The sequence below is a fragment of the Vibrio sp. McD22-P3 genome (assembly GCF_021568915.1).
Taxonomy (GTDB): domain Bacteria; phylum Pseudomonadota; class Gammaproteobacteria; order Enterobacterales; family Vibrionaceae; genus Vibrio; species Vibrio mediterranei.
The window spans coordinates 1-115343 of record NZ_JAKGTN010000001.1 but is presented as its reverse complement, the minus strand read 5'-3'; the positions used below and the strand labels follow the sequence as shown (position 1 = coordinate 115343).

General features: G+C 44.3%; 113 protein-coding genes and 3 tRNA genes (1 of these 116 running past the window's edge). 56 read left to right on the top strand and 60 right to left on the bottom strand.

The window, feature by feature from the left end; all coding sequences use genetic code 11:
- A protein-coding gene (locus L2W36_RS00575; RefSeq protein ID WP_006075399.1) for a tetratricopeptide repeat protein crosses the window boundary here: on the bottom strand, positions 1-106 show its 5' end (the start). The gene continues 2159 nt to the left of window position 1, outside the view; only the first 106 of its 2265 coding nucleotides appear in the window; it begins with the start codon at positions 104-106; the stop codon falls past the left edge of the window.
- 30 nt (positions 107-136) lie between these two features.
- The gene (gene queF / locus L2W36_RS00570) at positions 137-982 is read right to left on the bottom strand and encodes an NADPH-dependent 7-cyano-7-deazaguanine reductase QueF (protein ID WP_006075398.1); all 846 of its coding nucleotides are present in this window, start codon (positions 980-982) and stop codon (positions 137-139) included.
- A gap of 110 nt (positions 983-1092) precedes the next feature.
- On the opposite strand from queF, the gene syd reads away from it, so the two are divergent.
- Both syd and L2W36_RS00560 read left to right on the top strand, forming a co-directional pair.
- Positions 1093-1638, top strand: coding sequence for a SecY-interacting protein (syd, locus tag L2W36_RS00565; protein WP_038225426.1), 546 nt, complete (start codon positions 1093-1095; stop codon positions 1636-1638).
- 2 nt (positions 1639-1640) lie between these two features.
- Positions 1641-2417, top strand: a complete 777-nt coding sequence (locus L2W36_RS00560; protein WP_031493175.1) for a Zn-ribbon-containing protein — start codon at positions 1641-1643, stop codon at positions 2415-2417.
- An 86-nt stretch (positions 2418-2503) separates the two neighbouring features.
- Here the strand turns inward: L2W36_RS00560 and L2W36_RS00555 are convergent, their stop codons facing one another.
- Genes L2W36_RS00555 through metN form a run of 3 tightly spaced genes read right to left on the bottom strand, consistent with a single transcriptional unit; the run spans position 2504 to position 5048 of the window.
- Positions 2504-3313: a MetQ/NlpA family lipoprotein gene (locus tag L2W36_RS00555; protein ID WP_038225424.1), complete on the bottom strand. Its 810-nt coding sequence runs from the start codon at positions 3311-3313 to the stop codon at positions 2504-2506.
- Positions 3314-3346: 33 nt separating this feature from the next.
- Positions 3347-4024 carry a methionine ABC transporter permease gene (locus L2W36_RS00550; RefSeq protein ID WP_006075394.1) on the bottom strand — a complete coding sequence of 226 codons (678 nt, stop codon included), beginning with the start codon at positions 4022-4024 and terminating at the stop codon, positions 3347-3349.
- The gene (gene metN, locus L2W36_RS00545; RefSeq protein ID WP_236109096.1) at positions 4014-5048 is read right to left on the bottom strand and encodes a methionine ABC transporter ATP-binding protein MetN; all 1035 of its coding nucleotides are present in this window, start codon (positions 5046-5048) and stop codon (positions 4014-4016) included. The genes L2W36_RS00550 and metN overlap by 11 nt, the downstream gene beginning before the upstream one ends.
- A gap of 199 nt (positions 5049-5247) precedes the next feature.
- Between metN and gmhB the strand changes: the two genes are divergently transcribed.
- The 5 genes from gmhB to treC all read left to right on the top strand — a co-directional run bounded on the left by gmhB (position 5248) and on the right by treC (position 10566).
- The gene (gene gmhB, locus L2W36_RS00540; protein WP_006075392.1) at positions 5248-5799 is read left to right on the top strand and encodes a D-glycero-beta-D-manno-heptose 1,7-bisphosphate 7-phosphatase; all 552 of its coding nucleotides are present in this window, start codon (positions 5248-5250) and stop codon (positions 5797-5799) included.
- A gap of 37 nt (positions 5800-5836) precedes the next feature.
- The gene (locus tag L2W36_RS00535; RefSeq protein ID WP_236109095.1) at positions 5837-6205 is read left to right on the top strand and encodes an MliC family protein; all 369 of its coding nucleotides are present in this window, start codon (positions 5837-5839) and stop codon (positions 6203-6205) included.
- Entirely contained in the window at positions 6205-7149 is a 945-nt protein-coding gene (gene treR, locus L2W36_RS00530; RefSeq protein WP_062456959.1) for a trehalose operon repressor TreR, read from the top strand. Before L2W36_RS00535 ends, treR begins: the two co-directional genes overlap by 1 nt.
- A 233-nt stretch (positions 7150-7382) precedes the next feature.
- Positions 7383-8807, top strand: a complete 1425-nt coding sequence (gene treB / locus L2W36_RS00525) for a PTS trehalose transporter subunit IIBC (RefSeq protein ID WP_062456962.1) — start codon at positions 7383-7385, stop codon at positions 8805-8807.
- 76 nt (positions 8808-8883) lie between these two features.
- Positions 8884-10566 (top strand): alpha,alpha-phosphotrehalase, encoded by a 1683-nt coding sequence (gene treC, locus L2W36_RS00520; protein ID WP_236109094.1) that lies wholly within the window; start codon positions 8884-8886, stop codon positions 10564-10566.
- A 48-nt stretch (positions 10567-10614) separates the two neighbouring features.
- Here treC and L2W36_RS00515 read toward each other — a convergent pair whose 3' ends face one another.
- Complete coding sequence (locus L2W36_RS00515; protein ID WP_006075748.1) at positions 10615-11214, bottom strand: YitT family protein; 600 nt, start codon at positions 11212-11214, stop codon at positions 10615-10617.
- 348 nt (positions 11215-11562) lie between these two features.
- Between L2W36_RS00515 and glyA the strand changes: the two genes are divergently transcribed.
- The gene (gene glyA / locus L2W36_RS00510; protein ID WP_124940694.1) at positions 11563-12813 is read left to right on the top strand and encodes a serine hydroxymethyltransferase; all 1251 of its coding nucleotides are present in this window, start codon (positions 11563-11565) and stop codon (positions 12811-12813) included.
- An 80-nt stretch (positions 12814-12893) separates the two neighbouring features.
- On the opposite strand, the gene L2W36_RS00505 is transcribed toward glyA, so the two are convergent.
- The 13 genes from L2W36_RS00505 to leuS all read right to left on the bottom strand — a co-directional run bounded on the left by L2W36_RS00505 (position 12894) and on the right by leuS (position 25851).
- Complete coding sequence (locus L2W36_RS00505) at positions 12894-13223, bottom strand: hypothetical protein (protein WP_031493179.1); 330 nt, start codon at positions 13221-13223, stop codon at positions 12894-12896.
- Between the two features lie 153 nt (positions 13224-13376).
- On the bottom strand, positions 13377-14342 hold the full coding sequence (gene lipA, locus L2W36_RS00500; RefSeq protein WP_062456972.1) for a lipoyl synthase: 966 nt from the start codon (positions 14340-14342) through the stop codon (positions 13377-13379).
- A 4-nt stretch (positions 14343-14346) separates the two neighbouring features.
- Positions 14347-14988 carry a lipoyl(octanoyl) transferase LipB gene (gene lipB, locus L2W36_RS00495; RefSeq protein WP_031493180.1) on the bottom strand — a complete coding sequence of 214 codons (642 nt, stop codon included), beginning with the start codon at positions 14986-14988 and terminating at the stop codon, positions 14347-14349.
- 175 nt (positions 14989-15163) lie between these two features.
- Entirely contained in the window at positions 15164-15442 is a 279-nt protein-coding gene (ybeD, locus tag L2W36_RS00490) for a DUF493 family protein YbeD (RefSeq protein ID WP_031493181.1), read from the bottom strand.
- 142 nt (positions 15443-15584) lie between these two features.
- Positions 15585-16763, bottom strand: coding sequence for a serine hydrolase (locus L2W36_RS00485; protein WP_031493182.1), 1179 nt, complete (start codon positions 16761-16763; stop codon positions 15585-15587).
- A gap of 100 nt (positions 16764-16863) precedes the next feature.
- A complete protein-coding gene (locus L2W36_RS00480) occupies positions 16864-17664 on the bottom strand; it encodes a septal ring lytic transglycosylase RlpA family protein (RefSeq protein WP_236109093.1) in 801 nt (266 codons plus the stop codon).
- Entirely contained in the window at positions 17664-18785 is a 1122-nt protein-coding gene (gene rodA / locus L2W36_RS00475; RefSeq protein WP_236109092.1) for a rod shape-determining protein RodA, read from the bottom strand. The genes L2W36_RS00480 and rodA overlap by 1 nt, the downstream gene beginning before the upstream one ends.
- Positions 18782-20665, bottom strand: a complete 1884-nt coding sequence (gene mrdA, locus L2W36_RS00470; RefSeq protein ID WP_006075609.1) for a penicillin-binding protein 2 — start codon at positions 20663-20665, stop codon at positions 18782-18784. Before mrdA ends, rodA begins: the two co-directional genes overlap by 4 nt.
- A gap of 11 nt (positions 20666-20676) precedes the next feature.
- On the bottom strand, positions 20677-21147 hold the full coding sequence (gene rlmH, locus L2W36_RS00465; RefSeq protein ID WP_006075610.1) for a 23S rRNA (pseudouridine(1915)-N(3))-methyltransferase RlmH: 471 nt from the start codon (positions 21145-21147) through the stop codon (positions 20677-20679).
- Between the two features lie 4 nt (positions 21148-21151).
- Complete coding sequence (rsfS, locus tag L2W36_RS00460) at positions 21152-21469, bottom strand: ribosome silencing factor (RefSeq protein WP_006075611.1); 318 nt, start codon at positions 21467-21469, stop codon at positions 21152-21154.
- Positions 21470-21538: 69 nt separating this feature from the next.
- On the bottom strand, positions 21539-22558 hold the full coding sequence (gene holA, locus L2W36_RS00455; protein WP_236109091.1) for a DNA polymerase III subunit delta: 1020 nt from the start codon (positions 22556-22558) through the stop codon (positions 21539-21541).
- A 19-nt stretch (positions 22559-22577) separates the two neighbouring features.
- Complete coding sequence (locus tag L2W36_RS00450) at positions 22578-23144, bottom strand: LPS-assembly lipoprotein LptE (RefSeq protein ID WP_236109090.1); 567 nt, start codon at positions 23142-23144, stop codon at positions 22578-22580.
- A gap of 133 nt (positions 23145-23277) precedes the next feature.
- Positions 23278-25851, bottom strand: a complete 2574-nt coding sequence (leuS, locus tag L2W36_RS00445; protein WP_236109089.1) for a leucine--tRNA ligase — start codon at positions 25849-25851, stop codon at positions 23278-23280.
- A gap of 183 nt (positions 25852-26034) precedes the next feature.
- Here leuS and L2W36_RS00440 point away from each other — a divergent pair, with 183 nt between their 5' ends.
- Positions 26035-26505 (top strand): zinc ribbon-containing protein, encoded by a 471-nt coding sequence (locus L2W36_RS00440; RefSeq protein ID WP_006075222.1) that lies wholly within the window; start codon positions 26035-26037, stop codon positions 26503-26505.
- Positions 26506-26576: 71 nt separating this feature from the next.
- Here L2W36_RS00440 and cysZ read toward each other — a convergent pair whose 3' ends face one another.
- Positions 26577-27314 carry a sulfate transporter CysZ gene (gene cysZ, locus L2W36_RS00435; protein WP_031495762.1) on the bottom strand — a complete coding sequence of 246 codons (738 nt, stop codon included), beginning with the start codon at positions 27312-27314 and terminating at the stop codon, positions 26577-26579.
- A gap of 182 nt (positions 27315-27496) precedes the next feature.
- Here cysZ and zipA point away from each other — a divergent pair, with 182 nt between their 5' ends.
- The 3 genes from zipA (at position 27497) to L2W36_RS00420 (ending at position 32174) form a co-directional block, all read left to right on the top strand.
- Positions 27497-28495, top strand: a complete 999-nt coding sequence (gene zipA / locus L2W36_RS00430; protein WP_006075224.1) for a cell division protein ZipA — start codon at positions 27497-27499, stop codon at positions 28493-28495.
- Positions 28496-28562: 67 nt separating this feature from the next.
- Positions 28563-30566, top strand: coding sequence for an NAD-dependent DNA ligase LigA (gene ligA, locus L2W36_RS00425; protein WP_124940699.1), 2004 nt, complete (start codon positions 28563-28565; stop codon positions 30564-30566).
- Positions 30567-31049: 483 nt separating this feature from the next.
- Positions 31050-32174 carry a porin gene (locus L2W36_RS00420; RefSeq protein WP_006075226.1) on the top strand — a complete coding sequence of 375 codons (1125 nt, stop codon included), beginning with the start codon at positions 31050-31052 and terminating at the stop codon, positions 32172-32174.
- Positions 32175-32373: 199 nt separating this feature from the next.
- Here L2W36_RS00420 and L2W36_RS00415 read toward each other — a convergent pair whose 3' ends face one another.
- A complete protein-coding gene (locus L2W36_RS00415; protein WP_198557409.1) occupies positions 32374-33003 on the bottom strand; it encodes a YccT family protein in 630 nt (209 codons plus the stop codon).
- 175 nt (positions 33004-33178) lie between these two features.
- Between L2W36_RS00415 and cueR the strand changes: the two genes are divergently transcribed.
- Positions 33179-33589: a Cu(I)-responsive transcriptional regulator gene (gene cueR, locus L2W36_RS00410; RefSeq protein WP_006075228.1), complete on the top strand. Its 411-nt coding sequence runs from the start codon at positions 33179-33181 to the stop codon at positions 33587-33589.
- Positions 33590-33621: 32 nt separating this feature from the next.
- Here the strand turns inward: cueR and L2W36_RS00405 are convergent, their stop codons facing one another.
- Positions 33622-33795, bottom strand: coding sequence for a hypothetical protein (locus tag L2W36_RS00405; protein WP_236109088.1), 174 nt, complete (start codon positions 33793-33795; stop codon positions 33622-33624).
- A 400-nt stretch (positions 33796-34195) separates the two neighbouring features.
- A complete protein-coding gene (locus L2W36_RS00400; RefSeq protein ID WP_236109087.1) occupies positions 34196-35053 on the bottom strand; it encodes a TraB/GumN family protein in 858 nt (285 codons plus the stop codon).
- A 553-nt stretch (positions 35054-35606) separates the two neighbouring features.
- Here L2W36_RS00400 and L2W36_RS00395 point away from each other — a divergent pair.
- The 3 genes from L2W36_RS00395 to L2W36_RS00385 all read left to right on the top strand — a co-directional run bounded on the left by L2W36_RS00395 (position 35607) and on the right by L2W36_RS00385 (position 37972).
- Complete coding sequence (locus L2W36_RS00395; protein WP_006075231.1) at positions 35607-36329, top strand: oligogalacturonate-specific porin KdgM family protein; 723 nt, start codon at positions 35607-35609, stop codon at positions 36327-36329.
- Between the two features lie 222 nt (positions 36330-36551).
- A complete protein-coding gene (locus L2W36_RS00390) occupies positions 36552-36905 on the top strand; it encodes a DUF2799 domain-containing protein (protein WP_006075232.1) in 354 nt (117 codons plus the stop codon).
- Between the two features lie 320 nt (positions 36906-37225).
- A complete protein-coding gene (locus L2W36_RS00385) occupies positions 37226-37972 on the top strand; it encodes a porin (RefSeq protein WP_236109086.1) in 747 nt (248 codons plus the stop codon).
- Positions 37973-38027: 55 nt separating this feature from the next.
- Here the strand turns inward: L2W36_RS00385 and L2W36_RS00380 are convergent, their stop codons facing one another.
- Positions 38028-38477, bottom strand: a complete 450-nt coding sequence (locus L2W36_RS00380) for a DUF411 domain-containing protein (RefSeq protein ID WP_006075234.1) — start codon at positions 38475-38477, stop codon at positions 38028-38030.
- 57 nt (positions 38478-38534) lie between these two features.
- Positions 38535-41279, bottom strand: coding sequence for a heavy metal translocating P-type ATPase (locus L2W36_RS00375; protein WP_236109085.1), 2745 nt, complete (start codon positions 41277-41279; stop codon positions 38535-38537).
- A gap of 163 nt (positions 41280-41442) precedes the next feature.
- Between L2W36_RS00375 and gltX the strand changes: the two genes are divergently transcribed.
- A complete protein-coding gene (gene gltX / locus L2W36_RS00370) occupies positions 41443-42870 on the top strand; it encodes a glutamate--tRNA ligase (RefSeq protein ID WP_236109084.1) in 1428 nt (475 codons plus the stop codon).
- A 105-nt stretch (positions 42871-42975) separates the two neighbouring features.
- Here the strand turns inward: gltX and dxs are convergent, their stop codons facing one another.
- Genes dxs through xseB form a run of 3 tightly spaced genes read right to left on the bottom strand, consistent with a single transcriptional unit; the run spans position 42976 to position 46011 of the window.
- On the bottom strand, positions 42976-44841 hold the full coding sequence (gene dxs, locus L2W36_RS00365; RefSeq protein WP_236109083.1) for a 1-deoxy-D-xylulose-5-phosphate synthase: 1866 nt from the start codon (positions 44839-44841) through the stop codon (positions 42976-42978).
- 22 nt (positions 44842-44863) lie between these two features.
- On the bottom strand, positions 44864-45748 hold the full coding sequence (gene ispA / locus L2W36_RS00360; protein WP_236109082.1) for a (2E,6E)-farnesyl diphosphate synthase: 885 nt from the start codon (positions 45746-45748) through the stop codon (positions 44864-44866).
- A 20-nt stretch (positions 45749-45768) separates the two neighbouring features.
- The gene (gene xseB, locus L2W36_RS00355) at positions 45769-46011 is read right to left on the bottom strand and encodes an exodeoxyribonuclease VII small subunit (RefSeq protein ID WP_006074254.1); all 243 of its coding nucleotides are present in this window, start codon (positions 46009-46011) and stop codon (positions 45769-45771) included.
- A gap of 343 nt (positions 46012-46354) precedes the next feature.
- Here xseB and pomA point away from each other — a divergent pair, with 343 nt between their 5' ends.
- From pomA to thiI, 3 genes are all read left to right on the top strand, one after another.
- Complete coding sequence (pomA, locus tag L2W36_RS00350) at positions 46355-47119, top strand: flagellar motor protein PomA (protein ID WP_031493735.1); 765 nt, start codon at positions 46355-46357, stop codon at positions 47117-47119.
- Positions 47120-47159: 40 nt separating this feature from the next.
- A complete protein-coding gene (locus L2W36_RS00345; protein ID WP_031493734.1) occupies positions 47160-48095 on the top strand; it encodes a flagellar motor protein MotB in 936 nt (311 codons plus the stop codon).
- 240 nt (positions 48096-48335) lie between these two features.
- The gene (gene thiI, locus L2W36_RS00340; protein WP_065311685.1) at positions 48336-49784 is read left to right on the top strand and encodes a tRNA uracil 4-sulfurtransferase ThiI; all 1449 of its coding nucleotides are present in this window, start codon (positions 48336-48338) and stop codon (positions 49782-49784) included.
- 92 nt (positions 49785-49876) lie between these two features.
- On the opposite strand, the gene L2W36_RS00335 is transcribed toward thiI, so the two are convergent.
- Positions 49877-50644, bottom strand: coding sequence for a DUF1853 family protein (locus tag L2W36_RS00335; RefSeq protein ID WP_236109197.1), 768 nt, complete (start codon positions 50642-50644; stop codon positions 49877-49879).
- Between the two features lie 84 nt (positions 50645-50728).
- Here L2W36_RS00335 and L2W36_RS00330 point away from each other — a divergent pair, with 84 nt between their 5' ends.
- The gene (locus L2W36_RS00330) at positions 50729-51487 is read left to right on the top strand and encodes a Nif3-like dinuclear metal center hexameric protein (RefSeq protein WP_236109081.1); all 759 of its coding nucleotides are present in this window, start codon (positions 50729-50731) and stop codon (positions 51485-51487) included.
- A gap of 75 nt (positions 51488-51562) precedes the next feature.
- Here the strand turns inward: L2W36_RS00330 and L2W36_RS00325 are convergent, their stop codons facing one another.
- Positions 51563-52852 (bottom strand): citrate synthase, encoded by a 1290-nt coding sequence (locus L2W36_RS00325; protein ID WP_006074261.1) that lies wholly within the window; start codon positions 52850-52852, stop codon positions 51563-51565.
- A 395-nt stretch (positions 52853-53247) separates the two neighbouring features.
- Between L2W36_RS00325 and sdhC the strand changes: the two genes are divergently transcribed.
- The 8 genes from sdhC to sucD all read left to right on the top strand — a co-directional run bounded on the left by sdhC (position 53248) and on the right by sucD (position 62842).
- A complete protein-coding gene (gene sdhC, locus L2W36_RS00320) occupies positions 53248-53640 on the top strand; it encodes a succinate dehydrogenase cytochrome b556 subunit (RefSeq protein ID WP_038222929.1) in 393 nt (130 codons plus the stop codon).
- On the top strand, positions 53634-53981 hold the full coding sequence (sdhD, locus tag L2W36_RS00315; RefSeq protein ID WP_006074263.1) for a succinate dehydrogenase, hydrophobic membrane anchor protein: 348 nt from the start codon (positions 53634-53636) through the stop codon (positions 53979-53981). The genes sdhC and sdhD overlap by 7 nt, the downstream gene beginning before the upstream one ends.
- Complete coding sequence (gene sdhA, locus L2W36_RS00310) at positions 53982-55748, top strand: succinate dehydrogenase flavoprotein subunit (protein WP_038225391.1); 1767 nt, start codon at positions 53982-53984, stop codon at positions 55746-55748.
- A 15-nt stretch (positions 55749-55763) separates the two neighbouring features.
- Complete coding sequence (locus tag L2W36_RS00305) at positions 55764-56474, top strand: succinate dehydrogenase iron-sulfur subunit (protein ID WP_006074265.1); 711 nt, start codon at positions 55764-55766, stop codon at positions 56472-56474.
- A 102-nt stretch (positions 56475-56576) separates the two neighbouring features.
- Positions 56577-59387, top strand: a complete 2811-nt coding sequence (sucA, locus tag L2W36_RS00300; protein ID WP_236109080.1) for a 2-oxoglutarate dehydrogenase E1 component — start codon at positions 56577-56579, stop codon at positions 59385-59387.
- Positions 59388-59415: 28 nt separating this feature from the next.
- A complete protein-coding gene (gene odhB / locus L2W36_RS00295) occupies positions 59416-60621 on the top strand; it encodes a 2-oxoglutarate dehydrogenase complex dihydrolipoyllysine-residue succinyltransferase (protein ID WP_198557417.1) in 1206 nt (401 codons plus the stop codon).
- A 182-nt stretch (positions 60622-60803) separates the two neighbouring features.
- Complete coding sequence (gene sucC, locus L2W36_RS00290; RefSeq protein WP_038225388.1) at positions 60804-61970, top strand: ADP-forming succinate--CoA ligase subunit beta; 1167 nt, start codon at positions 60804-60806, stop codon at positions 61968-61970.
- Positions 61970-62842 carry a succinate--CoA ligase subunit alpha gene (sucD, locus tag L2W36_RS00285; RefSeq protein WP_006074269.1) on the top strand — a complete coding sequence of 291 codons (873 nt, stop codon included), beginning with the start codon at positions 61970-61972 and terminating at the stop codon, positions 62840-62842. Before sucC ends, sucD begins: the two co-directional genes overlap by 1 nt.
- A 79-nt stretch (positions 62843-62921) precedes the next feature.
- Here the strand turns inward: sucD and znuB are convergent, their stop codons facing one another.
- Together znuB and znuC are read right to left on the bottom strand one after the other, a co-directional pair.
- Positions 62922-63707 carry a zinc ABC transporter permease subunit ZnuB gene (gene znuB / locus L2W36_RS00280; protein WP_107306272.1) on the bottom strand — a complete coding sequence of 262 codons (786 nt, stop codon included), beginning with the start codon at positions 63705-63707 and terminating at the stop codon, positions 62922-62924.
- Entirely contained in the window at positions 63704-64486 is a 783-nt protein-coding gene (gene znuC / locus L2W36_RS00275; protein WP_006074271.1) for a zinc ABC transporter ATP-binding protein ZnuC, read from the bottom strand. The genes znuB and znuC overlap by 4 nt, the downstream gene beginning before the upstream one ends.
- Positions 64487-64567: 81 nt before the next feature.
- Here znuC and znuA point away from each other — a divergent pair, with 81 nt between their 5' ends.
- Together znuA and L2W36_RS00265 are read left to right on the top strand one after the other, a co-directional pair.
- On the top strand, positions 64568-65455 hold the full coding sequence (gene znuA / locus L2W36_RS00270) for a zinc ABC transporter substrate-binding protein ZnuA (protein ID WP_006074272.1): 888 nt from the start codon (positions 64568-64570) through the stop codon (positions 65453-65455).
- Between the two features lie 300 nt (positions 65456-65755).
- A complete protein-coding gene (locus L2W36_RS00265; protein WP_236109079.1) occupies positions 65756-69106 on the top strand; it encodes an AraC family transcriptional regulator in 3351 nt (1116 codons plus the stop codon).
- On the opposite strand, the gene L2W36_RS00260 is transcribed toward L2W36_RS00265, so the two are convergent.
- From L2W36_RS00260 to L2W36_RS00250, 3 genes are read right to left on the bottom strand one after another with little or no spacing between them, the layout of a single operon-like run.
- Complete coding sequence (locus L2W36_RS00260) at positions 69103-70044, bottom strand: biotin-dependent carboxyltransferase family protein (RefSeq protein ID WP_236109078.1); 942 nt, start codon at positions 70042-70044, stop codon at positions 69103-69105. The two genes, L2W36_RS00265 and L2W36_RS00260, sit on opposite strands and share 4 nt — an antisense overlap.
- The gene (pxpB, locus tag L2W36_RS00255; RefSeq protein WP_124940712.1) at positions 70029-70727 is read right to left on the bottom strand and encodes a 5-oxoprolinase subunit PxpB; all 699 of its coding nucleotides are present in this window, start codon (positions 70725-70727) and stop codon (positions 70029-70031) included. Before pxpB ends, L2W36_RS00260 begins: the two co-directional genes overlap by 16 nt.
- Positions 70724-71464, bottom strand: a complete 741-nt coding sequence (locus L2W36_RS00250; RefSeq protein WP_236109077.1) for a 5-oxoprolinase subunit PxpA — start codon at positions 71462-71464, stop codon at positions 70724-70726. The genes pxpB and L2W36_RS00250 overlap by 4 nt, the downstream gene beginning before the upstream one ends.
- Before the next feature lie 561 nt (positions 71465-72025).
- Here L2W36_RS00250 and L2W36_RS00245 point away from each other — a divergent pair.
- From L2W36_RS00245 to L2W36_RS00235, 3 genes are read left to right on the top strand one after another with little or no spacing between them, the layout of a single operon-like run.
- Positions 72026-72253, top strand: a complete 228-nt coding sequence (locus L2W36_RS00245; protein ID WP_006074277.1) for a FeoA family protein — start codon at positions 72026-72028, stop codon at positions 72251-72253.
- A complete protein-coding gene (feoB, locus tag L2W36_RS00240; RefSeq protein WP_236109076.1) occupies positions 72253-74523 on the top strand; it encodes a Fe(2+) transporter permease subunit FeoB in 2271 nt (756 codons plus the stop codon). Before L2W36_RS00245 ends, feoB begins: the two co-directional genes overlap by 1 nt.
- A complete protein-coding gene (locus tag L2W36_RS00235) occupies positions 74520-74750 on the top strand; it encodes a FeoC-like transcriptional regulator (RefSeq protein WP_236109075.1) in 231 nt (76 codons plus the stop codon). Before feoB ends, L2W36_RS00235 begins: the two co-directional genes overlap by 4 nt.
- 50 nt (positions 74751-74800) lie before the next feature.
- On the opposite strand, the gene L2W36_RS00230 is transcribed toward L2W36_RS00235, so the two are convergent.
- From L2W36_RS00230 to argS, 3 genes are all read right to left on the bottom strand, one after another.
- The gene (locus L2W36_RS00230; RefSeq protein WP_006074280.1) at positions 74801-75304 is read right to left on the bottom strand and encodes a YqhA family protein; all 504 of its coding nucleotides are present in this window, start codon (positions 75302-75304) and stop codon (positions 74801-74803) included.
- Between the two features lie 169 nt (positions 75305-75473).
- Positions 75474-75902, bottom strand: a complete 429-nt coding sequence (locus tag L2W36_RS00225; protein WP_038225377.1) for an HIT family protein — start codon at positions 75900-75902, stop codon at positions 75474-75476.
- A 110-nt stretch (positions 75903-76012) separates the two neighbouring features.
- Entirely contained in the window at positions 76013-77746 is a 1734-nt protein-coding gene (argS, locus tag L2W36_RS00220; protein WP_006074282.1) for an arginine--tRNA ligase, read from the bottom strand.
- A gap of 42 nt (positions 77747-77788) precedes the next feature.
- Between argS and L2W36_RS27265 the strand changes: the two genes are divergently transcribed.
- The 3 genes from L2W36_RS27265 to L2W36_RS00210 all read left to right on the top strand — a co-directional run bounded on the left by L2W36_RS27265 (position 77789) and on the right by L2W36_RS00210 (position 79499).
- Positions 77789-77920, top strand: a complete 132-nt coding sequence (locus L2W36_RS27265) for a hypothetical protein (RefSeq protein WP_268980605.1) — start codon at positions 77789-77791, stop codon at positions 77918-77920.
- A 3-nt stretch (positions 77921-77923) separates the two neighbouring features.
- On the top strand, positions 77924-78526 hold the full coding sequence (locus L2W36_RS00215; protein ID WP_236109074.1) for a VOC family protein: 603 nt from the start codon (positions 77924-77926) through the stop codon (positions 78524-78526).
- A 163-nt stretch (positions 78527-78689) separates the two neighbouring features.
- On the top strand, positions 78690-79499 hold the full coding sequence (locus L2W36_RS00210) for a hypothetical protein (protein WP_096441733.1): 810 nt from the start codon (positions 78690-78692) through the stop codon (positions 79497-79499).
- A 107-nt stretch (positions 79500-79606) separates the two neighbouring features.
- On the opposite strand, the gene purU is transcribed toward L2W36_RS00210, so the two are convergent.
- On the bottom strand, positions 79607-80440 hold the full coding sequence (gene purU / locus L2W36_RS00205) for a formyltetrahydrofolate deformylase (protein ID WP_006074285.1): 834 nt from the start codon (positions 80438-80440) through the stop codon (positions 79607-79609).
- A 270-nt stretch (positions 80441-80710) separates the two neighbouring features.
- Here purU and L2W36_RS00200 point away from each other — a divergent pair, with 270 nt between their 5' ends.
- The 8 genes from L2W36_RS00200 to rnd all read left to right on the top strand — a co-directional run bounded on the left by L2W36_RS00200 (position 80711) and on the right by rnd (position 88592).
- A complete protein-coding gene (locus L2W36_RS00200; RefSeq protein ID WP_236109073.1) occupies positions 80711-80908 on the top strand; it encodes a hypothetical protein in 198 nt (65 codons plus the stop codon).
- Between the two features lie 146 nt (positions 80909-81054).
- Entirely contained in the window at positions 81055-83013 is a 1959-nt protein-coding gene (locus tag L2W36_RS00195; protein WP_031494253.1) for an ATP-dependent DNA helicase, read from the top strand.
- Positions 83014-83715 (top strand): tRNA (adenosine(37)-N6)-threonylcarbamoyltransferase complex dimerization subunit type 1 TsaB, encoded by a 702-nt coding sequence (gene tsaB, locus L2W36_RS00190; protein ID WP_096441731.1) that lies wholly within the window; start codon positions 83014-83016, stop codon positions 83713-83715. It begins immediately after the preceding gene.
- 45 nt (positions 83716-83760) lie between these two features.
- Complete coding sequence (locus L2W36_RS00185; protein WP_062463120.1) at positions 83761-84078, top strand: hypothetical protein; 318 nt, start codon at positions 83761-83763, stop codon at positions 84076-84078.
- 34 nt (positions 84079-84112) lie between these two features.
- The gene (locus L2W36_RS00180; protein WP_006074290.1) at positions 84113-84661 is read left to right on the top strand and encodes a Slp family lipoprotein; all 549 of its coding nucleotides are present in this window, start codon (positions 84113-84115) and stop codon (positions 84659-84661) included.
- Between the two features lie 2 nt (positions 84662-84663).
- Positions 84664-85530 carry an alpha/beta fold hydrolase gene (locus tag L2W36_RS00175; RefSeq protein WP_236109072.1) on the top strand — a complete coding sequence of 289 codons (867 nt, stop codon included), beginning with the start codon at positions 84664-84666 and terminating at the stop codon, positions 85528-85530.
- Between the two features lie 168 nt (positions 85531-85698).
- Positions 85699-87399: a long-chain-fatty-acid--CoA ligase FadD gene (gene fadD, locus L2W36_RS00170; RefSeq protein ID WP_006074292.1), complete on the top strand. Its 1701-nt coding sequence runs from the start codon at positions 85699-85701 to the stop codon at positions 87397-87399.
- Positions 87400-87473: 74 nt separating this feature from the next.
- Positions 87474-88592 (top strand): ribonuclease D, encoded by a 1119-nt coding sequence (gene rnd / locus L2W36_RS00165; RefSeq protein WP_031494239.1) that lies wholly within the window; start codon positions 87474-87476, stop codon positions 88590-88592.
- 45 nt (positions 88593-88637) lie between these two features.
- On the opposite strand, the gene minE is transcribed toward rnd, so the two are convergent.
- The 3 genes from minE to minC are packed head-to-tail and all read right to left on the bottom strand — an operon-like array spanning position 88638 to position 90401.
- A complete protein-coding gene (gene minE / locus L2W36_RS00160) occupies positions 88638-88901 on the bottom strand; it encodes a cell division topological specificity factor MinE (RefSeq protein WP_031494240.1) in 264 nt (87 codons plus the stop codon).
- A 3-nt stretch (positions 88902-88904) separates the two neighbouring features.
- Complete coding sequence (gene minD / locus L2W36_RS00155) at positions 88905-89717, bottom strand: septum site-determining protein MinD (protein WP_062463132.1); 813 nt, start codon at positions 89715-89717, stop codon at positions 88905-88907.
- A gap of 21 nt (positions 89718-89738) precedes the next feature.
- Positions 89739-90401 (bottom strand): septum site-determining protein MinC, encoded by a 663-nt coding sequence (gene minC, locus L2W36_RS00150; RefSeq protein ID WP_031494241.1) that lies wholly within the window; start codon positions 90399-90401, stop codon positions 89739-89741.
- Positions 90402-90581: 180 nt separating this feature from the next.
- Between minC and L2W36_RS00145 the strand changes: the two genes are divergently transcribed.
- Both L2W36_RS00145 and L2W36_RS00140 read left to right on the top strand, forming a co-directional pair.
- Positions 90582-90857, top strand: coding sequence for a YcgL domain-containing protein (locus L2W36_RS00145; protein WP_006075752.1), 276 nt, complete (start codon positions 90582-90584; stop codon positions 90855-90857).
- A gap of 24 nt (positions 90858-90881) precedes the next feature.
- On the top strand, positions 90882-91859 hold the full coding sequence (locus tag L2W36_RS00140; protein WP_031494242.1) for a lytic murein transglycosylase: 978 nt from the start codon (positions 90882-90884) through the stop codon (positions 91857-91859).
- 55 nt (positions 91860-91914) lie between these two features.
- On the opposite strand, the gene folD is transcribed toward L2W36_RS00140, so the two are convergent.
- Entirely contained in the window at positions 91915-92778 is an 864-nt protein-coding gene (gene folD, locus L2W36_RS00135) for a bifunctional methylenetetrahydrofolate dehydrogenase/methenyltetrahydrofolate cyclohydrolase FolD (RefSeq protein WP_038225364.1), read from the bottom strand.
- Between the two features lie 205 nt (positions 92779-92983).
- Here folD and L2W36_RS00130 point away from each other — a divergent pair.
- From L2W36_RS00130 to L2W36_RS00120, 3 genes are all read left to right on the top strand, one after another.
- Positions 92984-93060, top strand: a tRNA-Arg gene (locus L2W36_RS00130).
- A 103-nt stretch (positions 93061-93163) separates the two neighbouring features.
- Entirely contained in the window at positions 93164-94357 is a 1194-nt protein-coding gene (locus tag L2W36_RS00125; protein WP_006075679.1) for a DEAD/DEAH box helicase, read from the top strand.
- Between the two features lie 88 nt (positions 94358-94445).
- Complete coding sequence (locus L2W36_RS00120) at positions 94446-94769, top strand: hypothetical protein (protein WP_236109071.1); 324 nt, start codon at positions 94446-94448, stop codon at positions 94767-94769.
- Positions 94770-94796: 27 nt separating this feature from the next.
- Here L2W36_RS00120 and L2W36_RS00115 read toward each other — a convergent pair whose 3' ends face one another.
- From L2W36_RS00115 to L2W36_RS00095, 5 genes are all read right to left on the bottom strand, one after another.
- Positions 94797-95249 carry an NfeD family protein gene (locus L2W36_RS00115; RefSeq protein WP_198557427.1) on the bottom strand — a complete coding sequence of 151 codons (453 nt, stop codon included), beginning with the start codon at positions 95247-95249 and terminating at the stop codon, positions 94797-94799.
- Positions 95246-96181, bottom strand: coding sequence for an SPFH domain-containing protein (locus L2W36_RS00110; RefSeq protein ID WP_236109070.1), 936 nt, complete (start codon positions 96179-96181; stop codon positions 95246-95248). Before L2W36_RS00110 ends, L2W36_RS00115 begins: the two co-directional genes overlap by 4 nt.
- A 222-nt stretch (positions 96182-96403) precedes the next feature.
- Positions 96404-97258 (bottom strand): co-chaperone YbbN, encoded by an 855-nt coding sequence (locus L2W36_RS00105; RefSeq protein ID WP_124940725.1) that lies wholly within the window; start codon positions 97256-97258, stop codon positions 96404-96406.
- Positions 97259-97634: 376 nt separating this feature from the next.
- Positions 97635-98462 carry an SDR family oxidoreductase gene (locus L2W36_RS00100; protein ID WP_006075622.1) on the bottom strand — a complete coding sequence of 276 codons (828 nt, stop codon included), beginning with the start codon at positions 98460-98462 and terminating at the stop codon, positions 97635-97637.
- Between the two features lie 63 nt (positions 98463-98525).
- On the bottom strand, positions 98526-99440 hold the full coding sequence (locus L2W36_RS00095; protein ID WP_006075623.1) for a TIGR01777 family oxidoreductase: 915 nt from the start codon (positions 99438-99440) through the stop codon (positions 98526-98528).
- Between the two features lie 234 nt (positions 99441-99674).
- Here L2W36_RS00095 and L2W36_RS00090 point away from each other — a divergent pair, with 234 nt between their 5' ends.
- The 5 genes from L2W36_RS00090 to yfcE all read left to right on the top strand — a co-directional run bounded on the left by L2W36_RS00090 (position 99675) and on the right by yfcE (position 102571).
- On the top strand, positions 99675-100409 hold the full coding sequence (locus L2W36_RS00090) for a DUF1538 domain-containing protein (protein WP_236109069.1): 735 nt from the start codon (positions 99675-99677) through the stop codon (positions 100407-100409).
- Positions 100406-101215 carry a DUF1538 domain-containing protein gene (locus L2W36_RS00085; RefSeq protein ID WP_038225353.1) on the top strand — a complete coding sequence of 270 codons (810 nt, stop codon included), beginning with the start codon at positions 100406-100408 and terminating at the stop codon, positions 101213-101215. Before L2W36_RS00090 ends, L2W36_RS00085 begins: the two co-directional genes overlap by 4 nt.
- Positions 101205-101555, top strand: a complete 351-nt coding sequence (locus L2W36_RS00080; protein WP_006075626.1) for a P-II family nitrogen regulator — start codon at positions 101205-101207, stop codon at positions 101553-101555. Before L2W36_RS00085 ends, L2W36_RS00080 begins: the two co-directional genes overlap by 11 nt.
- Positions 101552-101956 (top strand): CBS domain-containing protein, encoded by a 405-nt coding sequence (locus L2W36_RS00075; RefSeq protein WP_006075627.1) that lies wholly within the window; start codon positions 101552-101554, stop codon positions 101954-101956. The genes L2W36_RS00080 and L2W36_RS00075 overlap by 4 nt, the downstream gene beginning before the upstream one ends.
- A gap of 63 nt (positions 101957-102019) precedes the next feature.
- Positions 102020-102571: a phosphodiesterase gene (gene yfcE, locus L2W36_RS00070; RefSeq protein ID WP_006075628.1), complete on the top strand. Its 552-nt coding sequence runs from the start codon at positions 102020-102022 to the stop codon at positions 102569-102571.
- 92 nt (positions 102572-102663) lie between these two features.
- Here yfcE and crr read toward each other — a convergent pair whose 3' ends face one another.
- The 9 genes from crr to miaB form a co-directional block, all read right to left on the bottom strand.
- The gene (crr, locus tag L2W36_RS00065; RefSeq protein WP_031494205.1) at positions 102664-103173 is read right to left on the bottom strand and encodes a PTS glucose transporter subunit IIA; all 510 of its coding nucleotides are present in this window, start codon (positions 103171-103173) and stop codon (positions 102664-102666) included.
- Positions 103174-103214: 41 nt separating this feature from the next.
- Complete coding sequence (ptsI, locus tag L2W36_RS00060) at positions 103215-104942, bottom strand: phosphoenolpyruvate-protein phosphotransferase PtsI (RefSeq protein WP_038225348.1); 1728 nt, start codon at positions 104940-104942, stop codon at positions 103215-103217.
- A 136-nt stretch (positions 104943-105078) separates the two neighbouring features.
- Positions 105079-105336, bottom strand: a complete 258-nt coding sequence (locus L2W36_RS00055; RefSeq protein WP_006075478.1) for an HPr family phosphocarrier protein — start codon at positions 105334-105336, stop codon at positions 105079-105081.
- 298 nt (positions 105337-105634) lie between these two features.
- Positions 105635-106603 (bottom strand): cysteine synthase A, encoded by a 969-nt coding sequence (gene cysK, locus L2W36_RS00050; protein WP_006075477.1) that lies wholly within the window; start codon positions 106601-106603, stop codon positions 105635-105637.
- A gap of 202 nt (positions 106604-106805) precedes the next feature.
- Positions 106806-108311 carry an apolipoprotein N-acyltransferase gene (gene lnt, locus L2W36_RS00045; RefSeq protein WP_236109068.1) on the bottom strand — a complete coding sequence of 502 codons (1506 nt, stop codon included), beginning with the start codon at positions 108309-108311 and terminating at the stop codon, positions 106806-106808.
- A gap of 43 nt (positions 108312-108354) precedes the next feature.
- Positions 108355-109251, bottom strand: a complete 897-nt coding sequence (gene corC / locus L2W36_RS00040; RefSeq protein WP_006075474.1) for a CNNM family magnesium/cobalt transport protein CorC — start codon at positions 109249-109251, stop codon at positions 108355-108357.
- 87 nt (positions 109252-109338) lie between these two features.
- Positions 109339-109803 carry an rRNA maturation RNase YbeY gene (gene ybeY / locus L2W36_RS00035; RefSeq protein WP_006075473.1) on the bottom strand — a complete coding sequence of 155 codons (465 nt, stop codon included), beginning with the start codon at positions 109801-109803 and terminating at the stop codon, positions 109339-109341.
- Positions 109803-110894: a PhoH family protein gene (locus tag L2W36_RS00030; protein ID WP_006075472.1), complete on the bottom strand. Its 1092-nt coding sequence runs from the start codon at positions 110892-110894 to the stop codon at positions 109803-109805. Before L2W36_RS00030 ends, ybeY begins: the two co-directional genes overlap by 1 nt.
- A 117-nt stretch (positions 110895-111011) precedes the next feature.
- On the bottom strand, positions 111012-112436 hold the full coding sequence (gene miaB, locus L2W36_RS00025; protein ID WP_006075471.1) for a tRNA (N6-isopentenyl adenosine(37)-C2)-methylthiotransferase MiaB: 1425 nt from the start codon (positions 112434-112436) through the stop codon (positions 111012-111014).
- A 294-nt stretch (positions 112437-112730) separates the two neighbouring features.
- On the opposite strand from miaB, the gene L2W36_RS00020 reads away from it, so the two are divergent.
- Entirely contained in the window at positions 112731-113885 is a 1155-nt protein-coding gene (locus L2W36_RS00020; RefSeq protein ID WP_236109067.1) for a 2-octaprenyl-3-methyl-6-methoxy-1,4-benzoquinol hydroxylase, read from the top strand.
- Position 113886: 1 nt separating this feature from the next.
- On the opposite strand, the gene L2W36_RS00015 is transcribed toward L2W36_RS00020, so the two are convergent.
- From L2W36_RS00015 to L2W36_RS00005, 3 genes are all read right to left on the bottom strand, one after another.
- Positions 113887-114909, bottom strand: a complete 1023-nt coding sequence (locus L2W36_RS00015; protein WP_236109066.1) for a lactonase family protein — start codon at positions 114907-114909, stop codon at positions 113887-113889.
- 194 nt (positions 114910-115103) lie between these two features.
- Positions 115104-115188, bottom strand: a tRNA-Leu gene (locus L2W36_RS00010).
- A gap of 58 nt (positions 115189-115246) precedes the next feature.
- Positions 115247-115323, bottom strand: a tRNA-Met gene (locus L2W36_RS00005).
- Positions 115324-115343: the final 20 nt, after the last annotated feature.

Here is a 115343-nt window from a genome sequence, read left to right as displayed (position 1 = left end):
TATCCGCCTCAACCAAGAGGGGAGAAGTAAAAGACGACGTTGCATTCGCCACACTACTTAGAAGCGCTGCAAAAATCCCTAATACAACCCAAAATTTAGAGCCCATGAAAGTGTCCATTTCCTGAAGTTTAAAAGGTTACTGTCTTGCCATACGAGCATTATGCTCAGGTGCTTGATATTGATTAGAACGGTATGGGTTGATGTCTAAACCACCGCGACGAGTGTATCTTGCATACACAGTTAACTTAGTTGGATTACAGTATTGCATCAAATCAGTGAAAATACGTTCGACACACTGTTCGTGGAATTCGTTGTGTTCGCGGAAGGACACTAAGTAGCGCAGTAACGCTTCTCGATCTATCTTTGCGCCTTGATATTGTATTTCCACGCTGCCCCAATCTGGCTGATTAGTGATCAAGCAATTTGATTTTAGCAGATGGCTATGAAGCGCTTCCTCAACGATTTCATCACCCGCAGCGTCTTTAAGAAGCTCTGCATCAAATTCGTAGTTATCGATGGCAATATCCTGGTCATCAATACATTCGCCTGCCATACCTACGATTTTGGTATTTTCGAAATCCGCGACAGGGGTCAGTTTGACACTGACCGTTTCGCCTGCGCAGTTAGACAGATCAGTTGCAATTGTGGACTGCACTTGCTCCCAAGTTGCAAATCGCGTTTGATTGTAGCTATTCAAATACAGTTTGAATGACTTCGACTCGATAAGGTTTGCACTCGTAGCTGGAATGGACACTTCACCGACCGCGACTTGAGGTAAACCTTTAGCATTGAGCCATGAGATTTCATATAGCGTCCAAATATCACACCCTTGGAATGGCAGAGTTTTCCCTAGTTCAAGGTCATCACGATTTAAGCTTCTCGGCACTGGTTGCAATAAAGTGGCATCGTAGTGATTGGCGTACTCGGTTTTTTGGCCGAGGGTGAGACCTGAAAGCTCTTTAGCGTTGGAATATTTGCTCATAATTGTGTGATATTTCGATTAGAATAAGCTGAATTTTACGAGATCCCTGAATAGCTGTCATCCTTTGTCGTGGTAAAACGCGTTGTAAGCGAAGGATAACTGGAGAGAATATGAATCAAAGTGTACAACAAGCTTTGGAGGCGTTTTCAAAACGCTATCAACAAGCATGGCAAGAAAAACATCAAACACTTCCTGCTAGTGAAGAATTGCATGGATTAGTTTCCCCATGTATTGATAGCAAAGACGAGCAACAGGTTTATTGGACACATTGTCTTCGCGATGCTCCTGAGATGCTCGAAAACATCGAACAAGGTATTGAGTTGAGCCTTCACGATGACATTAAAGGTTTTTACGGCCATCAATATAGTGCTGATATGGAAGCAACTTGGCAGGGTAACGAACTGACCTTACTGCAAGTTTGGAGTGACGATGATTTTACTCGTTTGCAAGAAAATATCTTGGGCCACTTGGTGACACAAAGAAGGTTGAAGCTTAAGCCTACGGTATTTATCGCGGCAACCGATGCCGATATGGACGTGATTTCAATCTGCAACATCACTGGAAATGTCATTCTGGAGCGTTTGGGTACCGATAGAAGAGATGTGATTGCTGAAGATATCGTCACTTTCCTCGATGGATTGGAGCCTAACGTTTAATTATGTATGTTGTTGAGCTTCATTTTGAGTGTTTTGATAACACCACCATCAGCGCAGTAGAAAAAGGTATTAATGGCCTGATGGATGCGCTGCGATATAACGGTCAGGTATTAGGGCGTGAATTTCCCATAGTGATGGGGGAAGGGGAGTTTTTTGTACGAGCTGTGTGTCCTGAACAAGAAAGCCTACATCCCAAACATCACTCTGATTTTGTGAAAGTCTGCCTCAAGCGTTTATCAGAGGCATGCCTGCTCGCACCTAAAGTAAGATTATTGGGACGCGATATTAACTCAGAGCAAGCGGCAGAAGATGAAGTACCAAGTTGGCAAGTGCTTTATACCACCTATGTGCACACTTGTTCTCCACTTCGAAGTGGTGAGACCTTATTGCCTATTCCGCTCTACCGAAACCCTCCGACTCTAAATGGAGACCATAAGTCGGTCATTAAATGGCAAACCGAATGGCAAGCTTGCGATGAGATTCAGATGGCAGGAGGATGTAAAGCTGAGCATGCCGCATTACGAGAGCTATCGGACATTGGTAGTGATATTTTCCGTCGTGGTTGGGATATTCGTGGCCGCATTGAGTACATTACACAAATTCCAACCTATTACTATCTCTACAAAGTTGGTGGTAAGGATCTAGCAGAAGAGAAAGCTCGCAAATGCCCTAAATGTGGTGGTGAATGGCTACTTGATGAGCCTTTGCATGACATTTTCTACTTCAAATGCGATACCTGCCGAATAGTGTCGAATATTTCTTGGGATCATCTGAAGTAAAACAGTTTGAACGCAGGGTTTAGAACGTAAAAAAGGTTGAAGCGAGATGCTTCAACCTTTTTTTTATCTGAGTTAAAAGCGAGTCATTACCAGCCTTTAACAACACCACCTTGGAAGATATCAGAAGCGGCGTTGTAGACTTCGTCAGTTTGGTATGCTTTAACGAAGTTTTGTACATTTTCAGCGTTTACATTGTCTTCACGAGCTACGATAAGGTTTACGTATGGCGACTCTTTATCTTCAACAAATACGCCGTCTTTTTGAGGTGTTAGGTTGATAGAGCTAGCGTACGTAGTGTTAATGACTGACAGCGCAACATCGTCGAGTGAACGTGGAAGTTGAGCAGCGTCAAGCTCAACGATGGTGATGTTTTTCGGATTGCTCTCGATGTCACGAACGGTAGCCAGTAGACCAACGCCATCACGTAGCGTGATCAGACCTTGTTGCTCAAGAAGCAGCAGAGAACGACCTAGGTTTGTTGGATCGTTTGGTACTGCAATGCGAGCACCATCTTGGATTTCATCCACAGACTTTACTTGCTTAGAGTAGCCTGCGATAGGGTAGACAAATGTGTTACCTGCAACAGTCAGCTTATAGTTGCGGTCTGCAATTTGTTGATCCAAATATGGCTTATGTTGGAATGCGTTGATATCAATAGAGCCATCATCTAACGCTGCGTTTGGCGTCACGTAATCTGTGAAGGTAACTAACTCAACATCAAGGTTGTATTTTTCTTTTGCTACTTTCGCTGCTACTTCTGCTACCTGTGCTTCTGCACCGGCCATAACACCAACTTTGATTTTGTTAGTATCGGCTTCTTTCTCACCACAACCGGCTAGAACGAGTGCAGACGCTGCTGCTGCGATTGCGAGTAAATTCTTAACATTGAATTTCATGACTCTCTCCTTGTTATAAATCTAAAACTTCAATTATCTGTGGTCTACTCGGCGCACAATAGCGTCGCCAATAGACTGAATAATTTGTACTAATACGATGAGCATGACGACAGTAACTGCCATGATAACCACATCATATCGGTGGAATCCGTAACGTATCGCGACATCACCAAGACCACCGCCACCCACTGTGCCAGCCATTGCTGAGTAGCTTACAAGTGTCACTAATGTGATTGTCACTGAATTGACAATAGTCGGTAATGCTTCAGGAAGCAGCACTTTGGTAATAATTTGATAAGGGGTAGCACCCATTGACTGCGCCGCTTCCACTAAGCCCGTTGGAACTTCAAGCAAGGCGCCTTCAATTAAACGAGCGACAAATGGAATAGCCCCTACTGTTAATGGCACGATGGCTGCAGTTGTACCAATAAAGGTGCCGATGAGCATTTTGGTCACTGGAATGATGGCGACCATTAACACTAAGAATGGTACAGAACGGCCTACGTTGACTATGGCACCTAGCACACTATTTAGGCGTGGATTTTCCAGCAAGCCACCTTTCTTCGTCGTATGGAGAATCACCCCTAGCGGAATACCTACTGCGAAGCCAACAATGCCAGCAACAGCGACCATGTAGAGCGTTTCCCATGTCGCGCCGAGCAGTAGATTGCTATTAAGTGATAGCCATTCAGAGACAGTATTAAAGGACATAGCCAAGTACCTCTACTTTTACATTGTGGTCACGAAGGTATTGGATTGCTGCATTATCATCGCTTTCATTACCGAATAACTCAGCAACCATCATGCCAAATTTAACCCCACCGGCATAATCAAGATCTGAGCTGAGAATGCTTACATCAATATTGTATTTGCGCGCAATTTGCGTCATTAGCGGTGCGTCAACGGTTGCTCCAGTGAACTCAAGGCGTACCAGTGGGTAACTGCCGTCAACTCGTTCGGTTTGCAAGCGAGCTTGATAATCTTCCGGAATAGAAAGATCCAGTGTGGAGCGAATAAATTCGTGCGCGAGCTCGGTTTTAGGATGAGCGAAGATTTCGCCCACAGTGCCTTTCTCTACAAGGCGACCATCACCAATGATTGCCACTTCATGGCAGATGCTTTTCACCACATCCATTTCATGAGTAATAAGTAACATGGTGATTTTAAGTTTACGGTTAATTTCTTTGAGCAGTTCAAGAATAGACTGAGTCGTCGCTGGGTCTAGTGCGCTCGTCGCTTCATCGCATAACAGAACTTTAGGATCAGAAGCCAAGGCTCGAGCAATGGCGACGCGCTGCTTTTGTCCGCCACTCAGGTTAGCCGGATAGGTGTCACGTTTGTCGGCAAGGCCCACTAATTTAAGCAGTTCAGAGACTTTGTTCTCAATATCAGAGCTCGCTTTACCTGCAAGTTCAAGTGGTAACGCGACGTTCTCAAATACGGTACGAGATGAAAGCAGATTAAAGTGCTGAAAGATCATGCCAATATTGCGGCGCGTTTCGCTGAGCTCTGACTTGGACAGTTTAGTCAGGTCAATACCATCAACAATGACTGCTCCAGACGTCGGTGCTTCTAGCATGTTAACGCAACGAATCAGGGTACTTTTCCCTGCACCGGACGAGCCAATCACACCAAAAATGGTGCCTTCTGCAATATGAAGGTTAATATCAGACAAAGCATTGATTTCCTTTGTCCCTTGATAAAACACTTTGTTTACCTGATTAATTTCGATCATCTAAGCAACCTAAACCCAATGAGTAGCATAAAAGTTTGAACTACATCTCAATTGATAGAAGATGCTATGGGTTTCACCGATTTGTGTCAATAGATATTTTTACGTCTAGACGTCTAAACGGCATTTTCATAGTGATGTGGATATAAAAGCATGTAATAATTCATGTCATTAGCACTTATCTAGAGCAAGAGAGTAACCTGTGGCAAAACCAGCTGTGTTTTTAGACCGTGATGGCGTAATCAATATCGACCATGGCTATGTAAGCGATGAACATGACTTCGAATATGTTGAAGGTGTGTTTGAAGCGACCAAGAAGTTACAAGATATGGGCTACATGCTCGTGCTAGTAACGAACCAGTCAGGGATCGCTCGTGGGATGTTCTCAGAAGACCGCTTTTTGTCTCTAACTCAATGGATGGACTGGAATTTCTCAGATAATGGCGTCGAATTTGACGGTATTTACTACTGCCCTCATCATCCAGAGCACGGTGTTGGTGACTACAAACAAGATTGTGATTGTCGCAAACCAAAGCCGGGAATGTTCATTTCGGCAAGAGATTTTCTCAAGATAGATATGGCTAAATCCGTTATGGTGGGTGACAAAGCAGAAGATATGATGGCGGCTGAAGCAGCTGGTGTAGGTACTAAGATTTTGGTACGTACAGGTAAGCCTGTTACTGAGCGCGGTGAGTCCATTGCGACTACGGTTCTTGATAGCATCCGCGATGTACCAGCGTATCTTGCTAAATAGACACAAACTGAATGGGTGTTAGCCTTAAAGAGGAGAAATGATGCTATCAATTGCAAAAAAAACGTTGTTACCCGTTTTATTGGTGAGTGGATTGGCGGCATGCAGTAGTGGCGGACAAACGGAATCCACAGCTAGTAATTATCATGTGCTCCAATATGAGTGTGATAGTCAAAATTTCCAGGTCACTCAACTTTCCAGTGAACAAATCCTTTTGCTGATAGATAAGACGGAATATCCGTTGCATCGAGTCCCCTCAGCATCCGGCGTGCGCTATACCTTGGATGGTGAATCGCAAACCGATTCTAATATTGAGTTGTTCAGTAAAGGTCGAGAAGGCATGCTGACAATGAATGGTGTCACTGATAAGTCCTGCCGTATGACCACACGCAGTATTCCTAAAGGCTAATGACTAAAAAACTGACCATACTTGATATCGCGAAACTATCGGGAGTCGGCAAATCGACCGTCTCTCGAGTGTTGACCAATGACCCCAAAGTTAAGCCTGAGACTCGCGAAAAGGTAGAGCAGGTGATCGCGGAGCATGGTTATGTTCCGTCAAAATCGGCTCAGTCTATGCGAGGTGGTGGAGCTCAGAACGTGATTGGTGTGATCATTTCTCGACTGGATTCCCCTTCTGAAAACAAAGCCGTCAGCAGCATGCTTAATGTACTTTATGCGGCAGGCTATGACGTGGTGATTATGGAAAGCCAGTTCGATCCGGTGAAAACTAATGAGCATCTTAACGTGTTGCGAAAGCGAAATGTGGATGGGGTAATAGTGTTTGGTTTTACCGAGTTGGATCTGGATGCCGTGGCAGATTGGGATGAAAAGGTAGTTGTGATTGCGATGGATACCGATCGAGTGTCGTCGATCAATTACGACAATGCCGGTTTGATCCATGCGGTTCTCAATAAGCTTAAAGATCAAGGCGTGAGTGATCTGGCGTTTATTGGTGTAGATCCTGAAGATAAAACTACAGGTTTAGCTCGCTTAAACGCTTATCAAGTTTGGTGTGAAGAGCAGCAATTGCCGGCTCGGTTTCGTACCGGAGCACTTCATCATGAGAGTGCATACTCACTAGTGGATGATGTGGTGAGTGATTCTCTGCAAGCCATTGTCTGCGCCAGCGATACTCTAGCACTGGGCACCATTAAGCGCTTACAAGAGTTAGGAAGAGAGGACATTATTGTCACGGGTATTGGTGGCAATGAATTGTTGTCATTTTTATTCCCAAATATCTACAGTATTGATCCTGGCTATCATCAAGCAGGTGAAAAAGCTGCTAACCTATTGATTAAGCAATTGAAAGGCGACGCTGTCGTCTCTCATCTCACACAAGAAGCTGTGTAAAAACGGCTTCTACTCTGTCTTCTCATCCTTTTCTTTTGATGCATTTCTCTACAATTATTGTGATCACTCTCAATTAATGGGAATGTTCCCATTTACGTTTTTTTCTCGTATGTCACACTGCATTTAGATTTTTGGGAATGTTCCCATTGGCGCGTTGCGGTATTATTAATACAACGAGACACATGGACGTTTGTTATCCAACGTCTCTATATCAGTAAAAAGGTGTACATACGATGAGCAAGATAGCGAAGCAAGACATTGCAGCCATCATCGAAGGGGTAGGCGGAGCCGACAATATTGCCAGTGTGAGTCACTGCTTAACTCGTCTGAGATTTGTTCTTAACGACACAGAAAAAGCAGATAAATCAGCACTGGAAAGCTTAAAGGTTGTTAAGGGCTGTTTTACCAATGCAGGCCAATTCCAAGTCGTAATTGGTACTGAAGTCGATGAAGTATACAAGCTACTTATTGACATGGCGGGAAAGAAAGCTGCATCAAAAGATGATGCCAAACTGGCTGCTCGCCAAAATATGAATATTCTCGAGCGTGGTATTTCGCATTTAGCCGAAATTTTTGTTCCTCTTTTACCTGCGATTATCACTGGTGGTCTGATTCTTGGTTTTCGAAATGTCATTGGCGACATTCGCATGTTCGATGGCAAGACGCTGGTTGAAATCAGCCAGTTCTGGGCCACGGTTCACTCGTTCTTATGGTTAATTGGTGAAGCAATCTTCTTCTTCCTGCCTGTTGGTGTGTGTTGGTCGACAGTGAAAAAACTGGGAGGCACACCTATTCTGGGTATTACTCTGGGTGTGACCTTGGTGTCGCCACAACTAATGAATGCCTACTTAATCGGTAAGCAGGTTCCTGAAGTCTGGGACTTTGGTTTATTCGTGATAGAGAAAGTGGGCTATCAAGCTCAGGTCATTCCGGCCATGTTAGCCGGTGTTGCGTTGGCCTTTATCGAAACGAACCTTAAACGTATTGTTCCAAGTTACCTGTATCTGGTTGTGGTGCCTTTCGTTTCAATCATTCTATCTGTGATTTTAGCGCACGCACTTATTGGTCCTTTTGGTCGCGTGCTGGGTGACGGTGTTGCATTTGCAGCGAAAGCTGCGATGACGGGTGACTTCGCGGTTCTTGGTTCTATGGTATTTGGCTTCCTATACGCACCACTTGTGATAACGGGTATCCACCACACGACTAACGCCGTTGACTTACAGCTTATGCAAGACCTTGGAGGTACGCCAATCTGGCCTTTGATTGCTTTGTCAAACATTGCTCAAGCTTCTGCAGTTGTCGGTATCATCATTATTAGTAAGCGCGAAGGCGAACGAGATATTTCAGTTCCTGCTGCTATCTCTGCGTACTTAGGGGTAACAGAGCCTGCAATGTACGGTATTAACTTGAAATACAAATTTCCGATGTTGAGCGCCATGATTGGTAGTGCGCTTGCTGCAGCGATTTGTGGTAGTGCTGGTGTAATGGCGAATGGTATTGGTGTTGGTGGTCTACCGGGTATTCTTTCCATCCAACCTCAGTACTGGACGGTATATCTAATGGCGATGCTAGTAGCTATGGCGGTGCCAATTATCCTAACCCTGTTCCTGTATAAACGCGCTCAGTCAAAAGGCGAGCTAGAGCTTGCAAGCGCGTAACTCCCCCATTAGTGGCTCAATTTGAGCCACTGTTTTCTTTTTGTTTCTTTTGTAATGGTAAGTGAGATTGAAATCGATGAGTCAACAAGCTCAACAAGACTGGTGGAAAACCGCCACTATTTATCAAATCTATCCGAAGAGTTTTTGTGACAGCGGCAACAAAGGTATGGGGGATATCAAAGGCATTACCTCAAAGCTAGATTACCTTGATCAGCTTGGTGTTGATGCTATCTGGTTAACACCAGTGTATGCCTCTCCAATGATTGATAACGGTTACGATATTGCTGACTATTACGCTATTAACCCTGATTTTGGCACCATGCAAGATTTTGATGAGCTACTAGAACAAGCTCATCAAAAGGGGATTCGTATTATCATGGATATCGTAGTGAACCACACGTCAACACAGCATGAATGGTTCCAGTCGGCTCTTGGTGATAAGCAAAGTCCTTATCGTGATTATTATATTTGGAAACCTGGTCGTGATGAGCAAGCCCCAAACAACTGGCAATCTAAATTTGGTGGCTCTGCATGGGCACTAGATGAAGCCACAAACGAATACTATTTGCATTTGTTTGCCAAAGAGCAGGCCGATCTGAACTGGGAGAACCCTGCTGTTCGAGACGACGTAAAACGTGTGATTGAGTTTTGGGCGCAAAAAGGAGTCGATGGATTTAGGTTAGACGTCATTAACCTGATTTCAAAGCAGCAAGATTTTGCAGATGATCATATTGGTGATGGCCGTCGCTTTTACACTGATGGCCCTAGAGTGCATGAATATCTACAAGAGATCAGCGAAGCGGTATTCCAAAAGTATGGTTCAGTGACGGTCGGTGAGATGTCTTCGACAACGCTAGAGCATTGCCAGCAATACAGCGCGTTAGATAGCAAAGAGCTGTCGATGGTGTTTAACTTTCATCACTTGAAAGTTGATTATCCAAATGGAGAGAAGTGGACTAAAGCGGATTTTGACTTTGCCCAGCTCAAGCAGATTTTCAACCATTGGCAAACGGGTCTGAATGGCAAAGGTTGGGGAGCACTGTTTTGGTGTAACCATGACCAGCCACGTATTGTGAGCCGCTTGGGTAATGATACCCGCTATCACAATAAGTCGGCGAAAATGCTCGCAGCATCCGTCCATTTAATGCAGGGAACGCCATACATATTCCAAGGCGAAGAGATTGGTATGACTAACCCAGGCTTTACTGAGCTTGCTCAGTATCGTGATGTGGAAAGTTTGAATATGTACAAACTAATGGTTGAAGAGGGCACAACGTCTCATGATGAGATGATGGCGATTTTGCAGCAAAAATCTCGCGATAACTCTCGTACGCCGATGCAGTGGGATGGCAGTGTTAATGCTGGCTTTACTTCAGGAACACCTTGGATTGGAGTCTCTGAAAACTACTCGCAGATCAATGCTCAGGCAGCACTTCAAGACGAACAATCCGTGTTCTACTTCTACAAGGAGCTTATCGCTCTTCGCAAAACGGTGCCTGTGATAACCGATGGTAGTTATACTGATTTGTTCCCGGAGCATGAACAGGTGCATGGATATCTGCGAGAAAACGCTGAAACCATGTTGCTATGCCTGAATAACTATTTCGGGCAGGAGACTCAGGTCACTCTACCTGAATCTTTCGTTGCGCTCACTGGACAACGAGTCTTGAGCAACTACGACCTAGAACGCAAAGTAACACTTGAGAAAAAAGTAGTCATGAAGCCGTATGAGACGGTAGCTATTTTGATTAATAAGTAACGAGCAATGCCCTTCGCCGAACTGAGAGGAAAGCGAAGGGCATTGGTATTAACCGTAGGTCACTACGTAGCGGGTAGGCTTATGGTTCATAGCTAGAACAAGGTTCAGCATTACTGCACCCAAGATGGAGATCATAATGACGCTCGGTGAGACAAAGAAGAACGAAGCGACTAGGATCGAGCAATCTATTGCCATTTGAGTTTTGCCAACTGAAATACCAAATTTATCTTGAATAAACAGGCAAAGCACATTGAACCCACCAAGACTTGAGCGATGTCTGAATAGAATCAGCATGCCGAGCCCCATCAGCAAGCCGCCAGCAATAGCACAATAAATATCGTTAATCTGATCCAGTGACACGACACGGTACATGTTATCAGTGATAACAGAGACCAACGCCCCCGAAATAGCACTACTCGCGGCAAAACGTTTACCAAAGCGTTTCCATGCTAACAGATAGAACGGGCTATTGAAGGCAAAATACAAGGTACCGAAAGAAACCGGCACAAACTGGCTTACAAGAAGCGCCAGGCCTGTGGTACCGCCAGTTAATAGTTGAGCCGACTGAAGAAAGAAAATACCTTGGGCAACAATAAATGTACCAGTCAGTATTGCTATCCAATCTTCTCTACGTGAGTGTTTTTGCATCAGTTCAAAATTCTTCTTAGTAATAATCGCCGCAATAGTATTGAAAAGATGATCTTTTCGGTAGCTTGAAGGCGAAATTTGCGGTAAACCTATGTAATTCAAATTTTACACTGTGTAAATGGAATTATTGACACTTAGTGTACACATTGTCGTACTAATTCAGGCGCCCATGATGATACCTAAGGTTCACTATGAGAAAACTGCATGAGAAATTTCCAATTTTCTCTTTATGACCTAGATCAAATTATGTATGATGCAAGTCATCAAATGTGGTGACGAAAACGTTTGCTTTTGGTCATTGTGTGGTTTTTTTGAAACTTTCAGAACAATCTGAGTCAGGAGATACAGATGCTTAAGCGTGATATGAACATCGCTGATTACGATGCGGAGCTATTTGCAGCTATTCAAGAAGAAACCCTTCGTCAAGAAGAGCACATCGAGCTTATCGCTTCGGAAAACTACACCAGCCCTCGCGTAATGGAAGCGCAAGGCTCTCAGCTAACAAACAAATATGCTGAAGGTTATCCGGGCAAGCGCTACTACGGTGGTTGTGAATACGTCGATAAAGCGGAAGCACTAGCGATTGACCGTGCGTGTGAGCTATTTGGTTGTGAGTATGCGAACGTTCAGCCTCACTCTGGCTCTCAAGCGAATAGTGCCGTGTACATGGCTCTACTTAACCCGGGCGATACAGTATTAGGTATGAGCTTGGCTCATGGTGGTCACCTTACTCACGGTTCTCCAGTTAACTTCTCTGGTAAGCACTACAATGTAATTCCTTACGGTATCGATGAAGCTGGTCAAATCAACTATGACGAGATGGAACAGCTAGCACTTGAGCACAAGCCAAAAATGATCATTGGTGGTTTCTCTGCATATAGCCAGATCGTAGATTGGGCTCGTATGCGTGAAATTGCGGATAAAGTTGATGCGTATCTGTTTGTTGATATGGCGCACGTTGCAGGTCTTATTGCAGCTGGTGTTTATCCAACGCCTGTTCCTCATGCACACGTTGTGACGACCACAACACACAAAACATTAGCGGGTCCTCGCGGTGGTCTAATCCTGTCTAATGCAGGCGAAGACATGTACAAGAAGCTTAACTCAGCTGTTTTCCCTGGTGGTCAAGGTGGTCCTTTGATGCATGTTATCGCCGGTAAAGCAGTAGCATTCAAAGAAGCAATGGAGCCTGAGTTTAAAGAGTACCAAGCTCGCGTAGTTAAGAACGCAAAAGCGATGGTTGCCCAGTTCCAAGAGCGCGGCTACAAGATCGTGTCTAACGGCACTGAGAACCACCTGTTCCTTGTTGACCTAATCGACAAAGATATTACAGGTAAAGAAGCGGATGCAGCCCTAGGTGCAGCGAACATTACTGTAAACAAAAACTCAGTACCTAATGACCCTCGCAGCCCGTTCGTAACGTCTGGTATCCGTGTTGGTTCTCCAGCGATTACTCGCCGTGGTTTTACTGAAGCAGATGCGACTGAGCTTGCTAACTGGATGTGTGATGTTTTAGACAACATCAATGATGAAACAGTGATTGAAGCAACAAAAGCTAAAGTACTCGAGATCTGTAAGCGTCTACCTGTTTACGCTTAATAGATTTATCTAAGAAATAATAAAAGCGAGCTATGAGCTCGCTTTTTTGATCTTGTATTCGTTTGAAAAGTAAACGCTAGCTATTTATTGATATTCAGTAAAGTTCCAGATTTACACTTGAACGAGTAGTACTTGCGACTTTCACTAAATTGACCCAAGCCTTCACCATTACAGTAATCGATATTAATGTCACGCATGATATCCAGCGTTTTCTCGCTGTTCAGTGCGAATTTAGCGCCGTCTTTACAAACGATACGAACTCGACCATCGTCGCTCACCGAGTACAGATTTACCTCGGTATTACACAGTTCAAATGACGCCTCTAAGTAGTTGTCTTGTTGAGTATTCTGCGCACAACCACCAATAACAGTAGCGGCTAAAATAGGCAGACCAACTTTAAGTAACTTCATGCTACATCCTTGATTGAATAATATTTTTCTTTAAGCCTACCTAAATATAGCGAAAATGCGAGTATGAGATTGTCATCTTGGCGATTTTTCTTAAAAAAAAACACGGATGGCTCCGAGAGCGAATCCGTGTTTAACAAAAAACCACAAATGGAATTACTTAATTTCTACGCCTTGAGCCTGTAAGTCCGCATGATAAGAAGAACGAACGAATGGACCACATGCCGCGTGAGTAAAGCCAAGTTCCAGTGCAATATCTTTTAGCTCATCGAACTCAGAAGGTGGAACGTAGCGTTCTACAGGTAAGTGGTGACGGCTTGGCGCAAGGTACTGGCCTAACGTTAACATGGTAACGCCGTGCTCACGAAGGTCTTTCAACACTTCCACGATCTCTTCTTTTGTTTCTCCCAAGCCCATCATTAAGCCCGACTTTGTTGGTACGTCAGGGTGCATCTCTTTAAACTTCTTAAGCAGTTGTAGCGACCACTTGTAGTTTGCACCTGGACGAGCTTTACGATAGAGACGAGGAGCGGTCTCTAGGTTGTGGTTGAAGACATCTGGTGGGTTGTCTTTCATTGCCTCAAGCGCAACATCCATACGGCCACGGAAATCTGGAACTAAGGTTTCAATACGGATTTCTGGGTTAAGTGCTCGGATTTCGCGGTTACAGTCAGCAAAGTGTGTTGCACCACCATCACGAAGATCATCGCGGTCTACAGAAGTCACCACAACATACTTCAGCTTCATGTCTTTGATTGTTTGCGCCAGCTTTTTAGGTTCACCAGCTTCTGGAGCGTTGGGGCGACCATGGGCAACATCGCAGAATGGGCAACGACGAGTACAGATTGCGCCAAGAATCATGAATGTTGCTGTACCGTGGTTGAAGCATTCAGCTAAGTTAGGGCAGGATGCTTCTTCACAAACAGAGTGCAGGTCATTCTTACGCATTGCAGATTTGATATCTTGAATACGTTGGCTGTCTGCAGGGAGTTTGATCTTCATCCACTCTGGTTTACGAAGGATCTCTTTCTGCTCGGTAGGCATGTTCTTAACTGGAATCAATGCCATTTTGTCAGCGTCACGGTACTTAACGCCTTTTTCCATTTGGATAGGTTTGCTCATCGTCTTATGCTTCTTCGCTGAATTCTACTTGCTCGTAATCAAGTATTGTTATGAGTGCTTTGATTAATTGGTCTTCTACGACGGACACTTGCTGTGGACCGCCCAACTGGCTGACCTGAACCATTTCCATTCCGGCATAGCCGCAAGGATTAATTCTTAAAAAGGGAGTGAGATCCATATTGACGTTCAACGCCAGTCCATGGAAAGAGCATCCTTTTCTGATGCGTAAGCCCAATGAACATACTTTTTTATTGTCAACATAGACGCCAGGTGCGTCGGGTCTCGCAGCCGATTCGATATTGTATTCTTTTAGCGTTTGAATAACGAGGTCTTCGATATGAGTAACCAGTTCACGAACGCCCAGTTTTTTACGACGGAGATTGATTAAGAAATAGGCCACTAACTGGCCTGGACCATGATAGGTGACTTGGCCACCACGGTCACTTTGTACAACGGGAATATCACCAGTGTTAAGTAGATGCTCGGCTTTGCCTGCTTGACCTTGCGTAAACACAGGGTTGTGTTCAACTAACCAAACTTCGTCGCGCGTTTGTTCTGTGCGATTATCAGTAAACTCATGCATCGCTTTCCAGACAGGCTCATAGTCCTTTCTACCAAGCTTTTTTACAACTAGTTGATTTTCCACCAATCACTCCGCTGCCACTTAATAAAGTATTCGCATTATAAACATGTTGGTGGTTTTGAACTACCAATAAATAACGAATTCTTAACGACTGAATCACTATTAAGTGCTAGGTTTTTGAAATATAAAAAGAAAGCAGCCTAAGCTGCTTTCAAAAAAAATTTAATTTTTCAAATTTTTATAGAACCATGCGAACAATATCGATTTCACCAAGTTCTTTGTATAAGGTCTCTACCTGCTCGATAGACGTTGCAGTGATGTTGATCGATACTGCATGGTAGTTGCCTTTTGCACTTGGTTTGATAGTTGGGCTGTAGTCCCCTGGCGCGTGGCGCTGGATTACTTCCACTACCTTTTCAGGAAGTTCTGGCTTAGCGTAACCCATCACTTTGAATGTAAAAGAGCAAGGGAACTCTAGTAGGTCTTTGAGTTTTGCATCAGAGTTGATGGTCAACATATTAGGGACTCCAAAAATACCAATTCGTTATAACGATGCGAATAGTAATGCCTTATGTGGATGATCTCAAGCCAACAAAAAGTAAAGCCGCATTATGCGGCTTTACGGAAACTTGATTACTTTTAGCTCTAGAGTTTGATTATTAGAACAAGCTCTTGAAAAGTAATACGATGTAATCCCATAGACGACTGAATAGGCTACCTTCTTGAACATCTTCAAGTGCAAGTAGTGGGTATTCAGCAACATCTTCGCCGTCTAGTTGATAGTATAGCTTACCAACGACATCGCCTTTAGATATTGGTGCTTCAAGCTGTTTTTCAAGTACGAAACTTGCTTTTAGGTTTTTCGCTTGGCCGCGTGGAAGTGTGACAAAGGTATCTTGGTCAACACCTAGTGCTACAGCGTCTTTGTCACCCATCCAGACTTTTTCTTCTACGAAGGTTTCGTCGGCTTTATGTGGATTCACTGTTTCGAAGAAACGGAAGCCATAGCTCAACAGCTTTTTACTTTCAGATTTACGTGCATTGGCGCTCTTAGTGCCCATAACTACCGCAACTAAACGCATCTTACCTTCAGTTGCTGAGCTCACTAAGTTATAACCAGCTTGGCTTGTGTGGCCAGTTTTAATGCCATCAACGTTCATGCTCTTATCCCACAATAAGCCATTACGGTTATATTGGGTAATGCCGTTGTAGGTGAATTTTTTCTCTGAGTAAATACGGTACTCATCTGGAACGTCGCGGATCAGTGCACGACCAAGTAGCGCTAAATCGTAAGGCGTAGAATATAGGTTCGGGTTGTCCAAGCCGTGTACGTTGGCGAAGTGTGAATTGTTCATGCCAATAGACTTTGCCCACGCATTCATTAGATCGACAAACGCGTCTTCTGAACCTGCGATATGCTCAGCCATTGCTACACATGCATCATTACCTGATTGAATAATGATGCCTTTGTTAAGCTCTTCAACGGTTACCTTTGTGCCAACTTCGATAAACATCTTCGATGAATCAGGGAAGTTCTTTGCCCAAGCGTTTTTACTGATGGTAACTTCATCTTCTGGAGTGATGTTGCCACGCTTCAGTTCTTGGCCGATAACGTAGCTGGTCATCATTTTTGTCAAGCTAGCCGGGTGAAGTTGAGTGTTCATCTCTTTTTCAGCTAGGACTTTACCTGAGTTGTAGTCCATCAAAACGAAGCCTTTCGCTGCGATTTGAGGTGCATCCGGCATAACAACAGGCGCCGCAGAAGCAGAAGTTGCTGCTAAAGTTGCGGTAAGAGCAATGGAAGTTAGAAGTTTCATAGAAGGTTTATTCTTATTCATTTGAATACAATTTTTGTTTGTTGTCCGTATATTAACAGAACGGTCTGGGCAAACTAGATAGCTTACACTAAGTAACAACCGTTATTTATGTCAATGATGTTTACATTTTTTTGACGAAAGCTGAGGAGTAGCCAATCTTTTTCACTTGTTCGAGAACATCTTGAGTCTGCTTGTAGTCTTTGAAAGGACCAAGCATTAGACGGTAGTTGCTATTTACAGGTGTTAGAAATGTGTCCACTGATAGCTTTTGACCGAGTTCTTTCGATAAAGTTTCGACGCGATCCTTATGTGGAGATGCGGCAACTTGAATGGTGTACTCTGGGTGTTTGTCTACTTTATGTTGGCTAGTGGAGCGTTCGACAATGATTACCTCAATCTCAACATTGGCGGTACCTGTCTTAATGACATCGAGTTTCTTTGCCGCCGCATAGCTCAAATCAATGATTCGCCCTTCGTGAAAAGGACCTCGATCATTGACGCGAACGATGGTTTCTTTGCCATTGTCTAAATTGGTGACCTTAACATAGCTTGGTAGAGGCAAGGTTTTATGGGCAGCCGACATAGAATACATGTCATACACTTCACCATTCGACGTCAGATGGCCATGAAATTTTTTCCCATACCACGAAGCCTGTCCGCGCTCTTTAAATCCGGTTGGATCTTTAATCACCTTGTAGCTGTTTCCTCGCAAGGTGTAGTTCTTGTTGCCGCCTAAGCTATAAGGTTCATATTTAGGTTGAGCACCTTCAATATGGTCAACAGAGATAGGACTTGAAGGTGCAACATCATCGCTTAACTCATAGCGACTGTCAGACGACGAACAACCAGCAAGAGCGACCAATCCCACAGTAAAGCAAAGCAATGTTTGGTAGTGACGGTGGCGGATAGAAAATCGATTCATTAAGTTGCCTTTGAAAATGCCTTTCTGTGCGTATGGATAGACATTAAGATGCCGAAACCAGCCATTAACGTCACCATGGAGGTACCGCCATAACTGACAAGAGGTAGAGGTACGCCTACTACAGGTAATATACCGCTTACCATACCAATATTTACGAAAACGTAAACAAAAAAGCTAAGTACAATGCTGCCTGCCATCATTCTACCGAATGCGGTTTGTGCTGAACTGGCTAAATATAAACCACGGCCAATAATAAATAGATAGAGGGAAAGCAATAATAAAATGCCTATCATGCCCCATTCTTCGGCGATAACTGCAAAAATAAAGTCAGTATGTCGTTCTGGAATAAATTCAAGTTGTGATTGAGTACCTTGCATCCAGCCTTTGCCAGTAATCCCACCGGAACCAATGGCTATCTTACTTTGGATAATATGATAGCCCGCACCGAGTGGATCTGATTCTGGGTCGAACAAGGTTCTGACACGGACTTTTTGGTACTCACGCATCAAAAAGAACCATAACACAGGGATAAAGGCTCCAAGTGCTACAATCGCACTAATAATGATTTTCCAACTGATACCTGCAAGGAAGATTACGAAAATACCAGAAGCGGCTATTAGTATGGATGTACCTAAGTCGGGTTGTTTCGCAATCAGAATAGTTGGTACAAATACCATCACTAAAGACATCACTAAAGTTTGGAAGGTGATAGGAAGTGAACGCTTACCTATGTATCGAGCGACCATTAAAGGCACGGCAAGTTTCAGTAGTTCTGAAGGTTGAAAGCGAACAAAGCCTAAATTGAGCCACCTCTGCGCTCCCTTAGATGCTTCACCAAAAAACAATACTCCGAGTAGCAATAGTACCCCAACAAAGAACATGATTGGAGCGAGTGACTCGTAGGTTCTCGGGGAGAATTGTGCGAGTACAATCATAACAACGAGGGCGAGAACCATACGCATGGCTTGCCTGTCCATCATGGCCAAGCTCTGCCCACTTGCACTGTACATAACAACTAGACCAAAGGCCATTAAAGCCAGAATACCTAATAGCAGTGGCAAATCGATATGGAAGCGTTCGAATAGAACTCTATTTTGTCCTGTTGATGGATCAAATCTCATTCTTCTTCACTCTTTTCGTCTCGAAGGGCCAAATCAAACAGCTGACGTGCTACAGGTGCGCCATTAGAAGAACCACCTCCGGCGTTTTCTAGTACAACTGTCACAACTACCTTTGGATCTTTGAAAGGTGCAAAACCCGTGAATAATGCGTGGTCTTTTAGGTGCTCCTCCAGTTCCTCAGCGTTGTACTCCTGGTCTTGAGCCAAGCTAAACACCTGCGCTGTACCGGACTTACCACCCGACTGATAAGGCATGTTCTTAAATGCGCGGCGAGCAGTACCTTTGACACCATGGTTAACCAACCGCATTCCTTCGAGTGCGATGTCCCAGTAGCTCTCTTTCACTCCAGTAATCGGCGGGCGAGAGTCAACTTCAGCCATTGTTTGGTGTTCAAAACTATCACCATTATCGATGGTGGCACGTAATAGGTGTGGAGATAAAACTTCTCCATGATTAACCAGCACGGAAGTAGCTTTGGCTATTTGCATTGGTGTTGCAGTCCAATAACCTTGTCCAATACCTACTGGAATCGTATCACCTTGATACCATGGCGTGCGATGACGAGCCATTTTCCATTCACGTGTCGGCATATTCGCTTTACTTTCTTCATAGATGTCAATGCCAGTATAGTCACCAAAACCAAACATCATCATCCACTTAGATAGTCTATCAATGCCCATATCATAGGCGATTTGATAGAAGAAAGTATCCACTGATTCTTCAATGGCTTTAAGGATATTGACTTTACCGTGTCCCCAACGCAACCAATCACGGAAGGGGCGCGTTTTCGAGTTTGGAATTCGCCAATATCCAGGGTCATTACGCGTGGTTTGAGGCGTAATGACGCCTTCTTGGAGCGCCCCAACTGCAATAAAAGGTTTTACCGTTGATGCTGGAGGATAAATACCAAGCGTTGCACGGTTCACCAGTGGACGGTTTTTATCTTCCAAAAGGGCTTTATAAGCTTTACTTGAAATGCCATTTACAAAGGCGTTAGGGTCATAACTAGGGCTAGACACCATCGCGAGTACGCCATTGTCATTTGGGTCTAGGACAATCGCAGATCCGCGTCTTCCTGCTAACAGTTTATGAACTTTAAGTTGTAGTTTGATATCGAGGTTTAGCACGATATCTTTGCCCGGAATTGGCGGAACAAACTTTAAGGTACGTAGTACTCGACCACGACTGTTCACTTCAACTTCTTGATAACCTGCGGTGCCGTGTAGAATTTCTTCGTAGTAACGTTCGATGCCTAACTTACCAATGTCACGAGTAGCTTGGTAATTCGCGTCTCTTTCTTCTCTGACGAGGCGGCGCATATCACGATCGTTTATTCGTGATACGTAGCCAATAACATGCGTCAGTACATCGCCAAATGGGTAATAACGCTTCAGATTTGCTGCTATTTCTACGCCAGGGAACTTATGTTGATTAACGGAGAAAACAGCAACTTGCTCCTCGGTTAATTGAGTAAGAAGAGGGATAGATTTGAATCGGCGAGTACGTTTTCGGTCTCGTTCAAATGCTTCAATACGTTCTTCGGGGATATCTAAAAATTTACGCAGCCCAGCAATAGTCTCATCCATGTTTTTCACCTTTTCTGGGGTGATTTCTAGGTTGAAGACTGGACGGTTCTCTGCCAATAGGATGCCATTTCTGTCATAGATAAGGCCGCGATTTGGCGCGATTGGTACGACTTTAATGCGGTTATCATTAGAGCGAGTTTTGTAGTCTTGATACTGATTAACCTGAATATTATAAAGGTTTGCAACAAGTACTAGCATCATGGCAATGATAAATACGAATGCAACGACAGCACGGCTTTTGAACAGCCGTGCTTCTGCCTGATGGTCCCGTATCTGGCTACGTTTACGTCTCATAACTTGTTGGCTTACTCTCTATGGTAAGGATGGTTTGCAGTAATTGACCAAGCGCGATAGAGGCTTTCCGCCATGACAATTCTCACCAGAGGGTGGGGTAGCGTTAGCGCTGAAAGTGACCAGCTTTGATCGGCAGCGGCTTTACAAGCTGGTGCTAGACCTTCTGGACCACCAATCAAAATAGAGACGTCGCGCCCATCTAGCTTCCAGCTCTCGAGTTGCTCAGCCAGTTGAGGGGTATCCCATTTCTTACCTGGAATATCTAATGTCACAATACGGTTTCCTTTAGGAACCGCTGCTAACATCGCTTCGCCCTCTTTTTGTAAGATACGTGCAATATCAGCATTTTTGCCTCGCTTCCCCGCGACAATTTCCACCAGTTCAAGTGGCATATCATGAGGGAAGCGACGCTTGTATTCTTGAAAGCCTTCTTCGACCCACTTCGGCATTTTAGTACCGACTGCGATGAGTTGCAGTTTCAATGTATTAGCTCCAAAGCTTTTCTAATTGGTAAAGATCACGATGCTGTTCCTGCATGACATGCAGCATGGTTGATCCCATATCGAGAACTACCCATTCACCTTCTTGTTCACCGTCAACGCCGAGAGGTTCCATACCCGCTTTCTTCACTTCAGAAGCAACATGATCGGCAATTGAAATTACATGTCTTTTTGACGTACCCGTACAGACAATCATAAAATCAGTCACGCTAGACTTCCCTTCAACATCAATCGTTACGATGTCTTGTGCTTTCATATCGTCGGCTTTGTCGGCTAGAAATAGTTTCAATTCTTCGCGTTGCAAAAGTTTTTCCTCGTTGTTCTTAATTAAGTTGAGCCTCAGGCTCAATTGACCCGCAATTATACCACGAAATTATGGATGTAAAGACAGGCTGCTGTCAGTAGCACTCAGGTTGAGCGTTAGCTGGTGTAGGAAGGGCCACGGGCTCAACTCGTATTGGGTCTTTACTTGGACCTCGATTGAAGCGAGTAGTTGCATGGCTTGTTTAAGTCGTATTGCGGTAAGGCGCTGCAGAGCAGCGCTATAGAGTGGTTTTTTATTTTGCCACACTCTGAAGCTATCAAAGACTTGGTTAAGCGAAGATTGAGTCAACATCTGTTGCATTTTGATGAGCTGTTGTAGCTCTTTTTGAATCGAACGCAACAAAATAACGGCTTCTACTCCTTCTGCTTCAAGTTGTAAGAGAATTCGATTCGCTCGTTTTGGTTTACCTTCTAAGATCGCGTCTATCCAGTGGAACACTGTAAAATGGTTATGACGGCTTAGAGACTCTTGAACACGGAGCAGGTTGAGTTGGCCATCAGGATAGAGCAATGACAGCTTCTCTAAGCTTTGAGAAAGAGCAAACAGGTTTCCCTCATGCCACTGACATAGGAGCTGTATCGCTTCACCGTCAGGCTTAAGTCCTGAGGCATTGCATCGCCTCATTACCCATTGAGGGAGGTGTTTGACATCAGGGGCGGCGCAGCTCACCAAGCAGCCATTTAGAGCCTTGAACCATTTTGCTGATTCTTGAGCTCGCGTCAGCTTGGTTCCAGTGATGATAACAACAATGTCTTCATGCAAGTGTGACGATATTTCTAACAGCTGTTTGGCGATAGCTGCGTTAATACCTGACTCAGGGATGGATAACTCTATAATTTGCTTAGATGAAAACAAGCTAAGGGCTTGTGTGCAGTCATAGACATCATTCCAGTCCAATGAACTGTCCACGGAGAACCTATGATGTTCTTCAAATCCTAACTGTCGAGCATGACGAATGATCAAGTCTCGACTTTCTTGTGCAAATAATGGTTCATTACCAAAAACGAGGTAGCAGCCATGCCACTGACGGTTCAGTGTTTCTGCAAGGCGGTCAGCAAATACTCTCACGTCGTTCTACTCTGCGTCACTAGGATTGAGGAGACGAGGTAGCGTCTGACTCTACGGTTTCTTGTTGTGCTTCGTACTGTTCAATATCGGTTTTAAGACGAGCCATTTGACGCATCATTTGTTGAGCTGAAAAGTTTCTCATCTCGTCTTCAATCAAAGAGCGCTCTTCTGACTTTGCCAGAGCTGAAAGTGGGTTATCGAGGTAGCTGCGTGTTATCTGAGCTGAAAAACTCTTAGAGCCAAGTTCTGGAACAGTGACACGATAGCGTACTCTGTAGGTAATTTCTTTTTCTGCTGCTCTTGTGTTTTGATACAAAGACAGAGTGCGGTCACCGATAGACTCACCGATAATATGGAGGTTAGGTATGTTAGGCTGTGGGTCGACGATTTCTATTTTACTTAATCTTAGTTGTTCTTTAACCAGTCGGGTGATTTTTCCATATGGGTCAAAGCTAGTGACTGAGATTTCTTTGATATCTTCGGGAACGTTGTACTCTCCACGCAAGTGAAAACCACAAGCGGTCAACAAAGTAGATAAGAAAAGGACTAAGCTGACTCTTGCTGTGTTGTTTTTTAGTAGGCGCATAGTGCTCGCAGACTCTGTTAAAAAGGCTTATGTAAGTTTCATCAGGCAGTGAACTTAAATAAGGCTTTTATGTTTGGCTGAAAAAGAGCCGCGAAGTATTTTCGCGACTCTTGGTATCATAAAGACAACTGAATTAATTAGCTACAATATTCAATAGTTTACCCGGTACGTAAATCACTTTACGGATGGTTTTTCCATCAGTGAATTTCGTCACGTTCTCGTCGTTAAGACCAAGTTCTTCTACTTGTTCTTTAGTTGCATCCGCAGCAACGGTCAGTTTAGCGCGTAGCTTGCCGTTAACTTGAACAACGATAAGTTTCTCATCTTCAACGAGAGCTTTTTCATCAAATGTTGGCCACACAGCATTGTCGATGTCTGCATTACCCAGTGCCGTCCACATCTCGAAACAGATATGCGGAGTGATAGGGTAAAGCATGGCAACGACCGCTTGTAGAGCTTCATCAAGAATCGCACGGTCTTGTGCTGTGTTTTGAGGTGCCTTAGCAAGTTTGTTCATTAGTTCCATGATGGCTGCAATCGCTGTATTGAATGTTTGGCGACGGTCAACATCATCGGTTACTTTTGCAATGGTCTTATGAACATCACGGCGCAGTGCTTTTTGGTCTGAAGATAGAGCCGAAACGTCAACGCTTTCTGCTGTACCTTTTTCTGTATGTTCTTTTACCAACTTCCAAACACGTTTAAGGAAGCGGTTTGCACCTTCCACACCAGATTCTTGCCACTCTAATGTCATATCCGCAGGTGACGCGAACATCATGAATAGACGTACAGTGTCAGCACCGTATTTGTCTACCATTTCTTGTGGGTCAATACCGTTATTCTTCGACTTAGACATTTTGATCATGCCTGAGTGCTCTACGTCACGACCTTGTTTGTCTGTTGCTGACGTAATACGACCTTTACCGTCACGCTCAACTTTTACGTCTGTAGGAGCGATCCACTCTTTGGTGCCTTTTTCGTTGGTGTGGTAGAAAGCATCAGCAAGCACCATACCTTGGCATAGGAGTTTCTTAAATGGTTCGTCGGAAGTTACATAGCCAGCATCACGAAGCAACTTATGGAAGAAGCGAGAGTACAGCAAGTGCATACATGCGTGCTCGATACCACCGATATATTGGTCTACAGGTAGCCAATAGTTCGCTTTTTCTGGATCTAAAATATCATCAGCTTGCGGAGAGCAGTAACGTGCATAATACCAAGAAGACTCCATAAAGGTGTCGAAGGTGTCTGTTTCACGTAGTGCTGGCTCACCGTTGAAGGTCGTTTTTGCCCACTCTTTATCAGCTTTGATTGGGCTAGTTACGCCATCCATAACAACATCTTCCGGAAGGATTACAGGAAGTTGCTCTGCTGGAACCGGGTGAACTTCACCATCTTCAGTCGTTACCATTGGAATTGGAGCACCCCAATAGCGTTGACGAGAAACACCCCAGTCACGTAGACGGAAGTTTACGGTTTTGTGACCTTTGCCTTCTGCTTCTAACTTAGCAGAGATAGCATCGAACGCAGCCTGGAACTCAAGTCCATCGAACTCACCAGAGTTAAATAGTATGCCTTTCTCAGTGTAAGCCGCTTCTGAAATATCAAGCTCGCTGCCGTCAACCGGTTTGATTACAGGAAGAATATCTAGGTTGTATTTAGTAGCAAACTCAAAGTCACGTTGGTCATGACCAGGAACCGCCATAACTGCACCTGTTCCGTAATCCATCAAGACAAAGTTAGCAACGAATACTGGCACTTCACGACCATTCAATGGATGAATAGCAGTAAGGCCAGTTGCCATACCTTTTTTCTCCATTGTTGCTAGTTCAGCTTCTGCAACCTTGTTGTTCTTACACTCATCGATAAATGCAGCTAACTCAGGGTTGTTTTCAGCCGCCGCAGCAGCAAGAGGGTGGCCTGCAGCGATACCTACGTATGTAACACCCATAAGAGTATCTGGACGCGTCGTATATACTTCAAGGTCTTGATGACCTTGTACTTCAAACTTCAGTTCAACCCCTTCAGAGCGACCAATCCAGTTGCGCTGCATGGTTTTAACCATTTCAGGCCAACCTTCTAAGTTGTCTAAATCATCAAGAAGCTCTTGGGCGTATTCTGTGATTTTAATAAACCACTGTGGGATTTCTTTTTGTTCAACTGGAGTATCACAACGCCAGCAACAGCCATCTTCAACCTGTTCGTTTGCTAGAACAGTTAAGTCATTTGGACACCAGTTAACAGAAGAGGTTTTTTTGTATACTAAGCCTTTTTCATAAAGCTTAGTGAAGAACTCTTGCTCCCAACGGTAGTACTCTGGTGTGCACGTAGCAAACTCACGGTTCCAGTCGTAGCCAAAACCAAGCAACTTAAGTTGGTTTTTCATGTACTCAATATTCTCATAAGTCCATGGTGCTGGCGCTGTGTTGTTTTTTACTGCTGCGTTTTCAGCAGGTAGGCCAAACGCGTCCCAACCAATTGGTTGCATTACGTTTTTACCTTGTAGGCGTTGGAAACGAGATACCACATCACCGATGGTGTAGTTACGCACGTGACCCATGTGCAGTCGTCCACTTGGATAAGGGAACATAGACAGACAGTAGAATTTTTCTTTATTTGGGTCTTCACTTACAACAAAGGTCTTATTGTTGTCCCAGTGCTGTTGAACGTTACGTTCAATATCTTGCGGGTTATATTGTTCTTGCATCGATGATTTCCGGTTATCTTGGAATTTGTGAGTTCTGTTACCACAGAAACTATTAGATCGTCATAGAATACCTAAAGGAAGCCCGGTCAACAATAGTCAATATACCCTTCGTGGGAGAAGAGGTGATGCACGTTAACGGTAATCACATAGTGTTCTGCTACTTTGGTGAAAATAGGGGGATGTATGCCTAAGCGTAAAGCCAGTTATGAAGAAATGATTGAAGATGTGGTTGACAACCTAAAACACAGTCCTGAAGAGTTACAGCACGTGCTTGAAAAATCAGGACAAGTGGTTGAGGCCGCCAACGATATGACTAAGGACGAAATGGCGTTAATTTCTGCGTATGTGAAGTCTGATCTAAAGGAATTTGCCGAAAACTACGAAGAGAGTAAAAGCGGGCCCTTTTATCTCATGATTGCTAATTCAATTTGGCAAGGTCTGCTGGATATCACAGATAGAACAAAAGTCGAGTGGGTCGAGCTGTTCCAAGATCTTGAGCATCAGGGCGTTTATTCCTCAGGAGAAATGATAGGGTTAGGTATTTTGGTGTGTGAGCAGTGTGGGCATAAGACAGAATACAACCACCCAACAACCATTTCTGATTGTCCAAAATGTGGTCATAGTACATTTAGTCGACAGCCCCTAAAACCATAGAAGCTAGCTGTTCTAGAGACTGTATGGCTTGCCTACAGTCTCTTTGGATACTGCTAGATAGTGAGAAACACTTACTTATATTGCTGTTTGAATTCTTGTACCCACATCGCTGTTGCGCCACATACTGATACTGGAACGATAAACAGGTTAAGTATTGGGATTGTTGTAAATACCGAGACAAGCATACCGAAGCTGTAGGCTTTTCCTTGTTTTTGCTTCATAGACATTCGCATGTCGTTAAATGGTACCTTGTGGTTATCAAATGGATAATCACAGTATTGAATTGCTAACATCCAAGCGGTAAAAATGAACCAAAGAAAAGGTCCTATCGTCTGACCAAGCGCAGGGATAAGTAGCAGTAAGAATAAGCCGATAGCTTTAGGCAAGGTATACAATAGCTTGCGCCATTCCCGAGCCATAATTCTTGGAACGTCTTTGACAACGCTCATGATCCCGTCTTCTGAAACTTTTTGACCGGTTAGCATTTCTTCCACTTTCTCTGCTAAAAGGCCATTGAATGGAGCGGCGATAAAGTTAGCTAATGTGCTAAAGAAGTAAGAAAAGGTCGCCAATATAGTGATGGCGAGTAGCGGCCAAAGCACATAACTCAGCCAAGAGAGAAATTCAGGCAAATAGCCCAGCCAGCCTTCAATCCACGCGTTGAGGTTGGAGAAAAGGTAGTACATTGCTGAACCAACTAACAAAATATTGGCAAGTAATGGTAGCAGTACATAACGACGGATACCCGGTGTAAAGGCGATTTGAAAACCTTGATGAAAGTAACCGAATCCGGTTTTGGCTTTGTTCAAAATATGTTTCCTTTTACCTTTTGCTACTGTTGTTTCTTAGCGACTATATCAAAAAAGACTTAAGGAAATCACAAACTTCTTATACTAAGGTGTTCTAATAGTCTATAGAGTTTTGGTAAAGTAGAGTGAGCTGAGGTGTATTCACCTCATTAAGGACTATTTTTTAACGTTGAGAGCAAACAATGCAGGAATTGCGATTCGTACTCATTATTGTCGGTGCCCTAGCTATCGCGGCGCTGCTGTTCCATGGCCTATGGTCTAGCAAAAAAGAAGGACAGAAGAAGTTCGGTGATAGGCCGTTAGGAAAGTTGGATGACAACGCTGAGCAAGAAGACGAATACGTTGCGCCAGAAGACGATTTCGAAATTATAAGAAAAACGCGTAATGAACCTGACTTTGGTTTGAACCAACAACAGACTAATTATGATCCCTTAGACGATGTCGCTAGTCACTCTGAACAGAGCTTTGAGCATGAAGAGCAGATTCATCATCAACCTTTAGAAGAACAATTCGAAAAGCCTCCGGTCTCTGCATTATCAGAAGAAATGGTTGAAGAAGAGCTACCATCATTTTCGGCCAAAACCGATGTCGAACCCGAAGAGTTTGAAAAACTTGAACCTCAGCTAGATCTAAACAAATTCGATGATACTGACGAGGAATTGGAAACAAAACCTCAGCCTATTGAGGCATCAACCCTAACGTCGGCAAAGGAATCGAGTGCACCTATACAGGCTGAAAGTGAACCTGAAGAGCCCGAAATGCAGGTGATTGTGATGAACGTGCATTGTGCTGGTTCTGAAGATTTTGTTGGTACTCAGCTGTTTGATAGCATGCGCCAGAATGGTCTTATTTACGGTGAAATGGATATCTTCCATCGTCATGCCGATTTATCAGGCACAGGAAAAGTACTGTTTAGTGTGGCAAATATGATGCAGCCAGGTACGCTTCAACATAATGATCCAGCCACTTTTACTACCAAAGGTATCTCGTTCTTTATGACTCTACCTTGTTTTGGTGAAGCCGAGCAGAACTTCAAGTTGATGCTAAGAACAGCGCAGCAAATTGCTGATGATCTTGGGGGCAACGTTCTTGACGACAAGCGTAACTTAATGACACCGACAAGACTCGATGCCTACCGTAAACAAATTCAAGACTTTAACGCAGCGAAAGTAAGCGCGTAATCGTTCCACTTATGTTAGAGAAAAGGCTCCTCGGGAGCCTTTTTTATCCGTACTACCAAGGTATACCATGTCGCAACAACGATTAAATGAACTGAAAGAGCAACTTCACTATCATGGCGTGAAGTACTATGTAGAAGACAGCCCAGAGATTCCAGATGTCGAGTACGACAGACTAATGCAAGAATTGCTCGCTATTGAAGCTGAGCATCCTGATTGGGTAACTGTAGACTCGCCAAGTCAACGAGTCGGAGGGTTACCACTTGACAGTTTTACCCAAGTGAAACATGAAATACCGATGCTGTCTTTGGATAATGCTTTCTCAGATGAAGATTTAGATAGTTTTAATAAGCGCATTTGTGATCGCGTAAATCGAACCGATATTGGCGCTTATTGTTGCGAAGTAAAACTCGATGGATTAGCAGTGAGTTTACTTTATGAAAATGGTGTACTTGTTCAAGCTGCAACTCGAGGTGATGGAACCACGGGGGAGAACATCACAGAGAATGTTCGAACTATTAGTGCAATTCCACTGAAGCTGCAAGGCGACGACATTCCAGCGCGCATTGAAGTACGGGGTGAAGTATTTATGCCTAAAGCTGGGTTTGCAAAACTTAACGAACTTGCCGAAAGAAAAGGTGAGAAAGTGTTTGTAAACCCAAGAAATGCGGCAGCAGGTAGTTTACGTCAATTAGACTCTCGTATCACCGCAACTCGTCCTTTAAGCTTCTATGCCTATAGTCTGGGCATTGTTGAAGGTACCGAGTTACCAGCAAGTCATTTTGATCGTTTTCTAAAACTCAAATCTTTAGGCTTTCCAATGGGGCCTGAAACCAAACGCGTTAACAGTATTGAAGAAGTTAAAGCCTACCACAAAGCGATCCAAGAAAAGCGTGATGAGCTTGAATATGAAATAGATGGCGTCGTCATTAAAGTTGACGACATTGCCCTACAAGAGCAGTTAGGTTTTGTGGCTCGAGCCCCTCGCTGGGCGATTGCCTACAAATTCCCCGCTCAAGAAGAAATTACCGTACTGAACTCTGTCGAGTTTCAGGTTGGACGCACCGGAGCCATTACCCCTGTTGCGAAGCTAGAGCCAGTGTTTGTTGGTGGCGTGACGGTGAGCAATGCTACCTTGCATAATGCCGATGAAATTGAGCGTTTGGGTGTGAAGGTTGGTGATAGTGTTATTATTCGCCGTGCAGGGGATGTTATTCCTCAAATTGTTTCTTATGTGCCAGAGCGTCGACCTGCGGATGCGAAAGAAATCGTTTTTCCTTCTGAGTGTCCGGTATGTGCATCTCTGATTGAACGGATTGAAGGAGAAGCAGTAGCCCGTTGTACTGGTGGCTTGGTTTGCCAAGCACAGCGTAAAGAAGCACTAAAACACTTTGTTTCTCGTAAGGCTTTAGACGTTGATGGTCTTGGGGAGAAAGTGATAGAGCAGCTTGTAGACAAAGAAATGGTCGAGACACCAGCAGATTTGTTCAAGTTATCTGCGGGGCAACTCACTATTTTAGAGCGTATGGGGCCGAAGTCCGCACAGAATGTTGTCAATGCCCTAAATGTGTCAAAAGAAACCACACTAGCGAGATTCCTGTACTCACTGGGGATTCGTGAAGTTGGTGAAGCCACCGCTGCGAATCTATCAACGCATTTTGAAACTTTAGAAAATGTGATGAACGCGACTCATGATCAGTTGATTGAAGTTCCTGATGTCGGTGAGATTGTTGCTAAGCATATTCGGTTCTTCTTTGCTGCTGAATCTAATCAAAAAGTAATTGAGGCATTGATTGCAGCAGGTATTCATTGGGCGGCAGTAGAAGCACCAGCGGAAGATACACCTCAACCACTTGCGGGCAAGACGGTGGTTTTAACAGGGTCGTTGTCACAGCTAAACCGCAATGATGCCAAGGCAGCGCTTCAGGCGCTAGGGGCGAAAGTGACGGGAAGTGTTTCTAAGAAAACCGATATTTTATTTGCAGGAGAAAATGCAGGTTCTAAATTGGCCAAAGCACAAGAGCTCAATATTGAGATTAGAACTGAGGACGACCTAATAGAATTAATCGGCTGATTTAAGGAATAGAAAAAAGAGCTCCTAATATGGGGCTCTTTTTTTTGCGAGTGAGTTCAAATAATGATGGTTCTACTACGTCATAAATAAAAAACAATCGTATAAATAGCGTTTTTTTATTTAATTAAATTAAATAAAAAATCCATGCGATCCATATCACGAATGGCAATGTTGGTGGCTTTTTAACTCCTTGAAAATAAAGGATGTAAAGCATTTCATTATAGCTGTGTTTGAAAAATAAGATCTTCATCAATAACCATGGTAAAAGTTTGTAGTGCGTCCTATTTTTTTTAGCTTAATTGATTTTGAAATTGATAATTTTCTCTGCGAAGTTAGTCTTGTGAATATGGATACACAAGGTGTAGACAGGAAAATTAACCAGTCTATTTTTGGTTAAATAAATAAGGAAATATTTCACCCTTCGGCGGCCAACTTAAGAGTGAAATATAAAAAACAGCTATATCCATTTTTAGGAGTTATTCCATGGAAAAAATGTTTAAACGCACTCTTATCGGTGCAGCAGTGGCGTCTTTAACAATGGCGGGTGCAGTACAAGCGAAACCGGCAACAGATACAGTTGATCTTTATGGTCAAGTTGCATTGTCTGTATGGCAATATGGTGAAGATAAAATTGGTGGCGGTGATGCTCCACTGAAACTAGAAAATGAATCTCGCTTTGGTTTACGCGGTTCACATGAACTAGCACGTGGTCCTAAGTTTATTTGGCAATTGGAAGGTGGTAACGTTGGTGATGACGGTGCTGGTAGTGGTCTAGGTGTTCGTGATACCTACGGTGGTTTTGAGTTCGAGGAAGCTGGTCGCGTACGTATTGGTCGTATGTTGACACCACTCTATGAAATCATCGACTGGCCATACTCAGGTCAACGTGCTGGTGCTATTTTTGACTGGGGTGGCGATGTACTAGGTGGCGCACGCTATGATCGTCAATCTAATATGGTTCGTTATGACTCTGCTAACTTAGGAGGGTTTACATTCAACCTAGCAGCTGGTCGTGGTGATGAAGCAAGTGCTGACTCAAACTTCTATGGCTTAGGGGCGCACTATACTGTTGGAATGCTTACTCTACACGGTGGCTACGAGTATGGTAAGGATCGTAAGTTTGATACTCTCAACTCAGCTTACCAGAACTTCTTGAAGCAAAACCCTGGTGCTCCAATCATTGGTGATAAAGATACAGTTAATGGTCGTTCAGATACGCAAGCTGGATTGTTAGGTTTTGAGCTGAACTTTGACACATTTGCCTTTAATGGTGCATGGAAATACGAAGAAGCAGACTATAAAGAGTTGAAAGACAAAGACGATAATGATCTTCTACAGTATGGTTCGAAAATTTCTCAGAATAGCTACTCGTTAGGAGCTGTATTCAGTGGTGTTGAGAATTGGCAGTTCAAGCTTAATTATGCTGCGAATCTAGATCCTAAAATTGATAGTACCGATGCAGATGGCTATGCAGATTACATCGTTTCAGCACAGGCACTATATTTCTTGGATGACTCAGCGATTACCTATGTACGTCCTTATATGATTTCTAAAGACGAATCTTCTGCTGAATTCGGCTGGGGTCTAGGCGTAGAATACTACTTCTAAAATACAATCTGATACTGCCTTATACCTTCGGCTCCTAGAAATAGGGGCCGTTTTTTTATTGTGTAATTCACAGTGAGATTAATAAATAGTTGTTTTGACGAAAATATAGAAGATGGACGTTAAATAAAGTTGAGTTAAGAAAAGGAGATCTCGCGATAAAATGAAAATGTGCCCGCGAGTGCGAGCACAGTCGGTTAAATTACTCTTCGAGGTTGCTGATTGCCCAAGTAAGAAACTTCTTTCTTTCTTCGTATGAGGCACTTTTGAAAGAGCGTTTTAAAGATTGGTACACATCACCATCAAGTTGGATGTCAGCGGTTTCTATTTTGGATTGTGAGTAGTGTGACAAGCTAGCAACAGCGTTGGTTTGATTGTAGTCTTTTACTTCTTGTGCCATATCCGCAGTTAGACTAAACGTTAAACCTAACTGATCTTTCTTCACGCCAACGAGGGGCTTTGAATCGCTAACAAGTTCAAAGGTAGGTTTACTATTGAACTCTACACCTTGTTGCAGTGTCTTAATGTTAGGCACGGATATAGAGATATCCTTATCTTTTGCATCAAATGTTGCAACTAAAGGTTGAGATTTAAATTTGGTTTTGTCTGAGCCCGTTTCCATAACTATTTTAGAAATTCTAAAAACCAGTTGGTTTACACCGTTATCGAGAACGATGTTGTCGTTACTATCGAAACCAAAGTTTGAGTAGCCAGCGTCTTTACCATTAACAGTGAGCAGTTGGATGCCAGACGGCACGTCAATGGTCACTGACGAGTAGGCTAGTGACGGTGCCAAAATTAGACTCGCAAGTAGTGTTTTTGTTAATTTCATTACCACTCCTTAGTACTTTGCCAATATGGCAATTCTCTTGTAGGGTCTGTTTCATCTTAGTTTTTTTACATCGCGAATAATAGCGTTGTTATGAAAGCAGAAAGCGTCTGTACAGAAATTTGCGAGTCACTTATCATTTGAATAATTGTGTAGGTTTGCCTAAGTGGAGTTCGATATGAACATCAGTGAAGTTGCTAAAAAGACCGGTCTAACAACGAAATCAATCCGACTGTATGAAGAAAAGAAAATCATCTCGTCACCGTTGAGAAGCGATAATGGCTATCGCATTTATTCGGCCAAGCATGTTGATGAACTAAGTGTTGTTGCTAAGGCCAAACGAGTCGGTTTTACGCTTGATGAGTGTCGCGATATGGTGTCGTTAGCCTTCAAAACGGACAGGACGAGTGCCGAAGTTAAACGTCGAACCAGCGAAAAACTTGCGGAAGTTAAACGCAAGATTTCAGAGTTGCAAGCTATTGAACAGCAACTGGAAGTCTGGCTTTCTCAGTGCCCGGGAGACACTAATTCGGCATGTCCAATCGTTGATGATTTGATGCAAGGCTGCAATACAAAAGTCCAAAACTGATGTTCGTACTATGCAGCCAAGGGCTTGATATATCAAAAGCGTTTTTGGCCACCTAAACGTTCGCAACGCTCAATCGGAGTATACGTTTGAGAGTCATCGCTTAGTTGGCAGTCGACATATGGACCTAATGCAGAACTGTTTGAGGCATGGGTGATTGGAGCAAGCGTCAGCATGATGCCGAAGATTAGTGCTGAGAAAATTTTCATAACGATCCCTTTCAATTATTCAATATTTAGAGGCATCTCACACTTCGAGATAATCCTAAGTATGAACAAGAGAGAATAAAGATCAAAAAAAAGAGTAAGAATTAAAAAATTTTTAATTCCAAAAAAGTGGAACTTATTAATTGTGTGAAATTAATAACTATATGATTTAGATGGTAAAAATAATCTATAGTTTTATCATGTAGTATGGGGAAATGCCGCTCAACTACTTAAATTAACTTACTTAGTTTCTAGAACAATCTATGGCAATGATGGTTAACTAGTTGGTAATTAAGGACTCTAAGGAAATCTGATTTGCGGTGACGTGCTCCCAGCTCAAAAAGAGCTCGTTTTCGATGTTTTGTTCTAACTAGCAGGTAAAATGAACGAATTTCGATAACAGTCAGTTGTCTTGACTGGAATCAGAGATCGAGCAATTTGCCTTGTTTGGTGTGGAAAGTAGGTCTATGGCATAACCTTGCTCTCCTAGCTGTTCAACAACACTGTGTTTTCCAACAAGGTGCAGAGCGCCCACAGCCACAAAATGGGTTCCTGCTTTGTATTCTTGTGATTGGCTTAATATCTCTACCCACTTTTCGTTCCGCTCGTAAATGAATGAATGATAGAAGTCATCGTTATAGGCCTCTGCTTGTAACACTTCTTCAAGGTTCTTTTTATCCCCCATACGCCAAGACTCGATTAAACATTGGATGCTTGCTTCACTATTTGGCCACTCTTGGATTGTTTGTTTCAACATATCTAATCCGTCATCAGGCTGATTTGCGAGTAAATCGATTTGAAATTGTAAACTCTCTAATCCCTTTATTGGTAATTGATGAGTGTTTGCCCACTGAACAAACTGCATATCAATGCCGAACTGAGGTTGATAGTTAAGAGATTGGAATTGTAATTGTTGTAAGGTTAAGGCTGCTTGCCAAGGTGGTAAGTTCAATATTTTAGTTGGAGCTAGGGAGGTCTGTTTTAAGATTTTAACTAATGTAGCTAAGTGTTCTTCGTCTAACATTTGCTTAGTACTGGGTTGTGGTTCTTGCGGGAAACGAACTTTTTCATTTAGGCGTGTTTCGACAACCAGGCTATCAGAGCTATCTAAAGCTTCTGTCACTTTTCTAGAAAATGGATCGAGTTTGGTATCCCCAACGTGAATTGTCCCCATGAGATAGAGGCGCTGTTCACCTTTGTCTGCTTGCCATAACAACGGTTCTGCATGAGAAAAAAATGAGATCAACAACAGAAGGTTCATGAATGAAGGCCCCCCCAAGTGAGCTCTCTTTATATAACTCGAAATATCTCTAAGCAATCTATCCACCACTTTCTGAACTACGGTTGAGTGTTCAGACTAACACAAGTTCGCTCCTCAAATGCCAAGGTTGAAGTAGAGAGTTACTGCTCTAGGTTGTTTTTCCTCGATAAAACTACTTTTTTAATGCGAATTAAATGCTGTTTTAAACCTAAAAGTACGTTTGATATCACGATTTTATAAGAGTTATTTTGGACGGGATGTGGTTTTTACGACATTTTTGTCATCAATATGGCGATATGAGTATAGTTTTTGTGACTTCCATCATAGGTAATTTTTCTTTGTGAATTTACGGTATTTTATATAACTTTTTTAAGTTGCTGTTTTTTATGTATTTATATTTTTTGTCATTTTCTTGTTGTGATTTTGATCACTTTGGTGGGGTAATTATTTGTTAGCGCGAATTAAATCTAGTTATAGTGTGCTCAAGCCAGACGGCAGCATATCAAGGCAGCAACATAAGCTGCTCAAAACTAAAGCATATATAGGTGTTATAATGAAAAAAGTTCTCGCTCTTACCGCTCTTGCAGTTGCATCAACTAGCGCTTTCGCAGGCTCTTCTTACGTAACTGGTAACGTTCAGTTTCATGACACGTACCTTCAAGGTTCTAAAGCAACGTCTACTCTAGAAGCCGGCCACACATTTGACTCTAACACTACGCTATTAGTTGAGTTTGATGCTATTCCTCTAGGGAAAACTCAAACTCCAGCTCCAGGAACAAAAGGTCCTCTACCTGCGACCACGCTAGGTGTAGAGCAAGTATTCAATGCAACTGATCATCTATGGTTTGCAGCAGGTTACCATCACTTGATTCAGGATGGTGAAACAATTCAGTATCGCCCACTTATTAAGATCGGTTATAACTTTGATAATGGTCTTTCTTTGAGCAACCGTACTCGTGTGCACATTAACAATCAGCTAGATGGCCAAGCACGCAAGTCAGATACAGATGTTCGTTTGGACAACAAAATTGCTTATCAATTCGCTGATCAGCCTATTGCTCTTTCTTATAACAACGTATACGTAGTAGCTGGCGACAAAGATGCGAACGGCGATGATAAAGTTAATACGATGGACCACGAGCTTCGTGCAACTTGGACTCGTGATGGCGTACAACCATACTTTGAGTTCCGTAGCCAAGCTCACGGCCTAAAGAATGCTGACGGAAGCAGTGCAGTAAACAACGCTGTTGTGTTCGGTGCTTCATACGGCTTCTAATCTATCCCCCAAGATTGTTCATATTTCCATATTTAGGGCTCCGTCAGGAGCCTTTTTTCTGTTCTGAGTTCGGATTTAGAATAGAGGTGCCTCGCAATTTCTTTTTATCTGTTCCTTATCTTAAGAGTGACACGATAAAATACGTGAACGACACTGAACGAATACTCAAGTCATTGCGTACTAAACTTCTTGTTTTCAGTAATGACTTAAAAGGATGATGAGATGAACATTAAATTTCTTGTATCTAGCTTAATCACAGTTGTATTTATGAGTGGTTGTACACAGACAGCTTTTCCAACAGATGGGACGAGTGATTCATGGCAGACATTTGGTTATGAGCAGTCAAAAAAAGGCTACATGAAAAAAACACCTGAAGAATTAAGCGTCAATGACGCGGCTTTAGAAACGGCATACTCTGAAGGGTATGAAAAAGGCCGAACTGAATACTGCGCGCAAGATGCCTACAAGTTAGGGATTATGGGGAAAAGCTATCTGGGGATTTGTGACGACCTCGATTGGCGATTCCGAATGAAGTATAACGATGGACGTTCAAATCAAAGTCTTGGTCGCTTATAGAGGAACTGAGGCGGTACGCTGATATAAATCTGAACGTTTAGTTTGTTTTAATAAATTTGCGGTTTACTCAGCAACTTTTACTTATCCTTACTGAGGTCGACTATTGGTCGTCCTTTGTCGTTTTTCTGTCCAGAAAATATGTCTTTCAGACGGTTTATTTACATAGCGAAGTTAGGATTAAGCTAGTTGATTGAATTTCCAGTATTTATCTGATTTTTTGACAATTTGTGTCTTGCAGAGTCATGACTTTGTTAGAATTTGCCACAAGGTAAATCGAGCGTGAAGATGCGTTTTTTTCTGACTAAGTTAGGACTAACGTCTTGCGTAAAATTACATTCTTGGCACTCGCATTTAGCTCGAGCAGCGCATTTGCTGCATCGTCATATATTGAAGGTAACATCCAGTTCAATAGCAGTTATCTCTATGATTCCAAAACCACAGCTAAGATGGCGGCAGGCCATACTTTTGATACGGATACAACGATTAAGTTCAAAATAGAAGATATTGCGATTGGTGCAACGCCTCACAGTGATGGTCACCATCACCACCATAACATGTACTATGGACACCGCGTGAGAGCTCCTTTGGTAACGCTAGGGGTAGAGCAGCGTTTTCAAATGTCGGACAACTTCTGGCTAGGGGCTGGATATGAACACCTAATGCAAGTGGGTGAAACCATGCAGTACCGTCCACTCTTTAAAATCGGCTATGACTTTGAGCAAGGTCTCTCTTTGAGTCATCGCACTCGAATCGAAGTTTATGCACAACATGACCGTTGGGGGTATAAGCCGGATACAGATTATCGATTTGATAACAAGATTGCCTATACGTTCCAAACGCACCCAGTGAAAATCCACTATAACAATGTGTACCATGCCATAGGAGCTTATGGGCCATACTACCCATACACGGACAGCACCATGGACCATGAGTTTAGGTTGACGTTAACGAAATACGCTTTTCAGCCGTATTTTGAGTACAAGAGTCAAGGGGATGTCAAAGTATCACGTTATAGCCATGGTGTAGCGAATAGTGCATTTCTTATAGGTGGGATTTATAACTTTTAGCCAGATAAACGCCACAGCGATTGCTGCGGCGTTTATCTAGTATCAGTGCTTCACGTTACATATTGTAAGCACGGAAACTGTAGACTTGACCTTTCTCATTGTAAGCATAGACATGATAAGGGTCTTTCTTGTCGCCATATTCCATACCTGGAGAACCAACGGGCATGCCTGGAACAGCGAGTCCCTTAGCGTTCTTAGGTGGGTTCTCTAGGAAAGCCTTGATGTCATCGGCTGGAATATGGCCTTCGAAAACATAGTCACCGATAACCGCCGTATGACACGATGCGAGTTCGGGCTTTATACCTAGTTTTTCTTTTATTGGGTTCATATTCTTATGCTCTTCAACCGTAACGTTAAATCCAGCATCTTCCATATGCTTCACCCATTCTTTACAGCAGCCACAGTAAGGTGACTTATACGTGAGCATATCCGTGGCAAACGCTGAACCTGTTACCATCGCAAACGACAGTGTTGCTAGTTTGAATAGACGTGTTTGCTTTGACATATTGAATCCTTTTAACAAGTAATTATTGGCTATATCGTTATCGGTTAACCAACTCGATTAGCCTTTATATTGAAAGTTTCTGAGTCTATTTGCGTTGCTGACAACGGTAATAGAGGACAGTGCCATAGCTGCTCCAGCAAAAACAGGGCTGAGCAGAAAACCAAAAATCGGGTAAAGAATCCCTGCTGCAATCGGAATCCCTAACGAGTTATAGATAAATGCACCAAATAGGTTTTGTTTTATGTTCTTCACTGTCGCCTTAGACAGTGAAATAGCGTATGCCACAGTCGCAGGGTTACTATTAAGCAATGTCATTGGCGCACTTTCGATGGCCACGTCACTCCCTGAGCCCATGGCAATACCGACATCAGCAAGTGCTAAAGCAGGTGCGTCATTGATGCCATCACCAACCATAGCGACAGGCCCAAACTTAGCCTTGAGTGACTCTACATGAGCGGATTTCTCATCTGGTAATACCTCAGAAACCACCTCGTCGATACCAAGCTTCTTAGCGATTACGTTAGCAACATGTCGGTTGTCACCAGTTAGCATCACAGTATGAATGCCTTGCTGTTTCAATGATGCCACTGCAGAAGCCGCTTCTGGTTTAAGCTCATCGGCGATTGCAATAACAGCTACGGCTGAATTATCGATAACTACGACCACTGGTGTCGCAGCCATATTTGCTGCTTCATCGAGGCCACTTTGAATCGGCGTTGTATCAATGTTCAAACTTTGTACGTGATTGAGCGATGCAATGGTTATTTGCTTATCGTCAACTATCCCTTTAACCCCTTTGCCCTTAAGATTCTCAAATTGTTGGGGCTCACTTGTGTCAGTGGCAGACCAATATCGAGTGACCGCTTTCGCTAGAGGATGTTCCGAACGTTTTTCTAATGGCAATACCAATTTGGCCAGCTCATGTTCTGCCAGCTCATGTGCTGATAGGTTCGATGTAAATACTCGCTGTACGGTTGGTTGACCCATGGTCAGTGTGCCGGTTTTATCGAATACGACGACTTTTACTTTACTTAGCTTTTGTAAGGCGTCGGCATCTTTAATTAATACTCCTGCTTGGGCTGCTTTGCCTATACCTACAGTAATAGACAGCGGTGTTGCCAAACCTAATGCGCATGGGCAGGCGATGATAAGTACTGTTGTCGTCACAACAAGCATATAACTGGCTCTAGGCTCTGGTCCGACAAAGAACCAAACTGCCGCGGCTAACAAAGCGATAACCACAACGACGGGAACAAATACTGCTGAGATAGAGTCTGCTAATTTGGCAATGGCAGGTTTACTGCTTTGCGCTTCCCTTACTAGGTTAATTATACGCGACAACATAGTATCTGCGCCCACACCTGTTGCTTTGATAACCAAGCTACCATCGGTGTTTAATGTGCCTGCAGACACCGTGTCATTAATATCTTTTGCTGCGGCCACAGGTTCACCCGTCAACATGGATTCATCAATATAGCTGTGTCCTTCAAGTACAAGTCCATCAACAGGAACTTTTTCACCTGGCTTTATTCTAAGCAGCATCCCGAGACGAATATCGGACACTGCCATAGACTGATCTTGACCATCAATAATGGCAGTCGCATATTGTGGTTGAAGGTTCATTAGCGCTTGAAGCGACTGATTGGTTTTAGACTTTGCTTTGGCTTCGATGTAGTGCCCGAGAGATATTAATCCCACAATCATCGCGCTTGCCTCAAAATAAACATGTCTAGATTGATGTGGGAACCAACTAGGCTTAACCACCACTAACATAGAGTAAAACCATGCTGCGCCCGTGCCTAACGCGACGAGGGTATCCATCGTTGCTCGTTTGTGTGTTAGCGCTTTATAAGCATTTACATAGAAGTCGCGCCCGGCAGTAGCGAGTAGCCATAAACAGATGACACCAATTAGCCCCCAGGTCATTTGGTCTAGAGGGTTGCGGATCATCATATTGCCACCTAATACTCCCCAAAGCATGAGCGGAGCACCAATGGCTAAGGCAACAATAGTGTGTTTTTTTTGAGTCGCTTGATGGTCTAAAAGTGCTTGCTGTTGCTGACTTTGGCTTGTGGCTAAGTCTTGAACTAGCTCCCCTTGATAACCAGCACTCGAAACCGCAGCGAGCAAAGCGTCATTGATGCTTTCTACATCTTTGGAAGCTACTACCAAAGCACTTTGTTCAGCAAGGTTAACGCGAGCGTTCTCGACGCCATCAACACTGGCTAGTGCTTTCTCTACTGAGCTCACACAGCTTGCACAAGTCATTCCATGAATCAGGTAATGAAGTCTGTAGCCTTCTTGTGTTAACAGCAGTTCGTCATTTGACTCGTTTAGCAACGAGATATCAGGAGAAATAGGCTCAATACTTTCGCTTTGCGTAGACGTATCAAGGTCATTGCCGCTGGTAGAATTAGCCTCTTGCTTTGCTTGATATCCGACAGCTTCTACGCTATCGATAATAGTTAGCGGATTATCTAATGTTGCAATGGTCAACTCTGATTTACTCAAAGAGAGAATTTCGCAATCTTCCAATGATTCAAGTTGAGTGCGCAATTTCGCTACACATTTTCCGCAGTTCAGGCCTGAAAGTGCAAAGTGCCATACAGGAATGGCATGGTAGTTAAGGGATTGGACTATGGAAATAATCTCTTGGACATCCGACGAACTCTCCACGATAAGTTGTTCAGTGGTGAGTGTTTTGATATCCATCGATAGCGGGGAGGCATCGAGTGCTTTTTGCAGCTTATTCACGCACCCCATGCAGGAGAGTCCTGATAGATTTAGCGTATATTGATTCATAAAACACCTCGAAGAAATATTGAACTGTGACTAACGATAAACCTTACCGCAAGGGTAAGGTCAAGCTATTGATTGTAGATTTAGCTTAAGGTGATAAAATAGCGCCCAAATTTGCAACGCACGATGAAGCGCATCGTGCGACGTTGACAACAAGGTACATTCGATGACGGTTAAAACACGTTTTGCTCCTAGCCCTACAGGCTATCTTCATGTCGGTGGTGCACGTACTGCACTGTATTCTTGGCTATTTGCTAAAAACCAAGGCGGCGAATTCGTTCTTCGTATCGAAGACACCGATCTAGAGCGTAACTCGCAACAAGCAGTGGATGCGATCTTGGAAGGCATGCAGTGGATGGGTTTGGAATGGGACGAGGGTCCTTATTACCAATCTAAGCGTTTTGATCGATACAATGAAATGGTTGATAAGCTACTTGCGGAAGACAAAGCATATAAATGTTATGCGCCGAAAGAGTTGCTAGAAGAGATTCGTGCAGAGCAAGAAGCGAACAAAGAAATTCCTCGCTATGATGCGAACCACCCTAAAATTGTTGCAGCGAACGCAGCAGCAAAAGAAGGTGACCCGTGTGTTATTCGCTTCCGCAATCCGAAAGAGGGTAGCGTGGTGTTTGATGACCAAATCCGTGGTCGCATTGAAATCTCAAACAGCCAAATGGACGACCTGATTATTCGTCGTACCGATGGCGCGCCAACATATAACTTTGTGGTAGTGGTTGATGATTGGGATATGGGTATTACACATGTTGTTCGTGGTGAAGATCACATCAACAACACGCCTCGTCAAATCAACATCTATGAAGCTCTAGGTGCTCCAGTACCTACATTTGCACACTGTGCAATGATTCTGGGTGATGATGGTGCGAAACTGTCTAAGCGCCACGGCGCGGTTTCTGTGATGCAGTATCGTGATGAAGGCTACCTTCCGAATGCTTTGAACAACTACTTGGTGCGTCTAGGTTGGTCTCATGGTGACCAAGAAATCTTCTCACAAGAAGAGATGATCGAACTGTTCTCTTTGAATGCTATTTCAAAATCAGCATCTGCGTTCAATACTGACAAACTAAACTGGTTGAACAACCATTACATCAAGACATCTGAGCCAGAGTATGTGGCAAAGTATCTACAATGGCACCTTGATGAGCAAAAGCTAAACACAGAGAATGGTCCTGCTATCACAGAAGTCATTAAGCTAGTTGGTGAGCGTTGCAATACATTGGTTGAACTTGCACAGCAAATCCGTTACTTCTACGAAGATTTCTCTGAGTTCGAAGCTGGTGCTGCGAAGAAACATCTACGCGGTGTAGCTAAAGCGCCTTTAGAAGCTGCGCTAGCGAAAGTAGAAGCGTTGGAAGAGTGGACAACAGTAAGTATTAAAGAGCAAGTCATTGCCGCGGTCTGTGAAGAATTAGAAATTGGTATGGGTAAAATCGGTATGCCACTTCGCGTAGCAGTAACAGGCGGTGGCCAATCTCCATCGGTTGATGCAGTTATGGAGCTGGTTGGCAAAGAGCGTGTTATTGCTCGCATTAAGATGGCTTTAGCATTTATTGCTGAGCGTGAAGCGAACGCTTAATTACTCCTAATCTAAGATACTGAAAAGGCCGCAATAAATATTGCGGCCTTTTTTTCATAAAAACAAAAAAGCGACTCACAAGCCGCTTTTCATATGGAAGTAAGATTACTTCTCTAGATAGTCTCGAATGGATTTTTCTATACCCACCACATCCAGTCCAAGCTCTGCGTGCAACTCATCTTGAGTGCCTTGAGCGACAAACCTGTCAGGAAGTCCTAGGTTTAGGACGGGCTTCATTAGTTTCTCACTCATCATGAACTCAATTACGCCAGCGCCAGCACCACCTGCAATAGCGTTTTCTTCTAGAGTAACTATGACGTCGTGACTATTGCAAAGCTCTCTAATTAGCGCTTCATCAAGCGGTTTGACAAAACGCATATCAGCGACGGTAGCATTGATGTTCTCCGCCGCGATAAGCGCATTATCTAAGAAAGTACCGAAGGATAATATCGCTACTTTTTCGCCTTCACGTACGATGCGACCTTTGCCGATTTCTAGAGCGGTAAATTCAGCTTCTGGTGTTGTTCCATTGCCCCCACCACGTGGGTAGCGTACGGCGCTTGGACCATTGTGCATGTGACCAGTGTAGAGCATCTGGCGACATTCATTTTCATCACTTGGTGCCATGATGACCATGTTAGGGATGCAGCGCATAAAGCTTAAGTCGAAGGCACCTTGGTGAGTTTGACCATCAGCGCCGACTAATCCTGCTCGGTCGATAGCAAACATTACAGGCAAATCCATAATAGCAACATCGTGGATCAGTTGGTCATAGCCGCGCTGTAAGAACGTAGAGTAAATGGCAACGATTGGGCGGTTACCAGCAATAGCCATACCAGTGGCTAATGTCACGGCGTGTTGCTCTGCAATCGCGACATCGAAATATTGGCTCGGATACTCTTTCGAGAAACGTACCATGCCAGAGCCTTCACGCATGGCAGGAGTAATTGCCATTAATGAAGGGTCTTTGGCTGCCATATCACATAGGAAATCGCCAAAGATCTTTGAATAGGTTGGTTTGCTTGAGCTGCTTTTTGGCAGACAGGAGTGAGAAGGATCGAACTTAGGTACGCCATGGTAACCGATTGGATCTTTCTCAGCTGGTTCGTATCCTTTACCTTTCTTGGTCATAATGTGCAGGAACTGCGGGCCTTTAAGCTCACGCATGTTCTTCAACGTTTTAACCAGTTCATTGACATCATGACCATCAACAGGGCCGATGTAGTTGAAGCCTAGCTCCTCAAATAGCGTGCCCGGAACGATCATACCTTTTAAATGTTCTTCTGTACGACGAACTAGCTCTTTAATTGGTGGCAAACCAGATAGTGCTTTCTTACCGCCTTCACGAATCGAAGTGTATAAACTACCAGATAAGACCTGAGCGAGGTGGTTGTTTAGAGCGCCAACGTTTTCTGAGATCGACATTTCGTTATCATTGAGGATTACGAGCATATCAGGATGAACATCACCAGCGTGGTTGAGTGCTTCAAATGCCATTCCTGCAGTAATGGCGCCGTCGCCAATAACGCTGACCACTTTACGGTCTTTGCCTTCTTTAGCCGCAGAGATGGCAATACCAAGTCCCGCACTGATAGATGTGGATGAGTGGCCAACGGATAAAACGTCGTACTCACTTTCTTCACGCCAAGGGAAAGGGTGAAGCCCATCTTTTTGTCGGATTGTCGACATCTTCTCGCGTCGACCCGTCAAAATTTTGTGTGGATAAGCCTGATGGCCCACATCCCAAATCAATTGGTCGAAAGGCGTGTTGTATACGTAATGTAGGGCGACAGTTAATTCAACCGTCCCTAAGCCAGAAGCTAGGTGTCCGCTTGATTGGCTCACAGAGTTTAACAAATACGTTCTTAGCTCCTCACAAAGCTTCGGAAGTGACTCTTTTGGCATCAGGCGAAGTTCTTCCGGTGTATTTGCTAATGTCAGTGTTGGATATTTTGAAATATCAAGTGTCATAGTGTTAGCGCTTTAATTCTGTTTAGTTGTTGCGCTCGATGACATATCGGGCGAAATCTTCGAGTAATTGAGTATTGTAGGGTATAGCCTCTAAAGCACAAAGTGCTTCTTCAAAAAGCTGCGCTGCTTTTTGCTGAGCCCCTTCTAATCCTAGCAAAGCAGGGTAGGTACTTTTGTTAAGTTCGACGTCTGAACCCTGAGGTTTACCTAAGGTTTCCGTGTCACCGACAATATCTAGAATATCGTCTTGCACCTGAAACGCGAGTCCAATTGCATCAGCGTAATTTTCCAACTGAGGTAGGTATTGAACCCCTTTATCCCCAGCTGCCAAAGCACCTAACTGAACAGCGCACTTAATCAGTGCCCCTGTTTTATGACGATGTATACGCTCAAGCTCTTCCAGCGTCACATTGCGGTTCTCTGCTTCTAGATCGAGTGCTTGCCCAATGCACATACCAGCAGCACCTGAAGCGTGAGCAAGCTTTTGTACCATAGTAATACGTTGCTCATTGGCAAAGGATGCCAATTCACCTTCAGATAAAATGGTAAAGGCCAGTGTTTGCAGAGCATCACCAGTTAGAATAGCAGTCGCTTCATCGAATCGAATATGGCAAGTCGCTTGACCTCGACGGAGTTCGTCATCATCCATTGCAGGAAGATCATCGTGGATCAATGAATAGGCATGGATACACTCAATAGCAGCGGCCGGAGTATCTAATTGTTCATTGGTGCAACCAAAAATCTGTCCGGTAGCATAAACAAGGAAAGGGCGAGCACGTTTACCGCCAAGTAGCAATGCATATCGCATTGCTTCTATTAATCTTTGTTCTTGGAAAGGGTAGTGGTCGAGCCAAGCGTCCAGTTGCTCGTTATTACGTTGTTGATAAGACTTTAAAGCCTCAATCATGGGGATACTCACTTTTGTTTCTATTCCGCTGACTGGGAGAAGTCATCAAGTTCTGCATCGTCATCTTTGGCTAGCAGGATGCTGACTTTTTGTTCTGCTTCTGTAAGCTTATGTTGCCCAGCACGAGCTAAAGCGATACCACGTTCAAACTTCTTCAAAGCGTCGTCCAATGCAAGGTCACCATTTTCTAATTGTTCGACAAGCATATCTAGCTCATCCACTGTCGCTTCAAACGACATGTTCTCTGGTTTTTTCGTCGCCATAACTTACTTGTTTTATCAGAAATGTTCGAACGTTACATTAGCCTTAACGGATGGTCAAACTAATGGTGCCAAAAATGTAACCAAGATGCTTTCCACTTTTTGTTTCTGCTACAAATTTGTTCAACAGGATGGATATAGAAACTGGGGAAGGTGTTGTTTTACGGCGATTTCTCGAATTGACTCCGGCTAAAAGAAGAGGGAACAGGGAATTTTGTGATTTTCAGGTCATAAATTACTTAAAGATATGGGCATGTGGTCGATAACCTGAATATAACGCGATAGACTCGTGCGGATATTCAGGTTCGTCAATGTCGATTGATGGCAATTATTTATGGAGTGTTGAGTGGATTTAGCAACGCTGATAGGCCTAATTGGTGGGGCCGCTTCGATCATTATGGCGATGGTGCTGGGTGGCAGCATCATGACTTACTACGATACCACGTCGGTATTCATCGTAATCGGTGGTTCGACATTTGTGGTGTTGATGAAGTTCACTCTGAGCCAGTTCTTTAGTGCAACGAAGATTGCTGGCAAAGCGTTCATGTTCAAAACCGATGAACCTGAAGATTTAATCGCGAAAATCGTCGAAATGGCGGATGCGGCACGTAAAGGTGGTTTCCTAGCTTTAGAGGAAATGGATATTCAGAACAGCTTTATGCAAAAAGGCATCGATCTATTGGTTGATGGTCACGATGCAGAAGTTGTGCGTAACGCGATGCAAAAAGACATCGCATTAACCGATGAACGCCATGTGAAAGGAGCGGGCGTTTTTAAGGCATTTGGTGATGTTTCTCCTGCAATGGGAATGATCGGTACCCTCATTGGTCTGGTTGCGATGCTTTCTAACATGGACGATCCGAAGTCGATTGGTCCTGCAATGGCGGTGGCACTTTTAACAACCTTGTATGGGGCGATTCTTTCCAACATGCTTTTCTTCCCGATTGCTGACAAGCTTACGTTGCGTCGCGAGCAAGAAAAACTCAATCGTCGTTTGATAATGGATGGTGTCTTGGCGATTCAAGATGGTCAAAACCCTCGCGTGATTGATGGCTATTTGAAAAACTACCTCAATGAGAGCAAGCGAGCCTTTGATTTGGACGGTGAGTAAACATGCTGGTCTCACATATTAAATTGGCGTAGGAGGAGCTGTGGAAGAGGAACAAAAATGCGATTGTCCACCACCGGGTCTTCCCCAATGGATGGGCACATTTGCGGATTTGATGTCGCTACTCATGTGCTTCTTTGTACTTCTGTTGTCATTTTCTGAGATGGATGTACTGAAGTTCAAGCAGATTGCGGGCTCTATGAAGTTTGCCTTCGGGGTACAAAATCGCCTTGAGGTGAAAGATATTCCTAAGGGTACCAGCATCATCGCACAAGAATTCCGACCAGGTCGCCCTGAACCAACGCCAATTGACGTCATTATGCAGCAGACCATGGACATCACTCAGCAAACGCTGGAGTTTCATGAAGGTGAGTCAGATCGCGCTGGTGGTAATCAGCGAGACGATGGCAAAATGACGGGTGGTCAAACAGCGGATAGGACTCAAAAGAACCAGATTGGTACGGCATCGGCACAGAGCGAACAAGAAAATGAAGATCTCGATAAACTAGAAGAGATCATCAAGAAAGCGTTGCAACAAGAGATTAAACAGGGTGCTGTTGAAGTAGACAACTTGGGACAACAACTGGTGATTCGGATTCAAGAAAAAGGAGCTTTCCCAGAGGGGTCGGCCTTCTTGCAGCCTAAATTTAGACCTCTTGTTCGTCAGGTTGCTGATTTAGTTAAGGATATACCTGGCCAAGTCCGTGTGTCAGGGCATACGGATAACTTGCCTTTGGATTCTGAGCTGTACCGTTCTAATTGGGATTTATCGTCTCAGCGAGCTGTTTCTGTTGCCCAAGAGATGGAGAAAGTAAAAGGCTTCTCTCATCAAAGGTTGCGAGTGCTGGGAGTGGCTGATACCGAACCTTTGGGCCCGAATGATACTGAGCGACAGAGAGCGCGCAACCGCCGTGTTGAAATCAGTATTATGCAAGGGGAGCCAGTGTACACTGATGAGGTGTCTGCAGACGGTCAATAAAATGTGCACTATTACTATGAAACACCAGCGTTCAGCGCTGGTGTTTTTTATTGTGCTGAACGCTACAATTGCAACACTCGCATCTTAACTACGTAGAGTATATACTTGCGCCCCAAATAGACGAATGCCCGCTCTAGTCTCAAACTTGGCACGATGAGTTGGGTGAGTTTGTACTACAGTTGATATTTGTTACCTATACTGTCGTGCTCAGACAGCATTGCAACGAGATGTGAAAAGACTATGAGATTTATCGTAAAGCCCCATCCAGAGATTTTTGTAAAAAGCGATTCAGTGCGTAAGCGCTTTACAAGAATCTTAGAGTGCAACCTGCGAATTATTATCCAGCGCCGTACGGAATCTGTAGCGGTATATAACCGTCGTGACCACATTGAAGTGAATGCTAGCTCTGATGAATACTACAACGAGGTGTTGGAGATCCTAACTCACACCCCGGGTATCCATCATGTTCTTGAGGTTCAGCAATCTGATTTTGAAGATATGCACGATATCTACGAGCAGGTGTTGGAACTAAACGGCAGCCGTATCGAAAACAAAACTTTTGTTGTTCGAGCTAAGCGACGCGGCAAACACGACTTCACCTCAATCGAGCTTGAGCGCTATGTTGGCGGTGGCTTGAACCAAGCTGTCGAAAGTGCTCGTGTGAAACTGTCTAAGCCTGACGTAACAGTAAACATCGAAGTTGCGAACGATAAACTGAATCAAATCATCGCTCGCCATAAAGGGCTTGGTGGTTTCCCTCTTGGCACACAAGAAGATGTGCTGAGCTTGATTTCAGGCGGCTTTGATTCTGGTGTGTCAAGCTATCTGCATATTAAACGCGGTTCTAAAACGCATTACTGCTTCTTCAACTTAGGCGGCCCTGCTCACGAGATTGGCGTTAAGCAAGTTGCGCATTACTTATGGAACAAGTACGGCTCTTCAGCGAAAGTGAAATTCATCTCCGTGGACTTTGAACCGGTTGTTGCTGAAATTCTTGAAAAAGTAGAAGACGGCCAAATGGGCGTTATTCTTAAGCGTATGTTTATGCGTGCTGGTGGAATGCTTGCTGAAAAGTTTGGCATTGAAGCCTTGGTAACGGGTGAAGCACTCGGCCAGGTATCAAGCCAAACGCTGACTAATTTACGTCATATCGATGGTGTCACTGACACATTAATTCTTCGCCCTCTGATCAACTGGGATAAAGAAGACATTATCGACCTTGCTCGTGAAATTGGTACTGAAGATTTCGCTAAGACCATGCCTGAGTACTGCGGGGTGATTTCTCGTAAGCCAACTGTGAAGGCTGTGAAAACTAAGCTAGAAGCTGAAGAAGAGAAATTCGACTTTGGGATTCTTGAGCAAGTCGTGCGTGATGCGCGAATGATGGACATTCGTGATATCGAAAAAGAAAGTCAGGAGCAAGCGCCTGAAGTTGAGCAAGTTCAAGCAGTTGAAGAGCACGCTATCGTTTTAGATATTCGTAGCGCAGAAGAAGAGGAAGAGAGCCCGTTGGAACTCGATGGCGTTGAAGTTCAACACCTTCCATTCTTTAAGTTAGGAACCAAGTTTGGTGACTTAGACCAGTCGAAAACGTACCTGTTGTACTGTGATCGCGGCGTAATGAGTCGTCTTCAAGCTTTGTATTTGCAAGAACAAGGTTTTAACAATGTGAAGGTGTATCGCCCTTAGGGATCGTCCTTAAAGCGATAGACAAATCACAAGGTAAAAATGGGCGCTTTATTAGGGCCCATTTTTTATGCCCGTTAGTTATGGCTTTGTAGTTACATACTACTCTGCGGCCAGTCATCGGGAACAATAAACCAAAACTGACCAGTGTCAGACTGACAATGGATAAAGTGTTGTGGCAGTTCAGTCACTGGCACTTTGTTTTCGTTGTTGAACCCCGTTGCCCAAAGAGGTTTGGATAGTTGGTACAAAGGCTCCGTAACCCTTTCAAACTGACTTTGATAACACCAAAAACCAGTGACTCGCTCCGGATTGATCTTCAAACCTAGGCAATATTCTGGAACTGTAGTCTTTTCAAATGGGTTGACGTAAAGTCTGCCTTGCATCAGTAGGTGCTGAGAAATGTCATCAATGTTCGGATACAAAGCTTGAAACGCTTCTGTGCGAGTCATCATAAGTTGGTGTTCAAGCATGCGATGCAATTTCTTATCCAGGCGATCTTTGGCATTTGGTCCATACCAATAGCCGTCCTTGAGTAGATAGAACTTTATTGCCACTTCCCAATGCTCGATTTGCTCAGTGGCAAGGTTATCCAAAATAAAGTCGATAGCACCAATAGTTCGGTTATTTTGCTGCAACTGCAATTCTTCGACTATAACTTGATATTCATGACTGGCGTCAAACTGCCGACGACACAGTTCCTGATACAAAAAACCGAGTCTAGGGTTGCCGTCATAGTCTCTGTGAACCTTAACATCTGAATCCATATTGACGCTGGGGAAGTAGGGCGAGATTCTGTGGTCATTCATCATTAGACTAGGACTAGTCCTTATCCAAGATAAGAATTCCTTTATAGTATTCATGCTCATGTGTTTGCGTTTTCCTTTCGACAACCCTAGATTAAATTGCTATAACCACGGAAATCAAGAAATTGCTCAGGAAGTGCTATGAATAACTTACAACTCGAAGCGGTGCTCAATGAAAAGTTGTCTCCTCAACTGATTAAAGACTATTGTCCAAATGGGCTACAAGTTGAAGGCGCTAGTGAAATAAATAAGGTAGTGACAGGTGTAACAGCCTCGCAAGCACTGATCGATTATGCGGTATCTGTTAACGCGGATGCTCTATTGGTTCATCATGGTTATTTCTGGAAAGGCGAACCTGAAGCCATTCGTGGTATGAAAGGTAAACGTATTCGCACCCTTATCAAAAATGATGTTAATTTGTATGGTTACCACTTACCTCTGGATATACACCCTGAACTTGGCAACAATGCGAGATTAGCTGAATTACTCGACATTGAAGTGATTGATGGACTAGAAGGGCACCCTCAGTCTGTAGCTATGTTTGGTAAACTGGCTCAACCGATGACTGGTGAAGCCTTTGCTCAGAAAATTGCTCAGGTTCTCTCTAGAGAACCGCTTCACATTGCACCTGAACAAGCGGAGAAAATGATTGAAACGGTAGGTTGGTGCACCGGTGGTGGTCAGGACCATATTGAACTTGCTGCATCTAAAGGGCTCGATGCATTTATCTCAGGTGAGATCTCTGAGCGCACAACCTACACAGCCCGTGAATTGAACATCCACTATTTTGCGGCGGGCCACCATGCAACTGAAAGATATGGTATTAAGGCTCTGGGTGAGTGGCTAGCATCAGCGCATGGCCTTGATGTCGAGTTTATCGACATTGATAATCCAGTTTAGATTTTCTTCTAATAAAAAAGAGCAGCGTAAGCTGCTCTTTTGTTTTCAGATGTTGTGTCTGATTGATGTGCTCTATTATTCACGCTCGTGAAGCGGTTTGAAATCACGCATTTCTTCACCAGTATAAAGCTGGCGAGGACGACCGATACGGTTGCCTGGATCGCTGTGCATTTCGTTCCAATGAGCAATCCAACCCACAGTACGAGACATCGCGAAGATAACCGTAAACATAGAAACAGGGATACCAATCGCTTTAAGGATAATACCTGAGTAGAAGTCTACGTTTGGATACAGTTTCTTCTCAACGAAGTACTCATCTGAAAGTGCTATACGCTCAAGTTCCATTGCCACGTCGAGTAGTGGATCTTTGATGTTTAGCTCTTTCAGTACTTCGTGACACGCTTCGCGCATTACTGTTGCACGTGGATCGTAGTTTTTATAAACACGGTGTCCAAAGCCCATTAGGCGGAATGGGTCGTCTTTATCTTTCGCGCGCTCGATGAATTCAGGGATCTGATCAACAGAGCCGATTTCTTCAAGCATACGCAAACATGCTTCGTTGGCACCACCGTGAGCAGGGCCCCATAGTGATGCAATACCAGCTGCAATACACGCAAATGGGTTAGCACCCGATGAACCAGCAAGACGTACTGTAGAAGTCGAAGCGTTTTGCTCGTGGTCTGCGTGCAGAGTGAAGATTTTATCCATCGCACGTGCAACGATAGGGTTCACTTCATACTCTTCACATGGATTAGCAAACATCATGTGTAGGAAGTTTTCCGCATACGTTAGATCGTTACGAGGATAGATGAATGGTTGACCGATTGAGTACTTGTAACACATAGCTGCAAGTGTCGGCATCTTAGAAATCAAACGATAAGCCGCGATTTCACGGTGCGTATCATTATTAATATCTAAAGAATCGTGATAGAAGGCTGCAAGAGCACCTACAACACCGCACATAACCGCCATTGGGTGAGCATCGCGACGGAAACCGTGGAAGAAACTCGCGATTTGTTCGTGAACCATGGTGTGGCGTGTAACGATTTGTTTGAAACTCTCATATTCTTCTCGTGTAGGGGCTTCACCAACAAGAAGGATATAGCAAACTTCAAGGTAGTCTGCATTGTTAGCTAACTGATCGATTGGGAAGCCACGGTGCAGTAGTACACCTTTGCCGCCGTCGATATAAGTGATTTGAGATTCACAGGATGCAGTGGCAAGAAAACCTGGGTCAAAAGTAAAGTAACCATTGGCTCCAAGTTTACGAACGTCGACTACTTGTGGTCCGATAGAACCATCCATAATCGGCAGCTCGATTGGCGCTTGACCTTCAATATGAAGGGTCGCTTTCTTATCTGCCATAACAATCTCCTTTGTTTATTATTTAATCCGTCCAGGATGTTTGTGTGCCAATTTTTTACTTCGCTTCGCGGTTAAAGTCAATTTTTAAACGGTGATGTGTGCACTTGTTATGATTTTTTATAGAAAAATGGTTAAAAATCTGTTCTGTGTAGCATATTTTGTTACACCAATTGTATTAGAATGTTGCCAACCGTATAGTTGCGGTGAAATTGTTGGTCAAATCCTTATAAATTCTAGGGTACAAACCGAGGTGAGGTCGATTTGGATCTTAGTCTGTTAACATTATTGTTACAATTATCTCTCTTGTAACACGAATTTATTGTTAACTTTATGTTAACTTTTGAGGCTTACGGACCAAAATTTATTCATAACAATAAATGGCTCAATGGAGCTGAGTGAGCAAGCCCGTGAAAGAAAGAAAGTCCAGACCTGTTAATTTAGATTTGCAGACAATTCGCTTTCCGATCACAGCAATCGCTTCCATCCTGCACCGTGTGTCGGGTGTGATTACGTTTGTGTCGATCGGTATACTTCTTTGGTTACTATCCAAATCACTCTCTTCTCCGATTGGTTTCGCAGAAGCTGCTGACATCGTCGATGGTTTCTTTGTGAAATTTATCCTTTGGGGAATTTTGACGGCATTGGCGTACCACATTGTTGGTGGTGTGCGTCATTTGATTATGGACCTAGGCTATTTTGAGGAGCTCGAATCGGGCACCAAAAGCGCTAAGGTTGCCTTCATCGTGACAGGTGTTCTGTCACTGCTGGCTGGAGTATTGGTATGGTAAACAACGTCTCAACATTTGGTCGTAATGGCGTACACGATTTCTTATTGATTCGTGCTACCGCTATCATTATGACACTTTATACGATTTATCTCGTGAGCTTCTGCGCGTTTGCAGGAGACATTTCCTACGTATCGTGGACCAATTTCTTTGGTGGTACTTTCACTAAAGTCTTCACTATGTTGGCGCTAGCTTCAGTGCTTATTCATGCGTGGATTGGTCTATGGCAAGTTCTTACAGACTACATCAAATGTGCCAAGCTTCGTGGTGCACTGCAACTGACTTTCATCGCAGTGCTTCTTGGTTATTTCTTCTCTGGTTTCTTTATTCTGTGGGGTGCGTAAGTGTCTATTCCAGTTCGTGAGTTCGATGCCGTAGTAATCGGCGCTGGTGGTGCGGGCATGCGTGCCGCACTACAAATTTCAGAGCAAGGCCTATCATGTGCATTGCTATCCAAAGTATTTCCTACTCGTTCACATACAGTATCCGCTCAGGGTGGTATCACAGTAGCGCTAGGAAACTCTCATAAAGACAACTGGCAGTGGCATATGTATGACACTGTTAAAGGTTCTGACTACATTGGTGACCAAAACGCTATCGAGTATATGTGTAAGAATGGTCCTAAGTCTGTTATCGAACTAGAAAAAATGGGTCTACCGTTTTCTCGTTTTGAAGATGGCTCGATCTACCAACGTCCATTTGGTGGTCAGTCTAAAGAGTTTGGTGGCGAGCAGGCAGCACGTACTGCAGCTGCAGCTGACCGTACTGGTCATGCTTTGCTTCATACGCTTTATCAGCAAAACATTAAGCACAAGACCACAATTTTCTCAGAGTGGTATGCACTTGACCTAGTGAAAAACCAAGACGGTGCGATTCTTGGTTGTACTGCGTTATGCATGGAAACTGGTGAGATTTGTTACTTCAAGTCCAAAGCAACCATTCTAGCGACAGGCGGTGCAGGTCGAATCTACGCTTCTACTACTAATGCTCACATCAACACTGGTGATGGTGTCGGTATGGCGTTACGTGCAGGCGTTCCTATGCAAGACATGGAAATGTGGCAGTTCCACCCAACTGGTATCGCTGGCGCTGGTGTACTAGTAACAGAAGGTTGTCGTGGTGAAGGTGGCTATCTTCTTAATAAAGATGGCGAACGCTTCATGGAACGTTATGCACCAAATGCAAAAGACCTTGCTGGTCGTGATGTAGTTGCTCGTTCAATGATGATTGAAATTCGTGAAGGTCGCGGCTGCGATGGTCCATGGGGTCCACATATTAAACTGAAATTGGATCACCTAGGCAAAGACGTACTTGAGTCGCGCCTTCCAGGTATTTGTGAACTTTCTCGAACGTTTGCACACGTTGATCCAGTTAAAGAGCCAATCCCTGTTATTCCAACGTGTCACTACATGATGGGTGGTGTACCAACGCAAGTTTCTGGTCAAGCTATTAAACAAGATGCTTCTGGAAACGACCTTGAAGTACAAGGCCTATTTGCTTGTGGTGAAATTGCTTCTGTATCGGTTCATGGCGCTAACCGTCTAGGTGGTAACTCATTGCTTGACCTCGTGGTATTTGGTCGTGCTACTGGTCTTCATCTTGGTGAAACTCTGGCCGCGCAAACAGAAGCTCGTCCAGCGACGGAATCAGACATTGAAGAGTCACTGGCACGTACTATGCGCTGGGAAAACAGCACTTCAGGTGAAGATCCTGTTCAAATTCGTAAAGATCTACAAACTTGTATGCAAAACAGCTTCTCGGTATTCCGTGAAGGTGATGCAATGGCAACAGGTCTAGAAGAGCTAAAAGTGATTCGTGAGCGCCTACAAAACGCACACCTTGCAGATAAGTCTTCAGAATTTAATACCCAACGTGTTGAGTGTTTAGAGCTTGATAACTTGATGGAAACGGCATTCTCTACAGCGGTTGCGGCGAACTATCGTACAGAAAGCCGCGGAGCACACGCTCGTTTTGACTATCCAGACCGTGATGACGAGCAATGGCTATGTCACTCTATCTACAACCCGGAAACTGAACAGATGACGAAACGTGATGTCAACATGACACCAGTTCATCGTGAAGCTTTCCCACCGAAAGCACGTACGTACTAGAGGGAGGACCAGACTATGAAACTTAATTTCTCTCTATACCGTTACAATCCGGATGTAGACAATAAGCCTTACATGAAGGCATACACGCTTGAAGTCGATGAAGGCTCTGACATGATGGTGTTAGATGCTCTGATTCTTCTGAAAGAGCAAGACCCAACGCTATCATTCCGTCGTTCTTGTCGTGAAGGTGTTTGTGGCTCTGATGGCCTAAACATGAATGGCAAAAATGGCCTGGCTTGTATCACGCCACTGTCAGCTCTGGAAGGGAACGAGATCGTAATTCGACCACTTCCTGGATTACCTGTAGTTCGTGACTTGATTGTCGACATGACTCAGTTTTATGATAACTACGCGAAAGTTAAGCCGTTTCTTATTTCGGATGGCAATTTGCCACCTTCGCGTGAAAATCTGCAAATGCCAGAAGAGCGAGCGCATTTGGATGGATTGTATGAGTGCATTATGTGTGCATGTTGTACGACATCTTGCCCGTCATTCTGGTGGAATCCAGATAAATTCATCGGACCAGCAGGTCTACTTGCCGCGTACCGTTGGTTAATTGACAGCCGCGATACAGCAACAGATGAACGCTTATCAAATCTTGACGATGCATTTAGCGTTTTCCGTTGTCATGGCATCATGAACTGTGTCAGTGTATGTCCTAAAGGATTAAACCCGACAAAAGCAATTGGCCACATCAAGTCAATGCTTGTGAATCGTTCGGTGTAACAAATAATAAAATTGCCGGCTCGACCTTTTGGAAGAGCCGGCTTCTAATAGCTCGGCGTAGACCGAAGCATACGTGAAAACTACTACTGGTTAAGGGAAAATATGCACAATGGTGTGATGAAGGCATGGCTCGAGTCTTCACACTTGGCAGGCGCCAATGCAACGTACGTAGAAGACCTCTACGAACTGTATCTAAGTGATCCCGATCAGGTAAGTGAGGAGTGGAGACGTGTTTTTGAAGGGTTGCCTGTGCAACCTGACGATGTGGTTGAACAACCGCATTCACGTGTCCGTGATTACTTCCGACGACTCGCTCAAGAAACAAAGCATTCAAGTGTTCAAGTAAGTGACCCCGAGGTCGATGCTAAACAAGTAAAAGTACTGCAGCTAATCAACGCTTACCGCTTCCGCGGTCACCAAGCTGCTAACCTAGATCCGCTGGGTTTATGGAAACGTCCGATTGTTGAAGAGCTGGAACCTGCTTTCCACTCTCTTACTGAAGACGATTTAGATGAGACATTTAATGTTGGTTCTTTTGCTATTGGGCAAGAAAGCATGACATTACGTGATCTTCATAAGGCGCTGCAAAAAACCTATTGTGGCTCCGTTGGTGCAGAATACATGCACATGACCAACACCGCACAAAAACGTTGGATCCAGCAGCGTTTAGAATCAGTAGTCGGTCAACCCTCCTTTGATATTGAACATAAACACACTTTCCTTGAAGAACTGACTGCTGCGGAAGGGCTTGAGCGCTATTTAGGTGCCAAATTCCCAGGTGCAAAGCGTTTCTCTCTAGAAGGTGGCGACGCCCTTATTCCAATGACTAAAGAACTTATCCGCCATGCTGGTAGCAAGGGGATGCGTGAAGTTGTGATTGGTATGGCGCACCGTGGTCGTTTGAACATGCTGGTCAACGTCTTGGGTAAGAAACCACAAGATTTGTTTGATGAGTTTGCGGGTAAGCATGACGAAACATGGGGTACTGGTGATGTTAAGTACCACCAAGGTTTCTCTGCTGACTTTGCAACGCCTGGTGGAGATGTGCATTTAGCTCTAGCATTTAACCCATCTCACCTTGAGATCGTTAACCCAGTAGTTATTGGTTCTGTGCGTGCTCGTCAAGATCGCTTAGGCGACAAAGATGGTCGTTCGGTACTGCCGATTACCATCCACGGTGACTCTGCAATCGCGGGTCAAGGTGTGGTTGCTGAAACGTTCAACATGTCTCAAGCACGAGGCTTCCGAGTCGGTGGTACGGTTCGCATTGTTGTGAATAACCAAGTCGGCTTTACTACTTCAAACCCACATGACATGCGTTCTACGATGTACTGTACTGACATCTCTAAGATGGTACAGGCACCGATATTCCATGTTAATGCTGATGATCCTGAAGCCGTTGCATTTGTTACTCAAATCGCATTGGACTTCAGAAATGAATTTGCTAAAGATGTGGTCATTGACTTAGTTTGCTATCGTCGCCACGGCCATAACGAAGCAGATGAACCAAATGCTACTCAGCCATTGATGTACCAAAAAATCAAGAAGCACCCAACTCCACGTAAGTTGTATGCCGATGTGCTAATCGAGCGTGAAGAGAGTGATATTGAAACTGCGACTCAAATGATCAATGAATATCGTGATGCACTGGATCGAGGCGAAGTGGTATGTAAAGAATGGCGTCCTATGGCTCTGCACTCAGTAGACTGGTCTCCATATATGGACCGAGAGTGGGACGAAAAATGGGCAAGTGAAGTTAAGACAGAGCGTCTTATTGAGCTTGGCCAACGTCTTGGACAGTATCCAGATAGCCATAAACTGCAAAGTCGAGTCAATAAACTCTACAACGATCGCGCTGCTATGATGAGCGGTGAGAAAATGATCGATTGGGGTATGGCTGAAACGCTCGCGTACGCTACGCTTCTGGATGATGGAAAACGTATTCGTATTTCTGGTCAAGACTCAGGCCGAGGAACCTTCTTCCACAGACATTCGGTTCTGCATAATCAAGATGATGCAAGTACCTATATTCCTCTAGCTAACCTGCACGACAAACAGGGACCTTTCCAAGTCTTTGACTCCGTACTGTCTGAAGAAGCGGTACTGGCATTTGAATACGGTTATGCTACTGCGGAACCAAGCGGCCTAACTATTTGGGAGGCGCAGTTTGGTGATTTCGCTAACGGTGCACAAGTTGTCATCGATCAGTTCATATCTTCTGGTGAACAAAAGTGGGGGCGTTTGTGTGGCCTGACTATGCTATTGCCACACGGTTATGAAGGCCAAGGCCCAGAACACTCTTCGGCAAGACTGGAGCGCTACTTACAGCTTTGTGCTGAACAAAACATGCAAGTGGTAATCCCATCTACGCCAGCCCAGGTGTATCACATGATTCGTCGTCAAGTGGTTCGCCCGATGCGTAGACCGCTTATCGTTATGTCGCCAAAATCGCTACTAAGACATCCACTGTGTACTTCAACTATTGAAGAGCTTGCACAAGGTACGTTTGAACCTGCGATCGGGGAAATTGACGATATTGCTCCAGAGAACGTGAAACGTGTCGTTTTCTGTTCAGGTAAAGTTTACTTTGACTTACTTGAGCAGCGTCGTAACAACGACCAAGATGACGTTGCTATCGTTCGTATTGAGCAGTTGTATCCATTCCCAATGGATGACGTTAGAGCGAAGATTGCTGCTTATACCAATGCGAAAGATTTTGTGTGGTGTCAAGAAGAGCCTCAAAACCAAGGCGCTTGGTATTCGAGCCAACATAACTTCCGTGCGGCAATCCCTGTAGGAGCAGAACTGAGCTATGCTGGCCGACCAGCATCAGCGTCTCCGGCAGTAGGTTATATGTCAGTACACTTAAAACAACAGAAAGCGTTAATTTCAGACGCGTTGACTCTAGATTAAGAACTAGAAGTAAAAGGAAGACACAGATATGACAATTGAAATTCTGGTTCCAGACTTACCTGAATCAGTTGCAGACGCGACAGTCGCAACTTGGCATAAAAAACCAGGCGAAGCGGTAGCGCGTGATGAAGTTATCGTTGATATCGAAACCGATAAAGTAGTTCTAGAAGTACCGGCTCCTGATGCGGGTGTTCTAGAGGAAATTATTGAAGAAGAAGGTGCAACGGTACTTTCTAAACAACTAATCGCTAAGCTTAAGCCAGGTGCTGTCGCAGGTGAACCAACTAGCGACACGACTGACTCTACAGAAGCTTCTCCAGATAAGCGCCATAAAGCCTCACTAACAGAAGAGTCTAATGATGCATTGAGCCCAGCGGTTCGCCGCTTATTGGCCGAGAATGATTTGACGGCAAATGATGTGACAGGCACTGGTGTTGGTGGTCGTATCACACGTGAAGATATTGAAGCGCACCTAGCGGCGGCGAAAGCAGCACCTAAAGCGGAAGATGAAGTAGCTGTGGCTCCTGTGCTTGCTCGTAGCCAGAAGCGTGTTCCGATGACGCGCCTACGTAAGCGTGTTGCTGAGCGTTTGCTGGAAGCGAAGAACAGTACGGCGATGTTGACAACATTTAACGAAGTGAACATGAAACCTATCATGGACCTTCGTAAGCAGTACAAAGACCAATTCGAAGAGCGTCATGGTACACGTTTAGGTTTCATGTCTTTCTATGTGAAAGCAGTAACGGAAGCATTGAAGCGTTACCCTGAAGTAAACGCGTCGATTGATGGCGATGATATTGTGTATCACAACTACTTCGACATCAGCATGGCCGTCTCCACTCCTCGTGGCTTGGTTACGCCGGTACTTAAAGATTGCGACACTTTAGGTTTTGCTGACATCGAGAAAGGTATCAAAGAGCTAGCGATTAAAGGTCGTGACGGTAAGCTAACTGTTGAAGAGTTGACAGGTGGTAACTTTACTATCACAAACGGCGGTGTCTTTGGTTCTCTTATGTCTACGCCAATCATCAACCCTCCTCAGGCTGCTATTTTGGGTATGCACAAAATCCAAGATCGCCCAATGGCGGTGGACGGCAAAGTAGAAATTTTGCCGATGATGTACCTAGCTCTGTCTTATGATCACCGTTTAATCGATGGTCGTGAATCCGTAGGCTTCTTGGTAACCATCAAGGAACTACTGGAAGATCCAGCACGCTTGCTACTTGATGTGTAATTAAGCGTTGTTTTTATTTTGGGCGTATGGACGTCTAAAATGAAAGGAGCTAGACTTGCTCACGTCTAGCTCCTTAGTAAGCCCTTAAGGCGACTCTAACGAGTACTCCTACAGACGTATAACCGATACCGGTTTTATGGAAATAAAAAATCCCTCAGGGATATAACAAATGGAATCGCACAATGAATTTGCATGAATATCAAGCCAAACAGCTGTTTGCAGAATTCGGATTGCCTGTACCAGAAGGCTACGCATGTGACACCCCACAAGAAGCGTTCGAAGCCGCTGGTCGTATCAGTACTGAAAAGAAAGTAGTCAAATGTCAGGTTCACGCTGGTGGCCGCGGTAAAGCGGGCGGCGTTGAACTTCACGATACCAAAGACGGTGTTAAAGAGTTTGCTCAAAAGTGGCTAGGCAAAAACCTAGTGACTTACCAAACAGACGCCAATGGTCAGCCAGTTACAAAAATCCTAGTAGAAGAAGCATCAAATATTGCTAACGAGCTGTACCTTGGTGCAGTCGTTGATCGCGCTTCTCGTCGTATCGTTTTCATGGCATCAACAGAAGGTGGTGTGGAAATTGAGAAGGTAGCAGAAGAGACACCTGAGCTGATTCACAAAGCAGCGATTGATCCATTGGTTGGCCCTCAAGCTTACCAAGGCCGCGAGCTTGCATTTAAGCTGGGCCTTGAAGGCGACCAAATCAAACAATTTGTGAAGATCTTTATGGGTCTTGGCAACATGTTTGCACAGTACGATCTTGCTCTGCTGGAAATCAACCCTCTTGTTATTACTGGCGAAGGCAACCTACTGTGCCTAGACGGTAAGATCAATATCGATTCAAACGCGCTTTACCGCCAACCTAAGCTTCGTGAAATGCACGATCCTTCACAAGAAGACGAGCGCGAAGCACATGCCGCACAGTGGGAGCTAAACTACGTTGCTCTTGATGGAAGCATTGGTTGTATGGTTAACGGTGCAGGCCTAGCGATGGGTACTATGGACATCGTAAACCTTCATGGCGGTCAACCTGCAAACTTCCTAGATGTTGGTGGCGGCGCGACAAAAGAGCGTGTTACAGAAGCATTCAAAATCATCCTATCTGACAGCAATGTAAAAGCTGTATTGGTAAATATCTTCGGCGGTATTGTACGTTGTGATCTAATTGCAGACGGTATCATCGGTGCGGTTGAAGAAGTAGGTGTTGAAGTCCCTGTTGTTGTTCGACTTGAAGGTAACAATGCGCCTCTAGGTTCGAAGAAACTGGCAGAAAGTGGTCTTAATATCATTGCTGCAAACTCGCTAACAGAAGCAGCGGAAAAAGTAGTTGCTGCAGCGGAGGGCAAATAATGTCTGTACTAATTAATAAAGATACAAAAGTTATCTGCCAAGGTTTCACTGGTGGTCAAGGTACGTTCCACTCAGAGCAAGCGATTGAATACGGCACACAGATGGTTGGTGGTGTATCTCCTGGTAAAGGTGGTCAAACTCACTTAGGTCTGCCTGTATTTAACACTGTGCGTGAAGCTGTTGAAGAAACGGGTGCAACGGCATCTGTGATCTACGTTCCTGCACCATTCTGTAAAGACGCGATCCTTGAAGCTATCGATGCGGGTATTAAGCTTATCGTGACTATTACAGAAGGCATTCCGACACTTGACCTTCTTGATGTAAAAGTACGTCTCGATGAAGCTGGTGTGGTAATGATTGGTCCAAACTGCCCAGGTGTTATCACTCCTGATGAGTGCAAAATTGGTATCATGCCTGGTCACATCCACAAGAAAGGCAAAGTGGGTATCGTTTCTCGTTCAGGAACACTGACGTATGAAGCGGTAAAACAGACGACTGATGAAGGCTTTGGTCAGTCTACTTGTGTCGGTATCGGTGGTGACCCAATCCCTGGTTCTAACTTTATCGACATTCTTAAGCTGTTTGAACAAGATCCAGAGACTGAAGCGATCGTAATGATCGGTGAAATTGGTGGTACGGCAGAAGAAGAAGCGGCGGCGTTTATTAAAGATAACGTCACGAAGCCAGTAGTGTCTTACATTGCTGGTGTTACAGCTCCTCCAGGTAAACGTATGGGCCATGCTGGTGCGATTATCTCTGGTGGTAAAGGTACCGCTGAAGACAAGTTTGCAGCATTAGAAGCTGCAGGCGTTAAAACGGTTAAGAGCCTAGCCGATATCGGAAAAGGTCTGCGTGAAATTACTGGTTGGTAATTCGACGTATAAAAAAAAGCCCCTGCCTTGTAAAAGGCAGGGGCTTTTTTGTGCAAGAGCTTATATTGTAATCTACAGATTAGGCTCTCGATGGAACCAACTGCGCCAATAAGAAAAAACTCGCGGCACTGATGACCACCGATGGGCCTGCCGGGGTGTCATAAAACCAAGATAAACTCAGACCACAAAATACTGAGATGATGCCAATAAATGAGGCGGTGATTGCCATCTGCTCTGGTGTTACGGTAAACTTTCTCGCTGTCGCAGCGGGTATGATCAATAGTGAAGTCATGATTAACGCGCCAACGAACTTCATACCTATTGCGATAACTAAACCCACCATCAACATAATGATAAGACGCATTAGGTCGACATTGACACCTTCTACTGCGGCCAGATCCTCGTTGACTGTGGTAGAGAGCAGTGGTCGCCAAAAGACAAACAGCAAGGCGCCTATGACCGCCACACCAGCATAGATATACATTAAATCAGTTGGTGATACTGCGAGCAAATCACCAAACAAATAACTCATTAAGTCTACTCGAATGTTATCCAAGAAGCTGACGGCAACCAAACCTAACGATAATGCACTGTGCGCGAGAATACCGAGCAGTGTGTCAGTGGCGACCAGTCGTTGTTTTTGCAAGGTTACTAAGATGATAGCTAATGCCATGCAACAGACCGTCAGAGCTAAATAGAGATTGATATCCAGTAGGAAACCCAATGCGAGCCCCATAAGTGAAGCATGGGCCAGTGTATCGCCAAAATAGGCCATGCGACGCCATACTACAAATGAACCAAGAGGCCCAGCAATTAAAGCAATACCTATACCTGCGACAATAGAAGGTAGTAAGAACTCAATCATGATGTATGTCCGTGGTTGTGGTGAGCACATTGTGAAGCGTTACCCTTTACAGGCTCACCGGATAAATCATGATGATGGTGGGTGTGCTGATGTTGATAAAAAGCCAGTGTCTCTTTAGTCGCACTACCAAACAGAGCGATATACGATGGGTGTTGCGTAATGGTTTGCGGGCTGCCTTGGCAGCAAATATGGTGATGCAAACAGATAACGTCGTCGGACTTTGCCATAACGAGATGCAAGTCATGAGAGACCATAAAAACCGCGCAGCCAAAACGGTGACGCAATGTATCTATGAGTTCATACAGGTCAATCTGACCTTGAACATCGACGCCTTGCGCCGGCTCATCTAAAACGAGCAGGTCAGGTCTTTGTAATAGAGCGCGAGCTAGTAAGACACGTTGATTCTCACCGCCGGACAATTGATGCATATTGCTTTTCATTAAGTGCTCTGCACCAACAAGTTTGAGTGCATCTTGTCTTTCTTGCGCGCTGTATTTTCCGGCAAGTGCAAGAAAGCGTTCCACGTTAAGTGGAAGGGTGTCATTTAATTTAAGTTTCTGAGGGACGTAACCAATTCTAAGCTTTTTGGCACGGGTTATGTTTCCCTGAAAGCGAGTTTGCAAGCCAAGTAACACCTTGACTAGTGTGGACTTACCGGCACCGTTTGGGCCAATAAGCGTTAAAATTTGGCCTTTATTTATCGTGAGGTTTATGTCGTCCAAAACCTTACGTTTACTGAACTCAACGGTTACACCGCTCAGCTTTATCAGTTCAGTCATGAATAGAACTCATTTGCAATTGCTTATTGTTATAATGTAACATTTCGAATCATCACACGCTAGTAGACAATTAGAGGGCACATGTACCGTTACATTCCGATCTTGGCACTTACTACACTGCTTCCATTTAAATCGCAAGCATTTGAAGTACTTAATAGTATAAAACCGTTCGAGATGATTTCCCATGAACTGATTCTGGATGACCAAACGGCTTCTTCGTTGTTAAGCGCAAGCGCCTCACCTCATGATTATGCCCTAAAGCCCTCTGATGTGAAAAAACTACAAAGTAGTGAACTGGTCATTTGGTTTGGTAGCGACCTAGAGAGTTTTCTTGAGAAGTCTCTTGAGGGGAAAAATAACGTGCTGGAAATTCAAACTGTTCCTGGCTTAGCGTTGAGAGAATATGGCGATGAAGATGGTCATGATCACGGTCATGAAGGACACAACCACGGTAGCTACGACCCTCACGTATGGTTAGGACCTGCACAGTCGCGACAGGTCGCAAAAGCCATTACTGCGAAATTGATAGAGCTCGATCCTAAAAACGAAGCGGGTTATTTAGCAAAGCTCAAAGCATTTGAGGCTAACTTAGATGCAACGGAACAGAAGATACAGCAGCAGCTCAAACCGATTCAGTCGGAAGGGTATTATGTTTTCCACGATGCTTATGGCTACTTCGAAAGTTACTTCGACTTGAACAATCTAGGCCACTTTACGGTGAGCCCAGAACGCAAGCCTGGAGCAAAAACACTGATCTCGATTAAAACCACGCTTCGCGAGCAAAATGTGAAGTGCGTTTTTGCTGAACCACAATATACACCTGCCGTGATTCAATCAGTTACTAGGGGCACCAGTACTTCCATCGGAACTCTAGACCCACTGGGGACCGATATTAAAGTAGCAGATGGGAGCTATTTCACTTTTCTTGAGTCAATCTCGACCAATATCGTTGATTGCATGACTCAATAATTGATCTGTGCCAGATTAATCCTACTTGATACTTGAGGTGTTGGTCGTTTTCTGAATTTTCCTGATGACGACCATCACCTTTAGCGTGATCCAACAATCATTTATATGAGTGAAGTCACACAATTACTTTCCCTGACTAAGCAAATCTATTAAATTATCGATAATTATCGACGCAAATTAACTAGGTTTATTTTGACCCATTGCTTTCATTACTCGTCTACGAATGTCTTACCGCTACCTTATAAAAGCGGTGGAAGCAGGGGTTTTTCATCTTACTTGTTTTGCTTTATAGCAAAACTATTGAGCTTAGCTGCGCTGGCGGTTTATTCCATCACTACGTTTGCCGTCGAATTACCGCCAATATTCTACCCACTCACTCTGCAAACCGAAGGCAAGTTTCTTGCTGCGAAACAGCTTTTCCCTGGAGAAGAGGGCGGGTTATGGTCTATTGATGTGCATGATAAAGTTCGATTTTTCGATGGTTCTCGTTTTGTTGAGCTCAGTGGTGCGTCTTTCAATAGTCGTACCGTTACATTTGCAGATGGCCGGTTTTGGTATGCCAGAGGTAATCAGCTATTGACTCGTTACCCGCTGGGTAAAGAGCAAGTTGCCTATCAAGTAGAAATCACTGGTAGCATAAAACGTATTGGTCATAGTGGACCGCGAGTTTGGTTTGCTGATCAAAAACACCTTTACGTTCAGGATATAAATTCACAGAACTTTTCTCAAATCGACCTAGCTATCTTTGAACCGTTCTACAGTGGTTCAAACATTGATATACGTGCCGTTTTGAAAGTTGATGGGACTTGGTTCTTAGGGACAAATGTAGGTGTGTTTAAGTGGCAAGACCAAGCCTTGAGTCAACTTAAGACTAGCCATAGAGGTATGGTTACCGAATTATTCTATTCGTCCTCAACACGCCAGCTTTTGATAGGGTATAGCACGGGCGTGGAGCAGTTTTCCTTGGTAAACCAAGAGTCACACTACTATTTACTGAATCGCGCCCATGTACTGACACTCCAAGAATCTACTCAATACTTCTGGGTTGGAACGGAGCATGGTTTGTTCCTAATTGATAAAGCAACCTATCGCGCCGAACGTGTAGAACACAACATTAATGACAAGTTCAGCTTATCTGGTGAAAAGATATATTCGCTAGTATCAGACAAAATGGATGGGATGTGGATCGCCACCGATAATGGAATGCGCTATTTCTCGGAATATGGTGATCTATTTCGTCGTTTTACGGTGTCGCTAGAGGATGAGCTACAGCGCGTAGAGGCGAAATTGGAAGTCGTAGCAAACCCATTGGGAGGCTACTGGGTTATTACGCCATCTGCGCTCTATTCTATAGATCGCAAGGGAATTTCAACACTGGTATTTTGGGGACGTGTTTCATCTCTGACCCAACAAGACAAACAATTATGGTTAGCGACTGATAGAGGACTGTTGCAACTCGATCTCGCCAAATATCGTGTCACGGCTATTCGACAAGATATTGATAGCATCCCAACACACGTTGATCACTTGTCGATAGGGTCAGGTAATAGCCTGTGGTTGAGTGATGGACTAAGGTTGATGAGCGTAAACACAGTGACTAAAAAAGTCACAGACTTTGGTGATGAGTGGGTGGTGAGCAAGCACTTACCTGCAAAGATCACTGAAATCGAAGTTGTTAATCCAGAACTCACCGCTGTTGGGACAGACCACGGACTGTATCTGATTGAAAATGGCAAAAGTCACTTTATTAAGCAGAGTGAGCCCTTTGGCAGCGTTATCGAAATATCCTCCTCTGATGAGCAGATTTGGGTGGCGAGTGGCTATGGAGCCTTTTCGTTATCACTACCTAGTCGAGCCTTTAGGACCCTTCCTCTATTTCACGACAACATTCGTCCAGTATGTATTACGCAAGCGGATGAGCGTGTTTGGCTCGTGACATCAGCGGGGATTTCTACCTATTCCACCTCAGGAGATATCACGAAACATTTTAGTGCGCCTTATGGGCTAATCAATAATGAGTTTATCAATGGCAGTTGTAGTTACAGTCAAAAAAGTGATGAAGTGATAGTAGGTTCACGCTACGGTATTGTCGAGTTCAGTTCGAAAGCACTACTTGATGCACAGCTGCCTTTGCCAGAAGTACTAGTGTCGAAGGTATCGATCAATAACCAACCCATTCACCTTGGTGGTGTAGCAGGATTAACACCTAAAGTGGAGTTTGGTGATTCAATTGCTTTGCAGTTAGGTTTATGGCCTTTTGCGCAAGGGAATAACTTGGTCTATCGAATCGGTGATTCTAATTGGCAGCAATTGCAGGGACAGCAGTTAAACATTGATAAGCCAAAGCCGGGCAAGCAGCATATCGAAATTGCAATATCAGGCGAGCAAGATAGTCCGAGGACCAAAGTGTTCGAGTTCTATGTACTCACACCTTGGTATATGACCGGGTGGTTTTATACCCTTCTTGGTATGAGTTTTGTTTGTGCAACGGCGATGTTTATCTACTGGCGTTCACGTCGAATACAAGCAATGAATACCGTGCTAAAAACACAAGTCGCGTTGAAGACGGAACAATTGCAACATCAAAGTCGAGTTCTGGTGGGGAATAATCAACAACTTAGAAAGGCATTTAATATACGTCACCAAGTGCTTCGAGAACTCACTGAGCAGGCGATCAGTCACTCTAAACAGTTTAAGCTAGAAAATTCCAGTTTCTCTCACAAAAGCAGTGAAGCGAGTGAAAGTCTAAAAAGTGTGCGTGCTGTGTTTGAGGATAGCAATCAAAAGCCAATGTTATGCTCGGTGACGCGGATCCTAAAGTTCACGCTGGCGGCGTGGCAGAAAGAGTTAGACAGCTATGGCATCAATGTTGAGCTGGTTAATCACGCCAGTCGCGATATTGTGTTAGTAGATAGTTGTGACTTAGACATCATATTTAATTCGATACTTGCTAACGCAATGAGACGTTTGGTTCGTGGGCAAGTCATACGTATTACTCTGGATGATGACCAAGCGAAGCTGAGCGTTTGCTTTGAAGATAGTGGTTTACCACTCCCTAACTTTAGCGAAAGTAATGCAACTCAATTGGATACGATGGCCGTTAATCAGTTGGATTTCAGTCCAAGTAGTCTTCCTTTCCATATACATCACTCTGGTGGCGAGTTGAAACCTGTAGAGCGAAACGGTCGAAATCGAATTACCATGCGCTGGACTCTGTCAGGTGAGCAGTCAACTACGGGAGCGGCAGAGGAGAAGGCTCGCTCTTTACTGAATCCAGAGACGGAAACCTCATCGGTTGAAGTAAAAACCGACAAGTATGAAAGTTGGAAACGCCAAGTGACTCAGTTGGTGTCAGTACACTTCAATGACCCTGATTTTAGTACCGCTACGGCGTCTAAATCTTTGTTTATCTCCGAGCGCAGTTTTCAGCGTCGTTTTAAATCACTTTTTGGTGCGACATTTACCGACTATCTAACGGATGTGAGAATGGAAAAAGCGTGTGAGATGTTGTTACAAGGAGAAAAAGTGGCTGACGTGGCGTTTGCTTGTGGTTTCAACGATCCGTCATATTTCTCGCAACGCTTCAAACTCTATTTCGGTTTGCCGCCCTCGAAGTTTGCTGCCATGGATATAGAAGAAACGAGCGATTAGAGTTCAAAGTACTGATAAAAGGCTCGTTGCTTATGACGTTCGACTTCAAGGTTAGTCAGGTGGAACTCAATGTGGTCGCCAGGTCTTAACTGTGCAAGCCTCGCCAAGTCTCTGAAAGCGACGGTGCCAAGTTTTTTGTAGCCACCTAACGTTTGTCTATCTTGCAGTAGTATAATTGGCATCCCGTCTGGCGGGAGTTGAACAGCTCCGCAAACAATACCTTCTGAGATCATCGAACCAACAGCAGGTAAAGCCGTACTGGTTGATCCGTTTTCGTTTTCGAGTCTGATACCCATGCGATTGCTATTGGCTGAAATTCGATATTGCGATGTCAGTATTTCATTGGTCACCTGCGATGATAATTGATGGTATTGAAAAGTGGGGATGAGCCTGAGTCGATAACTGGACGCATAACGTGGAATTGCCGAATTTGGCATCTTGATGGGGTTGGTATGAGCTTTATCCGTAATGGTCAATATATCTCCCATCGCGAGTGGTTTTCCTTCTCCTAGTCCTCCTATTTGGTTTCTTTCAACCGTTGCGACGCTATGCAGAAAAGAAGGAATTTGGAAATTTCCTTTGACCGAGAAATACGTTCTTAGTCCTTGTCTGGGCGTGGATAGGTGTAGTTCTTCGCCATCATGCAAGCGAAAGGCTTGCCACTGAGGCAAGGCAATACCGCGAGTAGCGTTAATTGCGCGACAATCAGCTCCGGTAAGAACAGCGTCGATGTCGCCGACTGCACGCAGCTTTATCCGCCCAAGCAGTATTTCGATGCTGGCGTTGGTAGACGGGTTACCTAACAGTTTTTGGCCCCAGCAATGGGCGTGTAGATCACTGACTCCACCCGGACTTAACCCAAATTGCGCGCAATGGTGGCGTCCAAGATCTTGAATAGTTGCATGATGTCCTTGATTGAGCACTACCAATTTGGGCATATCTTGCCTCCAAGACTTATGAACTCTTGCTTGTCTATTGCTTCGAATCGAACGTTATTTCCCACCTTCAACTTGCTGTCTTGTGGCTGCTGAGGGTTATAAAGTTCAATAGGACAATTACCGATGATTTGCCATCCGCCAGGCGTATCTTGAGGATAAACCGCCGTTTGATTATTAGCGATACCGATACTTCCTTTTGGAACAAAGTGTCGCGGTGTGACCAGTCTGGGAACTTGGATGGCTTCTGACACCTGAGCTAGAAAAGCAAACCCTGGAGCGAAGCCGATAGCGCAAACGGTATAAAGTGTCTGGCTGTGTATTTCAATAATACGCTCAATTGCAAGAGATAAGTCACGAGACATGCTGTCTAATTCTGGGCCTACCTCTGGGGCGTAGTAGGCTGGTAAAACCGTAATTGATGACGGTGTGGACAGACTGGTTTCGATTACCTTAATGTCTGTGATGAACTGTCGAAGCTGCTGCTCATCCACTCTCAAAGGATGATATTCCACCAATAAGCTGGTGTAGGAAGGGGTGAGGTTGAGTATACCTTCCCCAAACTGTTGCTCTATCCGGTCACAGAACTGACCAATAGCATTTGGTAAAGAGAGTTCAATTTCATCGCCAAAGTACACCATAAGTGCTGACTCAGATACCGCAATGATGCGTAAGTTGGTATTCATGATAAGACCTGAGCGTCAATAAGTGAGCGGATTGCTTTGGCGACTCGAATTGACGCCCCATTATCTCCATGCACACAGAGTGTCTCTGCATCTAACTTCAACGTCTTATTGTCAATGGTTTGTACAGAATGTTGTGAGACTAAGGATGAGGCTTGCCCAAGAATATCGGTTTCAGAGTGAAGCACGGCGCCTTCTAGATTTCGCGGCGCCAATAAACCAGAGGTTTGGTAGCGTCTATCAACAAACGCTTCGAATATTAATGATGCTCCACATTGACTCGCCATTTCGGAGTGGGTCATGGCACGATTTGTTGCCAGTAGCATAAGAGGTAAATTCAAAGAGGCTGACACCGTCAACATACATTTCAAAATATCATCGGACTGCATCATATCGTTATATAACGCGCCGTGTGGCTTAAAATAACTTACATGACTGCCTTTATATTCTGTCAGTGCTTTAAGAGCGCCAATCTGATAAATCACGGAGTGAATGAGGGCATTTCGTGTCATTGGTATCGAGCGCCGCCCAAATCCCTCTTTATCGGCATACCCAGGATGGGCACCAATTGTAACCTGATGTGTGACACAGAGTTCGATAGTCTTAATCATGTTGTCAGGATCAGAGGCATGAAAGCCACAGGCAATGTTAGCCATATCTAGCAGTGGGATTAAGGAGGCATCTTGTCCCATTTGCCAAGGGCCGAAACTTTCACCAACATCTCCGTTAAGTTTAAACATAGTGTCCAATTCCATTTGACCATCTATTACTGAGTATGGGGAATAGGTTAATTGTTTACAAATCAGAAAAGTAGACGTGAGAAGGAAGTTTGAGAGACGAGTAAGAAAAAAAATTCGCGGCATAGCCGGGGGACCATACCGCGAGTGCCAATGACACCTTCGCTTGCTGCCGGAGTGATGCGGTTACCCACATCACCTCTGGAATTTCGATTAACAGGAGCAGGTTTGCTCTGTTGGGATTTACTATAAGCAGTTCCACTTATTTTCCTTATAAAAAAAACGGCAACTTATTATGAGTATTACGCCATTGTTTTGTATTTATTGTAAGGTGTTGATATTTAGTGATTTTATTTTTATTTATCTTTTTGCTAGTCATCTTCTCGTCATGAAAGTTGGGTTTATTTTCAGAAATTGACGTAATTGACGGAAACATTTTGACAAATATTGCAGTTGCGTTGGCGCTAAAATTGATTTAGCGCAATGCGAAACCTTAGTTTTTAAATATAAAATTATTGTTAATGTTAATATTTCTCATTACCAATCATAGTTTGGGTGGATTTAATGAAACTTGCTGATTTGAATATCGGAAGCAGTGGAAAAATCACTGCACTGACAGGACTATCGAATGATGTCCGTAAAAAACTGATGGTAATGGGATTATTACCTAATACCGAAGTTAAAGTTATTCGTCGAGCTCCAATGGGTGACCCTCTGCAAATTGAGGTTCGTGGCGTCTCTTTGGCTGTTCGCAATAACATAGCGCAAGCGATAGAAGTGGAGTCAGTGTAATGAACTACACCATTCTGACAGTCGGTAACCCAAACAGCGGTAAAACGACCTTATTCAATGGACTTACAGGTGCTAAGCAACAAGTTGGTAACTGGGCTGGTGTCACGGTAGAAAAGAAAACTGGTCAATATCATCACGCGGGTGATGACTTTCAACTTACAGACTTGCCGGGGATCTACGCGTTAGATAGTGGCAATGATGGTAACAGTATTGATGAATCGATAGCTTCTCGCGCTGTCCTGACTCATCCTGCTGATCTTATCATTAACGTTGTTGATGCTACCAGTTTAGAGCGCAGCTTGTATATGACGCTCCAGCTACGTGAGCTGGGTCGCCCTATGGTAGTTGTACTTAACAAGATGGATGCGTTGAAGCGTGAACGAGTAAAATTAGATATTGCCGGGCTTGAGAAAGCGCTTGGCTGTCCGGTGATGACATTATCTGCGACGGATAAAGACCAAGTAAGAAACCTAAAAGAACGTCTACACAAAACCGTTGTTCAAGGTCTTACTCTTGACGCGCTTGCCATTAATTATGGTGCAGAGATGGAGCAGGCTATTGCGAAAGTGGAACCTGTTTTTGCTGGAGAAACGGTTAATTCGCGAGCACTAGCGATTCGTGCATTAGAAAAAGATGTGATGGTGTTGAACTCATTGACATCAGAGCAGCGTGACGACATTGAACTGGCTGGCAAGCAAACTCAACTTGATATCGATCTACAGGTTGCTGATACCAAATACACATTCCTGCATGAACAATGTAAGAAACTTCGCCGTAGTGAAGGTAAGCTAAGCCGCAGCTTCACTGAAAAAGTAGACGCACTTATTCTGAACAAATGGGTGGGTGTGCCATTCTTCTTTGTGGTGATGTACCTAATGTTTATGTTCTCCATTAACATTGGTAGCGCATTTATCGACTTCTTTGACATTGGTGTCGGTGCGTTGCTGGTTGATGGTGGACACTATCTACTGGATGGACACTTACCTGTTTGGCTTGTAACGCTTATTGCTGACGGTGTCGGTGGTGGTATTCAAACGGTAGCTACCTTTATCCCAGTGATTGCAGCTCTGTACCTTTTCTTGGCCGTTCTTGAGAGCTCTGGTTACATGTCTCGTGCCGCGTTCGTGCTAGATAAAGTCATGCAAAAAATCGGTCTACCGGGCAAAGCATTCGTCCCACTGGTTTTAGGTTTTGGCTGTAACGTGCCTTCCATTATGGCAACACGTACCCTAGATCAAGAGCGTGAGCGCAAACTCGCCGCATCCATGGCACCATTTATGTCGTGTGGTGCCCGCCTTCCTGTGTATGCCTTGTTTGCAGCGGCTTTCTTCCCGGAAAGCGGTCAAAATGTGGTATTCGCTTTGTACATCCTTGGTATTGTCGCGGCAGTGTTTACAGGTTTAGTACTTAAGCACACCATCTACCCAGGCTCGAGTGATAGCTTAGTTATGGAAATGCCAGACTATGAGCTGCCAACCTTCCAAAACGTCATGATCAAAACATGGCAGAAACTGAAGCGCTTTGTATTGGGTGCAGGTAAAACTATCGTAGTAGTTGTGACTATCTTGAGCTTTCTAAATTCTGTTGGTACAGACGGCTCATTCGGTAATGAAGATAGCGAAAACTCAGTACTGTCGAAAGCAGCTCAAGTGGTTACTCCAATCTTTGCACCTATGGGTGTACAGCAAGATAACTGGCCAGCAACGGTGGGTATTATCACTGGTATTTTTGCGAAGGAAGCGGTCGTTGGTACACTCAATAGCCTTTACACTTCGAGTGAAGGTGAAGAAAGTGAATATGATTTGATGGGCAGCCTACAAGAAGCGGTTGAATCTATTCCGGCGAATCTAGCTGGTCTTAGCTACTCAGATCCTCTAGGTGTCGATGTTGGTGACCTTACTGATTCCTCTGCCGTAGCTGAAGAGCAGGCCGTAGATACATCAATTTTTGGTAACCTAAAAGGCTACTTTGTCACTGGCAATGCAGCGTTTGCTTACTTGATCTTTATCTTGCTTTACACACCATGTGTTGCAGCAATGGGTGCTTACGTTAAAGAGTTCGGTCAAAAATACGCACGCTTTATTGCGGTATGGACAATGGGTCTAGCCTACGGAAGTGCAACGCTGTACTACCAGGTTACTCATTTCACGGCTCATCCTATGACCAGTGCTGCTTGGATCGCTGCCATTCTGTTAGTGTGTGTACTGGTGTTCAAGCTACTGCAAAGCGAAGGCCGAAAACAGAGTGCACTAGAGGCGCAAACTGCATGATTCTTACAGAGTTAAAATCATTCATTGAAATGCATCCTGGCGCGAGTCGTCATGAGATTGCTAAGAAGTTCTCGCTCAGTGAAGATGGTGTTGATGCGATGTTGTCCGTATGGATTCGTAAGGGCACAGTATCACGCATGCTTGATACCAATAAATCCGATCAAGTGACGCGTGTGCGTTATGCCATGAATCGTAACGATGGTTTATCGATTACCGTTACTATGTAAAACGTGATTGAGTCATTATATAAATAGCCGCCCAATTAGGGCGGCTTTTTTTATTTATGTTGATTGAGACCTAATAACTTGAGGCCACCACTTAGCAAAACAATTGCACTTGGCAAGACCAGCATTTCCCACTGAAGTTGGTTAAAGTTGATCAACACCAGTTCAAGAAACTTGACGAAGAGGATGATGATAATGACCTCGGCCAGTTTGTTTTTTAAGTGACCGATGTTTGGTGTTTTAATCCAGCTCAGAGTTGAATCTGTCTCTTCGGAGGTTTTATTCTTGATAAATAAGGTGTACACCCCATGTGAAAAAATAAACAGCACTAAAGCGACTAAGAAGGTATCCAAAGATTTAATAAGGTAGCTGATGGCTATATCTGCGCGGTCTAGGTGCAGTAATTCGGAAGGTGGCTCGGCGTTCAACAAGAACACACCAAACGCATTGTAAGTCTTTGTGGCACCAATTAGGAACAATAAGACAGAGCCAGCCATAGAGCCAATGATGGCAATCCAGCTGACATAACGGAATTGAACTAATAATCTTTTGGTCATGACTTGCTCCTATATTTCAATGGGGCAAGTTTATAGAGAAATTGGATTCGTGATAATAATAGGATTTTTTTAAAGATTATTACGAATACGTAATAGTACCCAAGATCTTTATTCGAGCGGAGATCTTGGGTAGGTAGGCCAATGGTCACTCGCTGTTAAAAGGGCGACATTAACCGCGTGTAAACAAGCTGCTTAAGGAAAGGACATTACCGATGCGTGTCATGATGTCCGCTTGTTCTTCATCGCTGCGTTGCTCGCCTTTGGTATTGCCCCATACAGGACCTGGCCACGCGATGTCGTCTTTGAATCGAGCAATATGATGGATATGCAGTTGCGGCACCATATTTCCTAATGCGCCAAGGTTGAGCTTGTCAGGTCGAAAAGTCGCTTCGAGTGCTTGAGCGACGGCTTGAGACTCTAGCAAAAATTGCTGCTGTTCCTTCATTGGTAAGTGATGAAGTTCTTTTAAGTTTTCACGCTTCGGAACCAAGATTACCCAAGGAACTGCACTGTCCTTGCTCAGGAGGGCAACGCAAAGTGGAAAGTGACCGATGACAGTAGTGTCTTTGGCGAGTTGAGGGTGCAGTTCAAAGCTCATGGTGTTAATTCCGTTGTCATAATGAGGGACTTAGTATACGTCAGATAAAACAAAAGGTTGACGCTTTCACGTCAACCTTTGTGTATTCATTACCATTTACGGAGTGGTAATTACATGCGTTCTAGCGTTTCGATACCAAGCAGTTCTAGACCTTGCTGGATAGTCTTCGCTGTTAATGCCGCGAGTTTTAGGCGGCTTTGCTTAACGCTTTCATCTTCAGCAATTAGAATTGGACATGCTTCGTAGAAGCTAGAGAATTGACCTGCAAGCTCAAATAAGTAGCTACACATAATGTGAGGCTGACCTTCACGAGCAACAGATTGTACGGCTTCCTCGAATTGCAGTAGTTTAGCAACTAACGCTTTCTCTTTCTCATCAGTGATCTTAATGTCACCAGAAAGCTCGTCCATTGATACGCCAGCTTTTGCAAAGATAGACGCTACACGAGTGTAAGCGTACTGCATGTAAGGAGCAGTGTTACCTTCAAACGCTAGCATGTTGTCCCAATCAAACACGTAGTCTGTAGTACGGTGCTTAGAAAGGTCTGCATACTTAACCGCTGCCATTGCTACCGTGTTAGCGATATTTGCTTTCTCTTCAGCATCTAGCTCTGGGTTTTTCGACTCGATTAACGCTGTAGCGCGCTCTACTGCTTCGTCTAGAAGATCAGCAAGGCGAACCGTACCGCCTGCGCGAGTCTTGAACGGACGCCCATCTTTACCTAGCATCATACCAAATGCATGGTGCTCAAGGCTGGTTGATTCTGGTACATAACCTGCTTTGCGAACGATAGTCCAAGCTTGCTGTAGGTGTTGGTGCTGACGTGAATCGATGAAGTAAAGAACGCGGTCTGCACCAAGCTTCTCGTAGCGATATTTCGCACAAGCGATGTCAGTTGTGGTGTATAGGAAGCCGCCATCACGTTTTTGGATGATAACACCCATTGGCTCGCCATCTTTATTCTTGTATTCGTCAAGGAATACCACTTGTGCGCCGTCATCTTCAACTGCTAGACCTTTTTCTTTCAGGTCTTGCACAATGCCAGGTAGCATGTCGTTATACATACTCTCACCCATCACATCGTCACGCGTTAACGATACATTTAGGCGATCGTAGTTGCGTTGGTTCTGGATCATAGTAACGTCAACAAGCTTCTTCCACATTTCAGCGCAGAACTCATCGCCACCTTGCAGTTTCACTACGTAGCCACGTGCGCGCTCTGCAAATTCAGCATCTTCGTCATACAGCTTTTTAGATTCGCGGTAGAAAGCTTCAAGGTCAGAGAGTTCCATTGAAACTTCACCAGACTCTTGTTGAACGCGCTCTAGGTTAGCGATAAGCATACCGAACTGAGTACCCCAGTCACCGATGTGGTTAGCACGGATAACGTTATGACCCAAAAACTCTAGAGTACGAACAACCGCATCACCGATGATGGTTGAACGAAGATGACCAACGTGCATTTCTTTTGCTACGTTTGGTGCAGAGTAGTCAGCAACGATGGTTTGTTGCTCTTGAGAAGCCACACCTAGGCGTGCATCCGTCAGTGCTTCGTCAGCTTGCTTTGCAAGAAATTCTTCGCTTAGGAAGATGTTAATAAAGCCAGGACCAGCAATTTCAGTTTTGCTTGCAATTCCATCTAGGTCCAAAACGTCCAGAACTTTCTGTGCGAATTCTCGTGGATTTGTACCCAATTTCTTAGCAACGCCCATTACGCCATTTGCTTGGTAGTCACCAAACTGTGGTTTCGCAGATTGGCGAACAGCAGCAGGACTGCCTGCAGGTGCGCCAGCGGCTTCTAGAGCCTGAGATACTTTGTCGTTGATCAGTGCTTGGATATTCACACGCGTTTCCTTCAATTCTTGGAATTGGATTTCATGTTGTTCATGAAACTGTGGCAATTTGGCGCACATAATAGCAACTTTAACGCCAGTGACCTAGAGGGGAAGTTTGTATTTTTTCTGATTCTGGCCGAATCCTGCTACTATCTGGCGTTTGAAGTACAAAGTGAGCGCTAAAAAATGGAACAAACCCTGCTACAAAAAGGTCTAGTACCTTCTCAAATGTTGAGTGAAACTGATGCCTTTCTCGATAAAGTTCAGGCATTATGCAGCAAGTTATCTATAGATTTAGCAGATTACCAAGCCGATCATATTGCTTTGCGAATCAATGATTCGGACGTGGCGAAAGCGGCTCATACCGCGTGGCTAGAATATGGCAAGGTCATTTCTGAGGCGAACATAAACGGTCGTCCAATTATCGTTTTGCAATTTGACCAAGGAATAACAAGTCGTGGTTGGTCGATTGAATGTCTGGAATTGCCTTATCCAGCAATAGGGAAGACACACCCTATTGAACACTGGGAGCACGTTGAGTTCGTTGTGCCTTCAAAGGCAACAACAGCGGACGAATATTTAGCTGATTTATGTATCATTTTTCCAGCGTTGGCTCATCGTATGGAGCAGTTGGATGCTCTTAACATTAAAATGAAGCTATCCAGTCCAAAAGGCGAAGGAGAGCGCTTAGCTAACCCGACGGTGGCATTTAAGCACGATAACATCTGCGTCAAACTTCATCCGCATAGCCTAAAAAACATTGTTGCTTCTGAGCAAGCCGATATCTAGAGTAAAATGGTGTGAGTTATAGTTATTCGGGTAATGACATTAAGTGAAATATCATTACCTGAATAAGGGCTAACTTCACAAAGCCTCGACAGGCTCTTACCGATCAATTTATCGTCAACGACTAAACTTGTAGCTGTAAACCTAGTCTGTAAGGAAACGGCAAGTGATAACAGCTACGATAAATAAATGGGGAGTAGTGCTGCTCCTATCAAGCACCTCTTTTCTAACCTCCGCCGCTGGTTTTGATATTGATAATCCCACCTGTGAAACCAGCACGAGTCGACAAGTCTCTAACGGTCGCCTCGATCTCAATCTACATTTTTGCAATCAACTAGTTCTTGATGATGGTAAAAAAGCACCATGGAGCAAATCTTACATAGCTCCTTATGAGCGCGCGGCTAAGCGATGGCTTGAAGTGCTTACCGCCGTCGATGGCGCTGACAAACATACACTAGACATTAACTTCTATGTGGTACCGCTCGAAGATGCCAATGGCATGGCGGGGCCTGAAGATGAAATTGATATCAGTTGGCGTCTGATTCCTACAAAAGGGTCGGTCTTTATCGGCAGCCATACCTATGAGCCTGGATTTGATCAAGTTGAATTCAACGCCAATATTCTGCACGAAATGGGTCATGTGTTCGGGGTGGGGGCGTATTCTACCGACTATACGCGTCATGACGGACAACTGGGTAAAGTGTTTTTAGTCAAAGATAGCCAAGCGGTGAAACGGTTTAATCGACAATATCAGGTAAACTATCGCGAACTGCCAATAAGTGACGATGGTGGCCATTTATATGACTCAAAGTGGAGTGAAGACAAAAAGCGCTACGATAAAAATGGCGTTCCAGTACCAGACATGAGTCAAGAGTTGATGGCAAATGGTACTTTGATTGGACCAGTGACATTAGGTCTATTAGATGACTTGGGCTATCAGGTGGACTATTCGAAAGGGGATCGTTACTCAAATTAACGCTAGTACCTGAATAAACCGAGTCTGCGTCTATCTGATTAGAGTTAGCGAAAGTCACTCGCTACCATTGCTCATGGTGATTCAACCATGGTAGCGAGTTATAAAGGCTACAGAATGACGGTCTTATTGCCGTAAACAAACACATGGTCATTAATGACCTTGTTTAACGCTTTGGAAAGTACGTTTTTCTCAACATCTCGTCCAGCTTGAGCCATGTCTGCGGCACTAAAGTTGTGATCCACAGGGATAACGTCTTGTTTGATGATTGGGCCTTCATCCAGATCATTGGTGACGAAATGGGCTGTCGCGCCGATAATCTTCACGCCGCGATCATACGCTTGCTGGTATGGTTTAGCGCCGATAAATGCAGGCAAGAAACTGTGGTGAATGTTGATGATTTTATGATGATATTGTTCCACGAACGTTGGCGTTAGAACGCGCATATATTTTGCCAGCACCAAATAATCGGCCTCATATTGGTCGATCACTTCCAACATTTTCGTTTCATGCTCCTCTCGGCTTAGTCCGTCATGAGAAACGCAGTGGTATGGGATATCAAACTTCTCGGTTAGTCCTTGAAGTATATCGTAATTACCGATGACTGCGGCGATCTCTACATCTAGACTACCATCAAAGTTTTTCATCAGGATATCACCTAGGCAGTGCGCTTCTTTGGTGACCAGAATAACGATGCGCTTACGTGATGAATCGACTAACTTACGTTTTGTGCCTTGTGGGAGTGCTTGGTCTAAATCCGCTAAAAAGGTTTCATCGTTGAAGTAACCTTCCAACTCAGTGCGCATAAAGAAGTGACCACTGGTGTTATCTACAAATTCATTGTTGTGAATAATGTTCAGCTGGTGCTTGTAACAAATGTTGGTGATTTTTGAAATGAGACCAGGCGCATCGTTGCAATGCGTCAATAACGTTTTCTTTTCCATGATTTACTGCTTCCGTGAAATTTAAACTTTGACCTCTTCGTTATTCTGAAACTCGATATTTATGGTCCGGAAGGAGCACAACATATTGATGTGAATCTAAATTTACGAATTTGAGGATTTAAAATGGTGCGTTTGTTGAGGTAGTACGCAATCTAATCAACATTATTAATCTATTCTGGGCAAGGTTTCAACAAAAGAAGTCCGCCACGACGGCATTCCGGCTTGTCTCGATTTGTTGGAGCATCCTCAATTTGGCTTTAGGAGAGTGTTATGGATAAAGAACTACTCGCGCGCAAACTCTACGACCAAAGAGTCTCAGAATTGGTTGGAGATTCGGCCATTGAGCAGCATGAGCTTGATGAGCTTTGGAACAGTAAAGTCTCGCCTTCACAAGCAGCAGAACAATTAAAGCAATCGGACAATGTCATCGCCCCAGGATGGCTTACACGTTACCTGAATAAGCACTAGCCACTTTAAATTCTTCCCTGGTTTAAGCGCTCTTATTCTCTGTTCTACGAGCAAGAGCGCTCAATTCAATTTTCAACTGCCAAGCGATTAGGTATACACTAGGCCGATTAATATTAGGTAGCGGCAATCAGTGGTTTCAACAATAAATGGTTTCACGAACAATTAAAAAGGCGTTCGCCTCTGATGGCGCATTGGGAAGGGTTATCCCCGGTTTTCAGCCCAGACAACCACAACTTGATATGGCCGATGCCGTTGAACAAGCTATTCATAATGAAGACCAGCTTGTGGTGGAAGCGGGTACGGGTACTGGCAAAACCTTTGCTTATTTAGTCCCTGCGCTGTTAAGCGGTAAGAAAACCATTATCAGTACCGGATCGAAAAACTTACAAGAACAGCTTTTCCATCGTGATTTACCCTTGATGGTTGAAGCGTTAGGTTTTCATGGGCAAGTTTCGTTGTTAAAAGGTCGTTCCAACTATTTGTGTTTAGATAGATTGAGCCGCCAAATGGTGGAAAGTCACACCACAGAAACGCAAACGGATTTGTTGTCACAGTTGGTCAAAGTGCGATCTTGGTCCTCAGAAACCAAGTCTGGAGACTTGGGTGAATGTGATGCGATTGCTGAAGATAGCCCAATTATACCCACCATTACGTCTACCAATGACAACTGCTTAGGCAAAGAGTGTCCAAGCTACCAAGATTGCTTTGTATTGAAGGCTCGTAAGCGAGCGTTGGACTCTGATGTCGTGGTGGTAAACCACCACTTATTTATGGCGGATCTTGCTATCAAGGAGACTGGCTTTGGGGAGCTGATTCCAGAAGCGGAAGTGTTTATCTTTGATGAAGCACACCAAATACCAGATATTGCCAGTCAGTATTTCGGGCAATCTATTTCAAGCCGTCAGATCCAAGATCTCGCGAAAGATATTGAGATCGGTTATCGCACTGAAGCCAGAGACATGCGTCAATTGCAAAAAGCAGGTGATAGACTCTCCCAATCAGCGATGGATATGCGTATTGTGCTAGGCGATACAGGTTTTAGGGGAAACTGGCGCGATGCTGTTGCCTCACCAAGTATCAAACGCGAATTAGACCGACTGCTGGATGCCATCAACTTGGTGATTGATGTACTTAAACTCGCTTTAGGTCGAAGTCAGCTATTAGATACCGCATTTGAGCGGGCTAATCTTATTAAAGGTCGTATTGAACGAGTGTGCGATGTCACTATTACCGGTTACTCCTATTGGTACGATACGTCGCCTCGTCATTTTAGTCTGCATATCACCCCGTTAACCGTTGCCGATAAGTTCCATGAGCAAGTGGAGATGAAGGGCGGTGCATGGATTTTTACCTCTGCAACTTTAGCGGTTTCCGATGACTTTGGTCACTTTACCTCTCGATTAGGTCTGATTCCGAAGCAGCAGTTTTCTCTACCAAGTCCGTTTGATTATCCCACTCAGGCTAGATTGTGTGTACCACGTTATTTGCCTGAACCAAATAGCCAAGGATTAGCTCAAAAGCTAGTGAACATGTTGTCTCCGGTCATTGAAGAAAACCAAGGGCGCTGCTTTTTCCTATGCACCTCACACAGCATGATGCGCGAGCTGGGTGAAAAGTTTCGTGAAAGCTTGTCACTGCCCGTATTACTTCAAGGTGAAACCAGCAAACAAAAAACGCTCGCAGAGTTTATGGAACTTGGTAACGCTTTGCTGGTGGCGACAGGGGCATTTTGGGAAGGAATAGATGTTAGAGGTGATACGCTGAGCTGTGTTATCATCGACAAATTACCGTTTACAGCCCCTGATGATCCACTGCTCAAAGCACGGATCGAAGATTGTAAATTACAAGGTGGTGACCCGTTCCAACAGGTACAACTGCCTGATGCCGTAATTACGTTAAAACAAGGTGTGGGCCGATTGATTCGAGATCAGAAAGATCGTGGCGCATTGATTATTTGCGACAATCGATTGGTGACCAGAGAGTATGGTGCGACGTTCTTAGCCAGCTTGCCGCCTATTCCTCGAACACGCGACCTTGGAACGATAAGACAGTTTCTAGCACTCGACACAGAGTCGGATGCTAAAGAAGAAAAAATTGAGAAATAAATGACTTATAAAATTCTAGCTATCGATACTGCAACAGAGAACTGCTCAGTGGCTCTGTTGGTTGGTGATACGATTCATACTCGCAGTGAACTTGCTCCTCGCGATCATACGAAGAAAGTACTTCCTATGGTCGACGAGCTGCTAAAAGAGGCGGGATTGACACTTGCAGAACTGGATGCCTTGGCGTTTGCACGTGGTCCGGGCAGTTTTACGGGTGTGCGTATTTGTATCGGGATTGCTCAAGGGCTAGGGTTTGGTGCCGACTTACCAATGATTGGAATTTCAACACTTAAAGCAATGGCGCAAGGCTCATATCGTATGAATGGTGCTACTCGTGTGGCTAGTGCTATCGATGCACGCATGAACGAGGTGTATTGGGGGCGTTTCGAACAGCTAGACAATGGCGATTGGCAAGACGTTGACCAAGAACAAGTGATCCCACCGAGCATCTTAGTGGAGAATCTGTCTGCTGATGGCATGCAGTGGACGCAAGCTGGAACGGGTTGGGAAGCTTACGCGGACACAATGAACACATTGGCTATCGATACCATCGCTTCTGAAGTCAAATATCCGCAGGCGCAAGATATCGCATTTCTTGCTACATTCGAACTAGAGCGCGGTAATACTGTGCCAGCGGAAGAGGCAAGTCCAGTTTATCTTCGCGATACGGTAGCTTGGAAAAAGCTGCCAGGCCGCGAATAACGGGAGAAAGCTAGCGTGCGAATAACGCGCTAGCTTAATTAACTCATGGTCTCGATTAACGGCCTTCCTTCTCTTACCAACCAGCGCAAGACACAAAAAGCCAAAACGAATAAGGCTGTGTCGAAAGCGTCGACGCCCTCAAGTACTAACGCAACTAATCAAACCACACAAGTCACTAAAGTGGCTCAAGCTGTTGCTCATTCGGTAAAACATTTATCAGACGCTGACGTAGCGCGTGCCCAAGTCCAATATGATTTACCGGAAGGACGCTCCAAAAAAGCATTAGAAGCCTATATGAATGTGATGAATCGAGCCAAACGAGAGGAACTTGAGCAGTTACTTGGTGTCGATATTTTTATATGATAATAAGAGTATTTTTCATTTAAGGATAAGAAGTATGAATTTGGTGACGAAAATCGTTAGCCTGATTGGTTTGAGTATAATGTTGTCGGCGTGTGGGAGCTTACCGGAGCAACTTGCCACAACGAATGAAAACGTTGTTTCCCAATATCAACAGGTGGTTGATGCTAAGGATGGAACTGAAGTTCGCCTTGGTGGTGTGATTGATACGGTTAAAAACTTGCCAAGTCAAACTCGCATTGAGATCGTCAATCTTCCGATCGATAAGTATGGTAAGCCTGACTTAGACCAAGAACCCAATGGCCGTTTTATTGCTTATGTTGATGGATTTGTCGATCCTGTAACGTACTCACGTGGTCGCTTAATTACCGTTGGTGGTCACAAAGGTGGTGTGGAGCGTGGCAAAGTAGGTGAGTTCGAAGCGGACTTTCCTGTTATCAAAGTATATGGGCAGTATCTTTGGCGAGTAGAAGAGCGCTTGATCATAAATCGTAACCCAAGTTCTTTTCATTCCTGCTGGGGTTATTACTGTGACGACTTCTACTACGGACCAACACAGGGAAGAGTTATCAAAGAGGTGAAGTAGCATTGCTTGTAAAAATAGAAGAAAAATCAGTCAAGATAGATGACAGGTACGTGGCCTATCTTGAATTGAACCCCAAACTAACGGCCGCTAAGACGGTCGTTTTTATTCATGGTTGGATGGATAATGCCGCCAGTTTCCACTCTTTAATCGAGCAGGCTGCTGCACATCAGGTACCTTGGCGAGTTATTGCGATTGATTTGCCAGGGCATGGTCATTCAACACATAAGTCTGCGCACCATTTTTACAACTTTCACGACTACATCGATGATCTTCACCGCATTTTGCTCAAACTTGAAGCAGTTGATGTATATCTAGTGGGACATTCACTTGGTGCATTAATCGCGAGTTGCTATAGTGCGGCCTTTCCTGAAAAAGTCGCAGGATTAGTTCAAATCGAAGCGCATGTCCCTCTATCTGAATCCCCAGAGCAGAGCGCAGAGCGACTAAGAAACGGCATTGAAAGTCGTGAGCATTGGCGAGAAAAATTACCACGTGCCATTCCATCCAAACAAGATGCGATCAAAATGAGGATGCGAGCAACAAAGTTGCGGGAAGAAACAGTCCTCCCGATTGTTGAACGTGACCTGCAATTGATCGATGGTCAGTGGTTTTGGCGTCATGACAGTAAGCTTAAATGTGAGTCGGTCTATCGTATGACGCAAGAGCACGCAGAGGCCATTATGTCTGCGATTACTGTTCCTCATTTGGTGATTTTAGGGCAGCGTGGTTATCACTATTTACAGAACCCTCAAATCTTATCTCTTCTTGTCGATGCTCAGATAGAAAAGGTCGAAGGCGATCACCATTGCCATTTAGAGTCGCCAAAAAAGGTATTTGAGCTAATACTTGGACTAGTTAACAAAAATTAAACAAGTGTTTGAGTCTTTCGTGCGCAAACTGGTCTGCTGTGTTGTAATAGCAGGAATAATAAAACATTCATAGAGATTCTAAGTGTTAACAAGTTTTTAAACTCTACACTGATTTAACTGCCAGTCTATGAATACGAAAGAGTGACCTTACACGCAAGGAGTATAATTGTGGATAAACCTTGGCTTTCGCGATACCCAAGTGATGTGCCGGAACAGATTAATCCGGACCAGTATCCTTCTTTAGTAGAAATGTTTGAACAGTCAGTACATAAATTCGCTGACCAACCAGCCTTCGTTAATATGGGGTCGGTGATGACATTTCGTAAGTTGGAAGAGCGCAGTCGCGCTTTTGCAGCTTACTTACAAAATGAGTTAAAGCTGAAAAAGGGTGATCGTGTCGCGATCATGATGCCTAACTTGCTGCAATATCCGGTTGCCTTGTTTGGTGTCTTACGTGCTGGCTTGATAGCCGTAAACGTTAACCCACTGTATACACCGCGTGAGCTAGAGCACCAGTTAAACGACGCTGATGCTAAAGCTATAGTTATCGTCTCCAACTTTGCTAGCACGCTTGAGCAAGTGGTCGAGAACACGCCAATCAAGCACGTGGTACTAACCAGCCTTGGCCAAATGTTGCCAAGAGCAAAAGGGACGGTAGTCGACTTTGTCGTGAAATACGTCAAAGGTATGGTACCTAAGTATGATTTGCCAGGTGCAATTTCATTCCGAAAAGCGCTGCATAAAGGCCGCCGCTTGCAATACGTGAAGCCGTTTATGACGGGCGATGACATTGCGTTCTTACAGTACACCGGTGGTACGACTGGCGTAGCAAAAGGCGCGATTTTGACTCATCGCAATATGATTGCCAATGTGATGCAAGCTAAGGGCATGTATGCGCCGGTCTTGAATGAAGGTCGCGAGCTGGTGGTGACAGCGCTGCCGCTGTATCACGTTTTTGCGTTGACGGTTAACTGTTTACTGTTCATTGAAATGGGCGGTCAAAACCTGTTGATCACCAACCCACGTGATATTCCAGGGTTTGTTAAAGAGCTCCAAAAGTATCCGTTTACCGCTATTACTGGTGTTAACACGCTATTTAATGCCCTGATCAATAACGAAGACTTCCATGAGTTGGATTTCCGTGGTTTAAGGTTGTCTGTTGGTGGTGGTATGGCCGTTCAGCGCGCTGTTGCAGAGCAATGGAAAAAGACCACTGGTTGTTTGCTACTTGAAGGTTATGGCCTAACTGAGTGTTCTCCTCTTGTTGCTGCTTATCCGCACGATTTAGAGCAATACAACGGCTCGATTGGTCTGCCAGTGCCATCAACGGAAGTGCGCATTGTTGATGAAGATGGTAACCCCGTGACGGATGACTCGAAAGGTGAGTTGCAAGTTCGTGGCCCACAAGTGATGCAAGGTTACTGGCAGCGTGCAGAAGCAACGAAAGAAGTTATCAACCAAGAGGGTTGGTTATCGACTGGAGATATCGTTCAGTTCGATGAAGACGGCTTCTTGCATATCGTTGACCGTAAGAAAGACATGATTTTGGTCTCTGGCTTTAACGTTTATCCAAACGAGATCGAAGATGTGATTGCATTGAATGATAAGGTGCTTGAAGTGGCGGCAATCGGTGAGGCCAACGAAGCATCCGGTGAGATTGTGAAAGTGTTTGTAGTTAAGAAAGACTCTTCATTAACTAAAGAAGAGATCATTGAACACTGTCGTAAGCACTTAACAGGCTATAAGATTCCTAAGCGCGTGGAGTTTAGAGAGGACTTGCCAAAGACCAATGTGGGTAAGATTTTGCGCCGTGTACTTCGTGAAGAGAACGACGCCAAGTTGACCAAAACCTCAGAAAAAACGGTTTAACGTTAACCTTTAATTACAATCAATGCTAGAATGCCAGCCCTCAAAGCTGGCATTGTTTTTTTAAGAGAGACTGAGTGGAATATCAAATAGTAACCGAGTTGGCCGAACTAGAGTCGGTATGTAACAAGGCTCGTGAATCCGATGTAGTCATGTTGGATACCGAGTTTGTACGTATCCGTACCTTCTACCCTAAACTGGGTCTCATCCAGCTATACGATGGTGAGCAGCTGTCACTTATCGATCCGTTGACTATTAGTGATTTCACCCCTTTTATTGAACTGCTTCAAGATGCCTCGGTACTCAAAGTCCTCCATGCCTGCGGAGAAGATTTGGAAGTGTTCGTCAACAGTTTCGGATGCATGCCATTCCCAATGGTCGATACGCAAATCATGGCAGCCTTCTTAGGTCACGGACTATCGACGGGGTTTGCTGCATTGGTTGACGAATACCTTGGTGTAGAGCTCGATAAGAGTGAATCCCGAGCTGATTGGGTTGCGCGTCCACTGACAGATAAGCAACTGGATTATGCAGCGGCTGATGTTTATTACCTATGGCCTCTGTATTTCAAACTGTTTGCTCAAGTGGAAGCAAAGGATTGGTGGGATGCCGCACAGCAAGAATCTGACTTGTTAATGCAAAAACGTGGTAAAACGCCAAATCCAGACAGTGCTTATCTCGACATTAAAGGTGCCTGGCAATTGAAGCGCAAGCAATTGGCCATTCTCAAACCTTTAGCCACGTGGCGAATGAATGAAGCACTCAAGCGTGACCTTGCACTAAACTTCGTCATCAAAGAGCAAGAGCTGTGGAGCATTGCGCGCTTTGCGCTTAAGAAGCCTAAGCAGATGGAAGAAGAGGGCGTGGATCCACGTGCTATTCGTCGTCATGGTGAGCGCATTGCTGCTATTGTCAAACGCGCCCAACAAACGCCAGAAGAAGAGTACCCAGATAAAATCGAGCGCCTAATGGATTTTCCGGGTTACAAACAGGTCTTTAAGAAACTCAAAGATGAAGTGAAAAAAGCGGCGCAGCATAGTGGCTTAGCGACTGAGTTTTTAGCATCTAAAAAGCAACTTAATCAGTACCTTTCATGGATATGGAAGTACGACCGAGATCCGGCAAGGTTGCCAGATGTGATGCAAGGGTGGCGACTGGAGTTGTTCGGTCAAAACTTAGATAAAGTTATGGATTAAAAAAATGGCTCGCAGTTGCGGGCCATTTTTCTATTTGTTATTCACTTACTTTTCATCTTCTGGTAGCTGAACGTTTAGTTCTAGCACCGAGATGTCATCGTCTTTGTGCTCAAACGACAAGTCCACCATGGATGGATCAACTTCAACGTATTTGGCGATAACTTTAAGAATGTCTTCTTTCAATTGCGGCAGATACGATGGCGAAGGTGAACCTTCACTGCGACGCTCTGCTACGATAATTTGCAGGCGCTCTTTCGCTAAGTTCGCGGAGCTCTTTTTTTGCGGGCGGAAAAACTCGAGTAATGACATGAATTAACCCCCGAATAGACGTTTGAAGATACCTTTCTTCTGCTCCGTTAAGAAGCGGAAATCAACTTGTTCACCAAGTAGGCGATTTACTGTATCTGCGTAAGCAAGACCTGCATCTGATTCATCGTCAAAAATGACAGGGACGCCTTTGTTCGAAGCATTAAGAACCGCTTGGCTTTCTGGAATCACTCCAAGTAGAGAGATGTGCAGAATCTCCTCCACATCTTCGACAGACAGCATTTCACCTTGTGTCACACGAGCTGGGTTATAGCGTGTCAGTAGTAGATGTTGCTTAACTGGTTCTAAGCTCTCTTCTGCTCGACGTGATTTAGAGTCCAAGATACCAAGGATACGGTCAGAGTCACGTACTGAAGAAACTTCTGGGTTTGTGGTAACAATGGCTTCATCGGCAAAATACAGCGCCATTAATGCGCCTTGCTCGATACCTGCCGGTGAGTCACAGATAACAAAGTCAAAGCCCATTTCATCGAGGTCATCTAACACTCGACGAACGCCTTCTTTAGTCAGTGCGTCTTTATCGCGAGTTTGTGATGCAGGCAGGATGAACAGGTTGTCAGAACGCTTATCTTTGATGAGTGCTTGGTTTAGTGTCGCTTCACCGTTGATCACGTTAACAAAGTCGTAAACGACGCGACGTTCACAGCCCATGATCAAGTCTAGGTTACGCAAACCGATATCAAAGTCGATGACTGCGGTTTTCTTGCCTTTAAGGGCAAGGCCAGAAGCGATTGCTGCACTGGAAGTGGTTTTGCCAACGCCGCCTTTACCTGACGTTACAACAATAATGCGTGCCATTATCTGTTTTCCTTAAAATTATTATATCGTGAGGATTTCGAAATCGAGTTGGTCGTTGGTCATACCAAACATTACCTTTTTGCCCCAATATTCACGTTCAATTTGATCGCTGAGCCAGTAATTTCCTGCGATAGAAACCAGCTCAGCTTGTAAGTCGTTACATAGGATCTTAGCTTCACTGGAGCCACTAGCTCCGGCAATCGCGCGTCCTCTAAGCGTGCCATGGATATGGATGGTACCGTCAGCTATTACTTCAGCACCTGCACTCACATGATTTAACACCACAAGGTCTCTGTTTTTTGCATAGATTTGTTGACCGGAACGCACTGGGGTTCGGACTATCATAGTCGGTTCCATCTTCGCGGGTGCTTGAGAAGGGGCTTTACTTGCGGTCATCACAGCAAAGCCAGCTTCAATAGCGAGATTTTGAGTGCGTTTATCTTGGCAACCGGTGATACCTACTGGGATCATACCAAGTTCTTCTACGCCAAGTTTTAGGTCTAGGAAGTTGATATCGCCGTCAACTTTACTGATGTTTAGAACCACAGGAGCCGATGCAAAAAATGTCGGTGCTTGTGAGACTTTTTCTTGCAAAAAATGAACTGCTTTAGAAACATCGTTGTCAGAAAGATGCAACACCGATAAGGTGAAGCTACTGCCTTTCAGATCTGGGGATTGAGACATTGCTGATCAAATCCTTGTGCCAATGACATTGCTTTTTAAATAGGATAATCATGTTATATTTCAACACTACATACAGCAAGCTATCTTGCGCTCAAATGGATAATTAACTCTCAATTTTCCATAAACTAACCAAATACTTTCTTCCGGATGAGAAGATTGGCGACAAAAAGAGATATATCAATGCTTTGTTCTATCTATAAAAGCACGAAAAAGGAAGGGGCGTACCTATACATCGCCAAGAAGGATGACTTTTCACCAGTTCCAGATGCGCTGATGCAGATGTTTGGAAAACCAACTATGGTCATGGTGGTCAACCTTGCAAAACGTACACTGGCTCAAGTGGATGTAGAGAAAGTAAAAGCTTCTATTGAGAATGAGGGCTTTTTCTTACAGCTACCTCCACCACCAGAAAATCTATTAGAGAAATATAAAGAGCAAAAAGCTCAGCAAAAATAGCCTAGATGCTCAGGGGAGGGCACGGTGAAGAGATTATTGTCAGTTATGCTAGGAGCAAGCCTAGCCACGAGCGCATTTGCGCAAGAGAAAGGAACGTTTGAAGAGTACGTTGCTGGGCTTAAAGAAGAAGCTCGCCAACAAGGTATCTCTGAACAAATTCTGACAGAGGCATTTAAAGGTGTCGAGTATAAGCCGAGAGCTGTCACTGCTGACCGTAACCAACCTGAAAAGAAGCTAACGCTGGACGAATATATTCCAAGAGCGGTGCCTGATTGGAAAGTGAAGCAGGCCAAAGAATTGCACAACAAGTATTATGCTGAGCTAAAACGTATCGGTGATGAATACGGTGTTCAACCAAGGTTTATTGTCGCGCTTTGGGGCGTAGAAAGTAATTTCGGACGCTTTACTGGTAATTATCGTGTAATCGATGCCTTATCGACGTTAGCTTATGAAGGACGCCGTGAAGCCTTCTTCCGTAAAGAAGCACTAGCGGCATTAACGATTCTTCAACAAGGGCATATTGCTCCCGATGATATGAAAGGTTCATGGGCGGGTGCAATGGGTCAAAGCCAGTTCATGCCGAGTTCGTTTTTGAACTTTGCCGCTGACGGTAATGGCGACGGGAAAAAAGACATTTGGGATAGTGAAGCCGATGTGTTTGCCTCGACAGCGAATTACCTAGCGAAATCTGGTTGGGACGATAAATATACTTGGGGTCGTCAGGTCAAAGTACCACATGGTATTTCACCCGATTTACAAGGGCGTGAAGCTGAAAAAGGTAAGTATCTTAAGGAGTGGAGTAAGCTCGGTGTCACTCGTTACGATGGTCGACCACTGCCTCAGTTGGACGAAGATATCAAAGCATGGCTTATTATGCCCGATGACGAAAATGGCCGCGTGTACTTGGTATATAACAATTACAATGTCCTGATGAAGTGGAATCGCTCATATTACTTCGCCCTCGCTGTGAGTCATCTTGCAGATCGTATTGCTATGGATTAAATAAAAAGGACTGGCGTCTCTGACGTCAGTCCTTTTTTAGAAATCGAACAACCGATTATTTTTTTGCAGTGTGGAACTGTTCGCAGGCAATCATCGTATTTTCAATCAAGCTAGCAACCGTCATAGGGCCGACACCACCAGGGACAGGGGTAATGAAGCTAGCATTCTCTCTTGCCACATCATATTCTACGTCACCCACCAAGGTACCGTTCTCTAAGCGGTTGATACCTACATCGACTACAACAGCTCCTTTCTTGATCCAATTACCTGGGACAAAGTTTGGTTTACCCACGGCTACGACAACGATATCAGCTTGACGCACATGGCTTTCAAGATCTTTGGTGAAACGATGACACGTGGTGGTGGTGCACCCGGCAAGTAGCAATTCTAATGTCATTGGACGACCAACAATGTTAGACGCACCAACGATAACGGCGTGCTTGCCTCTTGTTGGTATATTGTAACGGTCTAGCAGCGTAATAATGCCTTTAGGCGTACATGAGCGTAGCTTGGGGATACGTTGCGCTAGACGGCCGACATTATATGGATGGAATCCATCAACATCTTTTTCTGGAGTAATACGTTCCAAAACGTGTGTAGTATCGATTCCAGCCGGTAGAGGCAACTGAACCAAAATGCCATCGACTTCTGGGTCTTCGTTTAACTCATCAACGAGAGCGAGTAGTTGAGCTTCACTGGCATTTGCTGGCAGGTCGAAGGATTTGGAAACAAAACCAACTTCCTCACAAGCACGGCGCTTACTACCCACATAAACCTGTGACGCAGGATCTTCACCGACTAAAACGACCGCCAGTCCCGGCGCTCTTAACCCTGCATCCGTTCTCGCTTTAACACGAGCAGCGACTTCAGAGCGTACGGTTTGAGAAATAAGTTTCCCGTCAATGTTTTGAGCAGACATAATTTTCCTTGAGAAAGTTAATTGGCTGTTATTTTTGTGTGCATTGTCCCAGAAAATTATTTCAAAAGCTACAACGCAAACGTTTGCACTGGTCTGTTTTTCAGCTTTTATCTATATGTTGACTTTTTTTTGGGCATTTAAACCAGTAACGCTAAGAAAGCCATTGATTTACCTCTCTCATCTCGTATAATCCTTTTCCTGTAGCGCGCCCTTAGCTCAGCTGGATAGAGCACGTCCCTTCTAAGGATGTGGTCGTAGGTTCGAATCCTACAGGGCGTGCCATTATTTAAGACCCCTGATAGCTCTTTGAGTTGTCAGGGGTTTTGCGTTTTATGGACGTATGTCTGCTACACTATCTGCAATTTCACCTTCAAGAGAGTTCACCATGTCCTTTTCTAAACTAGGGTTAAGCCAACCATTACTAGATGCTATCAAAGAGGTTGGTTATCAAAAACCAACAACTATCCAGACTAAGGCGATTCCTATTGTTTTGAAAGGCAGCAATCTTATCGCTGCGGCGCAAACTGGAACGGGTAAAACAGCGAGTTTTGTTTTGCCTATTTTAGAGAGACTTAGTGCGGGTCAAACTGAACGTAAAAAGCGTGCACGAGCGATCATCTTAACGCCAACTCGTGAACTGGCTCTTCAGGTGAACCAGAGCATTGAAGCTTATGCACAGTTTACGTCAATAAAATCTATGGCGATGTTTGGTGGCGTTGATTACGCACCGCAGAAGCAAGCTTTAATTGATGGTGTGGATATTGTTGTAGCAACTCCAGGTCGTTTGATAGACCTATACGGTCAGCGTGCAATTCACTTTGATGAAGTCGAGACTTTGGTGTTGGATGAAGCTGACAAAATGCTGGATATGGGCTTTATCGAAGCGATCAACAAGATTATTGCTCGTGTACCAGAAGATGCTCAAAGTTTGTTGTTTTCAGCGACATTGTCTAATCCTGTCCGCGATCTTGCTAAATCTGCGATAGACAACCCAGAAGAAATTGCTATCACTAAGCACAGTGCTTCTAAGAGCAATATTAAGCAGTGGATAGTCACTGTCGATAAAGACATGAAGTCCTCACTTTTAAGTCATCTATTGCAGCAGAATCAATGGAAGCAAGCGCTTATTTTTATTGAAACCAAGCATGGTGCAGCTAAGCTTGTCAGCCAATTAGAAAAACGTGGCATTGCTGCTGAAGCGTTCCATAGTGGTCGTAACCAAAAAGTTCGTCAGCAACTTATCGAGTCATTCAAAGCGGGTGAGATTCAATACTTGGTGGCAACTGGTGTAGCTGCACGCGGTATTGATATTGAAAACTTGCCAGTGGTGATTAACTACGACTTACCTTATCCAGCAGATGAATATGTTCACCGAATTGGACGTACTGGTCGTGCCGATGCTGCGGGTGAGGCGTTATCGTTGGTATCAAAAGATAACTTCAAAAACCTGTGTATGATAGAAAGCCGATTAGGCCATTTGCTTGAGCGAGTTGAAATTGAAGGCTTTGTACCAAGAAAACCGGTGCCGATTTCTATCCTCAATTATGTACCTAAGCATAAACGTGACGAACAGCGATAATCTCATTTAGAAATACCAATGAAATTAAAAGGACTCTTGCTCGCTATTTACTAGTTTACTTTTAACAAAACGTAGAGTGAGCTGAACCGTGAAAAGGATTTTATTGGTAATTTTGCTAACATTCTCTGCACCTTCGCTGTCGGAGGTGTTCGATGGTTTTCCAGATGCGTTAGTGTGTGAGGTCGGTAAGCCTTACCGTGCGGGTGCTATCGTTCTACTGGTGGGTTATCAAGACGAGCGTAAAACTGTTTTTTATCGAAGTTTAGACGGTACACACGTGGTGAAGCTTGATAAGAAAGGACTGGTTTCTGCAGTGGGGCGCTCAAGTCGAAATAGTTGTGTAGGTAAAACATTAAGTGCGCTAATAAGTAAAGGAATGGTCTACTCCTTTACGCCTTTTGAAACAAAATAGACACCTACTTGAGGTGTCTATTTTGTTTTATTCTGCTTTCTCAATCAGTAGGGTTATTCCATCGACATCTATCACTCTGACCAAGGTACCACTAGGTAAGTCAGAGTCAGAGTAAGCGGACCAGGAAGTATCGCCAAGTTTGATTCGACATTTTCCCCTGGTAATATCTTGCTCCAACACCGACGTTTGACCTATGAGCTGTTTGTCCTTCTGATTTAGGCTTCGCTGCTTATCTGATTGCTTATCAACTCGATGTTGTTTACGCCACCATAGCCAAGTCAATGCCAACGCAAACACCCCAAAGCTAATCCATTGCAGTTGCCAACTGATAGGAATAAAGGCGAGCACAATACCCACCAACATTGCTGCGATGCCAATCCACAACATGTAGCCAGCGGTACCGAGTAACTCGCCACATAGCAGTAATAATCCTAGAGCCAACCAGTGCCAGTAATTGACTTGGCTAAGCAGTTCTATCACGCGTTATCCTTCATTTGTTGAGGCTTTGACTGATTAAACATTTCTGCAATACCAGCTACAGACCCCATGAGTCCAGTTGCTTCTATCGGCAACATGATAATTTTACCATTCTCCGCCTGACCAATCGATTTCAAAGCCTCAGTATAGCCTTGAGCAATAAAGTAATTCACTGCTTGCATGTCGCCCTGTGCAATGGCAGTTGAAACCATCTCAGTTGCTTTAGCTTCCGCTTCTGCGGCACGTTCACGTGCTTCTGCTTGAAGTATAGCAGCCTGTTTCTCACCTTCGGCTTTGAGGATTTCAGATTGCTTATGACCCTCGGCTTTAAGGATCTCTGCTTGTCGCACACCTTCTGCTTCTAGAATGTCGGCACGTTTATTACGTTCTGCTTTCATCTGAGCATTCATCGCTGCGGTTAGGTCTGCTGGTGGTTGTACGTCGCGGATCTCAATACGAGTCACTTTAACGCCCCATGCGTTAGTTGCTTCATCGACAATCGCAAGCAGTTTGGTATTGATAGAGTCACGTTGGCTTAACATTTCATCCAGTTCCATTGAGCCAAGCACGGTACGCATATTGGTCAATGTTAGGTTACGAATAGCATGCTCAAGATCGTTCACTTCATACGCAGCTTTTGCCGCATCGATGACTTGAACGAAACATACTGCATCAATGACCACGTTAGCGTTATCTTTGGAGATGACCTCTTGTGGCGGAATATCTAGAACTCTTTCCATCATATTGATTTTACTGCCAATAGAATCAATGAAAGGGATAATCAAGTTCAGCCCAGGTCTAAGCGTATGGGTATAGCGACCGAATCTTTCTACGGTCCAGTTGTTGGCTTGTGGTACGGTTTTGACCCCGGCCACAATAAAAACAATTGCGACCAGAATGAAACCACCTATGGTGACCATTGCATCAATATCCATGAGTCTATCCTTGTATTAAAAATGTACAATCCTAAACAGTATACAGCGTTGTTAAGACAATACTGTGTAAAGGTATGTATTTTTTCGACGAGTAATCATTAAATTTATCATGGAGTTAAACTTACTACTGATAGGTAGGATGAGCGGTTCGACGAAATAAATTTGCGTAATAAGAAAAAAGGGAAGCCTGCGCTTCCCTTAGAATAGAGTGTGACTAAGTTATTAGTAGAGCAGAGAATACAACTGACGGCGATACTTAGCGGCGATAGGGTTACCTTGACCTAGCGCAGACAAGATATCCATAAAGGCTTTTTTCAGGTCTCCATCAAGCGCATTCAAATTACGGCTCAGAGGCGTCCATATCAGAGCAAGTGCTTCTTCATCACGATTCACTTGGTGGTATTGAAGACCCAGTTCTGCGACCAGTTTAAGATCGTCAGGGTTTGCTTGTAATGCCGCTTCTAAAGATTGAATCTCAGGGCTATCAGCAGCTTGTTTGTGCAGTTCTAATTTCGCCACTAAGCTCTTATAGTGGTTGTCTTTGTATTCCATTGGAATAGTGTTGAGTACTTGTTCTGCACGTTCAAATTGATTGGTCTCAAGCAAGCAGTTGGCAACTGCCAATTTGATTTCACCTTTATTTTGATACTCTTCGGAAAGGGTCCCAAATGCAGAAATAGCAGCTTCAAACTCACCTTGTTGTGATAGCTCTAGCGCTTTGCGAGCGTTAAGTTCATCTTCACTTGGAAGATGTTTGGTCAGCATAGCTTTGACCGCTTCAATTGGTTGTGGACCACCTAGTCCGTCTACAGGTTGACCATTCACGAATAACGCAATCGTAGGAAGTGCTTGAACACCAAACTGTCCAGCAATCGCTTGTTGCTCTTCACAGTTCAGCAATGCCAGTGTATAGGCGCCGGCGTATTGTTCTGTTAATGCCTTTAAAGCAGGAATTAACTGAGCGCTTTCTTCACTCATAGGTGCCCAAAAGTGGATCAGCACGGGAGCTGTCATTGAGCCTTCGAGGACTTCGCGGAAATTTTGCTCATTTAAATCAACAATGTACGCTGGTTGCATTGAATTATCCTTATTAAGTGATTCGCATTGTTCTATTTTCAAGATTGGTATTGGTGAACCAAAAATCAAGGTTTGTCGAAGAGATTACAGAATTTAGATGCCAAAACGCCGCACTATGAAGCGCGGCGTTTATGGATTTCAGAAATGCAGCAAGCGAAGGTGTTTAAAACATTACAAAGTATGCAAGTGTTACACCCACAGCCAGCCAGTTTAGCTGATTTAGCGTCATTTTTAGAATTCCAAATTGATATCGCTGTGAGCAAGGTGTTAGAGAGATGATTCCAACTTGTGTAGGGTATGGTTTCGTCTCTTGTATTTAACTACGTTGAGCAATATATCCTTCATATGTGACACTAAAATTACAAATGATCATTTTTTATGCGGCTTTTCGCAGAATCGGATCTAACCATTTGCTTGGAAGTAGACGTTTTAGTACCGCAAATATCTTCGTTGGTGTGGTGACTCGATAGCGTAACTTGGGTTTGTCTGACTCGAGAGCATGTAAAAGTGGCACAACGCAAGATTCCGGCGGCAGCACGAATTGATTATTGGAGCCTTCCGCTGATAATCGGCTTAGTTGTTGCTGGTAATGCGTTTTATGTACGCTTGCATCAATATCAATCCATTTTAAAAACGCGGCCTTGGCATTGGCTCTAAATTGTGTCTCAATAGGCCCTGGTTCTATGAGTGATACTTTGATGTTTGTTTGGTATAACTCAAGTCTGAGAGTGTCGGTCCATCCCTCGAGGGCAAATTTAGAGGCATTATACGCTCCACGGTATTTCATCGCAGCAAACCCGAGGACAGAGCTGTTTTGAATAATACGACCGTCGCCTTGTTTTCGCATTACCGGTAGTACTTGTTTCGTCAGTTCATGCCAACCAAAGAAGTTTGCCTCAAATTGTTCTCTTAGTGCATCGGTTGGCAGGTCTTCTAGGGCTCCGGGTTGGCCGTAGGCACCATTGTTAAACAAGGCATAAAGGCTCCCCTCACATAAAGCGAGTGCTTTTTGGACTCCCAATTTAATGCTCTTGCTATCGGTCAGGTCGAGTTGAATACAAGTCAGTCCTTCTTGGTTGAGCCTATCCACATCTTTTGGGTCGCGGCACGACGCAATGACCTTGTAGCCTTTATTCTGCAACTCATGTGCTGCAACGTAACCGATTCCCGTAGAACAACCTGTGATAAGAATGGCCTTTCCCATTTTTGCGCTAACCCTATGATTTATTCCCTTTCAGTAAAGGTTAACGCTAATGGTAGACGAGGTCTAGCGCGAGTTTGCGACGATGTTTTTCAGCGCTGAGTCGATATGAGGGAAGGAGAAGTTAAAGCCGATCTCTGTGAGCTTTTTAGGTTTTGCTCTCGTGCTATCAAGCAGTAAGCATGAAGATTCTCCCATAGCGAGTTTAATCGCCCACTTAGGAGTAAATAAAAAATGAGGGCGGCCCAATGAATTTGCAAGTGTTTTACTGAAAACTGCGTTAGTGACGGCATGAGGTGCACAGAAATTATATGGCCCGCTAGCGTGTTCAGTTTCCAGTAAACAAACAATCGCTCGCACCATATCTAGTATATGTATCCAAGGAATATATTGTTTTCCGTTACCAATCGGTCCACCGAGCCCCAGTTTATAGGGCAGCAGCATCTTAGCTAATGCTCCGCCACCTTCGCCAAGCACAACACCAGTGCGCAATAGACACACTCTTGTTTGATCGGACTGTGCTCGCAAGGCGATGTGTTCCCAACGTTCACAGACGTTGTGAGCAAAGGTATCCTGACTGACATGCAGACTCTCGTCGAAAGGATGATCTTGTTGATCTCCGTAATAACCGACAGCTGAGCCACTAATAAAAATTGCAGGAGGTTTCGTGCTGGCGTGAATCAGTTCCACAAGAGTTTCGGTGATCTTCCAGCGGCTATCACAAATACGTTTTTTTTGAGCCTCGCTCCAACGTTTATCTGCAATCGGTTCTCCAGCGAGATTTATGATGGCATCAAATTCATTGAGGTCGTTAAAGCTATCTAATGAATCGACATAGTGAATATTGCCACAGTCAGTGTGATGTAGCGTTTGTCTTGCTGTTTGTTCATCACGGGTCAGCAGAGTGATGGAGTAGGTGGTTAGGTGTTTCAGTAACTCTCGACCAATAAACCCTGTGCCACCTGTTACAAGCAAATTCATCTCTGTCCTTCTCCTCAGTAATTGACAACTTACCGATATGACTCAGTTGCTGAATAAGTAAATATAGCAATGAATCAGAGGATTAACTAACGTTGTTGTGGGTGTAGCACATGTTGTACTAGTCACAGTCTTGTGGATTGGCGTGAGCATTGCGCAATATTGCCATTACTGTCACATCTTCTTACATTTAATGTGTGCCATCATAAAACTATCGTATGGAAGCGGAGGAAAGCGATGCAAGGATTGAAAGCGCTTCTTCATTCAATGGCCAGTAGTTTCAAAGATCTACTGCCCATCGTTTTGGTCGTGCTGTTTTTCCAATTGGTCGTACTGCAAGAGCCGCTTCCTAATGTTCTCTCTATCTTATTTGGCCTATTGCTTGTGGTCCTAGGGCTGACCTTTTTTGTATTTGGGTTAGAAATGGGGTTATTTCCCATCGGTGAGTCCATGGCTCAGTCGTTTGCACGAAAGGGCAGCGTCTTCTGGTTGATGGTGTTTTCGTTCTGTCTAGGCTTTGGGACTACCATTGCCGAGCCTGCGCTAACAGCGGTATCTGCTGAAGCAGCTGAAGTGGCGGCGGAAGGGGGGAAAATTCCGATGACGGAAGAGGCCATGCAAGACTATGCGGATGGCTTGCGCTTGGCCGTTGCCATTTCAGTTGGGCTTGCCATTGTATTGGGTGTGCTGCGCATACTCAAAGGTTGGCCTATCCAGTGGATGATTATTGGCGGTTATGTCGGTGTAGTGATACTGACAGGGTTCGCACCGGAGTACATTATCGGTGTGGCTTACGACTCAGGTGGTGTAACGACATCAACAATAACAGTACCATTAGTCACCGCGTTGGGTGTAGGGTTAGCCAGCACCATTAAGGGGCGTAACCCGATGCTGGATGGTTTTGGTCTCATTGCCTTTGCGTCGCTGTTACCAATGATGTTCGTTATGGTTTACGGGGTGATTGCAGTATGACTATCATCTTGGATTTTCTCACCACACTGTTGCTCACGATTCGTGACGTTACACCGATCATGGTGATCATTTTCGGATTTCAGTTTGCCATCTTGAAGAAGCCAATTACTAACCCGTTAAAAGTTCTACTTGGCTTTGGCTATGTGATTCTCGGGCTTAGTTTGTTTTTAGTGGGATTAGAACTTGCTCTGTTCCCGTTAGGTGAAACCATGGCGATGCAGTTAACGGCACCTGAATTCTTGCAAGAATTTAAGGTGACGGTAGGCCAGTCATTGGAGTGGATCGACTATTATTGGGTTTATCTGTTTGCTTTCTGTATAGGATTTAGTACCACGATTGCTGAACCATCGTTATTGGCGGTTGCTATCAAAGCTAATCAAGTCTCTGCTGGTTCGATTTCAGTAAATGGGTTAAGAATCGCAGTGGCGCTGGGGGTGGCTGTTGGTATCTCCCTTGGCAGCTATCGTATTGTTGTCGGAGACCCCATTCACTACTACATCATCGCAGGCTACATCTTGGTGGTGATTCAAACCTATTTTGCTCCCAAATTTATTATTCCGTTAGCGTATGACTCTGGCGGGGTGACGACCTCAACGGTCACGGTCCCTTTGGTGACGGCGTTGGGGTTGGGGCTAGCTTCCACCGTACCGGGACGAAACCCTATGATTGATGGGTTTGGTTTGATCGCGTTTGCTAGCTTATTTCCTATTATTTCCGTGATGGCGTATGCACAGTTGATTCAATTTTTGAGTCAACGTTCAAAGCATCGCGATCTAGCTTCAAAGGAGAAGAACAATGCGCTTTAAGCTCATTCTGGCATTTGTTGAAGATAGTAAAACAGACTCCGTTCTTGATGCGGCTCGTACAGCGGGAGCCACAGGAGCAACGGTAATTAATAACGCGAGAGGGGAAGGGCTTAACAAAAAGCAAACCTTCTTTGGACTTACCTTAGAGGTTCAAAAAGATGTGCTGTTGTTTGTAGTAGAAGAGCACTTATCGCGGCAGATATTAGAGACCATTAACAAGGTCGGAGAGTTTGACCAAACTTCGGGACAGGGGATTGCGGTGCAGATCGATATAGAGGATGCGGTAGGTGTCGCTCACCAAGTTGAGACATTAACTAAAGTAGTAGAGGATGAGCTATGAGCCGACATGAGAAAGTCTGTGTGCGTGATGTCATGGCAAACAGTTATGTGATGGTGGATGGGTTAAAGACAGTGCATGAGGGTATCGTTTTAGCTCGTGAGCATCGGGTAAAAGCACTGGTTGTCGAAAAGCGTCATGATGATGATGAATACGGGATCGTATTGATGAATGACATTGCCAAAAAGGTGCTGGCGAAAAACCGCTCAGCCGAGCGAACAAACATCTATGAGATTATGACTAAGCCTGCACTGTCTGTTGACCCTAATATGAATGTGAAATATTGCGCTCGCTTATTCGAGCGGTTTGGGATTAGTCGTGCGCCTGTCATTGAACACGGTAAGGTGATTGGCATGGTTAGTTACAATAACATTGTTGTGAATGGTATGGCTAAAGAGGAATGAGACAGGCGAACTGGGTTTAGCTGAGTTACAATACTCCCCATTAGTAATGGTGGAGATAAACCAGTGAAACTATTTTTCGCTTCTGATTTGCATGGCAGTCTTGATGCCACTGAACAGGTTCTAGCAGAGTATCATCGCTCAGGTGCGGAGCATTTAGTGATTTTAGGTGATGTGCTTAACCATGGACCGAGAAATCCAGTACCAGAGAGCTATAACCCACCTAAAGTAGCTGAACGGCTTAATGAGCTCAGCACCAGTATTATTGCGGTACGAGGCAATTGCGATAGTGAAGTCGACCAGATGCTCTTAGACTTTCCTATGATGAGTGACTATGCATGGGTAATGTTGGCAAATGGACAGCGATTGTTCTTAACTCATGGGCATCTTTACAACACAGATAAACGACCTGCGTTAAAGCAAGGAGACGTGATTGCTCATGGACATACACATATACCAGTAGCCGAGTGGCAAGGAGAGCAAATTATCTTCAACCCAGGTTCTATCACATTCCCACGAGATGGCTATGCTGCGAGCTATGGATTGTTTGAAGATAATACTCTCAGTGTAAAAACATTTGCTGGAGACGTTTTAGCATCAATCTCGCTATCAAGGTGAGTAGATAACAAGGCAATTAACTTGTTCAGACAAGTCGCAGACATAAAAAAACGCAGCCAAGGCTGCGTTTTTTCTACGTCGAGATTAACTAATTACTTAGTTACGCGTAGTACTGGCGTTTCACCAACAGTTACAGAACCAGCAAGCTTGTTCAGCTCTTTGATTTCGTCCATGTTAGAGATAACAACAGGAGTTAGCGTTGACTTAGCTTTCTCTTCTAGAAGTGCTAGGTCGAATTCGATGATAGTGTCACCTGCTTTTACTGATTGGCCTTCTTCAGCGATACGCTTGAAGCCTTCACCTTTCAGTTCAACAGTGTCGATACCGAAGTGAACAAATAGCTCGATGCCGTCGTCAGACTCGATAGAGAACGCGTGGTTCGTCTCAAAGATCTTACCGATAGTACCGTTAACAGGAGCTACCATCTTGTCACCAGCTGGCTTGATTGCAATACCGTCACCAACGATTTTCTCAGCAAATACGACGTCTGGCACATCTTCGATGTTTACAATTTCACCAGAAAGAGGTGCGATAATTTCGATTGCACCAGTGTCAGCGCTGTCGTCAGATACTAGCTTCTTCAGTTTGTCAAACAGACCCATGTTGTGCTCCTAAAGGTTTGATTTTGTTCTGCTCAATTATATTAGCAGTTTGTCTTTTCTGCGATAAATTTTTCGACGTGTGCCTCAATTTCTGCAGCAGTCGCCATTTCTAGCGCTTCATCAGCCATTGCTTTTACTTCTGCGAAGTTAGCGTTGCGGATTACTTTCTTAACCTTAGGAATTGAAATACCGCTCATACTAAACTCATCTAGGCCCATGCCCAGTAGAAGTAGAGTCGCACGCTCGTCGCCAGCAAGCTCACCACACATACCAGTCCACTTACCTTCTTTATGCGAAGCGTCGATCACTTGCTTAATTACCGTAAGTACAGCAGGTGAAAGTGGGTTGTATAGGTGAGAAATAAGCTCATTACCACGGTCTACTGCTAGAGTATACTGAGTTAAGTCGTTAGTACCAATACTAAAGAACGAAACTTCTTTCGCTAGGTGGTGAGCAATCGCTGCCGCAGCAGGAGTTTCAACCATTACACCGATTTCGATGTTTTCGTCAAATGCTAGACCTTCAGCACGAAGTTCTGCTTTGTACTCTTCGATAGCAGCTTTCAGTTCACGAATCTCTTCTACAGAGATGATCATTGGGAACATGATGCGCAGCTTACCGTGTGCTGATGCACGTAGGATACCACGTAGCTGGTCACGAAGGATTTCACGACGATCCAAGCTGATACGAACTGCACGCCAACCAAGGAATGGGTTCATCTCTTCTGGAAGGTCTAGGTAAGGTAGATCTTTATCACCACCGATATCCATAGTACGGATAATTACCGCGTGACCGTGCATTGCTTCCGCAACTTCTTTGTAAGCTTGATACTGTTCTTCTTCAGTAGGAAGAGCAGTACGGTCCATGAATAGGAATTCTGTACGATACAGACCAACACCTTCACCGCCGTTACGGTTGATGCCATCGCAGTCTTTCACTGTACCGATGTTACCGCAAACTTCTACACGGTGGCCGTCTAGAGTTTCTGCTGGTAGGTCTTTAAGTTTTGCTAGTTCCTCTTTTTCTGCAAGGAACGCTTCACGTACCGCTTTAGCTTCGTCAATCTCAGCTTGAGTTGGGTTTACGATGATCTTGTTGTTCATCGCGTCAAGAACCAACATGTCGCCGTTGTTCACTTTCTTAGTGATGTCGTTAGTACCAACAATCGCAGGAAGCTCTAGTGAACGTGCCATGATAGAAGTGTGCGAAGTACGACCGCCGATGTCACATGCGAAACCTAGTACGTAATCAAGGTTGATTTGCGCAGTTTCAGATGGAGTTAGGTCGTAAGCTACTAGGATAACTTCTTCATCGATATCACCTAGTGAAACGATGTTGATGCCTAGTGCGTTCTTAACGAAACGAGTACCGATATCACGGATATCAGTTGCACGTTCTTTAAGGTATTCGTCATCTAGAGATTCTAGTGCAGTCGCTTGCTCTTCGATTACTGTGTGAATCGCGTTGTCTGCAGATAGTTTGTCTTTCTTGATGAGTGCTAGGATTTCTTCTTCTAGCTCTTCATCTTCAAGAAGCATGATATGGCCTTCGAAGATAGCCTCTTTCTCTTCACCAAAAGTCTCAAGCGCTTTTTGCTTAACGACTTCTAGTTGTTGAGCTGACTTGTTGCGAGCGTCAAAGAAACGCGCAACTTCTGCTTCAACTTGGTCATCTGAAATAGTCGACGTGTTTAGAACAATCTCGTCTTCTTGAAGTAGTAGTGCTTTACCAATAGCAATACCAGGAGATGCTAGGATGCCTGAAATCATAGCTTTACCTTTATTTGGTCTAATGTATTAAAGATTGGATAGTTATTAGCTACTTATTATGTGTAGCTGATAGCTAGAGCTATTTCCAATAAAGCCATTCTGTTTTCACAAAATGGCTTTAAGGAGAACTGGGTTCTTAGTGAAGCTCAGGGATTAGAGCTACTAGGTGGTCAACTGCTTGTTGAGCTTGTGGGCCTTCAGCAGAGATTGTGATAGTAGTGCCTTTAACTAGACCTAGAGTTTGTAGTTTGAATAGGCTTTTTGCGCTAGCGCTTTTGCCGTTAGTAGCCACAGTGATGTCAGCGTCAAATGCTTTTGCTTCTTTAACGAACTGAGCAGCCGGACGAGTGTGAAGGCCGTTTTCTGCTGTGATTTCTACTTGCTTCTCGTACATTTTTTATACCCCAATTGATTTATTTTATGTTTAGTTTCTAAACCAAACAAAGCTTATCGTTAAATGTTACGCCTCGCTATAGTACGAAAGTCATAACTGTTAAGAATTGTGTCGGTCTAGAATTGTAGGACATGATTGCAGTCTTCGCTGTGTACCTGTCTTACGAAATTCTGTAATTAGCCTATTTATTTTTTGGCTTAAAATAAAACTGACCTGATATTACCAAAGGCTGACAGAGTTTCAACAAAAAAGCCCCTTAAAGGGGCTTTTTTCGTGCAAAAATTGATTTGGCAACATATTACTGCTGAATCTCTTTGTCAGTAAATATACCGGCAAACAATGCAGAGCTTAGGTAGCGTTCACCTGAACTTGGGAGTACGGTGACAATGGTTTTACCTTTGAATTCAGGGAGTTCAGCAAGCTTGTTAGCCGCTACAACAGCTGCGCCTGATGAGATACCAGCTAGGATACCTTCTTCTTCCATTAGGCGACGCGCCATTTCGATGGCTTCTTCAGAAGTAACCAGTTCGACACGGTCAACAAGCTCAAGATCTAAGTTCTCTGGGATAAATCCTGCACCGATGCCTTGGATTTTGTGAGGAGCTGGTTGGATCTCTTGACCTGCTAGCACTTGAGAAATGACAGGTGATTCTGCTGGCTCAACGGCAACTGAAACAATTGCTTTACCTTTTTCGCCCTTAATATAGCGGCTAGTACCTGTGATAGTACCACCTGTACCTACACCAGCGACAAATACATCGATCTCACCATCCGTTGCTTCCCAGATCTCTGGACCCGTTGTCTTTTCATGAATGGCTGGGTTTGCTGGGTTGTTGAACTGTTGAAGTAGCAGATACTTTTCTGGATTTGAAGCGACAATCTCTTCTGCTTTAGCGATAGCCCCTTTCATGCCTTTCGCTGCTTCTGTGAGTTCAAGGTTAGCACCTAGTGCCTTGAGAAGCTTACGACGCTCGAGACTCATAGATTCAGGCATAGTAAGTGTGAGTTTGTAGCCACGTGCAGCTGCAACGAAAGCAAGAGCAATACCTGTGTTACCACTGGTTGGCTCAACTAGCTCTACGCCTGCTTTTAGACGACCGTCTTTTTCCGCTTCCCAGATCATGTTTGCACCGATACGGCACTTAACGCTGAAGCTTGGGTTGCGTGCTTCAACTTTAGCAAGCACATTACCATTACTTACTTTGTTTAGGCGTACTAGAGGGGTGTTACCAATTGTCAGTGAATTATCTTCGTAAATCTTGCTCATTATAATGTTCCTTCATTCAACCGTGGTGGTTATTGATTACCAGATAAGAATATGATTTTGTTTGGCAAGGGAAAAGAACCAAATAGTTATATATTATGGAAGAAAGTTTATGAAGCGCGCTTTTCGATGGGATTTTCTCGGTAAGAAGACCAGCTCGGCCATTGATACTAAAGGAGTTCAATGGCCGGTGTATAAGAGGTGATTACTTGTTGCGTCTAATGATGCCAAAGCCTAGGCAAAGTAATACCCACGCATATAAAGGCCAAGTTCCTACTTCACGATACCAAGTTGTTCCGTCGGTTGGAGTGACGTCAGTTCTAAGCACAGCGGTTTCAAACTGAGGGATTTGAGCAGTAATCTTACCTTTGTGATTGGTAACGGCAGTCACACCATTATTGGTCGAACGAATAAGTGGTAAGCCAAGCTCTAATGCGCGCATTCGTGCTATTTCCATATGCTGCAATGGGCCAATAGAGCGCCCAAACCAAGCATCATTGGACAGCGTTAACAGGTAATCTGTGTCGTCAGTAACGTTCTGCCTAACTTGTTCCCCAAAAATAATCTCATAACATAATGCTGGCGCTAGATGCATACCGTTAGCCACAATATTAGGCTGTACGTAGGCACCACGGCTGAATGAAGACATAGGCAAGTTAAAAAACGGGGCGATAGGTCTTAATAGATCTCCAAATGGCACGAATTCACCGAATGGTAGCAAATGGTGTTTGTGATAACGTTCATCGAGATCCATTTCGTAATCACCGTAAGGTGTCTGCCCTACAACCAATATGCTGTTGTAATACTCACCGGACTCGGTTTTGTTGATGACTCCAGTGATGATCGCAGAATCATTCATTTTAGCCGCAGAGTCCAAGTTACGCAGAAATGAAGGTAATTCGAATTCCATTGCGGGAATTGCAGCTTCTGGCCAAATGATAATGTCCGCATCCCAGTTTTCACGACTTAGATCGGTATATTTCATTATTGTTGGCCATCGGTGATTGGGCATCCACTTCATGGCTTGATCGATATTACCTTGAATCAATGCGACCGATTTGGTGCGACTTGGAGCGGGCGTGACCCAGTCGTAGTTACGTAGGCCGAATCCAGTGGCGAATATGACTAGAGGGATGATAGCGAGTTGCCACTGCTTAGTTACGGTTAAGTAAGTTAGGCTGGCAGCCATTACGATCAGTAGCAAGGTAATGAGTTCAACGCCACCAATAGGTGCAAAGCTCGCTAACGGTGAATCAATTTGACTGTACCCTAACCACAGCCAAGGGAAACCCGTCATCACCCAACCGCGAGCCCAATCAAAGATTAACCAGAGTGCTGGCGCTGCGACAAAATAACGAGTTTTATTGTCTGACGGGAAGAATCGGTTTAGAGACCAAGCAAACAGAGCTGAGTAAATGGATAGGTAGCCGACTAAGAGTGCCATTAAGAACACGCTGGCAATCTTCGGCATACCACCAAAGGTATCGATACTGACGTGAACCCAACTGATGCCAGTGGCAAATTGACCTATGCCCCATGCATAACCTGTCCAAAGTGCACTTTTTGTGCTGCGACCTCTGATAAGGAGGAGAAGGAGAAATGGGCTCAGAATAGCCAAGGGCCATAGCTGATAGGGAGCAAATGCGAGAGTGGTGCTAGCACCAACAAAAGCGGCCCCGATGGGCCGCAATATGCGAAGATTTTTCTTCATTTAAATATCATCTCACTTTTTTGGTGAGCAGCAAGTGGTGAGGTTACTCCTCGACACTTGAAGCCGTTTCTTGGTCAGGTATTGTGACTTGGACCTGAACCACACGACGATTATCCGCCGCTGTCACCTTAAAGTTGTAATTTTCTATTTCAACCACTTCACCACGTGAAGGTAAGTGACCGAATGCAGTCATGACTAGGCCACCTACAGTGTCGACTTCCTCATCACTAAAGTTAGAGCCGAATGTTTCATTGAACTCTTCAATAGTAGTGAGCGCTTTCACCGCAAATGTGTGCTTACTCAGTTTTCTGATATCAAGCTCATCATCGTCATCGAATTCATCTTCGATTTCGCCAACGATTTCTTCGAGAATATCTTCGATGGTCACTAGACCTGATACTCCACCAAATTCATCGACGACAATGGCCATGTGATAACGCTCTTCACGGAACTCCTTCAGTAGGCGATCAACGCGCTTACTTTCAGGAACTACAACCGCTGGGCGAATCACTTCTTCAATATCAAACGGGGCGCTTTCTGAGCCCAAATAACGGAGGAGGTCCTTAGCTAAGAGGATGCCTTCTACATGGTCTTTATCTTCACTGATAACAGGGTAGCGAGAATGCTGTGCATCTGTCATCAGTTCGATTAGCTTATCGAGGTTATCGGAACGCTCGATAGTAACCATTTGCGAGCGTGGCAGCATAATGTCGCGCACTCGCATTTCAGAAATTTCCATGACACCTTCGAGCATATCGCGGGTATCGTGGTCAATTAGGTCGTTTTCTTCAGAGTCGCGGATAACATCTACAAGCTCTTGGCGGTCTTTTGGTTCGCCTTGAAAAATTTGACCTAGGCGCTCAAAGAAGGACTTTCTACTCGGACCTTCCGACTTTTTACTGTTTCCCTCTGGTTGAGAGGGAGAAGACTCTTCGTTCATGACTTCTCAATTCAGAATGCTATCAGATGTGTGATAGCGCACATGCGTAAACAGATTCTTTTTAGCGCAAACGCCAGCGAAATGTGCTTACTCCTTTTCTACTAAATATGGGTCATCAAAGCCCATATCAAGCATGATTTCGGTTTCCAAAGCTTCCATTTCTTCTGCTTCGTCATCCTCAATATGATCATAACCTAGCAGATGAAGACTCCCATGTACAACCATATGTGCCCAGTGTGCAATCAAAGGCTTGGATTGCTCAATGGCCTCTTTTTCGACAACTTGACGACAAATGATCATGTCACCAAGCAGATCCATTTCTACACCTGGAGGAGCTTCAAAAGGAAAGGAGAGCACATTGGTTGGTTTATCTTTACCACGGTAGTCGCGGTTAAGCTGTTGGCTCTCTTCTTCATCGACTATACGAATCGTCAACTCAGCATCTTGTTGAAACGGAGTAATGGTTTTGTCCAACCAGCCTTGAAATTCGTCAGCACTTGGTAACCCTTGTTCTGATTCGACTGCAATTTGAAGATCGAGTTCAATCGCCATTACTTTCCATCCACCGTTGCGCTAGCAGATGCTGCATCAAGCAGCTTTTGCGCCGCTTCACGTTCTTCACGTCGCTTACGCTCAATTTCTTTACGTTCTTTGGCATCTTTCGCTTCCCATTTCTCGTAAGCATTTACGATGCGCGCAACGACAGGGTGACGAACGACATCATCTGACTGGAAGAAGTTAAAGCTGATTTCGTCAACTTCACTCAGCACTTCAATCGCATGACGAAGGCCAGATTTTGCGCCACGCGGCAAGTCGATTTGTGTGACGTCACCAGTGATAACTGCGCGCGAGTTAAAGCCGATACGCGTCAGGAACATCTTCATTTGTTCAACGGTGGTGTTCTGGCTCTCATCGAGAATAATGAAGGCATCGTTAAGTGTGCGGCCGCGCATGTAGGCGAGGGGGGCAACCTCAATAACATTGCGTTCAATGAGTTTCTCTACGCGCTCAAAACCAAGCATTTCAAATAACGCATCGTATAGAGGTCGAAGGTACGGATCGACCTTCTGACTTAAATCACCTGGCAGGAAGCCTAGTTTTTCACCCGCTTCTACTGCTGGACGAGTCAGTAGGATACGGCGAATCTCTTGGCGCTCCAGTGCGTCTACTGCAGCAGCTACTGCTAGGTAAGTTTTACCTGTACCAGCTGGCCCAATACCGAAGCTAATATCATGAGTGACCATATTCACTAGGTACTGAGCTTGATTAGGTGTACGCGGTTTGATGATGCCTTTCTTGGTCTTTACGAAGACTTCTTTTCCGTGAGCGATTTCTGATTCGGTATTTTGCTCAAGTACACCAGATTCTTTAACGGCTAAGTGAATTTGCTCTGGCTCAATATCAGGGATCTGGCCACGCACAGGTGCTGTGTCGACATAAAGCGTTTTGATGATATCTAGAGCTGCGGCGCTAGTGTGCGGCTTGCCCACGATCGTAAAGAAGTTGCTTCTGTGGTTGATCTCGACACCTAAGCGGCGTTCTAAATGTTTGATATTGTCATCGAAAGGACCGCACAAGCTTGATAGACGGCGGTTGTCTGAAGGTTCTAGATGAATTTCTAGAGTTACGATTTGATTACTCAATGTTGCCTCACATTTTGCCCTTAAGGGCGATGTATGAAGCCCGACTGTGACCGGGCTTCGCATATTTTTACCCAACTAACTCCAAAATAGCACATTGAAGCTGTTTGGGTATAGGCGCTAAGGCGTAAAGGTCGCTACACCTAGCTCATCTTCGCGTTTGGTTTTTGCCATCATTTGTGTTGGAGAAATAACACTGCGAAGATCCATATCTTTTTCTGTTCTTACTAGCTCACCACGTAGGGAGTTTGCGAACACGTCTGTGATTTTTACGTCAACAAACTGGCCGATTAGCTCTGCACCACCTTCGAAGTTAACCACACGGTTGTTTTCGGTGCGCGCACGAAGCTCCATCAGGTTCTTCTTAGATGGACCTTCAACTAAAACACGTTGCTCAGTGTCTAGCATCTGACGTGAATAACGCATTGCCTGCGAGTTTACAGTTTGTTGTAGCTCGTATAAGCGGTCTTTCTTAGTTTGCTCAGGAAGATCACATGGGTAATCTGCTGCTGGCGTACCTGGACGAGGAGAGAAGATAAAGCTAAAGCTCATATCAAAATCTACGTCCTTGATCAGTTTCATCGTGTCTTGGAAATCTTTGTCAGTTTCACCTGGGAAACCAACAATGAAGTCTGAACTGATTTGAATATCAGGACGCGCTTTGCGAAGTTTACGAATGATAGACTTGTATTCAATCGCTGTGTGTGGACGCTTCATCATAGTCAATACACGGTCTGAACCACTTTGTACTGGCAAGTGCAGGAAGCTAACAAGCTCAGGTGTGTCTTCGTAAACAGCAATGATGTCATCAGTGAACTCTAGCGGGTGACTTGTCGTAAAGCGGATACGATCAATACCATCAATAGAAGCAACCAGGCGTAATAGCTCGGCAAAAGAACAGATATCACCATCGTGCATTGGACCACGATAAGCATTCACGTTTTGGCCAAGTAGGTTTACTTCACGAACGCCTTGATCGGCAAGCTGAGCAATTTCAAACAATACGTCATCCATTGGACGGCTTACTTCTTCACCACGAGTATATGGAACAACACAGTAAGTACAGTACTTACTGCAGCCTTCCATAATTGAAACAAACGCTGTTGCGCCTTCCGCACGTGGTTCCGGCAGACGGTCAAACTTCTCGATCTCTGGGAAAGAGATATCCATTACTGGCGCTTCATCGCTTTGTGACTGCTTGATCATTTCAGGCAAACGGTGAAGAGTTTGTGGGCCGAAGATAACGTCAACAAATGGCGCACGTTCACGAATATGGTCACCTTCTTGAGTCGCTACACAGCCACCCACACCAATAACAACGCCATCTTTTTTGTCTTTTAGGGTTTTCCAACGACCAAGTTGGTGGAACACTTTCTCTTGCGCTTTTTCACGGATAGAGCAAGTGTTCAAAAGTAGTACGTCTGCTTCCTCTGGATCTTCTGTTAGCTCATAGCCATTTGCCGCATTAAGCAGATCGGCCATTTTTGATGAATCGTATTCGTTCATCTGGCAGCCCCAGGTTTTAATTAGCAGTTTCTTACTCATCACTATCGCTCGTCAGTTATTTAAATCTTTTTCTTGCACAGGCGCTGTATTGCGAAAACAACGAAGCGGCTGCTTAAATTATGACCACCATCTTGGCGGTAAGCGGCGTATTGTACTGCTTTAAAAAGCGCCTGACTAGGGGGAGTGTAAAATCTCTTTGAGAGCTTATATTTCAATTGCTGTAAGCGGTTATTAGGCCTCACAAAAGCAGGGTTTTTCGAAGGAATTCGCTCGCGATTTTAGAGCGGGCTACGTACAATGAACACACATTGAATTTAGGGTAGTAAGAAGACGATGGAACAGTTTGAAATTGCAGTTGTTGGTGGTGGCATGGTGGGAGCAGCGATGGCGCTGGGTCTTGCTAAACAAGGGCGCTCAGTCGCTGTTATCGAAAAATTTACCCCTCAAGCTTTCGAAAATTCGCAGCCAATGGACCTGCGTGTTTCTGCTATTTCTCATCGTTCTGTTGATTTACTGACATATCTCGATGCTTGGAGCGCCATAGAGGCGATGCGTGTGTGCCCTTATGCACGTCTTGAAACATGGGAAGCGGAAAACTGTCGAATTCGTTTCAATGCCGAATCTCTGCATCTAGAGCAATTGGGCTACATTGTCGAAAACCGAGTGATCCAACTAGGGTTATGGCAGCAGTTTCATCGTTTCGACAACTTGAAAGTGATTGAAGGTGATGGTGTTGAAAGCTTAACGCTTGACGATGAAGGCTCAACTATCATCTTAGAATCCGGGCGTGAAATTGCTGCGACTCTGGTCGTTGGTGCGGATGGTGCGAATTCAAGAGTACGACAAGCCAGTGGCATTGGGGTGACAGCATGGGATTATCGTCAAGAGTGCATGCTGATTAATGTTGAGACGGAACTCCCTCAACAAGACATCACGTGGCAGTGGTTTACCACGTCAGGGCCTCGTTCATTTTTACCACTATGTGGAAACCAAGGCTCATTAGTTTGGTACGACTCCCCTAAACGGATTAAGCAGTTAAAGAATATGAGTCATGCCCAGTTAGAGCAGGAGATTGTTGAGTACTTTCCAGCTGAACTGGGTAAGGTTAGCGTGCTACAGCGCGGCTCATTCCCACTTACACGTCGACATGCACAGCGATATTACAAACACGGTTGTGTATTAGTAGGGGATTCAGCTCACACGATAAATCCGTTGGCGGGTCAGGGCGTTAATCTTGGTTTTAAAGATGTAGAAGCCTTGTTGAAAGCGTTTGAAGAGAAAGGGGTCTCTAATGAAGCATTACGTCGTTATGAGATAGAGCGTCGTCCAGACAACCTGTTAATGCAAACGGGCATGGATGTATTCTATAAAGGGTTTAGTAGTACCTTACCCCCGCTAGCATTTGCTCGAAATGCTCTACTGAAAGTGGCAGAGCATTCTGGGCCGATTAAAGAGCAAGTCTTAAAATACGCGATTGGCCTTAAATAACTTAATAAATGACTAGACATACTGGGGCAGTGATAGAATCTGATACTGATTCTAGCGTTGGTGCCCCAGTTGCTTCATCGACGGTAAACAGAGCTAAATTGTCAGAATGTTGGTTTGCTGTCATAAGATACTTTCCATCTGGAGAAATACACAAATCTCGTGGGAATTCTCCCCCTGAACTGACAAAGCCTTGATAATCAGGTACAGCAGGGTCACTTAATTTAAACCAAGAGACGATAGACTCTCCGCGACCTGTCAAATAGACAAAGCGATTGTTCGGTGAAAGCTTAACGGCCGCCGCCGCTTCATGGTTTATATGTTCAGGAAACGCTGAAGTAGAGTAAATCAGTCGCCATCTCCCATGTTCGTTACGCTTGATAACATGCAGTGATTCATCGAGTTCACACAACACATACCCAAATTCACCATCTTGAGAGAAGTCTACATGTCGAGGACCACTTCCCAGCGGCATTACCAAAGACTGAGATAGAACCGCATCAGTTTTGTTATATTCGTAAAAGCTCAATGTGTCGATGCCTAAGTCTACCGTGACGAACTGTTGGCTATTAGGGATAAACTGTAACTGGTGCCCATGGGGGGCTTGCTGGCGAGTAGGATGAACGCTAGAGCCTTCATTAGCCAGTAAAGCTATACGTTCTCCAATAATGCCATGTGCCCTTAGGGCAAATATCTCGAAGTTACCTGTCCCATAATGCGCGACGCCTAATAGTTCTTTATTCGGAGATATTGCAAGGTGGCATGGGTAATCACCATCAAGCAATCTTACTTGATGATCTTCACTGTTTGTAGGCACGAATATAAGGGCCGCTCCTTCCTGTTGAGAACATTCGGAAACGAGATAATGTCCTTGCTCTGTATACAGAAGATAAGAAGGGTTGAAAGCATTTGTTATCGCTGAAGATATTATAAGGTCATGGGGAGTGTTGAAATGCGCCGTCTTGAAACCTAAATCATCGCCTTTTGAATACTGTCCAATAGCAACGGAGTAATCTTGGAAAGTCATAAATATCCTTGAAGATCAGTGTATTGACCTAAGGTTGCCTGTCTATCCTAGAATGAACAGTAGCAAAATACTTTTCTGTGAGCCAATAGAAGAAATTAACAATATTGAAGAAACTTTCAAAGATTCAACTAACGTAATTGTCAGAGAGGAATAGATAGAAAAAAAGCCCGTCAAATGACGAGCTTTCTTAATAATGGTGCGGAAGGAGAGACTTGAACTCTCACACCTTGCGGCGCCAGAACCTAAATCTGGTGCGTCTACCAATTCCGCCACTTCCGCGACAAAACTTGTAGTTAAGAGAGTAATTGGTAAAACTCGATCTTAACGTTGTAATTAATGGTGGCTACGACGGGATTCGAACCTGTGACCCCATCATTATGAGTGATGTGCTCTAACCAGCTGAGCTACGTAGCCATTTGAAGTTTTTACTTCGC

What these genes read in the sequence shown, in the direction of transcription:
- queF (WP_006075398.1), bottom strand. Translation starts at nt 982, where the DNA reads ATGAGCAAATATTCCAACGCTAAAGAGCTTTCAGGTCTCACCCTCGGC.
- syd (WP_038225426.1), top strand. Translation starts at nt 1,093, where the DNA reads ATGAATCAAAGTGTACAACAAGCTTTGGAGGCGTTTTCAAAACGCTAT.
- L2W36_RS00560 (WP_031493175.1), top strand. Translation starts at nt 1,641, where the DNA reads ATGTATGTTGTTGAGCTTCATTTTGAGTGTTTTGATAACACCACCATC.
- L2W36_RS00555 (WP_038225424.1), bottom strand. Translation starts at nt 3,313, where the DNA reads ATGAAATTCAATGTTAAGAATTTACTCGCAATCGCAGCAGCAGCGTCT.
- L2W36_RS00550 (WP_006075394.1), bottom strand. Translation starts at nt 4,024, where the DNA reads ATGTCCTTTAATACTGTCTCTGAATGGCTATCACTTAATAGCAATCTA.
- metN (WP_236109096.1), bottom strand. Translation starts at nt 5,048, where the DNA reads ATGATCGAAATTAATCAGGTAAACAAAGTGTTTTATCAAGGGACAAAG.
- L2W36_RS00535 (WP_236109095.1), top strand. Translation starts at nt 5,837, where the DNA reads ATGATGCTATCAATTGCAAAAAAAACGTTGTTACCCGTTTTATTGGTG.
- treR (WP_062456959.1), top strand. Translation starts at nt 6,205, where the DNA reads ATGACTAAAAAACTGACCATACTTGATATCGCGAAACTATCGGGAGTC.
- treB (WP_062456962.1), top strand. Translation starts at nt 7,383, where the DNA reads ATGAGCAAGATAGCGAAGCAAGACATTGCAGCCATCATCGAAGGGGTA.
- treC (WP_236109094.1), top strand. Translation starts at nt 8,884, where the DNA reads ATGAGTCAACAAGCTCAACAAGACTGGTGGAAAACCGCCACTATTTAT.
- L2W36_RS00515 (WP_006075748.1), bottom strand. Translation starts at nt 11,214, where the DNA reads ATGCAAAAACACTCACGTAGAGAAGATTGGATAGCAATACTGACTGGT.
- glyA (WP_124940694.1), top strand. Translation starts at nt 11,563, where the DNA reads ATGCTTAAGCGTGATATGAACATCGCTGATTACGATGCGGAGCTATTT.
- L2W36_RS00505 (WP_031493179.1), bottom strand. Translation starts at nt 13,223, where the DNA reads ATGAAGTTACTTAAAGTTGGTCTGCCTATTTTAGCCGCTACTGTTATT.
- lipA (WP_062456972.1), bottom strand. Translation starts at nt 14,342, where the DNA reads ATGAGCAAACCTATCCAAATGGAAAAAGGCGTTAAGTACCGTGACGCT.
- ybeD (WP_031493181.1), bottom strand. Translation starts at nt 15,442, where the DNA reads ATGTTGACCATCAACTCTGATGCAAAACTCAAAGACCTACTAGAGTTC.
- L2W36_RS00485 (WP_031493182.1), bottom strand. Translation starts at nt 16,763, where the DNA reads ATGAATAAGAATAAACCTTCTATGAAACTTCTAACTTCCATTGCTCTT.
- L2W36_RS00480 (WP_236109093.1), bottom strand. Translation starts at nt 17,664, where the DNA reads ATGAATCGATTTTCTATCCGCCACCGTCACTACCAAACATTGCTTTGC.
- rodA (WP_236109092.1), bottom strand. Translation starts at nt 18,785, where the DNA reads ATGAGATTTGATCCATCAACAGGACAAAATAGAGTTCTATTCGAACGC.
- mrdA (WP_006075609.1), bottom strand. Translation starts at nt 20,665, where the DNA reads ATGAGACGTAAACGTAGCCAGATACGGGACCATCAGGCAGAAGCACGG.
- L2W36_RS00450 (WP_236109090.1), bottom strand. Translation starts at nt 23,144, where the DNA reads ATGCGCCTACTAAAAAACAACACAGCAAGAGTCAGCTTAGTCCTTTTC.
- leuS (WP_236109089.1), bottom strand. Translation starts at nt 25,851, where the DNA reads ATGCAAGAACAATATAACCCGCAAGATATTGAACGTAACGTTCAACAG.
- L2W36_RS00440 (WP_006075222.1), top strand. Translation starts at nt 26,035, where the DNA reads ATGCCTAAGCGTAAAGCCAGTTATGAAGAAATGATTGAAGATGTGGTT.
- zipA (WP_006075224.1), top strand. Translation starts at nt 27,497, where the DNA reads ATGCAGGAATTGCGATTCGTACTCATTATTGTCGGTGCCCTAGCTATC.
- ligA (WP_124940699.1), top strand. Translation starts at nt 28,563, where the DNA reads ATGTCGCAACAACGATTAAATGAACTGAAAGAGCAACTTCACTATCAT.
- L2W36_RS00420 (WP_006075226.1), top strand. Translation starts at nt 31,050, where the DNA reads ATGGAAAAAATGTTTAAACGCACTCTTATCGGTGCAGCAGTGGCGTCT.
- L2W36_RS00415 (WP_198557409.1), bottom strand. Translation starts at nt 33,003, where the DNA reads ATGAAATTAACAAAAACACTACTTGCGAGTCTAATTTTGGCACCGTCA.
- cueR (WP_006075228.1), top strand. Translation starts at nt 33,179, where the DNA reads ATGAACATCAGTGAAGTTGCTAAAAAGACCGGTCTAACAACGAAATCA.
- L2W36_RS00405 (WP_236109088.1), bottom strand. Translation starts at nt 33,795, where the DNA reads ATGAAAATTTTCTCAGCACTAATCTTCGGCATCATGCTGACGCTTGCT.
- L2W36_RS00400 (WP_236109087.1), bottom strand. Translation starts at nt 35,053, where the DNA reads ATGAACCTTCTGTTGTTGATCTCATTTTTTTCTCATGCAGAACCGTTG.
- L2W36_RS00395 (WP_006075231.1), top strand. Translation starts at nt 35,607, where the DNA reads ATGAAAAAAGTTCTCGCTCTTACCGCTCTTGCAGTTGCATCAACTAGC.
- L2W36_RS00390 (WP_006075232.1), top strand. Translation starts at nt 36,552, where the DNA reads ATGAACATTAAATTTCTTGTATCTAGCTTAATCACAGTTGTATTTATG.
- L2W36_RS00380 (WP_006075234.1), bottom strand. Translation starts at nt 38,477, where the DNA reads ATGTCAAAGCAAACACGTCTATTCAAACTAGCAACACTGTCGTTTGCG.
- L2W36_RS00375 (WP_236109085.1), bottom strand. Translation starts at nt 41,279, where the DNA reads ATGAATCAATATACGCTAAATCTATCAGGACTCTCCTGCATGGGGTGC.
- gltX (WP_236109084.1), top strand. Translation starts at nt 41,443, where the DNA reads ATGACGGTTAAAACACGTTTTGCTCCTAGCCCTACAGGCTATCTTCAT.
- dxs (WP_236109083.1), bottom strand. Translation starts at nt 44,841, where the DNA reads ATGACACTTGATATTTCAAAATATCCAACACTGACATTAGCAAATACA.
- ispA (WP_236109082.1), bottom strand. Translation starts at nt 45,748, where the DNA reads ATGATTGAGGCTTTAAAGTCTTATCAACAACGTAATAACGAGCAACTG.
- xseB (WP_006074254.1), bottom strand. Translation starts at nt 46,011, where the DNA reads ATGGCGACGAAAAAACCAGAGAACATGTCGTTTGAAGCGACAGTGGAT.
- thiI (WP_065311685.1), top strand. Translation starts at nt 48,336, where the DNA reads ATGAGATTTATCGTAAAGCCCCATCCAGAGATTTTTGTAAAAAGCGAT.
- L2W36_RS00335 (WP_236109197.1), bottom strand. Translation starts at nt 50,644, where the DNA reads ATGAATACTATAAAGGAATTCTTATCTTGGATAAGGACTAGTCCTAGT.
- L2W36_RS00330 (WP_236109081.1), top strand. Translation starts at nt 50,729, where the DNA reads ATGAATAACTTACAACTCGAAGCGGTGCTCAATGAAAAGTTGTCTCCT.
- L2W36_RS00325 (WP_006074261.1), bottom strand. Translation starts at nt 52,852, where the DNA reads ATGGCAGATAAGAAAGCGACCCTTCATATTGAAGGTCAAGCGCCAATC.
- sdhD (WP_006074263.1), top strand. Translation starts at nt 53,634, where the DNA reads ATGGTAAACAACGTCTCAACATTTGGTCGTAATGGCGTACACGATTTC.
- L2W36_RS00305 (WP_006074265.1), top strand. Translation starts at nt 55,764, where the DNA reads ATGAAACTTAATTTCTCTCTATACCGTTACAATCCGGATGTAGACAAT.
- sucA (WP_236109080.1), top strand. Translation starts at nt 56,577, where the DNA reads ATGCACAATGGTGTGATGAAGGCATGGCTCGAGTCTTCACACTTGGCA.
- odhB (WP_198557417.1), top strand. Translation starts at nt 59,416, where the DNA reads ATGACAATTGAAATTCTGGTTCCAGACTTACCTGAATCAGTTGCAGAC.
- sucC (WP_038225388.1), top strand. Translation starts at nt 60,804, where the DNA reads ATGAATTTGCATGAATATCAAGCCAAACAGCTGTTTGCAGAATTCGGA.
- sucD (WP_006074269.1), top strand. Translation starts at nt 61,970, where the DNA reads ATGTCTGTACTAATTAATAAAGATACAAAAGTTATCTGCCAAGGTTTC.
- znuB (WP_107306272.1), bottom strand. Translation starts at nt 63,707, where the DNA reads ATGATTGAGTTCTTACTACCTTCTATTGTCGCAGGTATAGGTATTGCT.
- znuC (WP_006074271.1), bottom strand. Translation starts at nt 64,486, where the DNA reads ATGACTGAACTGATAAAGCTGAGCGGTGTAACCGTTGAGTTCAGTAAA.
- znuA (WP_006074272.1), top strand. Translation starts at nt 64,568, where the DNA reads ATGTACCGTTACATTCCGATCTTGGCACTTACTACACTGCTTCCATTT.
- L2W36_RS00260 (WP_236109078.1), bottom strand. Translation starts at nt 70,044, where the DNA reads ATGCCCAAATTGGTAGTGCTCAATCAAGGACATCATGCAACTATTCAA.
- pxpB (WP_124940712.1), bottom strand. Translation starts at nt 70,727, where the DNA reads ATGAATACCAACTTACGCATCATTGCGGTATCTGAGTCAGCACTTATG.
- L2W36_RS00250 (WP_236109077.1), bottom strand. Translation starts at nt 71,464, where the DNA reads ATGTTTAAACTTAACGGAGATGTTGGTGAAAGTTTCGGCCCTTGGCAA.
- L2W36_RS00245 (WP_006074277.1), top strand. Translation starts at nt 72,026, where the DNA reads ATGAAACTTGCTGATTTGAATATCGGAAGCAGTGGAAAAATCACTGCA.
- feoB (WP_236109076.1), top strand. Translation starts at nt 72,253, where the DNA reads ATGAACTACACCATTCTGACAGTCGGTAACCCAAACAGCGGTAAAACG.
- L2W36_RS00235 (WP_236109075.1), top strand. Translation starts at nt 74,520, where the DNA reads ATGATTCTTACAGAGTTAAAATCATTCATTGAAATGCATCCTGGCGCG.
- L2W36_RS00230 (WP_006074280.1), bottom strand. Translation starts at nt 75,304, where the DNA reads ATGACCAAAAGATTATTAGTTCAATTCCGTTATGTCAGCTGGATTGCC.
- L2W36_RS00225 (WP_038225377.1), bottom strand. Translation starts at nt 75,902, where the DNA reads ATGAGCTTTGAACTGCACCCTCAACTCGCCAAAGACACTACTGTCATC.
- L2W36_RS27265 (WP_268980605.1), top strand. Translation starts at nt 77,789, where the DNA reads ATGAAACTGTGGCAATTTGGCGCACATAATAGCAACTTTAACGCCAGT.
- L2W36_RS00215 (WP_236109074.1), top strand. Translation starts at nt 77,924, where the DNA reads ATGGAACAAACCCTGCTACAAAAAGGTCTAGTACCTTCTCAAATGTTG.
- purU (WP_006074285.1), bottom strand. Translation starts at nt 80,440, where the DNA reads ATGGAAAAGAAAACGTTATTGACGCATTGCAACGATGCGCCTGGTCTC.
- L2W36_RS00200 (WP_236109073.1), top strand. Translation starts at nt 80,711, where the DNA reads ATGGATAAAGAACTACTCGCGCGCAAACTCTACGACCAAAGAGTCTCA.
- L2W36_RS00195 (WP_031494253.1), top strand. Translation starts at nt 81,055, where the DNA reads ATGGTTTCACGAACAATTAAAAAGGCGTTCGCCTCTGATGGCGCATTG.
- tsaB (WP_096441731.1), top strand. Translation starts at nt 83,014, where the DNA reads ATGACTTATAAAATTCTAGCTATCGATACTGCAACAGAGAACTGCTCA.
- L2W36_RS00185 (WP_062463120.1), top strand. Translation starts at nt 83,761, where the DNA reads ATGGTCTCGATTAACGGCCTTCCTTCTCTTACCAACCAGCGCAAGACA.
- L2W36_RS00180 (WP_006074290.1), top strand. Translation starts at nt 84,113, where the DNA reads ATGAATTTGGTGACGAAAATCGTTAGCCTGATTGGTTTGAGTATAATG.
- minE (WP_031494240.1), bottom strand. Translation starts at nt 88,901, where the DNA reads ATGTCATTACTCGAGTTTTTCCGCCCGCAAAAAAAGAGCTCCGCGAAC.
- minD (WP_062463132.1), bottom strand. Translation starts at nt 89,717, where the DNA reads ATGGCACGCATTATTGTTGTAACGTCAGGTAAAGGCGGCGTTGGCAAA.
- minC (WP_031494241.1), bottom strand. Translation starts at nt 90,401, where the DNA reads ATGTCTCAATCCCCAGATCTGAAAGGCAGTAGCTTCACCTTATCGGTG.
- L2W36_RS00145 (WP_006075752.1), top strand. Translation starts at nt 90,582, where the DNA reads ATGCTTTGTTCTATCTATAAAAGCACGAAAAAGGAAGGGGCGTACCTA.
- folD (WP_038225364.1), bottom strand. Translation starts at nt 92,778, where the DNA reads ATGTCTGCTCAAAACATTGACGGGAAACTTATTTCTCAAACCGTACGC.
- L2W36_RS00125 (WP_006075679.1), top strand. Translation starts at nt 93,164, where the DNA reads ATGTCCTTTTCTAAACTAGGGTTAAGCCAACCATTACTAGATGCTATC.
- L2W36_RS00110 (WP_236109070.1), bottom strand. Translation starts at nt 96,181, where the DNA reads ATGGATATTGATGCAATGGTCACCATAGGTGGTTTCATTCTGGTCGCA.
- L2W36_RS00105 (WP_124940725.1), bottom strand. Translation starts at nt 97,258, where the DNA reads ATGCAACCAGCGTACATTGTTGATTTAAATGAGCAAAATTTCCGCGAA.
- L2W36_RS00100 (WP_006075622.1), bottom strand. Translation starts at nt 98,462, where the DNA reads ATGGGAAAGGCCATTCTTATCACAGGTTGTTCTACGGGAATCGGTTAC.
- L2W36_RS00095 (WP_006075623.1), bottom strand. Translation starts at nt 99,440, where the DNA reads ATGAATTTGCTTGTAACAGGTGGCACAGGGTTTATTGGTCGAGAGTTA.
- L2W36_RS00090 (WP_236109069.1), top strand. Translation starts at nt 99,675, where the DNA reads ATGCAAGGATTGAAAGCGCTTCTTCATTCAATGGCCAGTAGTTTCAAA.
- L2W36_RS00085 (WP_038225353.1), top strand. Translation starts at nt 100,406, where the DNA reads ATGACTATCATCTTGGATTTTCTCACCACACTGTTGCTCACGATTCGT.
- L2W36_RS00080 (WP_006075626.1), top strand. Translation starts at nt 101,205, where the DNA reads ATGCGCTTTAAGCTCATTCTGGCATTTGTTGAAGATAGTAAAACAGAC.
- L2W36_RS00075 (WP_006075627.1), top strand. Translation starts at nt 101,552, where the DNA reads ATGAGCCGACATGAGAAAGTCTGTGTGCGTGATGTCATGGCAAACAGT.
- crr (WP_031494205.1), bottom strand. Translation starts at nt 103,173, where the DNA reads ATGGGTCTGTTTGACAAACTGAAGAAGCTAGTATCTGACGACAGCGCT.
- ptsI (WP_038225348.1), bottom strand. Translation starts at nt 104,942, where the DNA reads ATGATTTCAGGCATCCTAGCATCTCCTGGTATTGCTATTGGTAAAGCA.
- L2W36_RS00055 (WP_006075478.1), bottom strand. Translation starts at nt 105,336, where the DNA reads ATGTACGAGAAGCAAGTAGAAATCACAGCAGAAAACGGCCTTCACACT.
- cysK (WP_006075477.1), bottom strand. Translation starts at nt 106,603, where the DNA reads ATGAGCAAGATTTACGAAGATAATTCACTGACAATTGGTAACACCCCT.
- lnt (WP_236109068.1), bottom strand. Translation starts at nt 108,311, where the DNA reads ATGAAGAAAAATCTTCGCATATTGCGGCCCATCGGGGCCGCTTTTGTT.
- corC (WP_006075474.1), bottom strand. Translation starts at nt 109,251, where the DNA reads ATGAACGAAGAGTCTTCTCCCTCTCAACCAGAGGGAAACAGTAAAAAG.
- ybeY (WP_006075473.1), bottom strand. Translation starts at nt 109,803, where the DNA reads ATGGCGATTGAACTCGATCTTCAAATTGCAGTCGAATCAGAACAAGGG.
- miaB (WP_006075471.1), bottom strand. Translation starts at nt 112,436, where the DNA reads ATGAGTAAGAAACTGCTAATTAAAACCTGGGGCTGCCAGATGAACGAA.
- L2W36_RS00020 (WP_236109067.1), top strand. Translation starts at nt 112,731, where the DNA reads ATGGAACAGTTTGAAATTGCAGTTGTTGGTGGTGGCATGGTGGGAGCA.
- L2W36_RS00015 (WP_236109066.1), bottom strand. Translation starts at nt 114,909, where the DNA reads ATGACTTTCCAAGATTACTCCGTTGCTATTGGACAGTATTCAAAAGGC.